General features: G+C 38.6%; 109 protein-coding genes, 1 pseudogene and 3 riboswitches (2 of these 113 cut by a window edge). Of the genes and pseudogenes, 100 read left to right on the forward strand and 10 right to left on the reverse strand.

Annotated elements, in window-relative coordinates; translation table 11 throughout:
- From ACSKY2_RS00365 to ACSKY2_RS00440, 16 genes are all read left to right on the forward strand, one after another.
- Nucleotides 1–272: the end of a 3-oxoacyl-ACP reductase family protein gene (locus tag ACSKY2_RS00365; RefSeq protein ID WP_489877683.1), read on the forward strand. It extends 451 nt beyond the left edge of the window; only the last 272 of its 723 coding nucleotides appear in the window; its start codon lies beyond the left edge, outside the window; the stop codon is at nucleotides 270–272.
- A gap of 87 nt (nucleotides 273–359) precedes the next feature.
- Nucleotides 360–1,595 carry a beta-ketoacyl-ACP synthase II gene (gene fabF, locus ACSKY2_RS00370; RefSeq protein ID WP_489839896.1) on the forward strand — a complete coding sequence of 412 codons (1,236 nt, stop codon included), beginning with the start codon at nucleotides 360–362 and terminating at the stop codon, nucleotides 1,593–1,595.
- Nucleotides 1,595–2,056, forward strand: coding sequence for an acetyl-CoA carboxylase biotin carboxyl carrier protein (accB, locus tag ACSKY2_RS00375; protein WP_489877684.1), 462 nt, complete (start codon nucleotides 1,595–1,597; stop codon nucleotides 2,054–2,056). Before fabF ends, accB begins: the two co-directional genes overlap by 1 nt.
- A gap of 12 nt (nucleotides 2,057–2,068) precedes the next feature.
- Nucleotides 2,069–2,500, forward strand: a complete 432-nt coding sequence (fabZ, locus tag ACSKY2_RS00380; RefSeq protein WP_489839894.1) for a 3-hydroxyacyl-ACP dehydratase FabZ — start codon at nucleotides 2,069–2,071, stop codon at nucleotides 2,498–2,500.
- Nucleotides 2,501–2,502: 2 nt separating this feature from the next.
- Nucleotides 2,503–3,879: an acetyl-CoA carboxylase biotin carboxylase subunit gene (gene accC / locus ACSKY2_RS00385; protein WP_489839893.1), complete on the forward strand. Its 1,377-nt coding sequence runs from the start codon at nucleotides 2,503–2,505 to the stop codon at nucleotides 3,877–3,879.
- Between the two features lie 10 nt (nucleotides 3,880–3,889).
- On the forward strand, nucleotides 3,890–4,735 hold the full coding sequence (gene accD / locus ACSKY2_RS00390; protein WP_489839892.1) for an acetyl-CoA carboxylase, carboxyltransferase subunit beta: 846 nt from the start codon (nucleotides 3,890–3,892) through the stop codon (nucleotides 4,733–4,735).
- A 2-nt stretch (nucleotides 4,736–4,737) separates the two neighbouring features.
- Nucleotides 4,738–5,523 (forward strand): carboxyltransferase subunit alpha, encoded by a 786-nt coding sequence (gene accA / locus ACSKY2_RS00395; protein ID WP_489839891.1) that lies wholly within the window; start codon nucleotides 4,738–4,740, stop codon nucleotides 5,521–5,523.
- Nucleotides 5,524–5,659: 136 nt separating this feature from the next.
- Nucleotides 5,660–6,355, forward strand: a complete 696-nt coding sequence (gene rpiA / locus ACSKY2_RS00400; RefSeq protein ID WP_489877685.1) for a ribose-5-phosphate isomerase RpiA — start codon at nucleotides 5,660–5,662, stop codon at nucleotides 6,353–6,355.
- Between the two features lie 83 nt (nucleotides 6,356–6,438).
- Nucleotides 6,439–8,163: a phospho-sugar mutase gene (locus tag ACSKY2_RS00405; protein ID WP_489877686.1), complete on the forward strand. Its 1,725-nt coding sequence runs from the start codon at nucleotides 6,439–6,441 to the stop codon at nucleotides 8,161–8,163.
- Nucleotides 8,164–8,314: 151 nt separating this feature from the next.
- Nucleotides 8,315–8,884 (forward strand): LemA family protein, encoded by a 570-nt coding sequence (locus ACSKY2_RS00410; RefSeq protein ID WP_489839888.1) that lies wholly within the window; start codon nucleotides 8,315–8,317, stop codon nucleotides 8,882–8,884.
- A 17-nt stretch (nucleotides 8,885–8,901) separates the two neighbouring features.
- On the forward strand, nucleotides 8,902–9,792 hold the full coding sequence (gene htpX, locus ACSKY2_RS00415; RefSeq protein WP_489877687.1) for a zinc metalloprotease HtpX: 891 nt from the start codon (nucleotides 8,902–8,904) through the stop codon (nucleotides 9,790–9,792).
- 275 nt (nucleotides 9,793–10,067) lie between these two features.
- Nucleotides 10,068–11,438, forward strand: a complete 1,371-nt coding sequence (gene rlmD, locus ACSKY2_RS00420) for a 23S rRNA (uracil(1939)-C(5))-methyltransferase RlmD (protein WP_489877688.1) — start codon at nucleotides 10,068–10,070, stop codon at nucleotides 11,436–11,438.
- 94 nt (nucleotides 11,439–11,532) lie between these two features.
- Nucleotides 11,533–12,081 carry a cysteine hydrolase family protein gene (locus ACSKY2_RS00425; RefSeq protein WP_489877689.1) on the forward strand — a complete coding sequence of 183 codons (549 nt, stop codon included), beginning with the start codon at nucleotides 11,533–11,535 and terminating at the stop codon, nucleotides 12,079–12,081.
- A gap of 162 nt (nucleotides 12,082–12,243) precedes the next feature.
- Nucleotides 12,244–13,239 carry a Gfo/Idh/MocA family protein gene (locus tag ACSKY2_RS00430; RefSeq protein ID WP_489877690.1) on the forward strand — a complete coding sequence of 332 codons (996 nt, stop codon included), beginning with the start codon at nucleotides 12,244–12,246 and terminating at the stop codon, nucleotides 13,237–13,239.
- 21 nt (nucleotides 13,240–13,260) lie between these two features.
- Nucleotides 13,261–14,532 carry a DEAD/DEAH box helicase gene (locus tag ACSKY2_RS00435; RefSeq protein WP_489878209.1) on the forward strand — a complete coding sequence of 424 codons (1,272 nt, stop codon included), beginning with the start codon at nucleotides 13,261–13,263 and terminating at the stop codon, nucleotides 14,530–14,532.
- A gap of 284 nt (nucleotides 14,533–14,816) precedes the next feature.
- Nucleotides 14,817–15,452, forward strand: a complete 636-nt coding sequence (locus ACSKY2_RS00440; protein ID WP_489877691.1) for a redox-sensing transcriptional repressor Rex — start codon at nucleotides 14,817–14,819, stop codon at nucleotides 15,450–15,452.
- Between the two features lie 79 nt (nucleotides 15,453–15,531).
- Here the strand turns inward: ACSKY2_RS00440 and ACSKY2_RS00445 are convergent, their stop codons facing one another.
- Nucleotides 15,532–16,188, reverse strand: a complete 657-nt coding sequence (locus ACSKY2_RS00445; protein WP_489877692.1) for a metal-dependent transcriptional regulator — start codon at nucleotides 16,186–16,188, stop codon at nucleotides 15,532–15,534.
- Nucleotides 16,189–16,377: 189 nt separating this feature from the next.
- Here ACSKY2_RS00445 and ACSKY2_RS00450 point away from each other — a divergent pair, with 189 nt between their 5' ends.
- On the forward strand, nucleotides 16,378–16,692 hold the full coding sequence (locus ACSKY2_RS00450) for a hypothetical protein (RefSeq protein ID WP_489839880.1): 315 nt from the start codon (nucleotides 16,378–16,380) through the stop codon (nucleotides 16,690–16,692).
- Nucleotides 16,693–16,814: 122 nt separating this feature from the next.
- On the opposite strand, the gene ACSKY2_RS00455 is transcribed toward ACSKY2_RS00450, so the two are convergent.
- The gene (locus tag ACSKY2_RS00455) at nucleotides 16,815–17,354 is read right to left on the reverse strand and encodes a folate family ECF transporter S component (RefSeq protein WP_489877693.1); all 540 of its coding nucleotides are present in this window, start codon (nucleotides 17,352–17,354) and stop codon (nucleotides 16,815–16,817) included.
- Between the two features lie 39 nt (nucleotides 17,355–17,393).
- A riboswitch (THF riboswitch) is annotated at nucleotides 17,394–17,486 on the reverse strand.
- A gap of 193 nt (nucleotides 17,487–17,679) precedes the next feature.
- Here ACSKY2_RS00455 and rbsR point away from each other — a divergent pair.
- On the forward strand, nucleotides 17,680–18,672 hold the full coding sequence (gene rbsR, locus ACSKY2_RS00460) for a ribose utilization transcriptional repressor RbsR (protein ID WP_489839878.1): 993 nt from the start codon (nucleotides 17,680–17,682) through the stop codon (nucleotides 18,670–18,672).
- Nucleotides 18,673–18,711: 39 nt separating this feature from the next.
- Nucleotides 18,712–19,734 (forward strand): DUF3114 domain-containing protein, encoded by a 1,023-nt coding sequence (locus tag ACSKY2_RS00465; protein ID WP_489877694.1) that lies wholly within the window; start codon nucleotides 18,712–18,714, stop codon nucleotides 19,732–19,734.
- A 242-nt stretch (nucleotides 19,735–19,976) separates the two neighbouring features.
- Here ACSKY2_RS00465 and ACSKY2_RS00470 read toward each other — a convergent pair whose 3' ends face one another.
- Nucleotides 19,977–21,332: an aspartate kinase gene (locus ACSKY2_RS00470; RefSeq protein ID WP_489839875.1), complete on the reverse strand. Its 1,356-nt coding sequence runs from the start codon at nucleotides 21,330–21,332 to the stop codon at nucleotides 19,977–19,979.
- Nucleotides 21,333–21,439: 107 nt separating this feature from the next.
- Nucleotides 21,440–21,614: riboswitch (Lysine riboswitch) on the forward strand.
- A 95-nt stretch (nucleotides 21,615–21,709) separates the two neighbouring features.
- Here ACSKY2_RS00470 and alr point away from each other — a divergent pair.
- From alr to ACSKY2_RS00510, 8 genes are all read left to right on the forward strand, one after another.
- Nucleotides 21,710–22,825, forward strand: a complete 1,116-nt coding sequence (alr, locus tag ACSKY2_RS00475) for an alanine racemase (RefSeq protein WP_489877695.1) — start codon at nucleotides 21,710–21,712, stop codon at nucleotides 22,823–22,825.
- Between the two features lie 9 nt (nucleotides 22,826–22,834).
- Complete coding sequence (gene lysA, locus ACSKY2_RS00480) at nucleotides 22,835–24,133, forward strand: diaminopimelate decarboxylase (protein WP_489877696.1); 1,299 nt, start codon at nucleotides 22,835–22,837, stop codon at nucleotides 24,131–24,133.
- Between the two features lie 2 nt (nucleotides 24,134–24,135).
- Nucleotides 24,136–24,846: a 2,3,4,5-tetrahydropyridine-2,6-dicarboxylate N-acetyltransferase gene (dapD, locus tag ACSKY2_RS00485; protein WP_489839872.1), complete on the forward strand. Its 711-nt coding sequence runs from the start codon at nucleotides 24,136–24,138 to the stop codon at nucleotides 24,844–24,846.
- Nucleotides 24,847–24,859: 13 nt separating this feature from the next.
- Nucleotides 24,860–26,011 carry an N-acetyldiaminopimelate deacetylase gene (locus ACSKY2_RS00490; RefSeq protein ID WP_489877697.1) on the forward strand — a complete coding sequence of 384 codons (1,152 nt, stop codon included), beginning with the start codon at nucleotides 24,860–24,862 and terminating at the stop codon, nucleotides 26,009–26,011.
- Between the two features lie 14 nt (nucleotides 26,012–26,025).
- The gene (gene dapA, locus ACSKY2_RS00495) at nucleotides 26,026–26,901 is read left to right on the forward strand and encodes a 4-hydroxy-tetrahydrodipicolinate synthase (protein ID WP_489839870.1); all 876 of its coding nucleotides are present in this window, start codon (nucleotides 26,026–26,028) and stop codon (nucleotides 26,899–26,901) included.
- Nucleotides 26,902–26,905: 4 nt separating this feature from the next.
- Nucleotides 26,906–27,646: a 4-hydroxy-tetrahydrodipicolinate reductase gene (gene dapB / locus ACSKY2_RS00500; RefSeq protein ID WP_489839869.1), complete on the forward strand. Its 741-nt coding sequence runs from the start codon at nucleotides 26,906–26,908 to the stop codon at nucleotides 27,644–27,646.
- Between the two features lie 36 nt (nucleotides 27,647–27,682).
- Nucleotides 27,683–28,864: an aminotransferase class I/II-fold pyridoxal phosphate-dependent enzyme gene (locus ACSKY2_RS00505; RefSeq protein ID WP_489877698.1), complete on the forward strand. Its 1,182-nt coding sequence runs from the start codon at nucleotides 27,683–27,685 to the stop codon at nucleotides 28,862–28,864.
- Nucleotides 28,865–29,030: 166 nt separating this feature from the next.
- Nucleotides 29,031–30,098: an aspartate-semialdehyde dehydrogenase gene (locus ACSKY2_RS00510; RefSeq protein WP_489877699.1), complete on the forward strand. Its 1,068-nt coding sequence runs from the start codon at nucleotides 29,031–29,033 to the stop codon at nucleotides 30,096–30,098.
- A 64-nt stretch (nucleotides 30,099–30,162) separates the two neighbouring features.
- Here the strand turns inward: ACSKY2_RS00510 and ACSKY2_RS00515 are convergent, their stop codons facing one another.
- Nucleotides 30,163–30,900, reverse strand: coding sequence for a M15 family metallopeptidase (locus tag ACSKY2_RS00515; RefSeq protein ID WP_489877700.1), 738 nt, complete (start codon nucleotides 30,898–30,900; stop codon nucleotides 30,163–30,165).
- Between the two features lie 228 nt (nucleotides 30,901–31,128).
- On the opposite strand from ACSKY2_RS00515, the gene ACSKY2_RS00520 reads away from it, so the two are divergent.
- The 13 genes from ACSKY2_RS00520 to ACSKY2_RS00580 all read left to right on the forward strand — a co-directional run bounded on the left by ACSKY2_RS00520 (nucleotide 31,129) and on the right by ACSKY2_RS00580 (nucleotide 43,453).
- A complete protein-coding gene (locus ACSKY2_RS00520; RefSeq protein ID WP_489877701.1) occupies nucleotides 31,129–32,328 on the forward strand; it encodes an aminotransferase class I/II-fold pyridoxal phosphate-dependent enzyme in 1,200 nt (399 codons plus the stop codon).
- A 180-nt stretch (nucleotides 32,329–32,508) separates the two neighbouring features.
- Nucleotides 32,509–33,126 carry an ECF transporter S component gene (locus ACSKY2_RS00525; protein ID WP_489877702.1) on the forward strand — a complete coding sequence of 206 codons (618 nt, stop codon included), beginning with the start codon at nucleotides 32,509–32,511 and terminating at the stop codon, nucleotides 33,124–33,126.
- Nucleotides 33,127–33,357: 231 nt separating this feature from the next.
- Complete coding sequence (locus tag ACSKY2_RS00530) at nucleotides 33,358–34,038, forward strand: VIT1/CCC1 transporter family protein (protein ID WP_489839863.1); 681 nt, start codon at nucleotides 33,358–33,360, stop codon at nucleotides 34,036–34,038.
- Between the two features lie 4 nt (nucleotides 34,039–34,042).
- Nucleotides 34,043–34,720, forward strand: a complete 678-nt coding sequence (locus tag ACSKY2_RS00535) for a VIT1/CCC1 transporter family protein (RefSeq protein WP_489877703.1) — start codon at nucleotides 34,043–34,045, stop codon at nucleotides 34,718–34,720.
- A gap of 220 nt (nucleotides 34,721–34,940) precedes the next feature.
- Nucleotides 34,941–35,753: a shikimate dehydrogenase gene (gene aroE, locus ACSKY2_RS00540; protein WP_489877704.1), complete on the forward strand. Its 813-nt coding sequence runs from the start codon at nucleotides 34,941–34,943 to the stop codon at nucleotides 35,751–35,753.
- Between the two features lie 2 nt (nucleotides 35,754–35,755).
- Nucleotides 35,756–36,751 (forward strand): 3-deoxy-7-phosphoheptulonate synthase, encoded by a 996-nt coding sequence (aroF, locus tag ACSKY2_RS00545; RefSeq protein WP_489877705.1) that lies wholly within the window; start codon nucleotides 35,756–35,758, stop codon nucleotides 36,749–36,751.
- A complete protein-coding gene (gene aroB, locus ACSKY2_RS00550; RefSeq protein ID WP_489877706.1) occupies nucleotides 36,748–37,812 on the forward strand; it encodes a 3-dehydroquinate synthase in 1,065 nt (354 codons plus the stop codon). Before aroF ends, aroB begins: the two co-directional genes overlap by 4 nt.
- 3 nt (nucleotides 37,813–37,815) lie before the next feature.
- The gene (gene aroC, locus ACSKY2_RS00555; protein ID WP_489839858.1) at nucleotides 37,816–38,994 is read left to right on the forward strand and encodes a chorismate synthase; all 1,179 of its coding nucleotides are present in this window, start codon (nucleotides 37,816–37,818) and stop codon (nucleotides 38,992–38,994) included.
- A 23-nt stretch (nucleotides 38,995–39,017) separates the two neighbouring features.
- The gene (aroA, locus tag ACSKY2_RS00560) at nucleotides 39,018–40,310 is read left to right on the forward strand and encodes a 3-phosphoshikimate 1-carboxyvinyltransferase (protein ID WP_489877707.1); all 1,293 of its coding nucleotides are present in this window, start codon (nucleotides 39,018–39,020) and stop codon (nucleotides 40,308–40,310) included.
- Between the two features lie 2 nt (nucleotides 40,311–40,312).
- Nucleotides 40,313–40,840: a shikimate kinase gene (locus ACSKY2_RS00565; RefSeq protein WP_489877708.1), complete on the forward strand. Its 528-nt coding sequence runs from the start codon at nucleotides 40,313–40,315 to the stop codon at nucleotides 40,838–40,840.
- On the forward strand, nucleotides 40,818–41,537 hold the full coding sequence (aroD, locus tag ACSKY2_RS00570) for a type I 3-dehydroquinate dehydratase (RefSeq protein WP_489877709.1): 720 nt from the start codon (nucleotides 40,818–40,820) through the stop codon (nucleotides 41,535–41,537). Before ACSKY2_RS00565 ends, aroD begins: the two co-directional genes overlap by 23 nt.
- Before the next feature lies 1 nt (nucleotide 41,538).
- Entirely contained in the window at nucleotides 41,539–42,237 is a 699-nt protein-coding gene (locus tag ACSKY2_RS00575; RefSeq protein ID WP_489877710.1) for a hypothetical protein, read from the forward strand.
- A 415-nt stretch (nucleotides 42,238–42,652) separates the two neighbouring features.
- The gene (locus tag ACSKY2_RS00580) at nucleotides 42,653–43,453 is read left to right on the forward strand and encodes a CPBP family intramembrane glutamic endopeptidase (RefSeq protein ID WP_489877711.1); all 801 of its coding nucleotides are present in this window, start codon (nucleotides 42,653–42,655) and stop codon (nucleotides 43,451–43,453) included.
- 148 nt (nucleotides 43,454–43,601) lie between these two features.
- Here the strand turns inward: ACSKY2_RS00580 and ACSKY2_RS00585 are convergent, their stop codons facing one another.
- Genes ACSKY2_RS00585 through ACSKY2_RS00595 form a run of 3 tightly spaced genes read right to left on the reverse strand, consistent with a single transcriptional unit; the run spans nucleotide 43,602 to nucleotide 46,245 of the window.
- Nucleotides 43,602–44,270: an energy-coupling factor transporter transmembrane component T family protein gene (locus ACSKY2_RS00585; protein WP_489839852.1), complete on the reverse strand. Its 669-nt coding sequence runs from the start codon at nucleotides 44,268–44,270 to the stop codon at nucleotides 43,602–43,604.
- On the reverse strand, nucleotides 44,263–45,678 hold the full coding sequence (locus tag ACSKY2_RS00590) for an ATP-binding cassette domain-containing protein (protein ID WP_489877712.1): 1,416 nt from the start codon (nucleotides 45,676–45,678) through the stop codon (nucleotides 44,263–44,265). Before ACSKY2_RS00590 ends, ACSKY2_RS00585 begins: the two co-directional genes overlap by 8 nt.
- Nucleotides 45,679–45,681: 3 nt before the next feature.
- The gene (locus ACSKY2_RS00595; RefSeq protein ID WP_489877713.1) at nucleotides 45,682–46,245 is read right to left on the reverse strand and encodes an ECF transporter S component; all 564 of its coding nucleotides are present in this window, start codon (nucleotides 46,243–46,245) and stop codon (nucleotides 45,682–45,684) included.
- A gap of 119 nt (nucleotides 46,246–46,364) precedes the next feature.
- A riboswitch (TPP riboswitch) is annotated at nucleotides 46,365–46,456 on the reverse strand.
- A 172-nt stretch (nucleotides 46,457–46,628) separates the two neighbouring features.
- Here ACSKY2_RS00595 and ACSKY2_RS00600 point away from each other — a divergent pair.
- The 28 genes from ACSKY2_RS00600 to gntK all read left to right on the forward strand — a co-directional run bounded on the left by ACSKY2_RS00600 (nucleotide 46,629) and on the right by gntK (nucleotide 80,426).
- On the forward strand, nucleotides 46,629–47,600 hold the full coding sequence (locus ACSKY2_RS00600) for a ribose-phosphate diphosphokinase (RefSeq protein ID WP_489839849.1): 972 nt from the start codon (nucleotides 46,629–46,631) through the stop codon (nucleotides 47,598–47,600).
- A 39-nt stretch (nucleotides 47,601–47,639) separates the two neighbouring features.
- Nucleotides 47,640–48,626, forward strand: a complete 987-nt coding sequence (locus ACSKY2_RS00605; RefSeq protein ID WP_489877714.1) for an aldo/keto reductase — start codon at nucleotides 47,640–47,642, stop codon at nucleotides 48,624–48,626.
- Nucleotides 48,627–48,728: 102 nt separating this feature from the next.
- Nucleotides 48,729–49,652: a ribokinase gene (rbsK, locus tag ACSKY2_RS00610; protein WP_489877715.1), complete on the forward strand. Its 924-nt coding sequence runs from the start codon at nucleotides 48,729–48,731 to the stop codon at nucleotides 49,650–49,652.
- A 2-nt stretch (nucleotides 49,653–49,654) separates the two neighbouring features.
- Nucleotides 49,655–50,140: a DUF1456 family protein gene (locus ACSKY2_RS00615; protein WP_489878210.1), complete on the forward strand. Its 486-nt coding sequence runs from the start codon at nucleotides 49,655–49,657 to the stop codon at nucleotides 50,138–50,140.
- 166 nt (nucleotides 50,141–50,306) lie between these two features.
- On the forward strand, nucleotides 50,307–50,621 hold the full coding sequence (locus ACSKY2_RS00620) for a PadR family transcriptional regulator (RefSeq protein WP_489839845.1): 315 nt from the start codon (nucleotides 50,307–50,309) through the stop codon (nucleotides 50,619–50,621).
- Nucleotides 50,614–51,231 carry a DUF1700 domain-containing protein gene (locus ACSKY2_RS00625; protein ID WP_489877716.1) on the forward strand — a complete coding sequence of 206 codons (618 nt, stop codon included), beginning with the start codon at nucleotides 50,614–50,616 and terminating at the stop codon, nucleotides 51,229–51,231. The genes ACSKY2_RS00620 and ACSKY2_RS00625 overlap by 8 nt, the downstream gene beginning before the upstream one ends.
- A gap of 1 nt (nucleotide 51,232) precedes the next feature.
- Nucleotides 51,233–52,039 carry a DUF4097 family beta strand repeat-containing protein gene (locus ACSKY2_RS00630; protein WP_489877717.1) on the forward strand — a complete coding sequence of 269 codons (807 nt, stop codon included), beginning with the start codon at nucleotides 51,233–51,235 and terminating at the stop codon, nucleotides 52,037–52,039.
- A 120-nt stretch (nucleotides 52,040–52,159) separates the two neighbouring features.
- The gene (locus ACSKY2_RS00635) at nucleotides 52,160–54,526 is read left to right on the forward strand and encodes a Xaa-Pro dipeptidyl-peptidase (RefSeq protein WP_489877718.1); all 2,367 of its coding nucleotides are present in this window, start codon (nucleotides 52,160–52,162) and stop codon (nucleotides 54,524–54,526) included.
- Between the two features lie 18 nt (nucleotides 54,527–54,544).
- Nucleotides 54,545–55,366 (forward strand): Cof-type HAD-IIB family hydrolase, encoded by an 822-nt coding sequence (locus ACSKY2_RS00640; protein WP_489877719.1) that lies wholly within the window; start codon nucleotides 54,545–54,547, stop codon nucleotides 55,364–55,366.
- Between the two features lie 94 nt (nucleotides 55,367–55,460).
- Nucleotides 55,461–56,861 (forward strand): RsmF rRNA methyltransferase first C-terminal domain-containing protein, encoded by a 1,401-nt coding sequence (locus ACSKY2_RS00645; RefSeq protein ID WP_489877720.1) that lies wholly within the window; start codon nucleotides 55,461–55,463, stop codon nucleotides 56,859–56,861.
- Between the two features lie 51 nt (nucleotides 56,862–56,912).
- Nucleotides 56,913–57,224, forward strand: coding sequence for an Asp-tRNA(Asn)/Glu-tRNA(Gln) amidotransferase subunit GatC (gene gatC / locus ACSKY2_RS00650; protein ID WP_489877721.1), 312 nt, complete (start codon nucleotides 56,913–56,915; stop codon nucleotides 57,222–57,224).
- Nucleotides 57,224–58,681, forward strand: coding sequence for an Asp-tRNA(Asn)/Glu-tRNA(Gln) amidotransferase subunit GatA (gatA, locus tag ACSKY2_RS00655; RefSeq protein ID WP_489877722.1), 1,458 nt, complete (start codon nucleotides 57,224–57,226; stop codon nucleotides 58,679–58,681). Before gatC ends, gatA begins: the two co-directional genes overlap by 1 nt.
- Nucleotides 58,681–60,126, forward strand: a complete 1,446-nt coding sequence (gene gatB / locus ACSKY2_RS00660; RefSeq protein WP_489877723.1) for an Asp-tRNA(Asn)/Glu-tRNA(Gln) amidotransferase subunit GatB — start codon at nucleotides 58,681–58,683, stop codon at nucleotides 60,124–60,126. The genes gatA and gatB overlap by 1 nt, the downstream gene beginning before the upstream one ends.
- Before the next feature lie 93 nt (nucleotides 60,127–60,219).
- On the forward strand, nucleotides 60,220–61,167 hold the full coding sequence (locus ACSKY2_RS00665) for a diacylglycerol kinase (protein ID WP_489877724.1): 948 nt from the start codon (nucleotides 60,220–60,222) through the stop codon (nucleotides 61,165–61,167).
- Nucleotides 61,168–61,526: 359 nt separating this feature from the next.
- Nucleotides 61,527–63,455, forward strand: coding sequence for a MucBP domain-containing protein (locus ACSKY2_RS00670; protein WP_489877725.1), 1,929 nt, complete (start codon nucleotides 61,527–61,529; stop codon nucleotides 63,453–63,455).
- 571 nt (nucleotides 63,456–64,026) lie between these two features.
- The gene (locus ACSKY2_RS00675; protein WP_489877726.1) at nucleotides 64,027–65,175 is read left to right on the forward strand and encodes a helix-turn-helix domain-containing protein; all 1,149 of its coding nucleotides are present in this window, start codon (nucleotides 64,027–64,029) and stop codon (nucleotides 65,173–65,175) included.
- 110 nt (nucleotides 65,176–65,285) lie between these two features.
- Nucleotides 65,286–66,584 carry a bifunctional folylpolyglutamate synthase/dihydrofolate synthase gene (locus ACSKY2_RS00680; protein ID WP_489877727.1) on the forward strand — a complete coding sequence of 433 codons (1,299 nt, stop codon included), beginning with the start codon at nucleotides 65,286–65,288 and terminating at the stop codon, nucleotides 66,582–66,584.
- Nucleotides 66,585–66,586: 2 nt separating this feature from the next.
- On the forward strand, nucleotides 66,587–67,186 hold the full coding sequence (locus ACSKY2_RS00685) for a non-canonical purine NTP pyrophosphatase (protein WP_489877728.1): 600 nt from the start codon (nucleotides 66,587–66,589) through the stop codon (nucleotides 67,184–67,186).
- A gap of 34 nt (nucleotides 67,187–67,220) precedes the next feature.
- On the forward strand, nucleotides 67,221–68,747 hold the full coding sequence (locus tag ACSKY2_RS00690; RefSeq protein ID WP_489877729.1) for a UDP-N-acetylmuramoyl-L-alanyl-D-glutamate--2,6-diaminopimelate ligase: 1,527 nt from the start codon (nucleotides 67,221–67,223) through the stop codon (nucleotides 68,745–68,747).
- A gap of 103 nt (nucleotides 68,748–68,850) precedes the next feature.
- Nucleotides 68,851–69,159 (forward strand): hypothetical protein, encoded by a 309-nt coding sequence (locus ACSKY2_RS00695; protein WP_489877730.1) that lies wholly within the window; start codon nucleotides 68,851–68,853, stop codon nucleotides 69,157–69,159.
- Nucleotides 69,159–70,844, forward strand: a complete 1,686-nt coding sequence (gene argS / locus ACSKY2_RS00700) for an arginine--tRNA ligase (RefSeq protein WP_489877731.1) — start codon at nucleotides 69,159–69,161, stop codon at nucleotides 70,842–70,844. The genes ACSKY2_RS00695 and argS overlap by 1 nt, the downstream gene beginning before the upstream one ends.
- A gap of 189 nt (nucleotides 70,845–71,033) precedes the next feature.
- The gene (locus ACSKY2_RS00705) at nucleotides 71,034–71,501 is read left to right on the forward strand and encodes an arginine repressor (protein ID WP_489839828.1); all 468 of its coding nucleotides are present in this window, start codon (nucleotides 71,034–71,036) and stop codon (nucleotides 71,499–71,501) included.
- A gap of 1 nt (nucleotide 71,502) precedes the next feature.
- Complete coding sequence (locus ACSKY2_RS00710; RefSeq protein ID WP_489877732.1) at nucleotides 71,503–73,695, forward strand: transglycosylase domain-containing protein; 2,193 nt, start codon at nucleotides 71,503–71,505, stop codon at nucleotides 73,693–73,695.
- A 49-nt stretch (nucleotides 73,696–73,744) separates the two neighbouring features.
- The gene (locus ACSKY2_RS00715) at nucleotides 73,745–74,089 is read left to right on the forward strand and encodes a YlbF family regulator (RefSeq protein WP_489877733.1); all 345 of its coding nucleotides are present in this window, start codon (nucleotides 73,745–73,747) and stop codon (nucleotides 74,087–74,089) included.
- Nucleotides 74,090–74,312: 223 nt separating this feature from the next.
- On the forward strand, nucleotides 74,313–75,506 hold the full coding sequence (locus ACSKY2_RS00720) for a metallophosphoesterase family protein (RefSeq protein WP_489877734.1): 1,194 nt from the start codon (nucleotides 74,313–74,315) through the stop codon (nucleotides 75,504–75,506).
- Nucleotides 75,496–77,817 carry an ATP-binding protein gene (locus ACSKY2_RS00725; protein WP_489877735.1) on the forward strand — a complete coding sequence of 774 codons (2,322 nt, stop codon included), beginning with the start codon at nucleotides 75,496–75,498 and terminating at the stop codon, nucleotides 77,815–77,817. Before ACSKY2_RS00720 ends, ACSKY2_RS00725 begins: the two co-directional genes overlap by 11 nt.
- Before the next feature lie 9 nt (nucleotides 77,818–77,826).
- Nucleotides 77,827–78,795, forward strand: coding sequence for a 3'-5' exoribonuclease YhaM family protein (locus tag ACSKY2_RS00730; RefSeq protein ID WP_489839823.1), 969 nt, complete (start codon nucleotides 77,827–77,829; stop codon nucleotides 78,793–78,795).
- Between the two features lie 98 nt (nucleotides 78,796–78,893).
- Nucleotides 78,894–80,426: a gluconokinase gene (gene gntK, locus ACSKY2_RS00735; RefSeq protein ID WP_489839822.1), complete on the forward strand. Its 1,533-nt coding sequence runs from the start codon at nucleotides 78,894–78,896 to the stop codon at nucleotides 80,424–80,426.
- Between the two features lie 185 nt (nucleotides 80,427–80,611).
- Here gntK and ACSKY2_RS00740 read toward each other — a convergent pair whose 3' ends face one another.
- Nucleotides 80,612–81,142, reverse strand: coding sequence for a GNAT family N-acetyltransferase (locus ACSKY2_RS00740; protein WP_489877736.1), 531 nt, complete (start codon nucleotides 81,140–81,142; stop codon nucleotides 80,612–80,614).
- Between the two features lie 239 nt (nucleotides 81,143–81,381).
- Between ACSKY2_RS00740 and ACSKY2_RS00745 the strand changes: the two genes are divergently transcribed.
- The 17 genes from ACSKY2_RS00745 (at nucleotide 81,382) to ACSKY2_RS00825 (ending at nucleotide 101,563) form a co-directional block, all read left to right on the forward strand.
- Nucleotides 81,382–81,927 carry a LemA family protein gene (locus ACSKY2_RS00745; RefSeq protein WP_489877737.1) on the forward strand — a complete coding sequence of 182 codons (546 nt, stop codon included), beginning with the start codon at nucleotides 81,382–81,384 and terminating at the stop codon, nucleotides 81,925–81,927.
- A 287-nt stretch (nucleotides 81,928–82,214) separates the two neighbouring features.
- Complete coding sequence (locus ACSKY2_RS00750) at nucleotides 82,215–83,621, forward strand: DUF2207 family protein (RefSeq protein WP_489878211.1); 1,407 nt, start codon at nucleotides 82,215–82,217, stop codon at nucleotides 83,619–83,621.
- A gap of 201 nt (nucleotides 83,622–83,822) precedes the next feature.
- Nucleotides 83,823–85,325: a gluconate:H+ symporter gene (locus ACSKY2_RS00755; RefSeq protein WP_489839818.1), complete on the forward strand. Its 1,503-nt coding sequence runs from the start codon at nucleotides 83,823–83,825 to the stop codon at nucleotides 85,323–85,325.
- Between the two features lie 245 nt (nucleotides 85,326–85,570).
- On the forward strand, nucleotides 85,571–86,836 hold the full coding sequence (yfmF, locus tag ACSKY2_RS00760; RefSeq protein ID WP_489877738.1) for an EF-P 5-aminopentanol modification-associated protein YfmF: 1,266 nt from the start codon (nucleotides 85,571–85,573) through the stop codon (nucleotides 86,834–86,836).
- Nucleotides 86,826–88,115: an EF-P 5-aminopentanol modification-associated protein YfmH gene (gene yfmH, locus ACSKY2_RS00765; protein ID WP_489877739.1), complete on the forward strand. Its 1,290-nt coding sequence runs from the start codon at nucleotides 86,826–86,828 to the stop codon at nucleotides 88,113–88,115. The genes yfmF and yfmH overlap by 11 nt, the downstream gene beginning before the upstream one ends.
- Before the next feature lie 61 nt (nucleotides 88,116–88,176).
- On the forward strand, nucleotides 88,177–89,127 hold the full coding sequence (locus ACSKY2_RS00770) for a helix-turn-helix domain-containing protein (protein ID WP_489839815.1): 951 nt from the start codon (nucleotides 88,177–88,179) through the stop codon (nucleotides 89,125–89,127).
- Between the two features lie 21 nt (nucleotides 89,128–89,148).
- On the forward strand, nucleotides 89,149–89,733 hold the full coding sequence (gene pgsA, locus ACSKY2_RS00775; RefSeq protein WP_489839814.1) for a CDP-diacylglycerol--glycerol-3-phosphate 3-phosphatidyltransferase: 585 nt from the start codon (nucleotides 89,149–89,151) through the stop codon (nucleotides 89,731–89,733).
- 235 nt (nucleotides 89,734–89,968) lie between these two features.
- Nucleotides 89,969–90,454, forward strand: a complete 486-nt coding sequence (locus ACSKY2_RS00780; RefSeq protein WP_489877740.1) for a nicotinamide-nucleotide amidohydrolase family protein — start codon at nucleotides 89,969–89,971, stop codon at nucleotides 90,452–90,454.
- Between the two features lie 74 nt (nucleotides 90,455–90,528).
- Nucleotides 90,529–91,680: a recombinase RecA gene (gene recA, locus ACSKY2_RS00785; RefSeq protein ID WP_489877741.1), complete on the forward strand. Its 1,152-nt coding sequence runs from the start codon at nucleotides 90,529–90,531 to the stop codon at nucleotides 91,678–91,680.
- Between the two features lie 175 nt (nucleotides 91,681–91,855).
- Nucleotides 91,856–94,138 (forward strand): RNA polymerase recycling motor HelD, encoded by a 2,283-nt coding sequence (gene helD / locus ACSKY2_RS00790; RefSeq protein WP_489877742.1) that lies wholly within the window; start codon nucleotides 91,856–91,858, stop codon nucleotides 94,136–94,138.
- Nucleotides 94,139–94,144: 6 nt separating this feature from the next.
- Entirely contained in the window at nucleotides 94,145–95,089 is a 945-nt protein-coding gene (gene coaA, locus ACSKY2_RS00795) for a type I pantothenate kinase (protein ID WP_489877743.1), read from the forward strand.
- 371 nt (nucleotides 95,090–95,460) lie between these two features.
- The gene (locus tag ACSKY2_RS00800) at nucleotides 95,461–96,237 is read left to right on the forward strand and encodes a LysM peptidoglycan-binding domain-containing protein (RefSeq protein WP_489877744.1); all 777 of its coding nucleotides are present in this window, start codon (nucleotides 95,461–95,463) and stop codon (nucleotides 96,235–96,237) included.
- A gap of 343 nt (nucleotides 96,238–96,580) precedes the next feature.
- Nucleotides 96,581–98,128, forward strand: coding sequence for an MDR family MFS transporter (locus ACSKY2_RS00805; RefSeq protein ID WP_489877745.1), 1,548 nt, complete (start codon nucleotides 96,581–96,583; stop codon nucleotides 98,126–98,128).
- 5 nt (nucleotides 98,129–98,133) lie between these two features.
- Nucleotides 98,134–98,886 carry a DUF4811 domain-containing protein gene (locus tag ACSKY2_RS00810; RefSeq protein ID WP_489877746.1) on the forward strand — a complete coding sequence of 251 codons (753 nt, stop codon included), beginning with the start codon at nucleotides 98,134–98,136 and terminating at the stop codon, nucleotides 98,884–98,886.
- A gap of 258 nt (nucleotides 98,887–99,144) precedes the next feature.
- Nucleotides 99,145–99,345 (forward strand): cold-shock protein, encoded by a 201-nt coding sequence (locus ACSKY2_RS00815; protein WP_150190573.1) that lies wholly within the window; start codon nucleotides 99,145–99,147, stop codon nucleotides 99,343–99,345.
- A 79-nt stretch (nucleotides 99,346–99,424) separates the two neighbouring features.
- Nucleotides 99,425–100,315, forward strand: coding sequence for an RluA family pseudouridine synthase (locus ACSKY2_RS00820; RefSeq protein ID WP_489877747.1), 891 nt, complete (start codon nucleotides 99,425–99,427; stop codon nucleotides 100,313–100,315).
- Nucleotides 100,316–100,462: 147 nt separating this feature from the next.
- A complete protein-coding gene (locus ACSKY2_RS00825) occupies nucleotides 100,463–101,563 on the forward strand; it encodes a KxYKxGKxW signal peptide domain-containing protein (RefSeq protein WP_489877748.1) in 1,101 nt (366 codons plus the stop codon).
- 65 nt (nucleotides 101,564–101,628) lie between these two features.
- Here the strand turns inward: ACSKY2_RS00825 and ACSKY2_RS00830 are convergent, their stop codons facing one another.
- The gene (locus ACSKY2_RS00830) at nucleotides 101,629–102,861 is read right to left on the reverse strand and encodes an aminopeptidase (protein WP_489877749.1); all 1,233 of its coding nucleotides are present in this window, start codon (nucleotides 102,859–102,861) and stop codon (nucleotides 101,629–101,631) included.
- Nucleotides 102,862–103,020: 159 nt separating this feature from the next.
- Between ACSKY2_RS00830 and ACSKY2_RS00835 the strand changes: the two genes are divergently transcribed.
- From ACSKY2_RS00835 to ACSKY2_RS00890, 12 genes and pseudogenes are all read left to right on the forward strand, one after another.
- Nucleotides 103,021–103,653, forward strand: coding sequence for a hypothetical protein (locus tag ACSKY2_RS00835; protein ID WP_489877750.1), 633 nt, complete (start codon nucleotides 103,021–103,023; stop codon nucleotides 103,651–103,653).
- Between the two features lie 48 nt (nucleotides 103,654–103,701).
- Entirely contained in the window at nucleotides 103,702–104,247 is a 546-nt protein-coding gene (gene msrA, locus ACSKY2_RS00840; protein ID WP_489877751.1) for a peptide-methionine (S)-S-oxide reductase MsrA, read from the forward strand.
- Nucleotides 104,234–104,677 carry a peptide-methionine (R)-S-oxide reductase MsrB gene (msrB, locus tag ACSKY2_RS00845; protein ID WP_489877752.1) on the forward strand — a complete coding sequence of 148 codons (444 nt, stop codon included), beginning with the start codon at nucleotides 104,234–104,236 and terminating at the stop codon, nucleotides 104,675–104,677. The genes msrA and msrB overlap by 14 nt, the downstream gene beginning before the upstream one ends.
- Before the next feature lie 104 nt (nucleotides 104,678–104,781).
- Nucleotides 104,782–105,735: an NAD(P)-dependent oxidoreductase gene (locus ACSKY2_RS00850; protein ID WP_489877753.1), complete on the forward strand. Its 954-nt coding sequence runs from the start codon at nucleotides 104,782–104,784 to the stop codon at nucleotides 105,733–105,735.
- A gap of 104 nt (nucleotides 105,736–105,839) precedes the next feature.
- On the forward strand, nucleotides 105,840–107,300 hold the full coding sequence (locus ACSKY2_RS00855; protein WP_489877754.1) for a helix-turn-helix domain-containing protein: 1,461 nt from the start codon (nucleotides 105,840–105,842) through the stop codon (nucleotides 107,298–107,300).
- 123 nt (nucleotides 107,301–107,423) lie between these two features.
- Entirely contained in the window at nucleotides 107,424–108,395 is a 972-nt protein-coding gene (locus ACSKY2_RS00860) for a hypothetical protein (RefSeq protein ID WP_489877755.1), read from the forward strand.
- 26 nt (nucleotides 108,396–108,421) lie between these two features.
- Nucleotides 108,422–108,760, forward strand: a complete 339-nt coding sequence (locus ACSKY2_RS00865; protein WP_489839797.1) for a heavy metal-binding domain-containing protein — start codon at nucleotides 108,422–108,424, stop codon at nucleotides 108,758–108,760.
- 424 nt (nucleotides 108,761–109,184) lie between these two features.
- Nucleotides 109,185–109,253, forward strand: a pseudogene (locus tag ACSKY2_RS00870) (LicD family protein); the annotation flags it as partial.
- Nucleotides 109,254–109,321: 68 nt separating this feature from the next.
- Nucleotides 109,322–109,906, forward strand: coding sequence for a LicD family protein (locus tag ACSKY2_RS00875; RefSeq protein ID WP_491737197.1), 585 nt, complete (start codon nucleotides 109,322–109,324; stop codon nucleotides 109,904–109,906).
- The gene (locus tag ACSKY2_RS00880) at nucleotides 109,899–110,741 is read left to right on the forward strand and encodes a hypothetical protein (protein ID WP_489877758.1); all 843 of its coding nucleotides are present in this window, start codon (nucleotides 109,899–109,901) and stop codon (nucleotides 110,739–110,741) included. Before ACSKY2_RS00875 ends, ACSKY2_RS00880 begins: the two co-directional genes overlap by 8 nt.
- 14 nt (nucleotides 110,742–110,755) lie before the next feature.
- Nucleotides 110,756–111,271 (forward strand): ABC transporter ATP-binding protein, encoded by a 516-nt coding sequence (locus tag ACSKY2_RS00885; protein WP_489877759.1) that lies wholly within the window; start codon nucleotides 110,756–110,758, stop codon nucleotides 111,269–111,271.
- Entirely contained in the window at nucleotides 111,268–111,867 is a 600-nt protein-coding gene (locus ACSKY2_RS00890; RefSeq protein ID WP_489877760.1) for a glycosyltransferase, read from the forward strand. The genes ACSKY2_RS00885 and ACSKY2_RS00890 overlap by 4 nt, the downstream gene beginning before the upstream one ends.
- 179 nt (nucleotides 111,868–112,046) lie before the next feature.
- Here the strand turns inward: ACSKY2_RS00890 and ACSKY2_RS00895 are convergent, their stop codons facing one another.
- Nucleotides 112,047–112,418, reverse strand: coding sequence for a transposase (locus tag ACSKY2_RS00895; RefSeq protein WP_489878212.1), 372 nt, complete (start codon nucleotides 112,416–112,418; stop codon nucleotides 112,047–112,049).
- 391 nt (nucleotides 112,419–112,809) lie between these two features.
- On the opposite strand from ACSKY2_RS00895, the gene ACSKY2_RS00900 reads away from it, so the two are divergent.
- The 3 genes from ACSKY2_RS00900 to ACSKY2_RS00910 form a co-directional block, all read left to right on the forward strand.
- The gene (locus ACSKY2_RS00900; RefSeq protein WP_489877761.1) at nucleotides 112,810–113,595 is read left to right on the forward strand and encodes an alpha/beta hydrolase; all 786 of its coding nucleotides are present in this window, start codon (nucleotides 112,810–112,812) and stop codon (nucleotides 113,593–113,595) included.
- Between the two features lie 268 nt (nucleotides 113,596–113,863).
- Nucleotides 113,864–114,718 carry a PRD domain-containing protein gene (locus tag ACSKY2_RS00905; protein WP_489877762.1) on the forward strand — a complete coding sequence of 285 codons (855 nt, stop codon included), beginning with the start codon at nucleotides 113,864–113,866 and terminating at the stop codon, nucleotides 114,716–114,718.
- Between the two features lie 135 nt (nucleotides 114,719–114,853).
- On the forward strand, nucleotides 114,854–115,343 hold the start of the coding sequence (locus tag ACSKY2_RS00910) for a beta-glucoside-specific PTS transporter subunit IIABC (protein ID WP_489877763.1). It continues 1,436 nt past the right edge of the window; 490 of the gene's 1,926 nt are visible here — the first part of the coding sequence; the start codon lies at nucleotides 114,854–114,856; its stop codon lies beyond the right edge, outside the window.

Below are 115,343 nucleotides of genomic sequence, written 5' to 3' on the forward strand. Positions count from 1 at the left end.
CTGCATCAAAAGCTGGGATTATCGGCTTAACAAAGACATTAGCAAAAGAAGGTGCCATGCGTGGTATTCGTGTGAATGCGATTGCACCGGGTATGATTGTCTCAGACATGACTAATGCCTTATCAGATAAAGTGAAAAATCAAGTACTGGAAGCAGTACCATTAAAACGTTTTGGTGAAGCAACTGAAATTGCAAATACAGCTGTTTTCTTGGCTCAAAACGATTACATTACCGGCCAGACAGTTACGGTCGATGGTGGTTTATATATTTAAGCAAACTGTACGTGCGGTTTTGCACTTATTTATTTTTACTTACTTTTTTCGTACGTATGAATTTGCTAAAACATAAAGGAGAACAAGATGACACGAGTTGTTATTACAGGTTTAGGGGCAGTAACCCCTGTTGGAAATAGTACTGAAGATTTTTGGAACGGTATTTTTAACAGTGAAGTTGGTATTGCACCAATTACAAAATTTGACGCAACTGAGACAGGTGTAACGGTTGCTGGTGAGGTAAAGGACTTTGATCCAGCTGCCCGTGTTGGTAAGCGTGAATCACGTAAAATGGATTTGTTTTCACAGTATGCTGTCCATGCTGCAGGTGAAGCTTTGGAACAAGCTGGTTTAGCTGATGGGGTTGATAATCCTGATCGCTTTGGTGTCATTATGGGAACTGGAATCGGTGGTTTAACAACGATTGAACAACAAGTTATCAAAATGCACGACAAGGGTCCACAACGTGTCAGTCCAATGTTTGTACCCAATGCGATTCCAAACATGGTTTCAGGTAATGTTTCAATGCGTTATGGTGCAAAGGGTGTTAATTACACAGTATCTACTGCTTGTGCTAGTGCAACCAATGCGATTGGTGAAGCTTTCTGGCGTATCCAATCTGGTAAGATGGATGTCATGATTACTGGTGGTGCAGAAGCTTCTGTTAATGAAATGGGAATTTCTGGTTTCGCGGCTTTGACTGCTTTGTCAAAGGAAACGGATCCTTTGAAAGCATCAACGCCATTTGATGTTAACCGTCATGGCTTTGTCATGGGTGAAGGGTCAGGTGTTTTGATACTAGAATCTCTAGAACATGCACAAGCACGTGGCGCTAATATTATTGCAGAAATTGTTGGTTATGGTTCAAATTCCGATGCATACCACCTCACTAGTCCAACACCTGATGGTTCAGGACCTGCTGGTTCAGTAAAGTTAGCCTTGGCCGATGCTGGTATTGAAGCTGGTGACATTGATTATGTTAATGCTCATGGAACTGCAACTGGTGCTAATGATGCCGCTGAATCAAAGGCAATGGAATTGGTCTTTGGTAAGAATGGTGTCTTGGTATCATCAACTAAGGGTATGACGGGACACTTATTAGGAGCTGCTGGAGCAATTGAGGCAATTGCTGCCATTGGTGCGATTGTTCGTGAACAATTACCAGTTAACGTTGGTCTAACGGAACAAGATCCTGAGACTGCTGGTGTCACACTAGTCAATGATGAAAACAAGCATGTTGCACCAAACTATGTGTTATCAGCTAACTATGGTTTCGGTGGTCATAATGCAGTTGTTATATTTAAGAAGTGGAGTGAGAATTAATGGCTTTGCAATTAGATGAAATTCGAACTTTGATGCAGGATCTGGAAAAAAGTTCATTGCGTGAATTTTCGTTGCAATCTGAGAATTTTAGTTTACATTTGAGTAAAAATGAAGTGTCACAACCAATTGTTACAGCTGCACAACCAGTTGTGGCAGAACCAGTAACGATACCTGAAAAGAAAACGGCTGAAGGTACGGCTAATCTGGGAACTGATAACAGTGTCTTAGTTGAAGCACCTTTAGTTGGAACAGTTTACTTGAAACCAAAGCCTGATGCAGCACCTTTTAAAGAGGTTGGTGATCATGTGAGTGTTGGTGAACAAGTTGCGATTATTGAAGCAATGAAATTAATGACACCTGTAAAGAGTGAAGTAGCAGGAACGATTAAGGAAATCTTGGTTGAAGAGGAAGATGTTGTTGACTATGGTCATGCATTGTTCCGTGTCCAACCAGATGCTTAGGGAGGACTTGAAATGTCAGTATTAAATACCCAACAAATTCAAGAAATTTTGCCTCACCGTTATCCAATGTTGATGTTAGATACGGTTGAAGAATTAGTACCTGGTGAAAGTGCTGTTGCAATTAAAAATGTGACAATTAACGAAGAAATCTTTCAAGGACATTTTCCCGGTAATCCAACCTTTCCTGGTAATCTAACCGTTGAAGCATTAGCACAAACTGGTGCTGTTGCGTTGCTTTCAATGCCTGAATTTAAGGGTAAGACTGCTTATTTTGGTGGCATTAAGAAGGCACGTTTCCGTAAGATGGTACGACCAGGTGACCAAGTTCGTTTGGAAGTTAAGCTAACACGTTTACGTGGACCAATTGGTGAAGGTAAGGGAACAGCATATGTGAATGGCAAGCGTGTCACCACAGCTGACTTAACATTTATTGTTGGAGATTAAGTATGTTCAAAAAAGTTTTAGTGGCGAATCGAGGAGAAATTGCGGTTCGTATCATTCGTACACTGAAGGAAATGGGCATTAAATCTGTCGCTATTTATTCTTCAGCGGATGCGGATAGTCTTCATGTACGACTGGCTGATGAAGCAATTGCCGTTGGAGGACCAAAATCAAAAGACAGCTATCTCAATATGAAGAATATTTTGAGCGCTGCTGTTTTAACTGGTGCCGAAGCGATTCATCCAGGTTATGGTTTCTTATCTGAAAATGAAGCCTTTGCAGAAATGGTTGGCGCGGTAGGATTAAAATGGATTGGACCAAGTCCGAAAGTTTTGGAGTTAATGGGTAATAAAGCGAATGCTCGTGAATCAATGCGTGCCGCTGGTGTGCCCGTTATTCCAGGATCTGAAGGATTTATTCACAATGCCAGTGAAGCAAAAAAAATTGCAGAACGTATTGGGTATCCTTTACTATTAAAAGCCGCTGCTGGTGGTGGTGGTAAAGGGATGCGTTTTGTGTACGCAGAAGATGAACTTGCGGATAAATTTGATGATGCACAACATGAAGCGAAAGCGGCATTTGGCGATGGTCATATGTATGTTGAAAAGGTCATGACAAATGTGCGACACATTGAAATGCAAGTTATACGTGATCAACAAGGTCACGTATTGTATTTTCCTGAACGTAATTGTTCATTGCAACGTAATAATCAAAAAGTTATGGAAGAAAGTCCAGCTGTTGGTATTACGCAAGCTATGCGTGATGAATTAGGTGCCATTGCAACACGTGCAGTGAATGCACTGGATTATGAAAATACTGGGACACTAGAGTTCCTAGAAGATCATGATGGTAATTTCTATTTCATGGAAATGAACACACGTATTCAAGTTGAACATCCGGTTACTGAATTAGTGACGGGGGTTGATTTAATTAAAATGCAACTTCAAGTTGCTGCAGGTGAAACACTCACGATGACGCAGCAAGAGGTCAAAGTGAATGGTCATGCCATTGAAGTTCGCTTAAATGCTGAACAACCTGAACGTAATTTTGCACCAAGCGCAGGTAAAATCAAGTTTGTTTTCTTGCCAACTGGTGGGCCTGGGATCCGCATTGATTCGGCAATTTATTCAGGTGATATCATTCAACCATTTTATGATTCAATGATTGGTAAGCTACTTGTACATGGTAACGATCGTGCAGAAGCAGTGGTTAAAATGAAACGTATTTTGGATGAAATGGTGATTGACGGTGTGAATACCAATGCTGATTTCCAAGAAGCCTTGTTAAGTGACGAAAAGGTTGCCGAAGGATTATTCAATACACAATATCTTGAGCAAGAATTTCTACCAAAGTGGCAAAAAAGCCTAACAACCGGTGAATAGGAGACAAATGATGGATTTATTTAATAAACCAAATGTCAAATTGCCAAAAATTAAAAAAGATGCGCATGTTGATGCGCAAATACCTGATGGGTTGTTTTTAGCTTGTCCATTTTGTGGTGCACAATTATATTCAAAGCAATTAGGTGATCAACGTGTTTGTCCAAATTGTGGCTATGGGTTTCGTTTACAGGCATACGAACGTGTGCATTTAATGACTGATAATTTTGAGGAATGGGATGCTGATTTGACGTTAGAAAATCCTGATTTTCCTGGATATGCTGAGAAATTAGCACGGGCGAAATCACAAACAAATTTAAAAGAATCAGTTTTAACAGGTCGCGCTATTTTAGAAGACGAAACAGTAGCGCTTGGTATTATGGACTCTTACTTTATGATGGGGTCATTAGGCTCAGTCACTGGTGAGAAGATTACGCGTTTGTTTGAAAAAGCAACAGACCAAAAACTACCAGTTGTCTTATTTACTGCTTCAGGTGGTGCGCGTATGCAAGAAGGGATTCATTCTTTGATGCAAATGGCAAAAGTATCAGCGGCAGTTGCAGCCCATCAGGAAGCAAAATTACCTTATTTTGTCGTTCTGACAGATCCAACAACGGGTGGTGTGACTGCCTCATTTGCAATGCAGGGAGATGTGACATTGGCAGAACCACATGCACTCGTTGGTTTTGCGGGTAAGCGTGTGATTGAGCAAACAATTCACGAAAAGGTACCAAAAGATTTTCAACGTGCTGAAACTGTTTTGAAGAATGGGTTTATTGATGCAGTCGTGCAACGTCAGGAATTACCGCATGTACTAGCACAATTAGTTAAATTTCATCAACCACAGGGAGGTCATTAATCATGGTAAGTTTGTTTAAACGTGAATTGACACCTGTCCAAATTGTGAAACGTTCACGTGAAGATCGGTTCATGGCTCGTGAAATGATTGCTGGTATTTTTACAGATTTCTTTGAATTGCATGGTGATCGCTATGCTGGTGATGATGAAAGTGTTATTGGTGGGTTAGCAAATTTAAATGGTCAACCAGTAACAATCATTGTTATTGATAAGGGCTCAGATATTAAAGATAAGTTGGCTAAGCGCAATGGGTCACCAGAGCCATATGGTTATCGTAAAGCGACTCGTTTAATGAAACAAGCCGCAAAGTTTGGCCGCCCAATCATTACCTTTATTAATACGCCAGGTGCTTTTCCCGGCAAAACAGCTGAAGATCAAGGTCAAGGAGATGCAATTGCCCAAAGTATTTTAGAAAGTTTAAAATTACCCGTGCCAATGATTGCCATTGTGTATGGTGAAGGTGGTTCTGGTGGAGCACTTGCACTTGCTACGACTGATCAGGTTTGGATGTTTCAAAATGCGACATATTCAGTGCTTTCGCCAGAGGGATTTGCATCGATATTATGGAAAGATGCAAAGCGTCATGATGAAGCTGCTGCTGTTATGGGACTAACGCCCAATGATTTGCTAGAGAATCATGTGATTGAGTACATTATACCGGAGAGTCGGTCACATGCACGCGTCTTTTCACTGATTCGTGCCAAATTAACCGATGAAATTCATAAATTATCGGCATTACCGGCAGATAAATTGTTGGCACAACGACGTGCTCGTTTCCGTAAATTTTAATCATATTTAAAAAACACGAAAGTTACCAATAATTTTTGGACTTTCGTGTTTTTTAGTTGTGACGTTTTTATATCTTTTTTTAAAATTAACCGTTAAAATAAAAATAGTTTCGGGGATGATGAGGAGATAATGGACCATGTTAAACGAACAAACATTACAAAAAAAGCAGGCAGGGGCGTTTGCAGCAACTTTAATCAAGGACGGGATGATTGTCGGTTTAGGCACGGGATCAACGGTCCGTTTTTTTATTGAAGCTTTAGCAAAACGAATTAATCGTGAAGGCTTAAATATTGTTGGTGTGACAACTTCAAATAAGACGTCATCTTTAGCAAAGGCTTGGGGAATTAAATTATCTTCAGTGAATGAGGTACCACACATTGACTTAACGATTGATGGTGCTGATGAAGTGGACCAACAGTTAAATGGCATTAAAGGTGGCGGTGCAGCATTATTATTTGAGAAAATTGTCGCGTTAAATTCGCAAAAAAATATTTGGATCATTGATGAATCAAAGTATCATGATGTTATTGGTCAGTTTCCTTTACCAGTTGAAGTTGTACCATATGGTAGTCATCAGTTACTAAGAAAATTTCAGGCAGCTGATTTACAGCCAGCTTTTCGGCGAACTACTACCGGTCAACGACTGACAACAGATACTGGTAATTACATCATTGATTTGACGCTTCAACGAATTGAGCACCCCCAAAGCTTAGCTTACTTTTTAGAACAAACGGTTGGCGTTGTTGAACATGGCTTATTCTTAAATATGGTTGATCAAGTGATTATTGGTGGTCATCAACCAACTTTGATTTCGCACATAAATCAATCATAGCAAACGAAACTGCTGCATAATCCTATGGTACAATTAACGTAGTTGTATTGGGGAACACGATTGTCATAAAGGAGAATATAAAAATGACTTGGCAAGAAAATTATCAAGTATGGGCAAATCATACTGATTTACCAGACTACTTACAAGCTGACATGACAGCTTTGGCTAAAGATGATAAACAAGCAGAAGATGCTTTTTATCAACCATTATCATTTGGAACAGCAGGTATGCGTGGTTTATTAGGTGCAGGAATTAATCGTATGAACATTTATACGGTACGTCAGGCAACTGAAGGTCTTGCACGATTGATGGATTCTTTATCACAAGAAATAAAGCAACGTGGGGTTGCAATTTCTTATGATTCGCGTCATTTTTCTCAAGAATTTGCCTTCGAATCAGCAAGGGTCTTGGGGGCACATGGTATTAAAGCGTATGTGTTTGAGTCATTACGACCAACACCAGAATTATCATTTACAGTGCGTCACCTTCATGCATATGCAGGTATTATGATTACGGCTTCACATAATCCTAAAGAATATAATGGTTATAAAATATATGGTGAAGATGGTGGTCAAATGCCACCTAAGGAATCAGATATTATTACAGCCTCAATTCGTGAAGCGGATATGTTTGCTGTGCCTATTAAATCACAAGAAGAACTGGTATCAAATGGTCTATTAGTGACGATTGGTAAGGCTATTGATGATGCTTATCTAGCTGAGGTCAAGACGGTAACAGTTGATCAAGCTTTGGTCGATCAAGAAGGACGGGATATGAAGTTGGTTTATTCACCACTTCACGGAACAGGTGCATTAATTGCTGGTCAAGCATTAGCAAATGCTGGATTTAAAAATGTGACGATTGTTCCTGAACAAGAACAACCTGATGGTGATTTTCCAACTGTAAAGTTGCCGAATCCTGAAGATCCAGCTGCCTTAGCCATGGGAATTGCTTTAGCCAAAGAACAAGGTGCTGATGTTGTTATTGGTGTTGACCCAGATGCAGATCGTATGGGAACGGCTGTTCGTTTACCATCAGGTGAGTATCAATTATTGACCGGTAACCAAATTGGTGCGATTATGCTCCACTATCTGTTAACAGCTAAGCAAGCGGCTGGTACGTTGCCTACTAATGGCGTGTTAGTCAAATCAATTGTGTCATCTGAATTTGCCGCTGATATCGCGAAAAGTTTTGCAATTGAAACCATTGATGTTTTAACTGGCTTTAAATATATCGCTGAACAAATTCAAAATTATGAAGAAACACATGAACATACATTCTTATTTGGTTTTGAAGAATCTTATGGTTACTTAGTCAAGCCGTTTGCACGTGACAAAGATTCTATCCAAGCAACAGTATTATTAGCTGAAGTGGCAGCTTATTATAAGTCACTAGGTAAAACACTATATGATGGGTTACAAGAGTTGTTTCATGAATATGGTTACTTTGTTGAAAACACACAATCCTTAACGTTTAAGGGAGTTGATGGTGCGGAGAAGATTGCAACATTAATGGCAAAATTCCGGGCTGAACAACCAACGACATTTGGTAATATTGATGTTATCAAGGTTGATGATTTTACGTTGCAAACTGAGACAGACGTGAAAACGGGTATTGAAACAGCTTTGACATTACCAAAAGCAAATGTTCTGAAATATTGGTTAGCTGATGGCTCATGGGTAGCTGTGCGACCATCGGGAACTGAACCAAAAATTAAGTTATATGTTGGTACAAAGGGGACAACTCAAGGCGAAGCTAACGAGAAATTAGCAGCAATTCAACAATCGATTGCTGATTACGTTGACTAATATAAAAAAACTTTGGTAATTACCAAAGTTTTTTTATATTCATAAATATTTTAAATCACTGTGAAGTTTTCATACATGTTACAATGTATGTATAGTCGGGACTATAAATATAACTTATGAATGGAAGAAGTCATAAGGATTGGAGAAAGTGATGATTGGATGGATTATTGTTGGTGTTATTATTGTACTAATTCTATTATGGGTAGGTATTTATAATGGTCTTGTACAAGCTCGGATGCGCACGCAAGAATCATGGAGTCAAATTGATGTCCAGTTAAAGCGGCGTAATGATTTGATTCCTAACTTGGTGGAAACTGTCAAAGGGTCAGCAAAATTTGAACAAGGAACTTTAGAAAAAGTTGTTAGCCTGCGTAACGCCTTAACACAAGTACCTACGGATGATCATCAGAAGACAATGGCATTGTCAAATCAATTGTCTAGTACATTGAAGTCGATTTTTGCTGTCGCTGAAGCTTATCCTGATTTGAAGTCATCAAGTCAATATAATAAGTTAATGGAAGAACTGACAAATACAGAGAATAAGATTGCTTATTCACGCCAGTTGTTTAATACAACGACGGCAAATTACAACACAAAGTTGCAGTCTTTCCCAACAAATCTTGTGGCAAAGCTACATAGCTTTAAGCCTAGTGAATTCCTAGAAACACCAGAAGAAGAACGTGAAGTTGTCAAGGTATCATTTGATGATCGCGGTCTTTAATAACGAGGTAATCAATCATGTTATTTGAGCAAATTGCAAAGAATAAGCGCAAAACAGTTGGGTTATTCATTGGTTTCTTTTTGTTCATGGGCATTGTAGGAGCAGCATTAGGATATTACTTACTAGGTGAATGGTTACCAGGTGTGATTATTGCAATCGTGACGGGCATGGTCTATGCTGGTTATATGTTTAGTCAATCGACAGATGTTGTTATGCATCTAAATCATGCCCATGAAATTACCAATGCTGACCAAGCACCTGATTTATGGCATATTGTGGAAGACATGGCTTTAGTGGCCAATGTGCCAATGCCACGTGTGTTTATTATTGATGATCCAAGCCCTAATGCTTTTGCAACCGGCAACGATCCACAACATGCAGCAGTTGCCGCAACATCGGGTATTTTATCTGTGCTAACACGTGAAGAATTAGAGGGCGTTATGGCACATGAAATGACGCACGTGCGTAATTATGATATTCGTATTCAAACAATTGCAGTTGCGTTAACTTCAGCGATTGCGATGTTAGCTAATTTTGGTACTCATTTTTGGTATTTTGGTGGTAATCGTAATCGCGATAATGATAAAGAAGGAAATATTGTTGCGTTAATCGCATCTGTATTGGTGCTATTTTTAGCACCGATTGCGGCAACATTGGTACAATTAGCAATTTCACGTAACCGTGAATTTTTAGCTGATGCTGGGGCTGTTGAATTAACGCGAAATCCCCAAGGGTTAATTAGTGCTTTAACTAAGATCTCACAAAGTGAACCAATGTCAGATGAAAATGTTTCAGCTGAAAGTGCTGCATTATACATTGCTAACCCATTACAAACAAAGAAATTAACAAATCTTTTTTCAACGCATCCGCCAATGTCAGAACGGATTGCAGCTTTGGAAAAAATGTAGTGATAACTAAATATATGGGTCAATGAGAAGCAATCTTTTGCTTTATATATAAAGGTGAGTGAAACAAAAGATGTTCTGAAGCTAATTGTTGTTATAGCAAGGTTTCATCATTTTGGAACACGTTTAAGGGTACGTCAATCTATCAATGTAAAATTGATAGATTGACGTCCTTTTTAGTATCTTTATTCTAGTAACTTTATCTTTCTGTTTGATAGGGCATGTGATACAATGAAAGGATTGTTGGTCGTCGCAAAGGCCAAAAGAAGGAGAGAATAATGAAGAAGAAAGCCCCTGTGGTTAAAAATCAAGAATTTGATGCTGAAGTGATTGATTTAACGTACCAAGGAAATGGTGTTGTTAAAGTTGATGACTTTCCTGTCTTTGTTACAAATGCTGTGCCAGGCGAAAAAATTCGGGTTGGTATCACAAAAGTTGCTAGTACGTATGCGTTTGGTCGAGTTATTAAAACACTTAAAGCATCACCCAATCGTAATCATGAAGTTAATAGTACGGCATTAACAACTGGTATTGCACCCTTAGCACATTTAAAATATGATGCCCAATTAAAATTCAAGCAAGGCCAGATTGCTGAATTATTTAATAAGCAACATGTATCTGTGAACGTGGCACCCACAATTGGTATGTCAAATCCAACAGGTTACCGGAATAAAGCGCAAATTCCTGCACGGATGATCAAAGGTCAACTAACAACTGGTTTTTTCCGACGGGGGTCGCATCGATTGATGCCAATTGAAAACTTTTATATTCAAGATCCAGAAATTGACAAAGCAATCGTGATTATTCGTGATATTTTACGTCAGTTCCATGTGCCAGCTTATGATGAAATCCATCATAAGGGGGTTATTCGTAATATTATGGTTCGTCGGGGTTATTATTCACACGAAATGATGGTTGTGCTTGTGACACGCTCAAAACGTATTCCTGGCGCCAATATTATCGTGCCACAAATCAAAGAAGCTTTACCTGAAGTCACTTCAATTATTCAAAATGTTAACCAAGATAAGACTAATGTTATCTTGGGTGATGTGAATCACGTATTATGGGGTAATAAGGTCATTAAAGATACTTTGTTTGATAAGACATTTGCGATTGGTCCAAATTCTTTCTATCAAGTTAACCCACAAACAACTGAAGTTTTGTATCAGTTAGCAGCAGACAAAGCAGAATTGACAAGTGAAGATACAGTGATTGATGCTTATTCAGGTATTGGTACGATTTCATTAACGATTGCGGATAAAGTAAAGTCAGTCATTGGGGTGGAAGTTGTGCCTAGCGCTGTGGATGATGCCAAGCGAAATGCAGATCTCAACCATGTACACAATGTGACATTTGAGTTAGGCAAAGCTGAAGAAAAGATGGTCGCTTGGCAACAAGAGGGCTTGAAACCGGATGTTATCTTTGTTGATCCACCACGTAAGGGATTGACACCTGAGTTAATTGATGCAGCAGTCAAAATGAAGCCAAAGAAGATTGTCTATATTAGCTGCAACCCAGCAACTTTGGTTCGTGATATTGTCCAATTCAAGGCGCAAGGTTACGATATTAAGGGTGATGTTCAACCCGTTGATCAATTCCCACAAACAACACATATTGAGTCGATTACTGTCCTTGAACGTGTTGATTAAAGATAAGCCTTTAAAAGCTGTCAATTTGCTATGAAAATAGTTAGATTGATGGCTTTTTTAATGGTATAATCGGGTAACAGGAGGGTGACAAGACATGGCAAAAGCGCTAGTAATTATAGATTATACCAATGATTTTGTAGATACAAAGGGTGCCTTAACTTGTGGTGAAGCTGGTCAGGTATTAGAACAATACATTGTTGACCAAGCTCAAGCATTTTATAACAATGGTGATTATGTCATTTTGCCAACAGATGCGCATTTTGAGGATGATAATTATCATCCAGAACATCAATTGTTTCCACCTCATAATATTGTGGGAACATGGGGCCAAGACTTGTATGGTCAATTGCAACCTTGGTATGAAGCACATCAAACAGATGAAAAAGTCTATAAATTTAACAAAAATCGGTACTCGGCCTTTCAAAATACTAATTTAGATAACTTTTTGAGAGAACGTCAGATAAATGAATTAACATTAGTTGGCGTCTGCACTGATATTTGTGTGTTGCATACGGCAATTTATGCATACAATCTGAATTATCAATTAACGATTCTAAAAAATGGGGTCGCAACATTTACGGAACACGGTCAAGAATGGGCTTTAGATCATTTCAAGAATAGTCTTGGGGCTACCGTAAAATAATTACGCTTACTTTTCAAAGTCATTTAGCTGTCAATCTGCCATGTGAAATGGTTGGGTTGACAGCTCTTTTAGATTCACTCAACGACTTATGTACCAGTCGGTTCGCTTTCAATGGTATAATTAAAAATAATTGATTATGAAAAATAATAAGGGAGACTAATTATGGCATACAAACTGGGCATTATTGGTACTAATTGGATTACCAAGCAATTCGTGCAAGCAGCTCATGAATCAGGTGAATATGAATTAACAGCCGTTTATTCACGTCATGAAGAATCAGGTCGCTCATTTGGTAATAATTTTGATGTCACAAATATTTATACTGATTTAGAAAATTTCTATACCAGTGGTATTGATGTTGTTTATATTGCTTCACCAAATAGTGTTCATTTTGAGCAAGTAAAAGGGGCAATCACGCATGACTTAAACGTTATCGTTGAGAAATCTGCTTTTTCAAATCCAACTGAATACACAATTATCATGACATTACTTCAAGAACATACGAATGTCCGCCTGTTCGAAGCAGCACGGCATATTCAACAACCCAATTTTAAAATCGTTGAAGCGCAAGTGGCTAAAATGTCTAAAATTGCAGGTGCAACATTTGTTTATGAAAAATATTCATCACGTTTCGATGATTATTTAGCAGGCCATGAACCCAATGTATTGAGCCGTCAATTCAGTGCTGGGGCACTAACTGATTTAGGCGTTTATCCAATTTATGCAGCAATTAAATTATTTGGTAAGCCGCAAAAAAGTCATTACTTTGCAACAACACTTCGGAATGGGGCAGATGGGCGTGGAATTGCTATTCTACGTTATGCAGATTTTGATGTCACGATTGAATTTGGTAAGGGTTCAAATAGCTATTTGCAATCTGAAATTCTAGGTCGGCGTGACACGTTGGTTATTGGTAATATTGCTGAAGTAGTGGATGTTACTTATCACGATGCTGAGGGTGGTCAACAAAAACTAAGTAAAACACCTTTAGAAAATCCAATGGTTGCTGAAGCTGTCAAATTTGCTGACATGTTAAAACATCCTACAGAAACTGAAACAGAGTATCAAGCATTATTGACACTGAGTCAAACAGTCAATCAAGTACTATTTGATTTGCGTCAAGATGCGGGAATTGTCTTCCCAGCAGATGAAAAATAAGTGACAGACGAAGGAGAAAACATGGACTCTCGTTTTGAAGAGCGATTAACAACGATCGGGTTTCAGTCACTAACGCCCATTCAAGAAGCAGTCGCAGAACCATTGGCAGCAGGTGAGTCAATTGATGCGCTTGCACCAACAGGAACCGGGAAAACATTAGCTTTCATTTGGCCATTGTTACCAAAATTAGTACCAGATGATGGTGAACAGTTATTAATTTTAGCGCCATCACAAGAATTAGCAATGCAGACAACACGTGTTGCTCGTGAGTGGGCTAATGTGTTATCACTAAAAGTATTGTCGTTGACAGGTGGGGCAAACATCAAGCATCAAGTTGACCGGTTAAAAAAGCACCCTGAAATTTTGGTTGGTACACCTGGTCGTGTGAATGAGTTGATGAATAGTGGCAAGCTGAAACTAAAACGATTACGAACATTAATTTTAGATGAAGCTGATGAATTATTGCGTGATGATACAGCAAATCAAATTGATCATATTTGGGACATTATCAATGATAAAGACATCCAAGTGGCACTATTTGGCGCTACTGAAGTTGATACAACCATTGCTAACGGTTTATTTGATAGAGAGTTTATACGAATTGATCAGCGTCATGTTATGATGCCAACAACGATTAAACATGAATTTTGGCCAACCGCACATGATCAACGTCAAAAACGTTTACGTCAGTTAGCTGCCCAAAAGAACTTTCAAGCGATAGTATTTTTTAATACGACAAAGCAACTTAAAATTACGGCTAGCTTTTTAGCACATGAACATGTTGCCATGGCAACTTTGGTGAGAGGTGACTCAAGTACGACGCGTGCGAAATCATTAATGCATTTTAAAAAAGGTGTTGCCAAATTTCTGTTGACGACAGATGTTGGTGCGAGAGGATTGGATATTCCTGATTTAACAGCAGTAATCAATTTTGATTTACCACGTGATGGTGAAACTTATACGCACCGTGCAGGGCGAACTGGTCGTATGGGGAAGTCAGGATTAGTGATTTCTTTTGGTAACGATCATGACCTGCGTGATTTAAAAAAGATGGTAGCAGTTGATATTCAAACGGTTTCTGGTAGCCAGATGTCTCGCAAGCAAGCCGTGAGGTCAGCAACTACGGCAATAACTCATCATGATCGGCCTATTAAACAGGCAACTGGGATAACAACCAAAAGACAGGGTAAACATGCAGGGGAAAAAGTCATTGTATCGCGTGAAGAACGGTTTGCAAAAGAAAAACGAGCGCAAAGAAAGCATCGTAAAAACAAAGGTAAGCCAAAGCATTAATCATGGGCATTATGAAATTTTAAAATAGGTTTAGGGACTATTGATCTAGTTAGTCAGATTAGCTAGATCAATAGTCCTTTTTGAGCGAGACGTGCTGAAAGATACTGTGTTTGTTAATGATAGTATCTAGAAAACGCTTACAAAAAATAGTTATTTTGTGAATGTTCGATTGTTAGTTAGTTCACATAAATGATTAAATATGTTATGATAATAACTAATATGAGTTTCACAATCTTTGGAAATGTTTGTGAAAATAGTTAATTTTAAAAAAAGAGGTCGAACTAATGGTTGAACATGATATTCCTAGAGCAACGGCAAAGCGATTGCCAATTTACTATCGTTATTTGAAATTGCTGTTAGACTCTGGGACTGTCCGCGTTTCATCAAACGAATTATCCGAAGCTGTGAAATTTGATGCCGCAACGATTCGACGTGATTTTTCTTACTTCGGCGCACTTGGTAAGCGTGGTTATGGCTACGATGTTGAGGCATTAATGAATTTTTTTGGTGAAATTCTTAATCAAGATACATTAGCTTCAGTCGCATTGGTAGGAGTCGGAAATCTAGGACAGGCCTTATTGAACTTCAATTTTCATCAAAGTTCTAATGCACGAATTGCAGCAGCTTTTGATGTTAATCCAGAAATTGTTAATACGATCCAGTCGGGTATTCCTGTCTATAGTTTGGATGATTTAGAAAAGCAAATCATTGATCAACGAATTGATGTCGCAATTGTGACAGTACCGGCCAATGTAGCACAAGATGTTGCCAAGCGCCTAGCATCCGCAGGCATTCGTGGTATTTTAAACTTTACACCATTACGCTTGGATGTGCCAAAGTCTGTCCGTGTACAAAACGTTGACTTAACAAATGAGCTGCAAACGCTTTTGTATTTTATCAACAATTTTGGAGAAAAATAAGACAACGATCATTACCAATATAATATAAAAAAGCGCATCAGGAACCAATTTTGGTAACTGATGTGCTTTTTTGGAATGACTAGTCGTTGATATAAATAAAGTCAGCGGCATGTTGTGTTACTTGAATTGTTTGATCACCCGAAACTAAAACAAGGGGACCATCAAATGGCAAACGCTCTTTAATTGTCCAAGTTGTATTTAATCCTAGGTGTAGTGTTTCAGTATATTGTAATAGTTCTAAGTCTTCAGTAAAGCTGTTGATAGTGACAGTTTCATTATCTTTTGCTTCACGTAATGAACGTAATGATTTTGGTGAATAATGATGGTCGATATCAGGAATGCTGAGACCTTGGGGACTTAATTTTGGGAAACCTAAGTACTTATCTAGGGCGTTAATAAATTGATCATTAGCATCGTGATCAAGGTGATCAGCGTTTGAGTGGGCTTCTGAAATTGATAAGCCTAATTTTGTTGCACCAAATGTTTCAATTAAACGGTGGGCACGGATTAAACGGAGGGCTGTTTCACGACCAGGTTTTGTGAGTGTGACACCATAATAAGGCACAACATCAACTTCGCCAGCTTCTTGTAGTTTTGCCAGCATATTAGAAACCGATGAAGGAGTGACGTTTAAATGTTCAGCAATTTGGTTGTTAGAAATTTTTGTTGACTCATCGCCACCGCTTAATTCTAAGATTGTTTGTAGATATTGGGTTTTAGAAATAGATTCGGTCATAATGTAAAATTTCCTCGTTTGTTGTGAAATAGTTAATATGATTAATTATACCATGAAATGGTAGATAATGTATTTCATAAAAATGAAACTAATTATACGTTTGATAAAAAAATGATTTTAGGTTATGATAATTATGTAAAATTTAATTAGCAACTGACAACAGTCAGAAACAAGTTTTGGAGGCTTAAAATGCAGGAAATGAAAGTATGCCAAGAGAACAAGTTAGGGGGATGTACCTTAATTCGTCACCTATTACAAAGCTCACGTGATATTTCAGAGCAGACTGTACAACAATTAGCAACAGCACTAGAAGAAACACTGACTTGTCGGCCAGAAGTTTATGTTGGTCAGGTTTATGATAGTTGTGTTTATCGAATTGGTTGTGGTGATATTAACACTGAAACAAAATTATGTTTTTCAACGCCAGATGTTCGTAATAAATTTGCGAGTTCTTTTGAAGTTGCTTGTCGAGAAGTTGGCCTAACTGTGCATCGGAGTTACTAATAATAGGTTAAAAATAGTTCTAATTTCTATAATTAGTCATTTGGATGCAAATTAAGGTCGATCAGCTCCCTAGATGGTGGAAGCTGATCGACCTTTTTTTTGCATTATAAAATAATTTTTAATTAAATTTTTTGATGTAGTTGATCAATGGTTGTGTTATTCAGCAATAGATATAATAAAATACTTTGAATCGGCAAAAAAACAAGTTGTTTGATGACACGTACCCAAATTAGAGAAGTAATCGTTTGTGAATTGTGAATGTTACCAATCATGACAACCCATAGCGTGTTTAAGATGACATTAACAATTAACAAAACGATTGTAACCGTTAAAATAATCCGTAACCAAGAAAGCGTTTGGCGGCCATAGAAAGAAAAGCCGTAAATAGCGGCTGCAATTACTGCAGAAATAGTAAAGCCCCAGAAATAACCATAACCATTCATTAAGCTACTAATGACATCAGTAAAAATTGCAACGAGCATTCCCCAAAAGGGACCATACCACTTAGCAATCACTCCGACAATCAAGAACGTAAAGCCAACTTTGATGGTAGCAGTGCCGAATGAGAAACGACTAATGACTATTTGTAATGCCATTAAAATGCCCAGCATAGCAAGTTGTCGTGTACGTAAATGTGGTAAGACATATTCTAATGTTTTCATTTGAAAACACCTCCTTATTAATTGGAGGGTTTCACTTGTTACAGTGAATGTGATTCAAGCATCGCGGTAATCCTTCGTCCATGGCCCACATTCCGTTTCCACAGCACTTAACGCACCTGAATCTACCCTGTTCGTTTTACAGGAGTATATTTTACTACATTCTTATTAAAAGTAAACAGCTAGTTTAGAAATAAAACTTTTGAAAGGCATTTTAAAAGTTGGTAAAATGTTTTAGTAAAGATAATTTATGATCAAAAAGTTAATTGCATAACAAACTGGCAAATCAACGAATCTATTAATTGATCATTGAGATAAGAGGTAGGGCATGGGTAAAGTTTCAATCAGAGATGTGGCTAGTTTGGCAGGCGTATCAATTGCGACTGTCTCACAAGTCTTAAATGGTAAGGGTACGCGGTTTTCTGATAAAACCAAGGCCAAAGTATTTGCAGCGCGTGATGAAATCGGATATGTACCCAATGCGAGTGCACGGAGTTTAAAACAAGGATCAACGATACTAATTGGCGTTGTTGTTCCTAGTTTAAGAGCACCATTTTTTGGTGATTTAATTCAACGGATGCAAGAAAATTTACCTGACAATGTGTCGTTATCAATTATGACTGCTGTACCAGCAAAAACAGATCAAACAGTTGAAACATTAGTGAATGCAGGGGTACATGGTATTATTATGGCAAGCCAATTGACGAAACCAGTAACCGTGGCACATCGTTTAAAAAAACGTGGGATTGCACTAGTTGTGTTAGAAAATCATGATGAATTGGCAGAAGCGGATGCCGTTTATGCGTCAGATAAAAAAGGTGGTCGGCTCGTTGCTGAACATTTGTTAGCACTGGGGCATCGTCATGTCGTTTTGTTGGGTAATCAAGTTTATACCGACAATTTACAATATCGAACCGCATCGTTTAAAGAAACAATGTTAGCAGCAGGGGCGAAAGTTAGCGAAGTTGCGACTCGTAATTTAACAAAACATGCTGGTCGGGCAGCGGCGATGGCCGTATCGATTACGCAAGCCACAGCAGCGTTTGCATTAAATGATGAACTAGCAATTGGTTTAATTGCCGGATTAAATGCGCATGGTATTCGGGTTCCTGAAGATATGTCGGTTGTCGGGTATGATGATACTGACTATGCAGAATTTTTTCGGCCAGCATTAACGACTGTTGCACAACCAGTCTGGTTAGTTGCTGAAGCGGCGTTAAAAACAGTGATAGCTCGTATTAATCATCCAGATGCTGAACGGCAAGTAGCGGCATTTGATACGGCGTTGGTTATCCGTGAATCAACTGCATCTTTACAATAAGATGTGGTAAGCTAATCGTAGCAAGGAGGTCATTTTATAATGACAGGACTGTTCAAACGAACACGAGAATTAATAAAATCGCCTAAGGGTGTGGATAAACGCCAAAAAAATATGTCGACTGCCTTAGCCACACAAGTAACACATCTCATGAATGATGGCTGGGTTCCAAAGGCCATTGCCGTGTATGTTGATCATACGGTGAATAACGAAGCGTTAACAGATAAGACGATGAACCGTATATTGTCTGAAAATTGGGCAGAAGCGCATCGAATTGGTTCGGCGCTGTTTACTGAGATGTTTGCAGCTGGTTTTCATCGTGGCGGTTTGCCAGCGGCTGATCGTTTAGATATGCTATATAAAATTTTGGGGATGACAGTTAGTTCATCGAATTTTGTCAAAATGACGCGATTAGGCAATTGGCAGTTAAGGGAAACAATCGAAGATGCTGATTTATATTATTATCATATAGAAAGTTTGCAAGAGACACAAAGTTATTTTGAATTTGTCAAACAAGTGGCGTATATGATGCGTTTGAAGCATCATGCTTGGAATGGTATTCGTTCAAAGTATGAAACTAGTCGTCAGTTAAGTACGATTATAGATAATCAATTTCGTTATTATTTGAGCAAACCGATTGTTGATTTCATTGTTTGTCATCAGTGGCATCAAAATGATGTCTCTGATAGAATATTAGAATTAACAGGAACACCAGTCTCATATCCCGATGCACAATTTCATAATCGTGGCGTTGCAAAAAAAGACAATATTAAAGTAGCTTTGCCAGGATACCATTTGGAATTAATTTTCGATCATAACGGGCAAATTGTTTCAATGTGGCCAGTGTTAGAGAAACATCAAATCACTAATGAACAGGGTGTTTTAGTCTTTTCTGAGGATCCAGCAACTTACTCGTTGGCAGAACTACAGATGATTGCGAATACTGAATCGGCTAATTATGCGAATGCTGGTGGTCAAATCCATCAATCGTTAGATGTCATGCCAGCTAATCGGTATGCTGGTTTGGAATCTGATCTACGTAATTTTGCGAAAAATCAATTTTAACAGCCTGATATAGATAATAAATAAAAGAGAGTGTGACAAAAGACGTTTTGAAGCCGATTGTAACAATGATTAGGTGATTTTGGTTTGCAGTATAACGAAGAACCGGAAGCGCCTAATTGTTGTTACAGTAAGGCTTCAGTCTTTTGGAACACGTTTAAAGGCGCTAATCTACCAATCAAAATTGATAGATTAGCGCCTTTTTCAGCTGATCATAACGACTTATGTCTTAGCCCCTTTTAAATTTAGAAAACAGCCTGATAAATGACACGGACAGCATCATCCATCTGATCGACAGGAACGCCAATCATCGTTGAAATTTGTGAAGCACCTTGGTTGATCATCGGTAGGTTGATACCTGCTTGAGCTAATGCTGTGGTAATTTTACTAAAAGTACCAATATGTTTTGGCATGCCTTCACCAACAATCATAATAATGGCGTAGTCATCTAACCATTCGAGTTCATCTGGGGCAATCGTTGCGTATAAATCATGGCTAATATGGGCTTTAATATCAGGCGTAAGTTGTGATTTATCAAAGATAATAGTCATATCATCAATTCCAGATGGCATATGTTCATAACTAACGTGATAAGTGGCCAAAATTTGTAATATTTTCAAAGTGAAACCGACTTCACGATTTAACAAATAACGGTGTAAATAAAGTGCCGCAAAACGATTATCGTTTGCAATTCCTGTCACTGGATTCTTTGGATCAATGGCGTGATTTGGGACAATCATGGTTCCTGGTGCTTGTGGGTCGTTTGTATTTTTAACATTAATTGGTATATTTGCTTCAATGACCGGAATGATGGCCTCATCATGGAAAACAGCAAAGCCAGCATATGATAGTTCACGCATTTCACGATAAGTCATTTTTTTAATCGATTGAGGATTTGGTACAACCTTAGGATTAACAGCATAGATAGCTGATACATCAGTAAAATTTTCGTACAAATCAGCCTGAAAGCCACGTGCTAAGATCGCACCAGTAATATCGGAACCACCTCGACTAAAAGTTGCGGCATAACCATCATTGGTATAGGCAATAAATCCAGGAACAATCATTAAACGTGAATCATCAAAATCATAATTTTTAATAGCTTCATAACTAGCCTCATTTAAGCGTGCTGATCGTGGTGAACCAGTTACTGTTAGACCTAATGCAGCAGGAGAAACAAAATCAGCAGCTAAGCCTTTTTCTTGAAAAATAAAAGCAATCAATTGCGCGTTCAATAATTCACCATGCCCCATAAAAGCGGCATATAAGTGATCAAATGATGGATAGTGAACGCGATTTAAATGAATAAGTTGTTGTTTGATATGAGGGATAATCTTAGTTTCTTCTAACGAAAAGTATTGGACAATTTCTTGGTAGCGCGCCAGAATAGTTGTTAAAATTTCTGATGTATCGGTACCAGCAATGGTTTGATCAGCATATGTTTTAAGTAAATCAGTCACTTTAATATCACCATCAAAACGTTTACCTGGTGCTGATACGACAATAACTTGACGTTCAGCGTCAGCTTGAATAATATTTAAAACTTTTTGCACCTGAGCACCCGTTGCTAAGGAAGATCCACCAAATTTTACAACTTTCATTTTTTGCCTCCAAATAAATTTCTAATTGGCACTAATTAAAAGTGAAAAAAAGATTAATGTCAAGTATTGACATGAACATTAAATTAATATATTCTAATGTTACGTTAATGATTAATAGAGGTCGCAACCAACAAGAGTCGCTTAATGGAGTCTGCACAGACAAAGAAATTAAGTTAAAGGGGCGGTTGCCGAAATGAAACAGTTTGTGCATCTGTTATTGTTGGGCTAATGGTAAATAACTATTAGACTGTCGCTAAATTTCAGCGGGGAGCTATTGTCACAGTCTTTAGGAATAGAAACCAATCCGATTGACAGTGCAATAGTGCTGTTAGTCGGATTTTTTTTGTAAAAAAGATGGCATTATAAAGGGGCTAAACATGGTAGTAGCAGTAACAAGACCAACAAGAATCAAAATATCACAAGCAGCAGTGACGCATAATGTTGCCATCACACGAGAGGCAAGTGGGGCGAAGTTTATGTTTTTAGCTGTGAAAGCTAACGCATATGGATTTGGATTGCAAACGATGGCGCAAGCAGCACTGAAAGCGGGTGTTGATGGCTTAGCAGTGGCTGTCCTAGATGAAGCCTTAGCACTACGTCAAGCTGGTATTACTGTGCCAATCCTTATTTTAGGCATTACGCTACCACAATATGCCAAGTTAATGGCTGATAATGACCTAATTGCAACGGTCAGTGATATCAGTTGGTTACAAGCTGCGCAACAGAATTTAGACAAACAACAGGCATCATTGAAGGTTAATTTAGGCGTTGATACTGGCATGGGTCGAATCGGATTTCGAAGTCGACAAGCATTAGCAACAGCGATTGACTTTTTAACTGAACGATCAGATTATTTTGTTTATCAAAGTATCATGACTCATTTTTCAGAAGCTGATTCACTTGCAACTGATTATTTTAAAACGCAGTTACGCCATTGGCATACTTTAACTGATGATTTACCAATGCCTCCGATGGTTCACTTAGCAAATTCAGGGGCTGCCATGTATCATGCAGATGAATTACCAACTGACTATATTCGGGCAGGAACGGTGGTTTATGGTATCGAACCATCACGAGGGGAAGTTAGACCAGATAATTATTTACAACCTGTTCTAACATTGGAAACGACATTAATTTTTGTCAAACAAATGCCAGCAAATGTTGGTATTAGTTACGGACACAAATATTATACGCATGCAGATGAGTGGGTCGGCACGTTACCCATTGGTTATGCCGATGGATTACCACGTTCCTTAGAAGGTTTTGAAGTTTTAGTGAACGGGAAGAAAGCGCCAATTATTGGCAGCCTTGCAATGGATCAAATGATGATTTCTTTACCAGAAGAATTACCCGTTGGCACGGTAGTCACCATCATTGGTAAACAAGGGCAATATGAAAATACGATAGAGGACTTTGCACAGCATGTTGGCTTAGCACCATGGGTCGTCACGACTGGTTTGCAAGAGAGACTAATGCGTGTGCTTGTAGATTAAGGGGAAAATATGACAGTACCATATGAAGTAAACGAAGCTGGCGAATTAACAATTGGTGGTGTTTCTGCAACTGATTTAGCCAAACAATATCAAACACCACTTTATGTGTATGATGTGAATCATATTCGGCAACAAATGCGAGCATTTAAAACCGTTTTCATTAAACGAAAATTAGATTATGTCGTCTCTTATGCATCAAAGGCATTTGCAACGATTGCGATGTATGAAGTTGCCGCTCAAGAAGGCATCCATTTGGATGTTGTTTCTGGTGGTGAGATTCAAACAGCTTTAGCAGCAAATTATCCAATGGCTAATGTTTCTTTTAATGGTAATAATAAATCAATTGAAGAATTAACGATGGCTATTGACAATGGTTTGGGGACCATTATTCTTGATAATTTTTATGAATTAAGTATTTTACACGAGTTATTGAAGGAAAGAAAGCAACAACAAAATGTGTTATTGAGAATTACGCCAGGTGTTGAAGCTCATACACATGACTATATTTCAACAGGTCAAACAGACAGTAAGTTTGGTTTTGATGTTGCTAGTGGTCAAGCGCAACAAGCATTGCAGCAGGCTTTAGCTGATCCATATCTCAATGTTTTGGGTGTATCAGCTCATATTGGCTCACAGATTTTTGATGTCACTGGTTTCCAAATGGCTGCAGCCAAATTAGTTGATTTAGTCCATGAATGGGGCTTTGAACCACAAGTGATCAATACTGGTGGGGGCTTTGGTATTCGCTATACTGAAGAAGATAAACCTTTGCCAGCAACTGAATTTGTCGATGCCATTATTGATACAATTAGTGAAAAGACGATGGCATATGGTATGACAATGCCAGCAATTTGGATTGAACCCGGACGTGCGATTGTTGGACCAGCCGGGTATAATCTGTATACAATTGGTGCAAAAAAAGATGTTCCAGGCATTCGCACATATCTATCTGTTGATGGTGGTATGGGTGATAATATTCGACCAGCACTATATGAAGCAAAGTATGAAGCGGTTTTAGCAAGACAACCACAAGCACCGACTGAACAAGTTGTTCGTGTTGCTGGTAAGTATTGTGAGTCAGGTGACGTATTAGTTTGGCAACAGGCTTTACCACAGACAAAACCTGGGGATGTTTTGGCAGTATTGGCTACGGGTGCCTATGGTTATTCTATGGCTTCAAATTATAATCGTAACCCAAGACCTGCCGTTGTCTTTGTTGAGAATGGCCAATCACAATTAGTCGTTGCCCGTGAAACGTATGAAGACATGCTACATTTAGATAAGCATTATATAATAGTAGGAGAATAACAATGAACAACTTAGATGCACAAGAAATTATTAATTATATTGCAACTGCACCAAAGAAGACACCTGCACGTGTGACATTGGCTGGTGATTTATCAGCAATTGCTTGGCCAGAAACGGTTCAAACATTTATTGAAACGAAAACAGGAACAGTGATTGGTGACTATCAAGACATTCAACCGGTCATTGCAACAGCCGGTGATAAGATTACTGACTATCATGTTGAATTATTAGCTCGTAATAGTGGCGTACCATTACTTGATTATGAAAATGTGTCTGCTCGTATTGAACCAGGGGCAATTATTCGTGATCAGGTTAGCATTGGGGATAATGCAGTTATTATGATGGGAGCCGTGATTAATATTGGTGCTGAAATTGGTGCAGGAACAATGATTGATATGGGGGCTGTTTTGGGTGGTCGCGCCATTGTTGGTCAACATAGCCACGTTGGTGCGGGCGCCGTATTAGCTGGTGTTGTTGAACCAGCATCTGCAACACCGGTAACTATTGGTGATGATGTATTAATTGGGGCTAATGCGGTCGTTATTGAGGGGGTTCAAGTCGGTGATCATGCAGTGATTGCAGCAGGTGCAATTGTGACAAAAGATGTTCCCGCCAATACAGTTGTTGCGGGGGTACCTGCCAAAGTGATTAAGACGATTGATGCGAAAACACAAGCTAAAACAGCTTTAGTCGATGCGCTTCGTTCCTTATAAGAAAGGATTTTAAATGACGTTAGCTAATTTAAATCTAATTGATATTCGCCGTCATTTGCATGCCCATCCTGAGTTGTCGATGCATGAATTTCAGACACAAGCTTATTTGAAAGATATCGTGGCATCATGGCAATCGTCTTGGTTAACAATGCGTGAAGTTCCAGCTGTACCAACAGCTTTATTGGTGCATGTTGCCGGTACCCAACCACAACGCACCATAGGTTACCGTGCGGATATTGATGCGTTACCTATGACAGAAGCAACAGGTTTATCATTCGCATCTGAGAATAAGGGCGTGATGCATGCTTGTGGTCATGATATTCATATGACCGTTGCATTAGGGGTATTAGCCTACTTTGCTGAACATCAACCTGTTGATAATATGGTGTTTTTGTTTCAACCAGCGGAAGAAGAACAAGCGGGTGGCAAACAACTGTATGAATTAGGAACATTTGTTGACGAATGGCGACCAGATGAATTTTACGCATTGCATGATCAGCCCGCAATGCCAGCGGGTCAAATTGCGACTCGTCAAGGGACATTGTTTGCTGGGACAACTGAGATTCATATGACAATTCAGGGTCAAGGTGGCCATGCCGCATTTCCCCAAAAGGTGCAAGATGTCATTGTGGCAGCTGCCGCTTTAATTATGCAGTTGCAAACAATTGTTTCCAGAAATGTTGATCCAGTGCACGGTGGTGTGATTACAATTGGGATGATTCAAGCAGGAACAATTGGCAATGTCATTCCAAATGAAGCTCATTTAGCTGGTACCATTCGGGCATTTGAACAAGCTGATCTCGAATTGATGCAACAACGCGTTCGTGAGATTGTTCAAGGATTAGAAACGATGTATAGCGTGCATGTTGATTTACAATTAATTCAAGGTGGTTATTGGCCAGTTAATAACAATGAGCAATTGACGGCAAACTTTATTGATTTTATGTCACAATCGGATGATATCGACTTTACCATTATTGAACCAGCAATGACCGGTGAGGATTTTGGTTATTTAATTAATAAAATTCCTGGTACCATGTTTTGGTTAGGTGTGGGTGACCCGACGCACAGCTTACATGATACTCACTTAAATCCCGATGAGAAAGCAATTGGGGTAGGCGTACAGGCAATCGTTAAGTTTTTAACTTGGCGTATGACACAATAGAAAGTGTGAATAAAATGTATGAAGATATTTCTTTGATAACGGCGATTATTACGCCATTTACGGATGATAATACGATTGACTATCAAGCATTAGATTCATTAACGGAACGTTTGATTGCAGAAGGTTCCCAAGGATTTGTGGTTGGTGGAACGACTGGTGAATCACCAACGCTAAGTCATGATGAAAAGATAGCCTTGTATGCTTATTTTGCAGCTAAGGTAGGTGATCGTGGTCCGGTCATTGCTAATGTTGGTGATAATAACACGGCACATTCAGTGGCACTAGCAAAAGAAGTTAGTCAAATTTCTGGTGTTGATGCGATTTTGGCAGTGACGCCATATTATAGCAAGCCTAATCAGAAGGGGATGATTGCTCATTTTAAAGCGATTGCTGATGCTTCAGCTGTCCCTATGATGATTTATAATATTCCTGGCCGAACGGTTGTTGGTTTAACGAATGAGAGTGTCTTGCAATTAGCACAGCATCCAAATATTAATGCTGTTAAGCAGGTGACAACCATTGATGATTTAGCTTATTTAGTGGCTCATGCACCAGCTGGGTTCAAGGTATATACAGGTGAAGATTCGCAAACATTAGCTGCTAAAGCAGTTGGAGCAGCTGGTACCATTTCAGTAGCGGCCCATCTGTATAGTAAGGAAATGACTGATTTGTTTGCTGCATTAGAAGCAGGGGATATTCAAACGGCTGGTGAAAAGCAACGTTGGTTGACGCCACGTATGTTAGCACTATTTTCTTATCCATCACCCGGTCCTGTAAAGGCGGTTCTTGCCCATCAAGGTGAAGTTAAGAACGTGACACGTTTGCCAATTCTACCGTTAGATGAAGTGGAAACAGCAGATGTATTGGCAAAGTTAGAACAGAAAGGGTAGATGTATGACGACCATATTTTTAGCTGGTGGTTTTGGAAAAATGGGGTTGGCAATTCAAGCATTAATCAAAAAAGAAGCCGATTTTGAATTAGTGGGTATCCTGTCAAGGTCAGCTCATCAAAGTGATTTACCAGTATTTACATCATTAGATGATATTGATGTGTCAGCAGATGTTTGGCTAGACGTCACGCAACCTGAAGCCGCTTTTGCGAATAGTCAATATGCATTAACACATGGTTACCAATTAGTCGTTGGTACCAGTGGTTTACAAAGTGAACAAATTGCCATACTAACGACACTAAGTGAACAACAGCAGCAAGCGGCGTTGATTGTCCCTAATTTTTCACTATCCGGGGTATTATTGATGCAATTTGCTGCCCAAGCTGCCAAATATTTACCGGATGCTGAAATTTTAGAGATTCATAATCCAAAGAAAATTGATGCACCATCAGGTACAGCTCGTGCAACAGCAGAAGCAATTGCCAAAGCACGGCAACAAGCACCAGTGACAACAAATGATACTGATGCTGCGCGTGGTGATCGGATTAATGACGTATCAGTGCATGCCATGCGTTTACCTGGTTATGTTGCTGAAGAAGAAGTGGTCTTTGGCGCACCAGGTGAAACATTACGGTTGAAACAGACGTCATTTACTCGGGAGTCCTTTATGGGTGGTGTTGCATTGGCAATTCGTCAAATCAACACGATACAAGGATTGCAAATTGGTTTAGATAACGTATTATAGAAATTTAAAATAGGCGAAATGCCAAGGAGAAGTAGGATGGTTGAAGTAAGTGAAGCATTAATTGGTCAATGTAATAAGACTTTAGCAGCTATGGTACCATCACCAATCCGTGTGGTTGATGATAAGTTTTCAAAGATCGACGGTATTTTAAAATTAACATTAGGAGAGCCTGATTTTTCAGCACCTGAGCATGTCAAACAAGCGATTGTTAAGGATGTCCTAGCAGACGATTCACATTATTCACCATCACAAGGCGTCTTGGCATTACGTGAAGCAATTTCTGATTATCTATCAGAGCGTTTTGATACACCGAAATATGATCCAGCGACTGAAATCAGTGTGACAATTGGTGCAGCAGAGGCGATTAACGCAACTTTCCAAGCATTGTTTAATCCTGGTGATGAAATTATTATTCCAACACCAACATTTCCGTTGTATGCCTCAGTGGCACAAACACTACATCTTGAGGTTGTTGGGCTAAATACCGCACCAGATTTTATTGTGACACCCGAAAAGTTAACAGCAACACTAGCACAACATCCCAATGCAAAAGGAATTTTGTTGAATTATCCATCTAATCCGACCGGTGTGACTTATACAGCAGAGCAATTACATGAACTGGTGCAGATACTAAAAGCACATCAATTATTGGTTATTTCTGATGAAATATATGCAGAATTAGTCTATGATGCCAAGCATATTTCAATGGCTCATTTGTTACCATCTCAAACAATATTGATTAGTGGTTTATCAAAATCGCATGCGATGACTGGTTATCGCATTGGTTATGTGGTTGGCCCAGCTGCTTTAATGAAACAAGTTGGTAAGGCACATCAGTCTATGGTTGCAACAGCACCTGGACCAATGATGGCAGGGGCAACGGAAGCACTACGTCATGGGCGTGAAGATCCCGTTTCGATGCGTCGGGTTTATGAAGAGCGACGTAACCTCGTGCTTGATGGTTTGAATGCTGCCGGTTTCACAGCAGCTCGACCTGGTGGCGCTTTCTATATTTTTGCGAAAATTCCAGAATTTTTGAATACAGATGACACAGAATTTGTGTACGATTTGGCAAACACTGTGAAATTAGGTGTTGCGCCTGGTTCAATTTTTGGTGCAGGTGGCGAAGGTTATATTCGGTTATCATATGCCGCTTCAACTGAAGATTTAACATCAGCAATGACCCGTTTGAAGCACTATGTTGATTTAAAAAAATAAATTAGTTAGCAAGATATGCGTTGGTTAGTCGCAGATTTTTAACACACATTTTAGAGCCTGAAATCTATCCAGATCAATGGTTGGGTTTCGGGTTCTCTTCGGTTAAGATAGCTAATTTTAGTATGAAATAGTTAATTGATCAATGGATCATATAGGGGGAAGAATCATGGCAAATGAAGGATATCATGTGGCAATTTTAGGTGCAACGGGTGCTGTTGGCACACGTATTTTAGCACAGTTAGCACAGTCGACGATTCCGGTAAAATCATTGAAATTATTAGCATCTGCTCGTTCAGCTGGTCAGACACGACAATTCAAGGGTGAGTCAATTGTTGTTGAAGAAGCAACACCAGCATCATTTGATGGTGTTGATTTGGTATTAGCATCTGCTGGTGGGACGCTTGCAGGTAGTTTGTTACCTGAAGCAGTAAAACGAGGCGCTGTTGCTGTTGATAATTCATCGCGTTGGCGTATGGATCCCAAAGTTCCTCTCGTCGTACCTGAAGTTAATCCAGATGCATTAGCGCAGCACCATGGCATTATTGCTAACCCTAATTGTTCAACAATTCAAATGGTTGTCGCATTGGAACCATTACGTCAGGCATATGGGTTAAAGCAAGTCATCGTATCAACGTATCAAGCGGCATCGGGTGCGGGACAACGAGCTTGGGATGAATTATTACATCAAGCACAACAGCATTTAGCAGGTGAGCCAGAGACAGCGGCTATTTTGCCAACTAAGGGCGATAAAAAACATTATCCGCTGGCCTTTAACCTCTTACCACAAATTGATTTGTTCCAAGATGATGGTTACACATTTGAAGAACAAAAAATGATGCAGGAAACCAAAAAAATTTTATTTGGTGATCCAAAGTCAAATGAGGTAAAAGTGACAGCAACAGCCGTGCGCGTACCTGTACCGATTGGTCATGGTGAGTCAGTTTATGTGTCAGTTAAAGATGACACAGCAACACGCGAAGATGTCCAAAAAATTTTAGCGAGTGCACCAGGCGTTGTCTTGGAAGATGATCCAGCCGAACAGGTTTATCCACAACCAATTAATGCAGTTGATAAACGTGAAACATTTGTTGGGCGTGTCCGTGCAGATGCTGAAAATCCAGGTAGTTTTAACCTATGGGTTGTTTCTGATAACTTGTTAAAAGGAGCTGCTTGGAATACAGTGCAAATTGCGGAAGAGTTAGTAAAAAGAGATTTGATCCATAGTCAAGTCTAATAAAAAGTACGCTGACGATATCAAATAAAAATTGATATTGTCAACGTACTTTTTTATAGCCGTTTTAATAAGATTCAACCCATGGAAATACAGGTTTTGTGGCGCCATAAAGGGCATAGCCGTGATCAGTTAATTTCGCCCAATTTTGATTACCATAATCAAAATGCCACCATTCTTCACTATAGTTTGTAAAACCAGCTTGGGTCATAATATGGTAAAGTAGCCGGCGATTATGGCGAGCAGTATCATAGTTTTCAGACGTTTCAACTGTCTCATAATAAGTTGTTTTGGCACGAGCACTGATATCATCAAAGGGACTGCCCATTTCTAAGAGGTGTCCATTTTCATCAACGATTGATAGATCTACAGAACCGCCAGTATTATGAGGAGAAGGTTTTGTTGGATCAGTTGATGGGAGAGCAACAATTCTCAAAGCAGCAGTTTGGACCTCTGTTTCAGAATAATTGGGATGGTCGCGTTTGACAAAGCGTTTCATTTGATCAAAAAGTGCTTGTTGTGTGGGAATACTACGCCATGTATCAAAAATGACAAATTTATAACCATATGGTAATTTACGAGCAGCTTCAATCAATTTATCTTGCACGCCAATCCGTGAATAAAGTTCAGGATAAGTTCCTGGTAAATTTTGAATAAAATATTGTGGGCTAATGACCATTTTTTCTGGCAAATAATTTAATGAAATCAAAGGCTCATCATTCTCACGAATAGGGACTTCTCGAATGGGAAACCAGTCCCAGTCATCAACTGGTGTTTCAATTGGCGTGTCAGTAAAATCTAACATCTTATGCCTCCTTTTCAACCATAAAAGGTTATGTTAATTGATGTGTCTATCTTAAGGCTATTTTATCATGAATCAGCCAAAATATAATTGTTTTATGGTTGTTAAAAATAGCACAAAGAGGTTAAAATAGAATTATTCTTTTACAGGCTTAAAAAATATCCTGAAAATCGGAATTTATATTATAATGGTAAGCAATTAGAAAATAAAAAGAAAAGTGAGTAAATTAAAATGACAGAAAAATCATTTGTACAGCCACTGAATCCGACAGTTACGAGTCTCGCACCCGATGGTTTGATTGGATTTCAAAAAAAAGTTCGCGATATTCCTGATTTATTGCGGTTAACATTTGGTGAACCAGGTTTCAATGTTGATCAAGCGATTAAAAACGCTGTCATTACTTCAATTGAAAACAATAATTCGCATTATACGGATGCGCAAGGTGAGCGTAGTTTACGCCAGGCTGTTGCTAATTATTATGGTTCACGCTATGATTTGCCATTTGATGATGAAGATAATGTGATTGTCACAGTTGGTGTCTCAGAAGCCATTAATGTGATTCTAATGACATTGCTAAATACCAATGAAGGCTTGATTATTCCTGAACCAGCCTATGCACCTTATGCTGCTTCGCTAGACTTGGCACACGGACGTATGATTAAAATTAATACGCGTCCAACAAATTTCAAGTTAACGCCAGCATTAGTTGCAGAAGCAGTTGAACAAGCCACAGTGCCTGTTAAAGCAATCTTGTTTAATTATCCATCAAATCCAACAGGGGTAACTTATACACGTGAGGAACTGGAGGCATTAGCAGATGTCTTCAAACAATATCATTTGTGGGTTATTTCCGATGAAATTTATGCCCAGTTAACTTATGATCAAGAACATGTGTCATTAGTTAGCTTACTACCTGAACAGGCTATCTTAATGACTGGTCTATCAAAGTCACATGCAATGACTGGCTACCGTATTGGCTTTATTATCGCAAGTCATGCTTTTATTAATGAAGCGCAAAAAGTGCACGAAGCTTTAACATTCTCATTACCAAAGTTCATTCAAGACGGTGCGACTGTTGCATTAACAACAGCTGCGGATGTTGCCAATGATATGCGTGATATCTATAAAAAACGTCGGGATTGGCTAGTACCAAAGTTAGAAGAATTAGGCTTTGATGTTGTTAAAGCAGAAGGAGCATTCTATATATTTGCGAAGATTCCTGAAGATATGGGACATGATGGTGATGCATTTGCTTTAGATTTGGCTGAGAATGGTCATGTTGCTGTTATTCCAGGATCTGCTTTTTCTGAATATACGCCAGAATATGTTCGTATTTCTTATGCTGCTTCAGATGAGGACTTGCAAGAAGCTGTGCAACGAATGCAATCGTATTTTGCTAAAAAACGTGAACAAACAAAAACAAAAGCATAATATGAATTTGTTTCAAGGGGGAGCGGTCAATGACCGTGGCAACCCCTTTTTTAATGGATTTTATGCTATCATAATAGACGACGCTAATGGCAGTGTCTAATAATGATAAATATTTGCTGGTAGTGAACCAAAAAATGTTTTATGATTGACAAGAAATAACGTAAATTTGGGAGGGACGCGATGCAAACGCGTGTGAACAAAAGTCGACATTTAGTTTTGACAGCGCTATTTATAGCGATTATTTTACTACAATCAATCGTTCCTTGGCTGGGAACTTTACCACTAGGAGCTTTTGCAATTGGTGCTGCCGTAACGATTATTACTTATACCGTTGCGATAGGGGCTATGGTTCTTGGACCAAAAACTGGTGCATTATTAGGGTTTGTTTGGGGTGCTTATTCACTTTGGCATGCTTGGTCAAGTGTCCCAAGCATTGGTGCACTAATTTTTCGTAATCCGATAACAGCATTGATTCCTAGAATAATGGTTGGTTTTCTGATTGGGTACCTTTATCAAAAATACGTCCAATCAAAAGAAATAAAAAAGCAAGGACCATGGCTTGCTGTATTAGGTGGTCTATCGGCAGTCATTAACACAGCACTTGTATTAACGATTACTTGGATTAGTTTTAGTGTGATGAATACGTCATTTACAGGCATTCCACATACGAATCTTGCGCAATGGTTGATTGTATCAATTGCTGGATTTAATGGTATTTTTGAAATTATTGCAGGCGCAATTTTAGTACCACTCATTGGCTTACCGATACTCACATATTTTAAAAAACAAATTGCTTAGTACAGGCATATGACAAAAGATATTTTGCCAATTTTATCACAGTATCATAAATTTTATGTTGTCATGACTGACAACGATTGTTTAGACAAGGTGTGAGGCTGATTACCCTTGTCTTTTTTGTATCATCTTTTTAAGCATTTTATTTATTGAATGAAAATTTTTAATTTAAACGAAGAACTTTTTGTTTTCTTAAAGCGTATAATGGACGTTAGAGAATTGAAGGAGGATTATATGACAACGAGTCAAGATTTAGCACAAAGAAATAATGTTATTCGAGCTGCTGTCATGGGTGCTAATGATGGTATTTTATCTGTATCAGGAATTGTTATTGGCGTTGCCGGGGCAACAACAAATTCGTTTGCCATCTTTATTGCAGGATTTGCTGGGGCATTAGCCGGAACGGTCTCAATGGCGATGGGAGAATATGTTTCTGTCCATTCAGAAAACGATGCGCAAATGAAAGCGACAGCACAACAGAAAGAAGCATTAGCAACCCATTATGAACAAGAATTTGATTTCGTCAAACAACAATATATTGCACAAGGGATATCAGTTGACTTAGCACAAACAGCGACGTCAGAACTGATGTCACAAGATCCACTGGGCACAACAATCCGTGAACGATATGGATTTACGCAACATCATGAAATTTCTGCCTTAGCGGCAGCAGTGGCGTCAATGATTTCATTTCCATTGGGTTCCTTGTTACCAATGTTAGCCATTACGTTATTACCAATTCATTTGCGGATTCCAGCAACTGCGATTGCTGTGCTAATTGCTTTGGCCATGACTGGTTTCACGGCAGCTCATTTGTCAGGGGCCAATGAACACAAAGCAACACTTCGTAATGTGGTAGCAGGTGTTTTTACGATGATTGTCACATACCTCATTGGATCATTAATAGGAGCATAATAACATGGCAAAACAACAAATAACAATGTCTGAAAAATTGAACACCATCCGTGCAGGCGTATTGGGTTCTAATGATGGCATTCTAACAGTTGTTGGAGTGCTATTTTCTGTTGGTGCTGCAACAACGAACCAATTTACAATTTTGTTAGCTGGGTTAGCTGATTTGTTAGCATGTGCGCTATCGATGGCATCTGGCGAATATGCATCTGTTAGTTCACAGGCGGATGCAGAAAAAGTGGTAGTAACGACCGAAAAGAACCGTATCAAGATCAATCCAAACGATGTGCAACAAGACATCTATCAGTTCTATCACTCACAAGGGTTAAGTGAATTGACTGCTAATAAAATTGCCAATGAATTGATGGCGAAAGCGCCATTATCAACTATTTTAAAAGTAAAATATGATGTGTCATTAGGACATTATGTCAGTCCTTGGTCAGCAGCATTTTCGTCATTATTTTGTGCTTCACTAGGTGGTTTTTTCCCATTAATCGCCATGTATTTAACGCCAATTCATTGGCAATTTTTGGCAACGATTGGTGCGACAGTGGTTGCAGTTGCTCTAACGGGATTTCTCAGTGCAAAATTAGGAAATGGTTTTCCAAAGCGAGCAATTATTAGAAATATTATTATTGGTTTAGTGACAATCACCATTCACTATGGTATTGGAAAGCTCTTCTGATTTTAGTACACTAAGTAAAAGAAAAGTATTTCGTCATTAATTGACAAATGAGTGGCATAAAAGAGGTTTAAATCTTTTGTATAGGCTTAAGGTCAACGATCCACCATTAAGAACGGGTAGATTGTTGGCCTTCTATCATTAGAAAAGATGCGTGTCAGTTAATTGTCATTGTTATGGATGAGTACCGTTGTTAAAAATAAAAGAATACCGGGGAAAATTAATGACAGATCATTATGGATTGATTGGTTATCCAGTACAACATTCTAAATCGCCAATCATGCAAAATGAAGCATTTCGATTAGCCGGGATAGATGCGGATTACCAATTATTTACAATTGCACCTGAACAATTAGCGAGTCGATTTGACGAGTTAATAGAACAAGGCATCAAAGGTCTCAATGTTACTATGCCATTTAAACAAGCCATCATGCCTTATATGGATGAGCTATCAGAGTTATCAAAACGACTTGGCGTAGTAAATACAATTACAGTGAAAAATAACACGCTTATTGGTGATGTCACTGACGGTGAAGGATTTTGGTCAACGATAAAAAATAATCCAAAACAGGTCGTTATTTTGGGTACAGGGGGTGCTGCTCAGGCTATTATGGCTAGTGCGCCTAAAACAAGTACTTTACATGTATTTAATCGCCAGTCGAATACATTTGCAGAAAAAAAGCGGCATTTAGCAAGCTTTGTTGAAGAACCATTACATGATATTCGTTTCGTTAATTCGTTTTTGCCGCAGGCTGATTTAATTATTAATGCAACAAATGTGGGTATGCAAAATAATGAGTCATTATTGTCACCAGAACAATTTGCGTTGACACCAAAACAAGCGCAGGTCGTTGATATTATATATAAACCAATTGATACGCCGTTTGTTGCAGCAGCAAAACAGGTATATCGTCAGGCTAATGATGGGTTAGCGATGCTAGTAGGTCAAGGTGCACGCAGTTTTGAGAAATGGACAGGGATCTATCCAGATCAACAAGCGATGTTGGCAGCAATTTTAGGAGAAGGAAGAGATTGAGAATGATTGTTATCATGAAAGATGTATCTGCAGCAAAGGCGGTACTATTACAAGCAAAAACAAAACATATACCACATGTCTATGCTTTTGAGAATCGTGTTGGGTTTGCTAATTTAGCAACACTTGATGAAGTGCCATTCATTGAACGTCAACAAGTAACAAAGGTTATTGAGAATCATCCAGCAGCACTACAGGTGAGTCGTTTATTTCATCCGGCCGATACGGTGATTGAAACGGCACACTCACGAATTGGTGGGGCACAATTTAATCTCATTGCTGGTCCAGATGCTATTGAGTCGGCTGAACATGTATTAAAAATGGGACAAGCCGCCAAAGCAGCCGGTGCAACGATTTTACGTGGTGGTTCATTTAAACCCAGAACAAGCCCTTATAGTTTTCAAGGATTAGGTGAACAAGGATTGCAATGGCATCGTGATGCTGCGGATGCATTAGGGATGGACATGATGACTGAAATTATGAGTCCCAATGACATTGATCTTGTTGGTCAATATACAGACATCTTTCAAGTTGGGACGCGTAATATGCAAAATTTTGCTTTATTAAAAGCATTGGGACAACAAGATAAACCAGTGCTGTTAAAACGTGGTATGAGTGCAACCGTTGATGAATTTCTAAGTGCGGCGGAGTATATTGCTGCTGCGGGTAATCGTCAAATTATTCTAATGGAGCGAGGTATTCGCAGTTTCGATCAAAAATATTTACGAAATACGATGGATGTTAGCGTTATTCCTGTTTTGCAAAAATTTACGCATTTGCCAGTTTTGGCCGATTCATCACATGCTGCGGGTGTTTCTGAATATGTATTACCAATTGGCTTAGCAGCGGTGGCTGCTGGTGCGCAAGGTTTAATGATTGAAATTCATGATCAGCCAGCAAAAGCGTTGGTTGATGGTAAACAGGCATTAACACCAGCACAAATGGTCACTTTATTTGATAAGGCAACGGCTATTCATCATTTGGTGAGGTCATCATCATGATAACAGTATCAATTCCTGGTAAAACATATGATATTCAAATCGCGGAAAATTTACGACAAATGATTGGTCATGCGGTAAATAAAGTATGGTCACCGCGGAAAATTTTGGTGATGACTGATCAACAAATTGGTGATTTATATTTAACGGAAACAGTTGCACAATTAACAACTGCTGGCTATCAAGTGACATCACTCGTGCTACCTGTAGGTGAAACAACTAAATCCTTAAATTATTTGGAAAGAGCGATTAGCTTACTAATTGAAAAAAATTTTACACGAGCTGACGGTATCATTGCGTTAGGTGGCGGCATGATTGGTGATTTAGCTGGTTTAACAGCTGCCACTTATATGCGAGGCATTGCATTTATCCAAATACCAACCTCTTTAACGGCACAAGTTGATGCCAGTGTTGGTGGCAAAACGGCTATTAATTTAGGTAAAACAAAGAATGTTATGGGAACATTCTATCAACCGGATATGGTGTTGATCGACACAACGTATTTAGAAACTTTAGCTGAACGTGATTTGGTAGAAGGTTACGCAGAAGTGGTCAAAACCAGTGCGCTAGCTGGTGGGACTTTTTGGCAATTGACTGATCAAGTAAAACAAGTGGATGATATTTTGAGGTTAGCACACCCCCTTATTGAACAATCGGTGCAATATAAATCAAAAATTGTGATGCAAGATGAACATGAAGCAGGTATTCGTAAATACTTAAATTTTGGGCATACGATTGGCCACGCAATTGAATTATTAGCTGCTGGTCAGTTGAGACATGGCGAAGCAGTTGCGATTGGGATGATTGCGATTACGAAACGGTTTGTTGCTAGTGGTATCAGTGAACCAACTTTTTATCAAGCGCTACAAAAACGATTAGAAGTTGTTGGCTTGCCAACGACATCAGAACTAATTAAACGTCCTGAGATGTTGGAACAATTAATACATGATAAAAAGAATTTGGCAGGTGTTTTACAATTAGTTGCTGTCGTTGCACCGGGTCAGCCAACAATTGTGAAAAAAAGCATTGCTGAGATGACAGAATTTATTAAAGGAGTAGGCTAAGGTATGCGTTATATGACAGCAGGAGAAAGTCATGGACCGGAAGAGGTTGCAATTATTGAAGGTATTCCAGCAGGATTACAAATAACAGCTGCTGATATTAATGAACAACTTGCTCGACGCCAACATGGTTATGGTCGTGGTCAGCGTCAGGTGATCGAAACAGACACAGTCACGATTATGGCTGGTATTCGTCATCAAGTGACCCTTGGTTCACCAATTGCCTTAAATGTTCATAATGACGATCACAATCATTGGGCAAAGATTATGGATCCTAATGCGCCTGCGACAGTTGAAAATAGTTTGCGCAAAGTGATGCGTCCACGACCAGGGCATGCTGATTTAGTGGGTGGCATCAAATATCGTCATCAAGCTGATTTACGGAACGTTTTGGAACGGTCATCAGCACGTGAAACAGTGATGCGGGTTGCAGTTGGCGCAGTTGCTAAAAAATTATTGGCAGCGTTAGATATTGATGTTCATGGTTTTGTGACCAATATTGGACCAGCAAGTGCAGATCTCAATCACTTGACTGATTTTCAAACGTTAGCTGATTTACGAGCGGTGACAGAAAGTTTTCCAACACGAACTTTAACAGCTGATGCTGATGAAGCGATGCGTGCAGTGATTGATCAAGCAAAACAACAGCGTGATACGGTAGGCGGTATCGTTCAAGTGATGGTAACCGGCGTACCAGCGGGCTTAGGTTCTTATGTCACAGCTGATGAAAAATTAGATGCGAAAATTGCCCGTGCAATCGTTGGTATTAATGCTTTTAAGGGTGTTGAATTTGGTGGCGGTTTTGCGAATGTTACCAAATTTGGTAGTGAAATGATGGATGAAATTTATTGGTCAGCAACTCGTGGCTTCTATCGTGGTGCAAACCATCTTGGCGGCTTTGAAGGTGGGATGACAACAGGCGAAATGATTGTTGTTCGTGGTGTTGTCAAACCAATTCCAACATTATATCAACCAATGCAAAGTGTTGATATCGATACACATGAAAATCATCGTGCTTCAACAGAACGCTCTGATACAACGGCTGTGACAGCTGCGGCTGTGATTGCAGAAGCTATGGTGGCTATCGAGTTAGCCAAGGCAGTATTAGATAAATTTGATACAGATAATTTGTCACGATTACAAGAGCAAGTAGCTGCATATCGTGAAGAGGTAAGACGGTTTTGATTAGAAAAGATGTAGGTTAAATAATGGGCAATCTTAAGTTACAAACAGCGGGAAAGCAACTGCAGGGGACTTTAACGATGCCTGGGGACAAAAGTATTTCACACCGTGCTGTTATGTTAGGCAGCATCGCTAACGGTGATACACGTGTACAGCATTTATTACACTCAGCAGATGTTAAAAGAACAATAACGGCAATGAGGAGTTTAGGTATTACCTTTGATGTGGCAGGTGCGGATCTCATTATTCATGGCAAGTCACTCAATGATTTAACTGAGCCACAGCAAAAGTTAAATATGGGAAATTCAGGGACAACAGCACGATTATTGATGGGACTATTAGCGAAACAACCATTTGCCATTACGTTTCGTGGTGATGATAGTTTATCAAAACGTCCTTTTGCGCGGGTACTCAATCCATTACGTGCAATGGGTGTTAGTTATGTTAGTCAAAATGATCATTTACCAGTAACAAAATTAGCAACGCATTATTTAAATGGGATAACTTATGAGTTACCTGTTGCTTCAGCCCAAGTAAAAAGTGCGATTATTTTAGCAGCTTTACAGGCGGATACACAAACAACCATTATTGAACCAATCATCACGCGTGATCATACTGAACGTATGTTAGCGGCTTTTGGGGTGCATTTAATACATGACGGTAACCGAATTATTGTGGCACCTCAAACACAACTAACAGCGGCAACGATTCGCGTACCAGGTGATATCTCCTCAGCAGCTTTTTGGTTGGTGGCTGGTTTGTTAGTGCCTAATAGTGATATCGTTTTAAAACAAGTTGGCGTGAATCCAACGCGTATCGGCATTATCAACATGTTGAACAGGATGGGGGCATCATTTAATATCACGAACCAAACAACTGTTGGTGAACCGATGGCCGATATTGAAGTTCAGTCACAGTCTTTACATGGGACGCAAATAACCGCTGTTGATGTACCATCATTGATTGATGAAATGCCACTACTTGTGCTGGCAGCGACACAGGCTCAAGGTGATACAATTATCACAGGAGCAAGTGAATTACATGTAAAAGAGAGTGATCGCATTGCAACAGTAACGACACAATTAAACAAATTGGGTGCGCATATTGAACCACGTGAAGATGGATTTTATGTTCATGGTCAAACACTTTTACGGGTTGATGAGGCAACCGTGGTTGATTCTTGTGGTGATCATCGTGTCGGGATGATGTTAACCATTGCAGCGTTGCTAACAAAGGGCGAAGTTTCATTGGCAAATGCTGAGGTTGTGAATATTTCATATCCTCATTTCTTTGAAGATTTACAAGAGGTATTGCAATAAAGATGACAGTTATTTTAATTGGTTTCATGGGAGCAGGTAAAACAACAGTTGGTCAATTATTGGCAAATCAATTGGCACAACCATTTTTTGATACGGATCAATTGATTACGGCTCAAACTGGTCAGACACCTGGCGAAATATTTGCAACTGCCGGTGAAAGAGCCTTTCGAAAAATAGAGCATCAAATTTTAAAAGCAACAATTTCTAAAAGTGGTGTGATTGCGACTGGGGGTGGGGTCGTTGAATTAACAAAAAATTTGACCTTGTTAAGTCGTCTTGATTTACCAATCATTTATTTATCAGGCTCGTTTGGTCAAACTGTCGAACGATTAATTCAAGATAAGACACGCCCCATTGTGCGTAATAAATCATTGTCAGCATTAGCAGATCTTTGGCAACAGCGTTTGACAAGATATGCCACGCTGGCAACCAAAACAATTAATACGGATAATAAGAATGCTGTAGAGGTGGCGGTTGAAATTTCGACATATTTGAAAGTGGTTCAAAATGAAACGATTAAAAATCGGTAATATTTCTGCCACTAAAGAACGCCCTTTGATTGCCATGTCAATTATTGCAGAAACTTGGTCTACTGTTGTGATAGCGGCACAAAAAATGAGTCATTTACCGATAGATGTTGTAGAATGGCGTATTGACTATTTACTTGATTTATCGGTTCTAACGGTAGACAACATTCGAACAATTTGCCAAATTGTGGGCAAACCATTAATTTTTACTTGGCGAACATTAGCTGAAGGTGGTCAAATACCGTATAATCAAGTTAAGTATACGGATGTATACCAAACAGCAATCCAAGCAGGTGTTGCGGCGGTTGATATTGAAGTGGCATTATTGACAGATCAGCAAGCTTTGCTAGAAATGATACCCAGACAAATCACTGTTATTGGATCAAAACATCATTTTATGATGACGCCAGTTGATTTGGCAGAGCAGTTAGCAGCCATGGTACGTTTACCAATTGATGTTGTGAAATATGCAGTGATGGCGCAGACGTCTCTGGATACTCAATCATTGTTAGCAACAACTAAGGTAATTGCGACACATAGTGAGTTACCACTGATTACGATGGCCATGGGGCAATATGGCATACCTTCACGCATCATTGGCTATCAGTTTGGTTCACAATTAACGTTTGTTAGTGGTTCCAAATCATCAGCACCTGGTCAAATTACATTGACCGCATTGTTACATAAATGGGGAGAATAATATGTATAATAGTCGTTTTTTTGCAGATGATAGACAAGCAGTTCTTGATAAAATTCCTGGGACCATGGCGTACACGTTAATTACTTTTCATGCGGTTGGGGATGATATTTTGACTGATCGCGTGAAATTACGTTTAGATTGGCGAGCACCAGATATCTTTCGACAACATTTGGCGAATGAAATGCAAAAAAATGAAAATTTTGATCGTATTGGTTATGTAACACGAGTTGAAATGCTATTGGGTCAAGCAATGTTTGATTATAATGGTCATTTTACTTTGTCTACGATAACGTTAACGGCAGCTATGCAAAAACAAACGCAAGAACCCATGCAGTTAACAGCGATTGCTGCTGATATGATTTTACCGATTGGGTTAACTGATTTAAGACATGTTGTCCATTTAACAAAATGGGTGCACGAGAATCATGTTGTCTACCATTTGGTTGCAGGGTTACCAGCACTAGAACAAAAAGTAGATAATTTACGAAATGCAGGTGTTTTTGAGAACCGTGGGCCCGTTTTGCTACACCGAAATGAAATTGATTCACAGGCATTATTGTTATTTGTACAGGATTTAATTCAAGACTATTTTGGGATTGAAACAACAAAATTACATTTGTCACAAGCTGCCTTTGGTCAAGCAAGAGCTGATCAAGCAAAATCAGGTAATCAAGTGTTGATAGCAGATTTTGAAAACTAATAAATACACAATAAATGTAAGTGAGGCAAAAGGCTTCAGTCTTTTAGAACACGTTTAAGGGCATGGCGTTAATCTACCAATTTCAAATTAATAGATTGACGTCCTTTTTAGCTAGTTATAACGACTGATGTCTCAGCCAATTTTTTAAGTGGTTTCTTAAAAATAGAAGAGATTATTTGCATGCCAAGTAAAAGCACCCACTTGCTTTCACTACTGAAGCATGTTATAAATTAATGGTATTTAAATAATGAAAACCCATTAGGTAGTCCGTTGATTAGTTTTCTTCTGGTAAGTTGGCATCCAGTTTATTACCTATTAAGTAGTCAAACTGAGAAACAAATGCTGATTTCGTTAAATCATGGCTATCAATGACGATGATTAAGCAAAATATACGTATAATTTGAGGTTATCTTGTATGAATTTAAAAAAATTTGGTATGACACTAGGCACGATGTGGGGAGCTTATGCACTCTATAAAGTGATTACATTAATTTTATTGTATTCGTTTCAAGGATTAGAAGGTAAAGCCTACTATGAATTTATTTACTTTGGGATTGTTATCACGATTACATTCATTTTATTGAAGTTATCAAAAAAATTATTTCATCAAACAATTCGCTTTAAGTCGAAACTTGTTTATATCAAACGTCATTGGTCAATTTTTATTGTGCCACTGTTTATATATGGTGTCGATGCGATGGCCACTCTTCCTGATATAATCAATCATTCGATATATATCATGATTGTTTCGATTCTTAGTGCATTAGGAGCAGCTATATTTGAAGAAATTAGAGACAGAGGGGTTGGCCTGAGTGGTTTTAGTGAGGCATTGCCTGCTAATAAATGGCAACCAATGTTAATTGCATTAATAACATCATTGAGTTTTTCATTAACACATTATTTCAATTTGATGTTACCCAACGCACCCAGCTTGGATGCAACGAATCAGCAAGTAGTCTATACATTCTTCTTGGGTATGGTTTCAATGGTGTTGTATATGCGAACAGGGAGTATCTTGTACAGTATACTGATTCATTTTCTTAATAATTTTTCATTGTGGACACCGTCAGCTGATTTATCACAAGCTGGTTCTTGGAGTTCTATGTTAATACTCTATGCATTGATTCCGGCAATCTATGTTTTGTGGTGTCTTCGTCCTAAAAAAATCAAAGATAATACTATTTTGTTAAATCAATCAAATCGTTTGGAACGATAATTTTAAAAAGTATCTTAATAAAAGGCTTAACCAGAATCTTATAGCTGTGATGATATGTAACTCTGAGATTGACAATGACAATAAATGATTACAACAAAAAATGACAACTATCAGAAAATGATAGCTGTCATTTTTTGTTGTCTATAAATTACCAAGGCTTAATAAAAATAGCAACTAGTAGATAAGCCAAAATTAATAGAAAGGCTAACCCCCATTCCCATTTTGGCAAATGTTCTTTGACGGTTTGCGTTCTTGGGAAGCCTTCTGAAAAACCATGTGATGTCATTGCAATGGCAAGATCATCTGACCAATGTAAAGCACTTAAAATGGCTTTAAAATAAAGCTGTGGTTGCCATAGATGATAGGTTACACCACGTAGAGCACCAGCATAACGAATAATTTGTACTTGTCGACGAACACGTGGTACTAAATTAAAAGCGGCTAACAAACCATAGGTGAAAGTGTTGGATAGCTTCAAATGTTGATTCAAACTAAATAGCAAGTCTTTAACGTGCACAGTTAGTGTTAGCGCGGCACCTAGTAGTAAGTATGCATACAAACGTGTTGCATAAACGATAGCTAAATGATGTGTGTCTCCGGTACCAAAGGCAATAAATGACCACCAAGTTCCAAAAGCAACAGGAATTGAAATGATGAGCATCATTAGGACAATTTTTAAATTAGGTCGCTGGGATAATAAGTATATGAGACTAATCATAGCAACGAAAGCGTTCAAGGTTACTGAACGGACGAATGAGGTTTCTAAACCAATCCCCAACATGATAACTAATAAAATTGTTGGATTTAATTTATACATTTGGTGCCTCCCCAACAAGTTGTAGTGTTTGGTTCTGGAAGATTAGTTCATAATCAATAAATTCATCTAAGCCAGCACGTTGGTGAGAAATCATCAAAACACTTTGTTGCGTCTGTTGGACACAGCCACTGATGCAAGTCATGACCGTGTGTACTGATTCAATGTCCAAACCGGCTAAGGGTTCGTCCAATAATAAGACAGGTTGGCCCATGATAAGCATACTAAGCACTTGGAGTTTCTTCTGCTGGCCGCCAGATAGTTGGTACACGACATGATCTGTTAAATGATCTAAATGTAAATCAACTAATGTTTGTGCAATGCGATCATTTGTCCAATAATCTGAAGTTAAGCTATGCTGTTGAGATAGTTGGATTTCTTCGGCAACAGTCATTGTCACAAATTGGTCAGTAGCTGACTGAAAAATTAAAGCAACTTTCTTAGCCCAATTTTTCAAATGAACTTTGGCCGTATCTATTTGATTCCAAGCGACTTGACCTTGATATTTGATTTGATGACTAAGTGCTTTGAAAAGGGTTGATTTACCGATACCGTTGGCCCCCGATAGTAAACCAATTTGCCCAGTGGGGAGTACGAACTGACTATTTTTAAGTAAGATTCGTTCTGTGCCAACAGTTAATGTTAGTGCTTGCCAGCTTAGTTGGCCATCTGAATTTGGTATCCCATAAAAGGGCTTTTGAACTGGTAGATCAGCCAACTGATTCAATGATTGTTGATGTAGCGATCCCGTTTCAGTATCAATGGCATATAAATGATCGACTAGTGATTGATAGCCTGATAAGTCATGGTCAGAAATAATAATCGTTTTGTGATGTTCTAACTGCATTTTCTTTAAATCAGTTAGTAAATCTAAGCGAGCATTTGGATCAACGCTTGCAAATGGTTCATCGAGTAAGATAATGTCGCTATCCATTGCTAAAATAATTGCAAGCGCAACACGTTGTTTTTCACCACCTGATAGAGTCAGTAGATTTTGATCAGCAATTTGTTCTAAATGAAGTGCAGTGATTGCAAAATGAACACGTTGCGTAATGACTTCACTTGGTAATTGCAAATTTTCTAGGGCGAACACTAACTGTAAGCGGGCGGTTCGCATAGCAAATTGACGGTCTGGATTTTGAAAAAGCATTGCAATACGTTTTGCACGTTCAAACGGTACAATTGGTTGAATTGGTTCATTGTTCAGTAATACTTGGCCACCAGTTATCACACCTCCAAATTTTGGATAGAGACCAGCCATTGACTTTAACAAGGTTGATTTGCCTGATCCTGAAGGACCAATCAATAAGTTAAAGGATGCTTCTTCAGGTATCCAACTAATATTATTCAAAACATTGGGTTGACCAGTTTGGTAAGCAAAACTTAAGTTATCAACTTCTAATTTTGTCATAGCTTAATGTTTTATAATACCAGACTTGGCAACTAATTTTTTGATGTAATAGACCAAGACGCCACCAAAGAAACCAGCAGAAATGAGGCGAATGACAAATAAAGTAATCATCATACTTGGTTTATAGTCTGCATACCCACTGTTAAACATGTCCCAAATAAAGGTGACTATTGTGGTTGTTAAAACGGATAAACTTAAGCCTAATTTTCCCCAATTTTTGTAACCAGTAGCGGCGAAACCAATTTCAGTACCGAAGCCTTGCACAAAACCCGAGATTAACGTACCTGCTCCCCAACTTGAGAATAATAGCATCTCTACTGCAGCAGCTAATAATTCACCTAATATTGAGCTACCAACTTTTTGCAAAATAGCACCTGCTAATGGACCAGCCATCAACCAAACACCTAATGTTAAGTCATTTGCATAAGGTTTTAATGGGGTTGCAGCTAAGGCATAATAGGCTGCACTCCAAACTTCAAAAATAACACCAAAGAAAATAGCGATAATGGCTAAGAAAATGACGTCACGTAATGACCACTTAACCTTTGATTCATTAACTGTTTGCATAATAATTGCAAACCTCCTTAAAAATATAATGTTATCGAATCGCCGAAGCTTTGGTAACAAAAAAGCCCCAATACCATGTGTGTGACTCACTCACTGGTACTGGGGCTTGTTTACTGTCATGGTAAACAAACCAAGCTCCCTAGCAAAATTACTTTGCTCAGGTTCTATGGGTATTTTCTCAGCCAGCTCTATGGCACCCCAGCTTGTTTGATTCTCCTTTAAGTATAGTGTTAGTCAGGCAGATTTGCAAATTTCTACTCATCATACTAGCAAATCATGAAAATGATTTCATAATAGGAACAGATCAGCTATACCGTAATGACATAACTTTTGTTAAAATAGAAGTGATAACGAGTGGCGATTAGAAATGGAGGAACTCATTCGTGGAATCTCAAATAAAGCTGTTAGGATTAACTGCTAATCATGATTTGGCAAAAGCAGTGGCTGAAGAGTTGCATATACCTTTAACGCAATTGGATATTAAACGTTTTGCTGATGGTGAAATATACGAACGTATTTTAGAGAGTATTCGTGGGGATGATGTTTATGTGATTGCGCCAATTGCTGAAGAAGTTAATGACGCTTTTATGGAAATGATGATTATTGTTGATGCATTGCGACGTGCATCAGCCGAGCAAATAACATTAGTTATTCCGTACATGGGTTATGCTCGTCAAGATCGCAAGGCAAAAGCTCGCGAACCAATCACCGCCAAGATGGTTTCTTCATTAATAGAAATGAATGGTGTTGATCGTGTTGTATCAATGGACTTACATGCCGATCAATTGCAGGGGTTCTTTGATATTCCAGTGGATCATTTGCAAGCAGCACCACTATTAACAGACTATTTCTATAGTCGTAAATTGTTGGATGATATTGTTGTTGTGTCACCAGATCATACTGGTGCAGGTCGTGCTCGAAAATTTGCAGATTTACTTGGTGCACCTTGGGGTATCGTCAATGATAATGTTGCAATGACAACGCCAGAATCAGAAGATGCTATTGTTGGTGATGTGAAAGGACGTCGTGCCATCATTGTTGATGATATTGTTGATACAGGTTATCGAGTGCAAATGACTGCAAAAGCGCTATTGGCAAATGGTGCGACTGAAGTTTATGTTGCAGCAACACATGCCGTTCTTTCAGGACAAGCAGCTGAAAAATTAGCAGCGGATAGCCATATTGAGCGTTGCATTTTTACGGATACTTTACAGATACCTGAAGAAAAGCAAAGTTCAAAGTTTACGACGTTATCTGTTGCACCATTATTTGCAGAAGCAATTCAACGCATTCACGATGACAAACAATTAGATGTCTTATTACGTTCAAATAATAAGCCAGAAATTAGTTTGTGAATTTAAAATAAAAGCAAAGAGATTGAGAGGAGTATTGTGATGGTCTATGCAGCAGCTGATAATCGGTATGATATCATGCCATATCGACGTGTTTCAGATTCAGGGTTAATTTTACCAGCATTATCTTTTGGTTTATGGCGTAATTTGGGTGACCAAAAACCATTAGCAAATTCAAGAGAAGTGATGTTAAAAGCTTTTGATAATGGTATTTTTTCATTTGATAATGCTTCTAATTATGGTCCAGCAGATGGTACAGCTGAAGAAACATTTGGGGCAGTTTATCAAAAGGATTTACGACCTTATCGTAATGAGTTGATTATTACAACGAAGGCTGGTTATCATATGTGGCCAGGACCACTGGGCCAATTTTCAGGTAAGAAAACGTTAATGGCCGCTTTGGAGCTGTCATTACAACGAATGCATTTGGATTATGTTGACATTTTTTATGCTCATCGTTGGGATCCAAATACGAATTTACGTGAAACAGCTGAAGCATTAGACCTAATGGTGCGCCAAGGTAAAGCATTATATGTTGGTGTATCAAATTATACGACAGAACAAGTCGCTGAGATCAGTAAGATTTTTGATGAATTACATACGCCATTTATTGGTAATCAAATGTCATATAATATGTTCAACCGTGAAGCTGAAGAGACAAATATGTTAGCAACATTAGACCAACATCATGCTGGTTTGATTGCATACGGTCCATTAGCCGAAGGATTGTTGACTGACCGTTATTTAGATGGTATCCCAGCAGACATGCCGTTGCACCGAACAAACGCTTTTATTCAGAAAGATCCAGAAGGAGCAGTTGCTAAGTTAAACGCATTGAACAAGATTGCTGCTGATCGTGGTCAAACATTGGCACAATTAGCAATGGCTTGGTTGTTACGCGATAAGCGGGTGCCTTCAATTGTGATAGGTGCATCTTCAGTTGAACATCTACTTGACAATGTCAAAGTAGCAGATAATATGGCTATTTCTGATGAAGAATTAGCAAAAATTGATGACATTTTAAAGTAATAAAAACTTGTTGGATAAAAATTGTTTATTTTCGGCATTGTCAGAATGATGGAAATAAACAATTTTTTTATGAATAGATATTGACTAGAAAGGAAACAGCTAATGGCAAGAAAAGTGACGGTATTAGGATCATTAAATTCTGATACGATTTTACATATTGACCATTTACCAATGCAAGGTGAAACGATGGCAATGTCTGATGCGTCCACTGCTCCAGGTGGAAAGGGTGCGAATCAAGCAGTTGCAGCTCAGCGATTAGGTAGTCAAGTACATTTTATTGGTGCCGTAGGTCAGGACCAAAATGGTCAATTATTATTAAATGCATTGACGACAGATGGTGTTGATACAATGCACATTGCACAATTACCAGACGTTGGGACAGGTGCGGCTTATATCTTGTTAGAAAGTGATTCACACAATACAATTTTAATTTTGGGTGGTGCGAATCAACGGCTAAATGAAACGAATGTTGATGAAGCAAAAACGGTCATTCAATCATCAGAGGTGCTCATTGCGCAATTTGAAACGCCAATTATTGCCACGTTAGAAGCTTTTAAAATAGCAAAGGTAGCGAATGTGATGACTATTTTAAATCCAGCACCTGGACGGCATGATATACCAGAAGAATTATTGTCTTTAACTGACTTAATTACACCAAATGAAACAGAAGCAGAAATTATTACTGGTATCCCAGTAACTGATGATTTATCGATGGTCAGTGCATCAAATAAATTACAAGCATTGGGTGCAAAAAACGTGATCATTACGCTGGGAGAACGTGGGGCTTATTATCAAATGGGTGATGGACGTAGTGGATTTGAGCCTGCTTTTAAAGTCAAAGCAGTCGATACAACTGCTGCTGGAGATACATTTATTGGCGCATTAGCGACGCGATTATTACCTGACATGACAAATATTGTTGACAGTGTTCGTTTTGCTAGTGCAGCGTCAGCATTAACCGTTCAAGGAGCTGGCGCTCAGCCATCAATTCCAACCCTTGCAAAAATGAAAGAAGTTTGGCATTAGTGATGCACAATAATGATATTATTCGTCGATTACAATATATTTTAAATATTAACAGTAAAGACATGACGACTATCTTCCAATTAGGTGGTTTAACTTTAAGTAAACAGGCTTTTCAAGAAATGATGGTCAAGTCAGAGCAAAACAGCCCACGTGATGCACAACTATCAAGGCATGATCTAGAAAAATTTATGAATGGTTTAATTATTTCACAACGTGGTCATAAAAAAAATTCTGATGGCTCGATAGCAGCACCAGATTATAGTATGCAACGTGATAATGACATTAATAATGTTGTGATTAAGAAATTGAAAATTGCAATGTCATACACAACGGATGATTTACTAGCTTTTTGGCAAGCTGCTGACTTTAAAGTCAGTAAAGGAGAAGTGGGAGCGATGTTACGCAGAAAATCGCACCCAAAATATTTAGTGGCTGGCGATCAATTTATGCGTAAATTATTGATTGGTATGGCAAATACACGACGTTAATTTCATAATAGCCAATATTCTAGGTATGTTGGTTAAAAAGCTGCCACGGCAATTAGCCGTGGCAGCTTTTTATACAGAAATGATGCAGTGTCCTTGACATATCATTATACGTTGTATAGTATAACGATATATGAAGTATAACACGAACAAGTGAAGGAGAATAGCCATGAATATTCAAGTACCAACCGTGGTACTCGATGGCTCTGTGTTAGCCGTATTGACGAAGGAAGATACATATGGTTATATCATTACCAAGGCAATGCAGGAATTACTAGGGGTCAGCGAATCAACCATGTATCCAGTTTTGAGACGTTTAAAACGGGATGGTTACTTAGAGACGTATGATAAACCATTTGAAGGGCGGAATCGACGTTATTATCATATAACTGATTTGGGCAAAGCGCATCTAAAAGAAATCAGTCAGGCATGGGCAGAATTCCGACTAGCAGTGAATTCATTATTGGAGGAGCGTCATGATTAAAGATTATTTAACAGCCGTGAGAGGTTATTTAAAAGATATCCCCGTGGATGAACGTGAAGAATTATTACAGTTTTATGAGGAGCAAATGTTGGATGCCAATTATTCAATGCAGGAAATTGAGGCAAAGTATGGGACTCCCAAACAATTTGCGCGTTCACTAAAAATTGATTATTTTATTGAAAACGATGAAACAACTGATGACACAATACCAGTTACTGAACGGACAAAGAACCGAGTCAATATGATCTGGTTAATTGTGTTAGGTTTATTTGCATCACCCATTCTAATTCCAGTTGCCATTGGTTTGATTTTGCTCTTAATTAGTGCCCTAATTGTCTTTTTTGGTATCATTTTTGGCATTTATGCAGCCATTATTGGCGTGCTAGCAGGTGGCTTATTTTTCTTTGTTAATGGTGTTATTTTGTTAGGACAATCAGTCGCAACGGGGGTCCTCTTTATGGGGGGTGGCTTGCTACTAACTGGGGCAGTTATCTTTTTTGCGCCGATTGTCTGGCGTTTAACACGTTGGCTATTTGAAATGCTAGTTGCATTTGTGAAGTGGATTGGGCACCGTTTCCTAACAAGAAATACCACAAAGGAGGCACGCTAAAATGGGATTAAAAGCAACATTGATAACGGGTGCAGGTGTGATGATCGTTGGTGGGGTGATGGTCTTTACGGGATTATCAACAGGTGCCAAAACGTCAATTACTTGGCACCATGGGCCAAAAATTATTGAAACTCACCAAATTAAGAAAGATTTAGCAGATCAAGATTATAGCAAGTTAACGATCAATGCTGGTGAAAATGGGGTTGTGAAGGTCGTTCGTGGTAAAAAATGGCAAATTTCAGGACAGACAATAGACAATCAGTTACGACTTAAGACCGAACAAAAGAAATTAAACATATCGTTACGATCGATGCAACAAGTCATTAGTTATAATAATGCGAGTCAACGTATTGTTGTGACAGTGCCATATCAAGTGAAGTTAAAAAACCTTAATTTGAAAACTAATGGCGGTGGGATTCATATTAAGCAATTATCTGCTGATCATGTCATGATGACTAACAATTATGGTGGCATCAGATTACGTGGCTTAACCGCTAAAAATATTGAGACAAAAGGTGAAGGTGGTAGCTACAATTGGCAAAATGTCACATCAGATACGATGCACGTGATGGCAAATGAAGGCTCTTTTAAAGCAAGACAATTAACACTACATAACAGCAGTCAACTAACTGGTGAAGATGCTGATGTACAGTTGCGTCAGTTACAAGTACCTGGTGTTAAGGTCACTAACCAAGATAGTAGTATTAGCGTTAATAATAAAGATTTTGGTGAGACTGATTACACAACCGGTGACCAAAATAATGCCTTATCAATTAACGGTAGTGGCGCGAATGTTGACATTAAATAATATGATTTAACAGGTTCAGCTTTTTTTGAACCTGTTTTCTTTATATCAATGAAAAAGCATCGCATTCTCATTATGTTTTAATGTTTGCTATAATATAAACATTGAAATGGAGATAAGCGAATGAAAATTAACCAGTTCGGTGTTGTTCAAACACCTTTTTCACAAAAAATAAAAGAACTAACGCAAATTGGTTTTTATAACGAAAAGATTCAAGCAGCCATGGCACAAGGCAGTGTGGCTTTATGGCAAGCATTGTTGAACCAAGCCGCGACAACTACGGCGGTCAACGAAAAATTTCATTTTTATATGGTAACTGAAAAGCAAACATTAGCTAATTTTTTTGAGACTAGTCATGAGTTAACAGTGAAGGAATTTAATAATGTTGCTTTACAGTTGTTACAATTTTTAGAAGATGTCGATTATTCATTATCTGAGCCCCAAAAAGCCGTTAACCACATTGGCTTACCGTTATATGATAAACCTGGTGTTTGGTCAACCGAAGATGTTTTAACCGCTTGGTATATGTTATTAATGACACATACTAGAAATGGGTTACAATTTATTGATGAATTAGCGAGTCAAGGGTATTTTAAACCGACTAATCAATCTTTGTTCTTTAATGGCAAAGCTATGGTCACGTTTGATACAAAACAATTAAAAAAAGAAGTGGTGTATGTCGAAACGGATTTGGACACAGATGAGGACGGTCGCAAGGATCTCGTCCGCGTTGATATTATCCGACCAACAACGCAACAAAAAGTACCGACCCTGTTTACGGTGTCACCATATTATCAAGGAACAAATGATATTGTTAGTGACAAAAAATTACATGATGTCAATGTGCCATTAACACACAAGATACCAAATCAAGCGACGTATGCAGATATTGCCTACCACCCCAAACCAAATAAAGTATTGCGTGGGCAAACAATCACTGGCGAGGCAAAGTATGCAACCCAAACGTTCTATCCAACTGCGCATGTTGATTTGAACAATTACTTTTTGTCACGTGGGTTTGCAGTTGCTTATTCATCAGGTATTGGTACACGAGACTCAGATGGGATGCAAGATACAGGATCACCAGCACAAGTAGCTAGTATGAAAGCGGTGGTTGAGTGGTTGGCTGGTAATCGGCAAGCATTTACTGATCGAACCAGTGGGTTAGCGATTAAAGCAAATTGGTCCAGTGGTAAAGTAGCGATGACGGGTAAATCATATCTTGGTACTTTAGCGACAGCTGTTGCAACAACAGGTGTCACCGGTTTAGAAACGGTGATATCAGAAGCCGCCATCTCGGATTGGTATCAATATTATCGTGACAATGGCTTAGTGATTGCACCTGGTGGCTTTCCAGGGGAAGATATGGATGTTTTAGCAGAATTAGTTTATTCACGGATGCAAGATGCTGGTGATTGGCATCAAACAAAGCAACAGTGGCAATCAATACAACAAACGGCGGCAACCAAGATGGATCGTGCAACCGGTAATTATAATGCATATTGGGATGCACGTAATTATTTGAACAATACTGCGCAAATCAAAGCTGATGTGATCATGGTGCATGGTTTAAATGATTGGAACGTTAAACCTCGCCAAGTCTTTCGGTTATATCAAAAATTAAAAGATTTAAATCTTGTGAAAAAACTATATTTACATCAGGGACAGCATATTTATATCAATAATAATCGTTCCTTAGATTTTAGTGATCAGATGAATCTATGGCTCAGTCATAAATTGTATGGGCTAACTAATCAAGCACCAAACCAATTACCAGACATTACTTGGCAAAGTAATCTAGCACCTGAGACTTGGCAAACATGGGAGACTTGGGGTCAAGCCGCCATGACAACAATGGCATTAGCTAATGTACAGACACCAGTCAGTTACACCGATCAACAAACGACAGCGGCTTATCGTACCTATAGTCAAGATTTTAACCAATGGCGTCAACAAATGTTGGATCAACATAATCACCAGTTAGATAATTCACGTGCGATTTTTTTGCAACCAAAACAATTGCAAGATGTCATCATTGATGGTGAAGTATCGTTAAAATTGCGGATGAAGTCATCTGAGAATGTGGGCTTAGTTAGTGCGATGCTCGTTGATTATGGAGAAGCGAAGCGTCTAACAACGAAACCTGTTGACCAGGGACAGCAAATTGATCGGGGGGTTAATTGGCAACCGACAAACCTAGTTGAATTTCAACAAGCAGCAACAACACCATTTAAAATGATCACCATTGGGCATATGAATATGCAAAATCGTGAGCATCCATGGCGAGTGGACGATTTACAGCCGAATCAGTATGTTGATTTAACATTGACCTTACAACCAACGTTATATCAATTAACGGCTGGTCATCAATTAGGTATTGTTGTTTATGGGACAGATTTTGAAATGACCATTCGGGGCAACCAAAAGATTACCTATACAATTGATACGACACATAGTGAACTTATCGTACCAATTGTCAGCAACAAATAGAATGGAAGGAAAATATTTATGGGACGTAAACTAATTGGCATTGACTTAGATAAAACAACTTTGAATAATGCTGGTCAGATCTCTGACAAAACACGTCAAATAATTCAGAAAATGCAAGCCGCTGGTCATATTGTGGCCATTATAACGGGACGACCAGTACGTTTATCGACTAATATTTATCAAGAACTTGGCTTACGATCACCGATGATAAATTTTAATGGTGCGTTTGGTGACATGCCAAATACGTCGTGGGATCATGCGTATTCATTTCAAGTTGATCGCGAAATTGCCTTTGATTTAATTGAAAATGCAGCGGATATGGCGATTAAATCTGTGGTTGCAGAAAATCGGGCTGATGTTTGGACTAATAATAAGATTGAGCCAGAGAATCCGGTGGATACTTTCTTTTTTCCACAAACAACAGATAAATATCATATGTTAGATCGGTTAAATTTAAAAACAAATATTAATTCTATTTTAATCGAAGCACAAAATAGTGATCATCAGGCAGAAATTCAGACATATGTGACGAATCGTTATGGTGCTGATCGTGTCACTGTGAAAACATGGGGTGCAACATCACCTATTTTGGAAATCGTGCCAGCTGGTGTCGCCAAAGATACAGGGTTACAAATTTTACAGAAAGCATATGATATTCAAAAAGATGATGTTTATGCTTTTGGGGATGAAATGAATGATTTTGAAATGATTGATTACGCTGCCCATGGTATTGTGATGAAAAATGGCAATCCAGCGTTACTTGCTATTGCGGACGATATCACGACCTATACAAATGAAGAAGACGGATTGGCAAAATATTTAGAAAAATTAATTGATTAGGATCAGATTGAACACCTTGTTAATCAGCACTGTTTGAATAGTAGAAAAACGTGTAAAATAAAATGTAATCTATCTAAAACAAGGAGTTTATGTCATGGTGGAGTTACCAAAAGACTACCGAGCCAAATATCGTCAATTAATGGGAGACGAGGCGGATGAATTCTTTGCCGCATTTGATCAGCCAGTTGTGAAAGCTTTTCGTGTTAATCCTTTGAAAGCCAATCAACACTTGTACGACACACCAACGTCAGGTCGCGTACCTTGGGGTGATTGGGGGTACTATGGTACCGCCAAGGGTCATTCAGTTGACCACACAACGGGTGTGATCTATTCACAAGAACCATCAGCACAATTAGTCGGAGAATTAGCACGGCCAAAGCCAGGGGAACGTGTGCTTGACTTAGCAGCTGCGCCGGGTGGTAAATCAACCCATTTAGCATCATTTATGCAACAAGCTGGTTTATTAGTGTCGAACGAAATTTTTCGTAAACGGGCTCAAATTTTAAGTGAGAATGTGGAACGTTTTGGCATTCAAAATGCATTGGTGACCAACCATGCACCTCAAGAATTAGCTAAAAGATTCCCACAATATTTTGATCGTATTATTTTAGATGCGCCTTGTTCCGGTGAGGGAATGTTTCGTAAAGATCCATATGCGATTCAGTATTGGCATCAGGATTATCCAGCAGAAAATGCCACTCGTCAGCGTGAAATTCTTGTTGAAACAATGAAAATGCTAAAACCGGGTGGCACATTAGTATACTCAACTTGTACATTTGCACCAGAAGAAGATGAACAGATCATTGCCTGGTTATTAAAAAAATATCCTGATTTACACATGGTGGATGTGCCAAAGCACGATGGCATGTCAGATGGTCGACCTGAATGGGCTGACCATAATCCAGAATTGACCAAAGCAGTTCGTCTTTTTCCACAATATGTTGCTGGTGAAGGCCATTTTATGGCAAAGATGCAATATCAACCAACAACAGTGACACCAGTGAAAGAACCTAAGTTAGCCAAATCTAATTTGACAGTTGAACAACAAAAATATTGGGCAGATTTTAAACAAACGATGTTACATGATTATCAACCAGGTACTTTGTTAACTTTTGGTGATCAACTATATGCTTTACCAGTTGACACACCAGATTTAAAAGGTCTGCAAGTGTTACGAGCTGGTCTACACTTGGGAACGTTTAAGAAAAAAAGGTTTGAACCAAGTTTGGCACTTGCATTGGCAGTTCAGCCAGAATTATTTACAAAACGTTATCAATTAACCGATGTGGAATGGCGCCAATATGTTCACGGTGACACATTTATGGTGCCAATCGCTGATGATCAGTTAGAAAATGGCTGGTACTTACTAGAAATGAATCATAATGGAGTGGGTTTTGGTAAATTAGTCAATCGTCAGATGAAGAATTTTTATCCCAAAGGATTACGGTTTGTTGTCCATGATCATCTGGTGAATTTGTCAGATGACCTATACTAATTACAAAATCTTTTGGTAAAATAGCTATATCAAAGCATGAAAGGAATTAACATGGCAAACGAGCAAATTACGCGTGAAGAAGTTGAACATGTGGCTAATTTAGCTAAATTAGCCCTAACGGATACAGAAGCAGACATGTTTACAGATCATTTAGGTAAGATTTTTGATGTGGTGACAACGTTAGCTGAGGTTGATACGGAAAATGTACAACCAACGTATTCAGTCACTGAAATGCATACTGTCTTACGAGAAGATGTGGCTGTTAATGCCCACCAATCACAAGCATTATTGCATAATGCACCAGAGCACCAAGACACCCTGATTAAGGTGCCTGCAATTCTTGATGGAGGAGCTGAAGGTTAATGGATTTCTTGCATACAAATATCGAAAAGTTACACGAACAGCTTGTAAATAAAGAAATTACGGCTGTTGAGTTGGTCAAAGAGACATTGGCAAATATTGCGCAAGACGATGCAACATATGATGCTTTTTTGACAACGATGGCTGATAAAGCCTTAGCAGAGGCTGCCGCCATTGATGAGGCTGGCATTGATCCTAATAATGTTTTATCAGGTATACCATACGGAATTAAAGATAATTTAATGACGAAAGATGTTACAACAACGGCTGCTTCAAAAATCTTGGAAGGGTTCAAACCAATTTATGACGCAACAGTTGTTTCACGCTTACGTGACCACGGCGCAGTTGGTGTTGGTAAGTTAAACATGGATGAATTTGCCATGGGTTCAACAACTGAAACTTCACACTATAAGCAAACCAAGAATGCTTGGGATCAAACGAAGGTACCAGGGGGATCATCAGGTGGTTCAGCAGTTTCAGTTGCTGCTGGTGAAGTGCTGTTTGCCTTAGGAACCGATACTGGTGGTTCAATCCGTCAGCCAGCTGCTTTTAATGGGATTGTCGGTATGAAACCAACGTATGGTCGTGTGTCACGTTTTGGTGTGATTGCTTTTGCATCGTCACTTGACCAAGTGGGTGTCTTTACGCGCCGTGTCAAGGATAATGCAACAGTCTTGGCAGCAATGGCGGGTCATGATGTGAATGATCAAACATCATCTGATCAAGATGTGCCTGATTATACGGCTCACTTAGATGGTGACATTAAGGGTATGAAGATTGCTGTCCCAACAGAATATTTTGCAGATGGTATTGATGAAGCGATTAAGACAACGATTCGTCAAGGTATTGAAAAGTTACGTGAGTTAGGGGCAACAGTTGATGAAGTCTCATTACCACATACAAAATATGGTGTTGCGGCCTATTATATTCTTGCGTCAGCAGAGGCTTCTTCAAACTTACAACGTTTTGATGGTATCCGATATGGTTTCCGTCCTGAAAATGTTAAGAATCTAGATGATTTATATGTACAAACACGGACACAAGGTTTTGGTGATGAGGTCAAACGTCGTATTATGCTGGGCACATATTCACTATCAGCGGGTTCTTACGATGCATTCTTTAAGAAGGCTGCTCAAGTACGGACATTGATGAATGATGATTTCCAAAAAGTATTTGCTGATTATGATTTGATTGTGGCACCAACCACACCAAATGTTGCTTATGATTTTGGTGCTAATCAAGATGATCCTGAAGTAACCTATATGAATGACGTTTTGACTATTCCAGTTAACATGGCTGGTTTGCCAGGTATGTCAGTACCAGCCGGCTTTGTTGATGGTTTGCCAGTCGGTATGCAATTAATTGCTAACCGCTATCAAGAAGAAACCATTTACCGTGTCGCTTACGCTTATGAGCAAGCCACACGTTTATTTGAAAAAGTACCAGGAGGTAAGGACTAATGGCAGTGCCAAATTTTGAAACGACAATTGGACTAGAAGTCCACGTTGAGTTAAAGACAAACTCTAAAGCGATGTCACCTTCACCCGTACAATATGGTGCAGAACCTAATGCTAATACGAATGTCATTGATTGGGGTTATCCTGGCGTGTTACCACAAGCTAATAAGGGTGCTTTAGAATATGGAATGATGGCGTCACTGGCATTGAATGCTGATATTACACGTGACTTGCACTGGGATCGTAAGAATTACTTCTATCCAGATAATCCTAAAGCTTATCAAATTACGCAACAACAAGAGCCAATCGGTCGTAACGGTTGGCTAGAGATTGAATTTGAAGGTCAAAAGAAGCGCGTTGGTATTACTGAATTACACGTCGAAGAAGATGCTGGTAAAAATACGCACGGGACTAATGGTTATTCATATGTTGACTTGAATCGTCAAGGCACACCATTAATTGAAATTGTTGGTGCACCTGACATTTCATCACCTGATGAAGCATACGCTTATTTAGAAGCATTACGTCAAGCAATTCAATTTACAGGTATTTCTGATGTTAAGATGCAAGAAGGATCAATGCGTGTTGATGCGAATATTTCAATTCGCCCAGTTGGTGCGACGGAATATGGGACTAAGGTTGAGTTGAAGAACTTAAACTCTTTCAATTATGTTCGTAAAGCATTGGCCTTCGAAGAAAATCGTCATGCTAGGATTTACATGTCTGGTGGTACGATCAAACAACAAACGCGTCGTTTCGATGAGACAACGGGTGAGACTGTTTTGATGCGTGTTAAAGAGACGGCTGACGATTATCGTTATTTCCCAGAACCAGATTTAACACCCATTCACGTGACTGATGATTGGATTGAAGAGGTTCGTGAAAAGTTACCTGAAGCAGCTAAAGATCGTAAGGCACGTTACGTTGATGAACTTGGTCTAGAAGTTTATGATTCTGAAGTGTTGACACAAACGCTTGCAATGTCTGATTTCTTTGATGCAACAGTTGCTGAAGGTGCTGATCCTAAGCGTGCAGCTAACTACTTGATGGGTGACGTTAACGCCTTTTTGAATGAGCAACAAGCTGATTTGGAGGCAACGCCGTTAACACCAAAGCATTTGGCTGATATGATCAAGCTTATTGATGATGGTACGATTTCAACTAAGATGGCTAAAAAAGTTTTTAAGGCAATTACCAAAGGTGATGATCCAGTTGAATTCGTTGAAAAGAACGGTTTGAAGCAATTATCTGATCCAGCTGTTTTGACACCAATGATCGATGAAATTTTGGATAAAAATGAACAATCAATTATTGACTTCCATAATGGAAAAGATCGTGCGGTTGGTTTCTTAGTTGGTCAAATTATGAAGCAAACTAAAGGAAGTGCTAACCCAGCAGTTGTTAACCAATTGTTGATGGCTGGCTTGCAGGCTCGTAAGCCTGAATAAAGCTTCACATAGTATATTATATTAGTATGTGAGCTATTGAGCAGTGTGATGGCTGCACTGCTCATACATAGATTAAATTAGGAGCATAACGTAATGAAAAGAGCACGCATTATCTATAATCCAACATCTGGCCGCGAGGCAATTCGACGAGACCTTGTTGATATTTTAGATGTTTATGAACAGGCTGGTTATGAAACAAGCGCTTTTGCGACAACACCCGAGCCAAATTCAGCAATGAATGAAGCCAAACGAGCTGCCCAAGCGGGATTTGATTTACTCGTGGCTGCTGGTGGTGATGGGACAATTAATGAAGTTGTTAATGGGATTGCGCCGTTAGACCAACGACCAATGATGGCCATCATTCCAGCTGGGACAACTAATGATTATGCACGTGCTTTGCGCATTCCGCGCGAAGATCCATTAGCTGCGGCTCGTGTTATTTTAAAGGGACATGCGGCAAAAATGGATATTGGGCAATCGAATGAGTCGTACTTTGTTAATATTGCGGCCGGTGGTTCATTGTCAGAGTTAACTTATTCAGTACCATCAAAATTAAAGTCAATGTATGGTTATTTAGCTTACCTTGTTAAGGGTGCAGAAATGTTAACCAGTATTAAACCGATGGATATTCATGTGAAATATGATGATGGTGAATTCAATGGGCAATCAGCCATGTTTTTTTTGGCATTAACCAATTCTGTGGGTGGTTTCGAGCAGATTGTGCCCGATGCGAAGCTAGATGATGGTAAGTTTACACTTTTAATTGTTAAAACAACGAAATTTTCTGAAATCTTAAATTTGGTTACCGAGGTATTAAAGGGTAAGCATGTTAACAATCCCAATTTAATTTATGCCAAGTCTGAACGTGTCGAAGTGTCATCATTGAAAAATGATAGAATTATGATCAATCTTGATGGTGAATATGGTGGGGATGCACCAGTGACATTTATTAATCATAAACAACATATTCAAATGGTTACGAATATTGATGATAGTTTAAGGGAAATGTTAATCAGTGAGCCTTTTAAATTAAATGATTAAAAATATATTTTATATCTTAGGAGAGTGTGACAAAAGACGTTTTGAAGCCGATTGTAACGATAAGGCTTCAGTCTTTTGGAACACGTTTAAAGGCGCTAATCTACCAATTTTGATTGGTAGATTAGCGCCTTTTTCAGCTGATTATAACGACTTATGGCTCAGCCCCCTTTTATGCTAGTTATTAAAAATAATAGCTAACCATGAAAATATGTCGTTGATGACCAGAAAAAAATGACTTACCAATGGTGTACTTAAAATTCCTTCCTTTTTGAACATAATAAATCCTTTTTGATAATGATGACGGTTTGATGAATGATTTATAATTCATGAAAATGGTAAATTTAGGGGGCTATAGCATCATGAGCAGAAAAGGTATCAAAGAACATTATAAAATGTATAAGGATGGTAAACACTGGGCTTTTGTTGGTATGTCAGTTGTTACTGTCATGATAACAGGTGCTTTTAATGTTGGACATGTCAATGCAGATGTCAAAACAAATTATGCTGAATCGGAAAGTATTGACCATACCGATGATAACACTATCAAATCAGTTAACTCTGATAATAATTCAGGGGTGACAAGAGATGCCACGACAGCACCCACATATAAGGCAGATTTAGTTGGCAATACTTTAGGAGATGGTATTCCTAATGACTCAAATAATGCCAATGTCAAGCAATCATTATTGAATTTAGGAATCACACAGCAAACAGTTGATTATTATAATAATAATCATAAATTTAATAATGATTCTATGCAGATGACATATCGTGTTGGGTTAAACAGTAATTATAATTATTCGCAATTAAAAGTCGTCCCAGAGCAAGATCTGGTTAATGATGCACCTTTAAGAGTATTAGCGGCTGCATATGTTTCGGGAGATACCGTGACATCATTGCCTTTTGTTAGAAATACTGATGGGAGTACAGCCATTGATTTAAGTCATCTTCCTGAAATAGGCGCTAACTCATATGTTATTTATGCCATACAACCTTTAAATTCTTCAGATGATGGCTCACATATGTTTTTACATAGTTCAAGTACGAGTGACTTTGAAATTTATGGTTCAGATAAATCAACCGGTGATCAGTATGTCAATGGCTCACAGTATGTATCGGAACACCCGGGATGGGGAACATTATGGGGAACATTTAACAACCGAACTAAGATTAATATGAAAAGCAACGTTGAAATCTCTCGGGGAACAAATCAATCTTTGAAAGATTTTGTAAATGATTATGGCAATAATTCTGGTGGCACGTTTGATGTACTAGATAGTGAAGGTAAGTTGATATCAACGACGAAAGACAATTTTACTTTCGAAAATGATGGTACTTATTATGTGAAGTACTATGAAAAATTAGATAGTGGGGAATATATTTGGAATACAACCAAGGTCGTTGTTGCTGAACATAAAGCAGCTGATGTGACAGTCAACTATGAGGATGAAAGTGGCAAAGAGATCGCAACGTCGGAAACGATTAGCGGCAATATTGGTGACGCCTATCAAGCACAACAAAAGCAGCTCGATGGGTATACGTTTAAAGAAGTGAAGGGTAATCCAACCGGTAAATTAACCGACGAAAAGCAAACGGTGACCTATGTTTATACGAAGAATCCAGTGAAAGCAGCTGATGTGACAGTCAACTATGAGGATGAAAGTGGTAAAGAGATCGCAACGTCGGAAACGATTAGCGGCAATATTGGTGATGACTATCACGCACAACAAAAGCAGGTCGATGGATATACGTTTAAAGAAGTGAAGGGTAATCCAACCGGTAAATTAACCGATGAAAAGCAAACGGTGACCTATGTTTATACGAAGAATCCAGTGAAAGCAGCCGATGTGACGGTCAACTATGAGGATGAAAGTGGCAAAGAGATCGCAACGTCGGAAACGATTAGCGGCAATATTGGTGATGACTATCACGCACAACAAAAGCAGGTCGATGGATATACGTTTAAAGAAGTGAAGGGTAATCCAACCGGTAAATTAACCGATGAAAAGCAAACGGTGACCTATGTTTATACAAAGGATTCAAACCCCAAGAATGCAGAAGTAAATGGGCCAAAAAATGAAAACCACAATCAGGTTAATCAGACTTTGAGTACAACAAAAGCTGATAATTCATCGACAAAAACAAAACAGCCATTGACGAAAAAGATACAAGATGGGGTGAACACAATTTTGCCAAATACGGCAGCAAAACAAAAAGGTTATGTTAGTGTGATAAGTGTGTTGGCTGTATTAACTGGTATATTAATTTACTTCAAGAAACGTCAGTAATGCAGTTGCTAGCTAATATATAAAAAATGTGATATCAAATAAAATGAATCGTTTAAGTACAGGAAGATAAAAGACGTTTAAAGGCTGTTTCTGATATGTCATCAGGAACAGTCTTTTTTAAAAGCCAACTATTCGACTAAGTGTAGAAAGTAGAAAAAAATTGAAATATAAAGTATTCATTTTATTCAGAAAGAGTACTGGAAAATTTGCTGAAATTAGTATTTAATTTGATGAATTATTTTCATTGATTAATTTCTGCTGATTAGTAGACAAATTAATAAAAATTAAAAAATGTAGTGACGATAGTGATAAATAAACGGTTAAATACGATAAGAAATCTTTTAATATATTTCTTTATATTGTTTATTTACCATAATTAATGGAACTGAAAAATACTTTTTTGATTCAAATGATACAAAAAATGGCTTTCTCAAAGATTGTTTTAAATTGTATAGTGGGTTATTCGAAATTGATGAATCATTGGTATGTAACTTTTATGATTGAAATATTTCATACTGTTACTTGTAATGATTGTTGATGATCTAAATTAAAAAAATGCAGGGATAAGTTCATGGATACATTATGTAATTTAAAGTTTTTGGGGCAATTATTAGAAATGGATATTGATTATTATCAAGAAAATGTTCGTAAAATAATACAAGGGAACCTCATTAGCCATTCATCAACGCGCATCTATCATATTTTAGACGTGTGTGTTGATCAATCATTTAATCTGGTGCGTGATACTGATAATTATTATTTAGTGATTAATTTTGGCAATCAAGAATATTTAGTGATGCAACCAAAATTATCGGCACCATTATATTCAAGCAGGAATCTCGCTTTATTTACACTGGCACCACAAGTAAAACCAATTTTGCAATTTGCTTATCAACTGTTTAAGGAAGAAAGTGCACCTGATTGGCCACTTTACTCACTTTATTTGGATGATGCCATGAAAAAAAAGGATAAATCAACGGATTTTGATCCAATAAAGGAACAAGAAATGCATAATAACTTAGTTAAATTATTAGATGCATTCGATCAACAAGATGAAGAAAAGTTAATTTATTACTTAAGGTCTGAATTACGAATGAAACAATATGGGGCAATGTTTGGCGAAAAACATTATCTGCGTGGCCAAAAAGATACGTTAATTGCCTATATATCAATACTAAATGAGTCTGCTATCCGGCATAATTATTCTGTCGAAAATGCTTACTATATTTATAATCGAATTCTTGCAAAAATTGAAATGCAAGAAACAGAAATTTCATTTAACTTGTGGTTAGAAAATATCACTTTATATTACTTTAATGAAATGAAGAGATACTTTATAGTAAATAATTTATTATTATCTGAAAAAATCAAAAGTTATATTCAAGAACATATTAGTGAGAAATTAACGTTACAAGAACTCAGTGACTATTTTGGTTATTCAGAAAGATATTTGAATAAGAAATTTAAAGAAAAGTATGGCGTAACAATTAAACAATATGTTCTAAAAGAAAAAATTGAAATTGCGAAAAAGATGTTATTAACAACGAATTTTAGTATAAAATACATTGCTGCGAGGTTAAACTTTGCGACGACTAGTCATTTTGTTCAAGTATTTAAGACAACGTTAGGTATGACACCTAGTGAATATCGCAAAAAAATATCCTTAAAGACAGAAGAAGTTTTTTTAGATGAAATTGATTCTTCATCCAAAGCGATTTGATTAAAAGATGCCTTTTTCAAATAAACCTCGAAAGTAACAGTAACTTTCGAGGTTTTCTTGTGATAAAATGATTTCTTAGAAAAGCATATAAAAAAGGGACGGATAGGCTGATGGGGACGGTAGAAACGTATCGACAACTTGAATTAAGTTTAGGTGACGACTGGCAAATATCACCAAGTAAGCATAGTCGTGTAGGCATGTTAAAAGAGATTTTATCGTGGATAGGACACCCTGAGCGGCAATTATCAGTAATTCACATTGTGGGTTCAAATGGTAAAGGGTCAACGGGAGTGATGTTACGTAAAATATTGGTAACGGCTGGCTATCGTGTTGGCCATTTTTCAACACCAGCGATTTTGTCAGATCGTGAAGTTGTGACCATTAATGGCAAATTAATTAGTGAACAAGAAGTGATGTTTCATTACAAGCGGATCATGGTTGAAATTAAAAATCATGGTGGTGATGAACAAACTTTGACAAAATTTGAATTGTGGACGTTGATTGCACTGTGTCATTTTGCTAAAAACGAAGTCCAATTTGCAATTATTGAAGCTGGGTTAGGTGGTACTGGTGATGCAACTAATGTTGTTGAAAAGCCCCTAGTGGTTGCCGTGACAAAAATTTCTGATGACCATTCTAGTTTCTTCGGACATGATATTTTAAAAATTGCAGAAAATGTTGCAGGGGCGATCAAACCAGGCAGTTTGGTTGTTAATTATCCCGGTCAAGACATTGAAGTCTTTAACATTTTGCATGAGAAAGCAAAAACTGTTGGTGCCATTTGGAATCCGTATCCCAAGCCCCAAATTACCCTTGTGAGATCTTCACCACAGGGATTAGTACTTAATGTTGATCAATTTGAGGGTTTGAAATTGTCTTTGACGGGTGCCTATCAGGCCAATAACCTGAGTACAGTGTTACAAGTTGTGACAATTCTCAGAAATAAGCGCATTACCTTAACAGATATGGCGATTGCAGAAGCTTTGTCTCACGTTAAGATTACGGGTCGTATGGAATTTGATAGTGAACATAATATTTTGTATGATGGTGCTCATAATCCGCACGGCATTACCAGTTTGGTGGCTGCTATTCGTTCATGGCATTTACCGTTTAAGCCCATCGTTATTTTGGGATTAATCAAGGGTAAAAACTATATTGATATGTTAGACGAGTTACTACCTTATGTTTCAACGGTTATTACGGTAACCCCAGATGCTAAAAATGCGATGTCGGCCGACGAACTTGCTGCACAAATTGTCATGATGAGTGATGTAGATGTTGAAATTGCGGATGATTCCACTGCTGCGATTACATTAGCTCGGCAAGTTCGAGAATCTTCTGAAGCACTGATTGTTGTCACAGGGTCATTTTATACATTACGTGCGATTGAAAGGGAAGAAGGAATATAAGGATGCCACGATTTGTGATTGCTTCAAATAACACGCATAAAACTGATGAAATGATTCGATATTTAGCAATTTTAGGATTAGTCGGTTTAAATTATCGACAATTGATTGCTGAAGTGACTTTTCCTGCAGAAACGACGGATAATATGGCAACCAATGCGTTAGTTAAGGCGCAAACGATTCATCGATTATTACCGGCAGAATATATCCTAGCTGATGATTCAGCACTATTTGTACCTGCCGTTCCAGATCATTTTGGTGTCACCACCATGCGAGAATTTAAAGCCCACCAGTTACATGGAGATGATGAAATTAATCAATATGTGTTGCAACAAATGCCAGAATATGTGTCGCGAGAAGCTTATTTATTAGCTGATTTTGTGGTGATAACACCAGATAACCAAGTGTTTACTTCACAGGGTAAAGGCGGTATAAAATTGGTTCAAGTACCACGTGGCCATCGAAATGGGCTTGATCAATTATTAGAAACAGAAAATGGTCTTACTTTGGCGGAGATTGATTTACCTGAGCGTGTTCACTATGCGCACCGTGGTCGCGCAGCAATAAAAATGAAGACACAATTACAACAATCTGGCATATTATAATAAAGTATAAAATAGGAAAAGAGGACTAAGCGTGATGACACTCACTGCAGATAACATAACAACGTTATTAGCTGATCAAGATTTATTGATATCAGCACCCAATTATGATGGTGAGATACAACATTTAGCCTACAATTCGAAAGATGTTTTACCAGGGACACTGCTATTTATCAAAGGTAATTTCAAACCTGAGTATTTAGTAGATGCCATTGCAAAAGGGGTCATTGCCATTGTCGCCCCAGCAGATTTTAAACATACTTCAAGACTACCAACTTGGGTGGCAGATGATGTGCCAGCAGCGATGAGTATTGTTGCAATGGCATATTATCGTTATCCACAAAATGACTTAGCATTGATTGGCATTACTGGTACAAAAGGGAAAACATCGACAGCTTACATGGCTTACGATATTTTACGGGCGTTTACACATGACAAAGTGGCTTTATCATCAACGCTCCAAGTGATTACAGGGAATGAGCCACAATTTCATTATCGGGCACATTTGACGACACCTGAATCGCTTGATTTATTTCGTTGGATGCGTGAGGCAGTTGATAATGGTATGACACATATGGTGATGGAAGTGTCATCACAAGCCTTTAAGATGCGCCGGGTTTATGGCTTACGGTACAATGTCGGTATTTTTCTTAATATTAGTCCAGATCATATTGGTGAAAATGAACATCCTACCTTTGAAGATTATTTACAACATAAGATGATGTTGTTTGATCATTCGGAACAAATCGTTCTTAATGTGGATACAGATCATTTTGGTGAACTGATTGCGCACGCTGAATTAACGGTGCCTCGTGATGGTATTTGGCTATATGGCCAAGAAGATGTGGATTCACCGAAAGCAGATGCTTATTTTGAAACGATGACAGCAAACCTTCATGGCAGTGTCTTTAAAGTACGTGAAGTTGGTCAACAAGCAGCCCATTTACACATTGCTGGCGAATACAAGTTAAATATGCCAGGTGATTTTAATCAGAGTAATGCGTTAGCAGCAATGATTGCAACACGTTTAGTGGGGGCTGATGCACCTGCCATGGCAGAAGGCCTTGAAATTGTGAAAGTACCAGGTCGAATGCAAGTATTGAACACACAAGCTCATGGGACGATCTATGTTGATTATGCACACAATTATGCATCAATTACGGCGCTATTACAGTTTGTGCGACAAAACGAGTCAGTGAATCAGTTGATTATTGTGGTGGGAGCACCTGGCAACAAAGGTGTGTCACGTCGTCCAGGTATTGGTAAAGCCGTCAGTGAAGGAGCCGATATTGTTTATCTGACAAGTGATGATCCACAGTATGAAGACCCAGCAAAAATTGCGGATGAAATTCAAGCAACGATTACAAATCCGGCTGTGACAATTCACCGCGAATTAGATCGAACAACTGCCATTACGGCAGCTATTCAAAGTGCTAGACCAGATGACGTTGTTGTCTTAGCCGCCAAAGGATTAGATGAATATCAAAAGATAAACGGAGTCGATACACCGTATGAAAATGACTGGGCGGTTGCTAATCGCGTCGTTTCTGAACTAGAGCGCTAGTCTTTGGGGTAAAAATTTGTTATAATCTATAGAATTGTCGTAATTATGACGAACGATTAATCATTTAAAAAAACCTCAGTGATAAAGTAAAGGGGATAGCACCATGGCTAAAGAACCAGTAGAAAATACGTCTGAATTTGATGTCGGTGATTTTGTTGCCGGTAAGAAATTTGCAAATTTTGAACATGACTTTAAAGGGATCGTTGAAAAAATTTATGAACATTCATTATTAGTAGTCATTACTGAAAATGATCCAGAAGATGATGCGACTGTGAATGAGTATAACCATCGCGCGGTATTACGGATGTCAGAGACTAAGATCCTGGTTAAGACAGATAATCCGGCACCACGCCCTTCAGAAGATGACGCTGAAGAAGATGATAAAGAAAAGGCTAAAGGAGACCATGCTTAATGGATTATAAGAATCAAATTGCAGAAACAATTGCTGCAGTCGTTCCTGAATTGGATAATGCAACGATTCTTTCAAAAATTGAAGTACCTAAGGATACCAGCATGGGTGACTATGCATTTCCAACATTTTTACTAGCAAAAGCTCGACGCATGGCACCGCAACAAATTGCCACAGAGATTGTTGCAACCATTGCTACGGACAACTTTAAAGCAGTAAAAGCGGTTGGCCCTTATGTTAACTTCTTTTTGGATCAAGCCCAATTTGGTGCTGATACGTTAGCTGAAGTGCTACGTGATTCAGATTATGGTCATAATACTGATGGTGAAGCAGGACATATCACTATTGATATGTCATCACCTAATATTGCAAAGCCGATGTCAATGGGACACCTTCGTTCAACGGTTATTGGTAATTCTTTAGCAGAAATTGCGAAAGCCAATGGTTACCAACCAATTAAAATTAATCATTTAGGTGACTGGGGAACACAATTTGGTAAGCTGATGTCAGCGTATAAGCGTTGGGGTTCTGAAGAAGAGGTAAAGGCTGATCCAATTAATACATTGGTAAAGTATTATGTACGTTTCCATAAAGAAGCCGAAACTCAACCTGAATTGAATGACGAAGGTCGTGCTTGGTTCAAAAAGCTTGAAGATGGTGACGAAGAAGCCCACCGGTTGTGGTCATGGTTCCGTGAAGAATCTTTGAAAGAGTTCATGGAATTATACAATGAGTTAGATATTGATTTTGATTCTTTCAATGGGGAAGCCTTTTATAACGATAAAATGGACACAGTCATTGAGACATTAAAAGAAAAGAACTTACTAGTTGAATCACAAGGGGCTCAAGTTGTTGATTTAAGTGATCAGAATTTAAATGTTGCCATGATTCAACGAACAGATGGTGCAACTTTGTACATGACACGTGATTTGGCAGCCGCAATTTTCCGTAAGAACAACTATAACTTTGTGAAATCATTGTATGTGGTTGGTGGTGAACAACGTGAGCACTTTATGCAATTGAAGGCAGTCTTGAAGAAAATGGGCTATGCTTGGTCAGATGATATTGAACATATTTCATTTGGTATGATTACGGTTGATGGTAAAAAGTTGTCAACACGTTCAGGACGAATTATCTTATTGAAAGATGTGTTAGCTGATTCTGTTAAATTGGCAACAGATCAAATCAACGAAAAGAATCCAAATCTTGCAAATAAAGCAGAAGTAGCACATGAAGTTGGTACTGGTGCCGTGGTCTTCCATGATTTGATGAATGAACGTATCGGTAACTTTGATTTTAAGTTAGAAGAAGTAGTTCGTTTTGAAGGTGATACGGGGCCATATGTTCAATACACTAATGCTCGTGCGCAATCTATCTTGCGTAAAGCTGGTAAGCCTGAATTAGATTTGACGAATTTGGTTATCAATGATGATCAAGTTTGGGAAACTGAAAAGTTAGTGGCTAATTTTGGTGATATTGTTCGTCGTGCATGGCGTGATCGCGAACCATCTGTGATTGCAAAATATGCATTGAACTTAGCACGTGCTTTTAATAAGTATTATGCTAATTCAAAGATTTTGGTTGAAGATGAACAACGAAATGCGCGTTTAGCCTTAGTGACTGCTGTTTCATATGTTTTGACAGAATCACTACGTTTACTAGGCGTAAAAGCACCTCAAGAAATGTAATGAACAAAAGGGTCGAAGTAACTACCAAATAGGGGGTTGCTTCGACCTTTTATCGTCACGAGTTCAGTGATATTTTTTTGATGATATACAGGCAAATTTAAGCTAAATCGGGGATTATGATAAAATGGTACAAGTGACGGTAGTAACTCATCAGTCATAATGACGAAGTGAAGAAGAGGAAAAAAAAACATGGCTCTAAAAAAACAAGAACGGCAAGCAATGATTCTTGAGATTTTGGCACATGATGTGATTGATTCTCAAGAAGAGATTATGCAACGCTTGCAACAAGCAGGTATTGCAGTGACTCAAGCGACCGTTTCGCGTGATATTAAAGAACTGCGAATTGTACGGCAACCGGATGCCACGGGACGTTCACGTTACCAAGTCATGGTAGATGCGAATAATCCGATTAGTAATGAAGGTAGTCAGATTGAACAAGGCTTTGCTGATATGGCTGAATCAATTGTTCCAGTAGCTTTTATGATTGTTGTCAAAACAACGCAGGGTAATGGGAACCGTTTAGCAGCGATGATTGATGATGCAGAAATTGCTGATGTTGTTGGGACACTCGCAGGTCATAATACGATTTATGTGACAACACCATCGGCAGAAGCTGCTGAAATCGTAGCGGCACAATTTAATAAATGGATACGATGATATGAGAGCATTCTTTAAAGGATTAAAAGATTGGTTGCGGCAAAAAATGATACCAGTAACGACTTGGTTACGTCATTTCTTTGGTCCATTCATTCGCTGGCATCAAAGATTTATACAGCCAGTTTGCAGTTGGGTGAAGCGAACTTTTGGCCCATTTTGGCATAGATTTCAAATTAATCGTTGGTTGATTGCGTTACTATTGACTATTTTCTTGGTCGTCAGCGTTTTAGGGACGTTTGAAGCGAAAACAACGGATGTTTCAGATTTAAAACGACGCTTGCAATCAACAACAGAAATTTATGATGCTTCTGGTAATAAATCGGGTAGTTTGTCCGGTCAAAAGGGAACCTATGTGAAATTTAATCAAATTTCTCCCCATGCAGTTAATGCTGTTTTAGCGACAGAAGATCGCAACTTCTATAAAGAACACGGTTTTTCAGTTAGAGGCATGACCCGAGGTGTGTTGACAACGATTTGGTACCGTATTCGAGGTAGCAACGTATCGGTCGGTGGATCAACGCTAACACAACAGTTAGTGAAAAATGCCTTCTTGAGTCAAGATCAAACGGTCATTCGTAAAGTTCGTGAGCTGTTTTTATCAATTCAGGTTGAAAAAGAATATTCGAAACATGATATTTTAGCAATGTATTTGAATAATGCTTACTTTGGACATGGTGTTTGGGGGATCCAAGATGCTGCGCAAAAATATTTTGGTGTGAATGCTGCAAACTTGTCGGTAACACAAAGTGCGATGCTTATTGGTATGTTACAATCACCAAATGGTTATGATCCATTGACTTATAAGACTGCTGCGAAAGAACGACGAGATCAAGTCTTACAAAATATGGTGTCGACAAAGTATTTGACTCAAGCGCAAGCAAATTACAATGCCAATTTGGCACTTGGGGCCTCTAATCATGATGTTGATACGTCAAATTATAATTATCCGTATTATTTTGATTCAGTGATTAACGAAGCAATCAATAAATATGGATTAAAAGAACAAGACATTCTAAATAATGGGTATAAGATATATACAACATTGAATCAAAAGGACCAAACCAACTTGCAAAATGATTATGATGATGCAACACTTAATCCAATCGGTGAAGGTTCACAAGCAGCATCAATTGTCATGGACGCGAAAACTGGCGGTGTTAGAGCTGTAGTTGGTGGTCGTGGTGATCACGTCTTTAGGGGATTTAATCGGGCAACCCAATCAAAACGTTCACCTGGTTCAACAATTAAACCAATTGTTGATTATGCACCGTCTCTATCACGTGGCTTTTCTTATGATTCAGATTTGAAGAATAGTACGATGAGTTTTGGAACAAATGGTTATTCACCGTCAAATTATGGTAATTACACCAGTAAGGCGATTCCAATGTACAAGGCGTTGGAGAATTCTTATAATATTCCGGCAGTTTGGTTGCTTGATCAAATGGGTGTTTCTGCTGGTTACAATGCAGGGATTAAGGCTGGGTTACCATTAACCAAGTCAGATAAGAATCTTGCGTTAGCAATTGGTGGGTTGAAAAAGGGTGTGACACCATTACAATTGACGCAAGCTTATACAAGTTTTGCCAACGGTGGTCAAATGAGCGAAGGTCATTTCATTACTAAGATTGTTGATGCTTCTGGTAAAACAATTGTCCAAGCGAAAGAAAAGCATACGCGTCTGTGGTCGAGGCGAGTGGCGAATGAAATGACGTCAATGATGTTAGGTGTTTATACACACGGTACTGGGGTGTCAGCTGATCCGAGTGGTTATGACGTTGCTGGTAAGACGGGAACGACAGAAGTTTCAGGAACTGACTCAACGAGTGACAATGCCACAGATTCATGGGCGATTGCATATACACCAGATGTGGTTGTAACGACTTGGACAGGGTATGATGAAACAGATGCGAGTCATACGATTTCTGCTTACTTATCACAAACTTCGGGACCGTTGATGAAGACAACGCTTGAACAGGTTTTGCCGAACACAAAACAAACAAAATTTAGTGTCAAGAGTGTGCGTGCAAAGTTATCAACAACTGAAGATGCGGCTTCAAATAAGAGCAATGGCTTATCCGATAATATTTCAGGCATTGGAGATGAGATTAAAAGTGGTGCGTCAAGTGCTTGGAGCAATGTGAAGGATGGCGCGAAAAAAGCCTGGTCAGGAATTCAATCATTATTACCACAATAATAATAAATTATGCGATAATGGATATATTACAAGAGATGGGGAATTAATTATGATTAATATTTATGATAATGTTAATGCTGTCGCATCAACTTTACGTGAGACAGCCCAATATAAGACGCTACGTGACGCAATTGATGCAGTTGAGCAAGAGCCAGAAGCAAAAGCAGTCTTTGCACGTTTTCAACAAGCACAAGGACAAATTAATCAGGCAGTACAATCGGGTAGTGAGCCAGAAGAAAATCAAGTCAAAGCTTGGCAAGATATTGCCAGCGAGATGGAGAAGTATGATTCGTTAAAGAAGATGCTTGAAGCTGAAAAAGGCTTGAACCAATTGTTGATGGAAATCAATGATATCATTACAAAGCCAATTGCAGAATTGTACGGTCAAAACTAATGATATGAGGTTGGGACATCAGTCGTTATGATGTCTTTAAACGTTTTTTGTCTCATTCTCATAAAGGAAGCAGTCACTTATCGGTAGAAATCGATGAATGACTGCTTTTCTTTTGTCTAAAATAAGTGATACAGAATGCTAATCGTGAATACACTTTAATCAGGCTTTTTTTTACAATGAATCTCCAATATAATAAAACTAAAACAAAAAAGGGGTCAAAAAGATGAAGTTTATTCATGCTGGAGATTTACATCTCGGTAATCCGTTTGGTGGTTTATCAATGACACCAAAATGGTTAACTGAAAAGTTACAAACCGCAACGGAAACGGCTGTGCATCGTTTGGTAGATGATGCAATTACTGCTGCAGTTGATTTTGTTGTCTTAGCAGGTGATTTATTTGATACAACAACCCCCGATGCGCGAGCACAATTAGATATTGTCCGCGAGCTCCAACGATTAGCAGAAGTTCAAATTCCCGTTTATATTGGTTTTGGTAATCATGATTATGTGGCAGATTGGCAACGACTACCAAAATTTCCGGATAACGTGATCTTATTACCAGCTGATGTGACGACATACATGTTAACCACGCAAGCACACGAAAGGGTTGCCATTACCGGCTTTTCTTACACGCAACGTCATATAACAACTGATAAATTAGCTGAATTTCCTATGAAAGATACTCAGTCAGATTGGCAAATTGGTATCTATCATGGTGCGTTAGGTGAAACTGGCACTGGTCAATATGCGCCGTTTACCTTACAAGCAATGCAACAAAAACATTATGATTATTGGGCATTAGGTCATATCCATGTCCGCGAAACATTACAACAACAACCGTTTATCGGTTATTCTGGTAGTATTCAAGGACTTGATAAAACTGAAACAGGTGCGAAAGGATATTACATGGTTGAAAGTCAAGGTAATCAATTGATACCAGTCTTTACGCCAGTTGCACCAATTACTTGGGTTAACGAGCAGATTCAGACAGATCGTGATTTAAGTACGATTGTGGCATATGTTCGTGAACAATTTGCTTTTAAAGATGAGTTCGAACTGATTTCACTGGAGATTGCAACTAATCAGCCAACGGTGTTATCAGCTATGATGAATCAACAATTATTAGCACAATTTGTGGCGGCCGCACAGCCAACGGATATGTTTTTTATTTATGATGTACAACCAAAACCAGAGCAACAACCAACAACTTTACCAGCAGTTGATGAGCAATATTGGCAACAAACCATTGCAACGGTTTTTAATTTAGAACAATTACAAAAATTGGGATTGAGACAGGTAACGGATGTGGCAGTGCTGGATCATTTTTTAAATGAACAAACGTTACAAGCGTTACAGATTGCTGTCAAGACGCAATTACATTTAGCCCAGATGGGGGATGATGATCATGTGGATTAAACAGGTGCATATTGTTGGTTTCGGTCAATTTAATCAACAAACATTTGATTTTGAACAAGGTTTGCAAGTTATTCAAGGTCTTAACGAGGCTGGTAAAACCACTTTACATCAGTTTTTATTCGATATGTTGTTTGGATTTCCTCAGGCGAAAGGCCGCAAAATAAATACATATGAACCGTTAAATAAGGGACCATATGGTGGCAGCATGCAATTCGAAGTTGACCAACAATTATACGAATTGGAACGTTTAGGGCGTACGCAAACTACGACCACATTGAAGACGGTCGCAACAGGACAACTATTTGCAGATCCTGAAGCCATGTTGCAACAATTATTAGGACCAGTTGATCGTGAACTATATGCCGCAATATTTAGTTTTGATCAAGAAGCATTAATGAATATCTTTTCACTGAAACCAGATGAATTTTCAGCCTATTTGCGTACATTAGCAACACCCGGTGCACAAAATTGGTTAGAGTTGGCTAACCAATGGGATAAGCGAGCCACTAGTAAATTTGGTACAACAAAAACAGCTCATCGTGAATTAAATCAATCTTTGGCACAGTTGGCGACACAACGACAACAACTCAAAGTTCAAATTCAACAACAGCCATCATTAGAAAAATTACAAGCTGAAGCAGATCATCTTTCACAGCATTTGACGAGTTTACAGGAACGCCAGACACAGGTGCAAACAAAAATGACTCATCAGCAAAAACAAACCCATTTGCTACCTGTTTATCGGCGTTGGCAACGCATTAATCAACAAGTTAAGGCAACAGGCAAACCACTAGATTTAACACTAGCAGATAAAGCAGATCGTGTCCGACAACAGTTGGCTACCTTAGATGATATGATGGTCACGACCGCAGTAACCAAACAACAAGTTGAATCAGCAACGGTGGCTTTACGTAAACTTGAAAAACTTGAGCGTCAACAACAATCATTAGCTGAGCAACAAGTAAAAGCCGTTCAAATACAAAATGAATTGATGACAAAATATCATTGGACACAGATACCACCAATATTAACTGATGAGCAACGTAAAAAGTTAACAGGTCAACCAACTCAGACAACATTTCATGTTGCTTGGTTTGTGATAGCAGTGTTGATTGGCATTGTCTTATTGATTGGTGCGGCGGTACTGGGAAAGATAGTGTTAGGAATCCTAGCGTTAATCATTTGTGCCTTGATCGGTTGGTGGTTTGGTCATGCGACAGGACAATCATCGCAAATGGCTGATACAACTTTACCAACGACATACCAACACATGTCTGCCTCGGAAATTTTGTCTGCTCAAGCAGATATTCAAAAAATGACTGATTTAATGACCGATAATAATCAACTGATTCATGAACAACAAGCAATTATGCCAGAATTGGTGAATGTGAAAGCCTCATTACAGTGGTTAGGCGAGGGATTAACAGTCAATGAATATCAAAAACGATTAGCTGATATTCATGTTAAGCAAGAAACCATGAGTGAGCAACAATTACAACGAGCAAACTTGCAACAGACATTGCAAAACTTGTATCAAACACTAGGTGTGTCAGACGCAGCGATGTTACAACAACGGCGTGAAGCACAGCGACATATTAATGATTTGCAACGTGAAGCGAATATGTTGCAAGAACAGTTGCAGGGAGCTGATATGCATGAACTAGCGGCACAAGCCGTTGCAAGTGCAGATGACACAATGACCGAGTCTCAAACAACGCTGCAACAGATTCAAACAGAAAAAAATCAAGTTAATCAGCAATTAGCTGAAATTAATGTGCAATTGCAAAACCTACAGACAGATACATCCATTGAAAACCAACAACAACTTGTTGCTAATCAACTGACAACGGTTAACCAACAGTTGACGTCGTATTTTGTTGATCGTCTGGGTAGTGAATGGATCAAACAGGCTTTAAATGCAGCCATTGCGGATCGTTTACCCAATTTATTAGCACAAGCGAGTGTGCTACTACGTGAGTTGACCAACCAACGATACACGACTGTTCAAACAACTAAGACACTCTTAAAAGTGATACGTGATGATGGCAAATCATTAGGCGTGAATCAATTATCCAAAGGAACAGCTGAACAATTGTACGTTGCGTTACGGCTCGCATTTGTTAAGAGTGTTATGACAGTATTGCAATTACCATTGTTAATTGATGATGCCTTTGTTGATTTTGATGAGCAACGTCGCCAAACAATGTTGACATTATTAACGTCATTGGCTTCATCACAACAACAAATATTTTATTTCACAGCCCAGCCGACACCAGGACAGCATACCTTAGTGTTGACGCACCAGCAATAGGAGGATGTTTTGACAAAACAATTAAAAGATTATCAGTTAGATGAACGAGTAGACACCTTTGTATTACTGAAAGAAATTGATGCACGTGTGACCCAACAAGGAAAGCGATATCTTGCCTTACAGTTAGCTGATCGTTCAATGGAAATTAAAGGAATGAAGTGGGACGCAACAGAGACTGAAGCAACAGAGTTACAAGCGGGTACGGTAGTGTATATTGAGGCTGTTCGTCAGGCTTATCAGGATAAGCCACAATTAAAGGTACTTTCAATTCGATCAAGTCAAATTGGTGAACCACAAGACCCAGCAGATTTTGTGGCAGCGGCACCGATGAAAAAACAAGAAATGACTGAAGAAGTATCGGCAATTATTTTTCAGATTACGAATGCGAATTGGCAACGAATTGTTCGGCATATCCTTAATAAATATCGTGATTCCTTTTTACAATATCCAGCTGCAAAAAGTAATCATCATGCCTTTGCTGGTGGGTTAGCTTATCACAGTTTATCAATCGTTCATTTAGCTCAAGCAGTGGTAAAACAATATGATAATATTAATGCAAGTTTGTTATATGCAGCTGCGATTTTACACGATGTTGGTAAGGTACTTGAATTATCAGGTCCTGTGGCGACAAAATATACTGTGGCTGGTAATTTGATTGGTCACATTGTGTTAATTGATGAAGAAATTGTAATGGCGGCCATTGACTTAAAAATTGATTTACAAAGTGAAGATATGCTATTGTTACGTCACACTGTATTGGCTCATCATGGTCAATTAGAATATGGTTCACCAGTCAAACCATTACTGAAGGAAGCTAATATTTTACACCAATTAGATGAATTAGATGCTAGTATGCAGAGCTTTGATAATGCACTTAACGAGACAGCACCAGGTGAATTTTCACCACGTCAATGGGCGTTAGATAATCGATCAATTTATCATCCGAATGAAAATGGTTTCACTACTGCAACAGATTAGAAAATTTTTTTCGTTAGAATGTTTGCAAATGGTAAAATTTTTACATAGAATTAAGGGTGAGCGTTCTAGAAAATATGGATATTTGAGAGGTTTTAAAAATGGATTACTTAATCGGAGTTGACTTGGGAACCACGTCAACGAAAGCGGTTTTGTTCGATAAAAAAGGACATGTTATTGCGAGTGCCAATAAGGGTTATAATTTATACCGTGATGCACCTGACATGGCTGAAGAAGACTTAGATGAAATCTGGGAGGCTTTTACTGATGCGATGGCACAAGTAACACGTGCTGCAAAAGATGGTCAAATTCTTGGCGTATCATTTAGTTCAGCGATGCACTCTTTGATTGCTTTTGATGCTGATTGGAAGCCTTTGACACGTGTCATCACTTGGGCTGATGCACGCGCTGTTAAATATACTGAAGAATTAAAAGCTAATGGTATTGGTCAAGAAATTTATAGTAAAACAGGAACACCGATTCATCCAATGGCGCCACTATCAAAGTTATTGTGGCTAAAGAATGAACATGCCGATATTTATAACAATGCAGCTCATTACTTAGGGATTAAAGAATATTTGTTCAACCGTTTGTTTGGTGCAAATCGTGTTGATTATTCAATTGCTTCTGGAACTGGTTTGTTCAATATTTTCAATCTTGCTTGGGATGAACAAGCTTTGTCAGTAACAGGTGTGTCAAAAGATCAATTACCTGAACCAGTTGATCCATACACGATTGAAACAGGTATGAAGGCGCAATATGCAGCTGAAATGGGCTTGGATATTGATACGCCATTTATTTATGGTGCTGGTGATGGCCCACTTTCAAACTTAGGCGTAAATGCTATCCAACCAGGTGTGGCTGCAGTGACAATTGGTACATCGGGGGCGATTCGTGTAGTGACTGATGCACCAAAAATTGATCCAAAGGGTCGTACGTTTACGTATGCCTTGGATAAAGACCACTGGGTTGTCGGTGGTCCTGTAAACAACGGTGGGGATGTTTTCCGTTGGGCCCGTGACAACATGTTTGACTCAGAAAAATCAACAGCTGAATTATTAGGCATTGATTCATATGATTTGTTGACAGAAATTGCGTCAAAGATTCCAGCTGGTGCGGATGGCTTACTATTCCATCCATATCTAGGTGGGGAACGTGCACCAATTTGGGATGCAAATGCCCGTGGTTCATTCTTTGGTTTGACACATAATCACACGCGTGCACACATGGTTCGTGCCGTACTTGAAGGCATTATCTTCAATATCTACATGGTTTCATTGGCTCTTGAAGAAGTGGTTGGTGATTTGTCAGCGATTCAAGCAACTGGTGGTTTTGCTCGTTCACCATTGTGGCGTCAAATGGCTGCCGATATTTTTGAGCAACCAGTTACCGTACCAACGGCCTTTGAATCGGGCGCTTTGGCTGCCACAGTCATGGCACAAAAGGCACTTGGTTTAGTTGATAGTTTGGATGTCATCAGTGACATGGTTGGTGAAGCAAATACGTATCAACCTAATCCAGATAATTATGAAGCATATCGTGAATTAACACCAATCTTTATTCGTTTGTCACGTCAATTGCAAACGGAATACAAAGCAATTGCGGATTATCAACGAACACATATTAAAAAATAATGACTGATAAGTTATTAAGATGGGGCTGAGACATCAGTCGTTATGATCAGCTGAAAAAGGCGCTAATCTATCAATTTTGACTGGTAGATTAGCGCCTTTAAACGTGTTCCAAAAAACTGAAGCCTTACTGTAACAACAATTAGGCGGCATGATCATATGTTTCACTATGATAATTTCTTTTTTAGTTAATCTTTAATCCATTCAGAACGTAAAACACCATACTTAACCGAGTCCCAGTATTGACCTTGCCAATACCGAACTTGACGAACAGTTGCTTCATTTTTAAGTCCAATACTTTCTGCTAATGCAATCATCCGTTTGTTACCAGACCATGTGGTCAGACCAATATGTGGTAATGAAATTGTTGCAAATAATTCATCTAACCATTGAGTTAGCGCTGCTTTACCGATTCCTTGATGCCAAATCGTTGTGTTGTAAATGGTAATGCCAACATCCAACCATTGATTTAGTGGGGCATCTTCATAATATGCTGAAACGAGACCAACCATTTGATCATCTAACCAAATAATCTTTTTCATAGGATTTTGTAAATAGTTATTAGCTTGTGATAAATCGGTGAATGCGGTTTTTGTTGGTAATTTATCATGAAAATAAGGACCATTCCAGTTCGTCCATTCGGCATTTGGGTCACGAAATGCTAGTTCCCAAAAATCTGATAATTCGGACTTTTGAAGCTCTTTTAATGCAATTTTCATTGTTTCTCCTCCAATCAATATCATTTAGTGCGAGTGTTGTGTTTAGAAAAATAATCATAGAATGCGATATCATGACACTATTATAATATGTTTAATATAGAACTTAATGTTTTGTGAATAAATGACGAAGTATTAAGGTTAATATATAAAATTCTTAGTTTTTTAAATAATCAATGTGGGTGATATTATGGAGATATTTGTAAGCAACGGGTTTAAGAGATTTGTAGAGGGGAGACGATATGATAATTTGGTTAATAATCGTAATTGTTGTGATTGTGATCATCGTTGGTTGGGTGATTGTGATTTATAATGATTTGGTAAACCAACGAGAGCATGTGCGTAATGCGATGGGACAAATTGCGGCACAAGTTGAGAGTCGTTGGGATGCGATTACGAATTTAATGCAAGCAACGCAAAACTATCAATCATACGAACAAGAGACATTGGAAAAGATTGTTCAGGAACGTAAAACCGTGACTGATCAAGCATCAGTGGCCGATATTGATGAAGATCAGCAAAAGTTTGCGAGTATTTTAGGGGTCGTTAATGCATTGGCTGAGCAATATCCTGATTTGAAAACGAATACGGTATATCAGCAAACAATGACAGCTGTTAGTGAATTTGAGAATAAAGTTCGTCTGTCACGAATGGTCTATAACGATACGGTAACAAAGTTAAATCAAAAAATTCAAATTTTTCCTAACTTTATGATTGCTGGAGCGATGGGCTTTCATAAAGAAACTTATTTTCAAAATACAGCAGGAAAACAGGAGATGCCACAATAGGAAAAATCAGAGTAAAATCACTCTGGTTGATGTTCCTGGCTTGTTTAGCAACACTGTTTATTGCCAGCAGCACCCAGAGTATTCAAGCAGACCAAACGGTTAACCAAATGAATATTGATGTTTCTTTAGATGATTAAGGGACAGCAAATATCACTGAAGATTAGTCGGTGACAGCGGATGAAAGTAGTGAGATATACAAAGTTGTGAAATTGGTTGGGCCACAAAAACTTTCGGACTATCAAGTTAGTATGGATGGTCAAGCTTTTTAAAGAAAAGATAATTGGCGGATAAAGGATAATCGACAGAAAAAAGCGAATCGTTATGGGCAAAATGGTAATGAATTAAACTGGAACATTACCAAGTACGGGACTCATCAGTATCGCATTCAGTATCGTATTAGTAATTTTGTGGAACAAACGAAAACCGAACAAATGATTGCTTGGCAATTCTTAGATAGCGACGTGACAATTGCTCCTAAGCGAATAAAGGTCACTATTCATGACCCAAATCGTCAATTTTCAGTTAATCATGGTTATGGTGTTTGGGGTTTCGGTTTTGAAGGTAAAACTGCTTTTAAAAATAACCAATTAACAATGCAGAGTACTGGTAATATTTCGACAGATGATTATGTCAAAATAATTGTGCAGATTCCAAAAGGAACCTATGCCACTAATTATCGGACTAACCGGACTTTTGACTCATATATGAAAGAAGCTTTCAAAGGCAGTGACTATGATTACCATGATTATAAAAATGGGGAAACAATCATGAATGATCGCGCTGTTCGGATAATTATGTGGGTCATAGTTGCGATTGGATTGATCTTTATCGGGCTGATTATTTGGATCATTCAAAAATATCGGAATTTTAGAAAATATTATCCAAAAATGAAAAAATTACAAGTGCAAACCAAAGGCGAGTACTATCGTGAAATACCAACGGGGAGTATTTATAACACATATCTCTTGTTTAGTGGGATGTATCCGTTTACGGATAATTTAGATAACTTTTTGACAGTGGCCTTACTGCAACTGGTTAAGGACAGACAATTTGTGATTAAAGAAGAGCCAAGTAGCATTGGTAAAACCGAAGCAAAGTTTGTCTTAACTGATAAGGTGGTGGCTAATGATGCGCCAGCGCCGATTAAAAGTTTTTATAAAATGATGACATCGGCAGCTAATAATGGCGTGGTGACGCAAAAAGCACTAGCTAAATATTTAAATGGTCGTAGCTCACGTCATAAAAAGTTAACGACAGATTATCGGACCTATAGTCGTGAGTACCTTGAAAACCACGATTTAATTTATTCTCAGGATGTGAAAAAAATTCACACAGGTGATAAGAAACGTGATTCATCCAATCGAATTGCTTATTGGATTGCATCATGTCGCATGAAACCAGCTGGTTTAGAAGTTGAAAAAGATTTGGCACGATTGAAAAATTATTTAGAAGAATTTACATTATTAGATGAGCGGACACCACAAGAGGTTGGTCTCTGGGATGACTTAATGATTGCTGCCGCTGCGTTTGGCATCTTGGAGGAAGTTGCTGATCAGCTTGCAAAAGTTTATCCAAACTATCAACAGGATAGTGTTTATTATTATGGATCAATGTATCCATTCCATTTAATGAGCCATTTCAGTAGTAGTGTGGCAACACAAACATGTTCATCTGATGGTGGTGATTTTCGTTAGAATAAACATGCTAGCAGATGATTATATTCAAATGATTAATCAATAAAAAGAGTAAACATGTCGGTTGAGATAAAGAATTCAATCGACATTTTTTCATGAAATGATTGTTTTTAATTAGTGAAAAGTTGTACAATGGATAAGTTGAGCAATCGCTTACAATTTCATGTAGGCGAAATTTTTTGATTGTAGAGGTTAGTATAAATGCTTACTATGCTAGCGGGATTATCTATTGATAAAACGACGGGTCTATATCAATGGGTTATGGATGGCTTAAACGTTTGGCCATTTATAATTTTGATATTAGGTATTGCCGTTTTGCTATTTTTCATCCTAAAGTTAAATGTTAATACATTTGTTTCATTGATTATTATATCGATTCTTGTTGCGGTTGGTTTAGGTATGAATCCAGCCGGGATTGCCAATGCCTTGAAAGACGGTATTGGTGGTACGATGGGTGAGTTGATTATCGTCTTTGGATTTGGGTCAATGATTGGTCGTTTGGTTTCTGACTCAGGTGGTTCATACCGGATTGCAACCACTTTGATTGATAAATTTGGTAAGAAACGCCTACAATGGGCTGTTGCTGGTGCATCGTTCATTATTGGTATTTCACTACTATTCGAAGTGGGTCTTGTTGTTTTGATTCCAATCGTCTTCACGATTGCGCTTGAAGCTGAAGTACCCTTGCTATACCTAGGAATTCCAATGGCTGCAGCTTTGTCAGCTGCCCAAGGATTTTTACCACCACAGCCATCACCTACAGCTGTGACCAATATTCTTGGTGCTAACATCGGTATTGTATTGATGTACGGTATTATTGTTGCTATTATTGCGATGTTAGTTGCCGGTCCATTGTTTACTCGCGTCATTGAAAAGGTTGAGCCAAAAGCCTTTAAGATTACAAAGAAATTGGACGCGATTGGCGAAGTTAAGACATTTAAGTTAGAAGACACACCATCATTTGGTCTATCAATCTTAACGTCATTGATGCCAGTATTCTTCATGTTGATCTCAACAATTTATACGTTGACGGTTAATGGTGGAAAGCAGGTTTATTCAGGTACCATTGGTGATGAAGCCTGGAAAGCCATGTCACATGCTGCACAAAATGGTTATATTACGGATCCAACACTCTTAGATAAGATTATTGCGATGTTTGGAAATCCTGTGATTGCAATGGTTGTTGCCATGGCATTTGCTATTTGGTCAATGGGACCTAAGCAAGGTCGTAAGATGTCTGAAGTTGGTGACTCAATGAGTAACGCCTTGAAGTCAATTGCAAACTTGTTGATGGTTATTGCTGGTGGTGCTGCCTTCAAAGGTATCCTAACCGCTGGTGGTATTTCCGATGCAATTGCAACGGCATTCTCACACACCTCATTATCACCAATCATCTTTGCTTGGTTGGTTGCCTTGATTTTGCGTGTGTCAGTTGGATCAGCAACAGTTGCTGGTTTGACAACAGCTGGTATTGTGGCACCATTGGTTGCTAGTCAAACAGCTGTTAATCCAGCTTTCGTTGTTTTGGCCATTGGTGCTGGTTCTGTCGGAATCTCACACGTTAATGATGCTGGCTTTTGGATGTTTAAAGAATTCTTTGATTTGGATGTTAAGCAGACATTAAAGATTTGGACAGTGTTAGAAACCTTGATTTCTGTTGTTGGTTTGATCGTTATTTTGATCCTATCAGCCATCTTTTCATAAATAATTTAAAAAGTTGAGAATGGGTTAAAACCATTTTGACATAGACTGAGGTGACACCAAATGATTGGTGCCACCTCAGTTTTTATATCATAACGTGTGCATAATAAAAAAAGGTTAATCCTACTTAGAAAAGGTGGTAACTCGTTTGCAGGAAGTTTATACTTAAAAACAATTGCTTATTTGAGTAAGCACATATTTTAAATGAAAGTGAAAATACTTGTATTTTTATCAGAGAAGGTAGCGTTGTGGTAACAAAGGAAATTCAGACGGGGGTTTTTGTACACGTTTTGCCAACCAAACAGTTTGCAACTACCCACATCGCAATTAATTTTACGCAACAATTAAATAAGGCCACATTGGATGCGCGTGTATTAGCTAGTAATATGTTGGAAACTGTTTCAGCAAAATATTCGTCACAGACAAAAATGGCGCAAGTTTTGAGTGAAATGACGGGAGCAGCTTTTGGGACGGAAGTTTTTAAAGTGGGTCAGTTACATACTGTGAGATTACAATTAAATCTTGTGCATCAAGCTTTCGCATCAAAGCATCCGCATTTATTAACTGAAGGGTTTACTTTTTTAAATGAGGTTATTAATCATCCGATGGGGGATGAGACAGAAGGCTTTTCACCAGTGATATTTAATCGCCAAAAGGAGATGGCACTGGATGAAGTTGCAGGGTTACGTGAGGACAAACCATTTTTTGCATTACGTGAAGCAATCAAGGCTTATTTTTCAAATAACACACAATCTTTACCAGCTTATGGGACATTGGCAGGATTAGCGGCTATTTCAGCCAAAGAGTCCTGGCAAATTTGGCAAGATAGTGTGCAACATGATCGTATTGATATCGTTGTCGTTGGAGACGTGATGGCAAAAGAAATCTTCACTACGGCAAATGTTTTTCATTTTTCGCCAAGGGAAACGCATCTCAATGCAAACTATCAACAAGCCTTGTTACCTGACGTGCAGTCAATACGTGATCAACAGGATGTGACACAGGCCCGTTTAGTTTTGGGTTATACGTTGCCGTCATCTGGTACAGAACGTTTTGTTGCCAATGTTTTTAATGGCTTATTCGGGGGATTGGCGATTTCACGCTTATTTTTGAATGTACGTGAATCAGCCGGACTTGTTTACGGTATTTCTTCAGATTACAATCCTTATACAGGATTGTTGCTTGTTGAAGCCGGGGTTGATCAAGCAAATCTGCCACTAACAGTGACAAAAGTTAATGAAGAACTACAACGATTACAAGAGACATTGGTGACAACACAAGAATTAAACACGGTCAAACAGTTATTAAAAACGTCTTACACGATGACGTTGGATCAACCTTTATATTTAGCTGATCGTTTATATAATCAAGAATTGTTGCAACAAGTGGTGACTGATGAAGGTTGGTTAGCACAAATCGATGCGGTCACACCAGCACAAATTCAAGAGATGGCCAAACGTGTGACTTGGCAACTACATTATGAATTAGTTAAAGGAGATGAACATGTTGATTAAGCCTCAAAAGTTTTTACCGGTTGAAAAACATCTTACTTTAGCCAATGGACTACGTGTTCATTTATTGCCAAGACCAGATTTTCATCAGGTCGTCGGGGTAGTAACCGTCGACTATGGTGCGCGCGATCGCTCGTTTATGACACATGAACAATTGATCACACAGCCGGCAGGTGTGGCACATTTTGTTGAACATCGCTTATTTGCACAACCGGATTATGATGCTTTTTCACGTTTGAGTGAGCTTGGCGCAAATGCTAATGCGTTTACGACACAATCACGCACCAGTTATTATGTGTCAGCAGCAGTTGGTAATTGGGCGCCATTACAAGAGTTATTAACGTTCACACAAGAACCATATTTTGATTTGCCAACAGTGACACGGGAACAAGAAATTATTACCCAAGAAATTGATATGTATGAAGATGATATTAATTCACGCCTCTATCGGCTAATTTTGGCGCGTCTTTATCCCGATGATCCATTAGGGCAAGAGATTGCCGGGACAGCTGAGTCTGTCCATCAGATAACACCCGATCAATTGCAATTGGCGTTTGATGCATTTTATCAGCCAGATAATATGGACGTTGTGTTTACGGGTGCTTTTGATGAACAGGCCATGTTAGCGATGATTAAAGCATCACCGGCTGGACAACGCCTGCCAGCAAAATCAGTGACGAAAGCAGTCTTACCATTAGCACCAGTTGCAACAACACCATTAGAAGTGCAGTTGTCAGTCGTGCGTAATAAGGTGATTATGGGGCAGCGCTGGGAATTTGATTTTACGAACCTTGCCCCCCGAGACAGGTTACGTTTGACCATGATTGGTAGTTTAGCTATTGATTTAGTTTTTGGTGAATTTTCACCCCAATACATGGCTTGGTATAATGATGGACTCATTGATGATAATTTTAGTGCGGAATTTGATGCAGAACGACAATTTGCTTATCTGACGATTGCAGCTGAAACAGCAGAGCCAGAAGAAGTGCTGATGCAAGTTTCAAAAATACTGAATGATTTACCAACATATGTGATGGCATTACAGGATCACTTTGAATTAGTGAAAAATGATGCGCTGAGTCGGTTAATTAATAAATTAAATCAATTAGAAGAGATTGTGATTCGTTTTGAGGGTCAAACATTTAATAACGCGACTTTGCAAGATGAAATTGCGATTTTACAAGCATTGACGATCAGTGATATGTTAACGGCTTTACAAACGACACCAACAAGTGCAATTGCTAGTGTAATCGCCCGTTCGGATATGTCAGAATTATGTTAAAATAAAATAGAATGCAATTATACCTACTATGCTAAATTTAAAAAGTTAGGATGAGAGATTTATGAATGAAGAACGCAATAGCGCTATCGGACAAGAACTCCAACAGGCTCGTATTGATAAAGGACTATCATTAGACGATATTCAACAATCAACGAAAATTCAAAAACGCTACTTAGCGGCCATTGAAAGTGGCCAATTTGAACAATTACCAGGCGCTTTTTATGAACGTGCGTTTGTGCGCCAATATGCAACTGCAGTTGGTCTAAATGCAACGGAATTCTTACAAAAATATGCCAGTGAAGAAGAGACAGAAACAGTGACACCTGATTTAAGTGCTGCTCGTGTGGATGCTGATAATGTGACGCGTGCAGGCATGCATCAAACAGAAGAGACAGTTGCTGATAAAACGCGTAGCATGATGCCTAAAATTATCATTGGTGTTGTGATTATTGCTATCATTGCCATTATTTGGGCAGTTGTATCTTCATTTGCTGGTTCTGCAAAGCAAGAAAGTAAGAATCAATCAACGGTGTCAGTTACATCATCTAAAGTCGCTGATAAACAAACGTCAAAGAAGGCTTCTTCAAAGACTGAATCAACTGCGAGTGCCACCACATCATCAAAACAGGCTGCTTCAAGTCAATCAGCAAAGTCATCTTCTACTAAGGAAACAAACAAATCAGGGAAGGTTAGCTTAGGTGAAGGGACAGTTAGCGGCACGTCTGTCACTTATGGATCAGTGAAAGTACCGAATAAAGCAGTCAAAATGCAACTTAAAGCTGCTGATGGTTCTTCTTGGATTCAAGTGAGTGATGCGGCCGGTACAGTACTGTGGAATGGTACAGTGCAAGATAACAATACCCAAGAAGTTGAGATTCCAGCGACGGCAACGGGTGTCCAAGTTTCAATTGGAAACGCATTAGCAACAAAAATTTCTCTCAATAATAAGTCAGTTGATTTACAATCAGGTAGTGCTAGTGTTTGGCACTTGGGGATGACTTTTACACGTTAAGAATCTAGGAGTAAATAAGAAATGAATTTACCTAATAAACTAACTGTGTTTCGAATGATTTTGATTCCAGTGTTTATGTTAATTTTGTCATTACCTCTTGACTGGGGAACCTTATCAGTTGGGGGTACGACATTGCCAGTGACGCATTTATTGGCAGCAATTATTTTCATTGTCGCCTCATTGACTGACCTGGCTGATGGTAAGATTGCGCGTAAGTATCACTTAGTCACAAATTTTGGTAAGTTTGCTGATCCATTAGCTGACAAGTTATTGGTCATGACTGCCTTGATTTATTTTGTACAATTCGGTTGGGTACCAGCATGGATGGTCGCCATCATCGTCATACGTGAACTGGCAATTACTGGTTTGCGGACACTAATTGTCGAAAATAATGGTAAAGTTTTGGCTGCAGCTATGCCTGGTAAGATTAAGACGGCTTCACAAATGGTATCGATATCATTCTTTTTGTTACATGATATTTTGTTTGCTGCTGTACACATCCCATTTGCAATGATCATGATGTGGATTGCGTTGATTGCAACCATTTATTCAGGTATTGATTATTTCTACAAGAATCGTGACGTCTTTTCAGATGGTTTTAAATAAGTAAAATTTAAAGAGAAAGGCTTCAGTCTTTTGGAACACGTTTAAGGGCGTTGATCTATCAATCAAATTGATAAATTGACGTCCTTTTCAGTTGTTCATAATGCCTAATGTCTCAAACTTTTTGATTTATCGATCAAACACACGATTTTTGTCTCACAAGTTAAATTGATTTATACTAATAAGGGACATTTTGATTGGCTAACGTCTCTTTATTATGAGAAGGGAGAGTAGTTATATGAAACAGCAACAAGTTGGTAAATCATTGATTGCACGTCATCAAACGATTACATCAGCGGAATCGTTGACCGCTGGTTTATTTGTTGCAACTTTGGCTGAAGTTAGTGGTATCTCAGCTGTTTTACCAGGGTCTTTCGTCACTTATGCAGCACAAGCAAAAACACAATTGGTTGATGTACCAGCAGCTTTAATTGCGGCGTATGGGGTCGTATCAGCTGAAGTGGCACGTGCCATGGCACAAGGGGCGAAAAATAAATTAGCAACTGACTGGGCCATTAGTTTTACGGGTGTTGCTGGTCCCGATGCGTTAGAAGGGCATGCAGCTGGCACAGTTTATATTGGCATTGCTGATCCACAAGGTAAAACGCTAGCACGCGGTTATCATTTTACTGGTCAACGTCAAGCAATTCGTCAAGCGAGTGTGGCTGCGGGATTTGATTGGTTGGCAACATTGCTAGCTGAAAATCCACAATCTCAAGTCTAAGCATTGAAAAAAAGCAAAAATTAGGTTACACTAGGAATACGTTAAGTTAAAGTTAATGAGTGGAGGCCGATGACATGGCGACAGGAAAAAATATTAATCCAAATAAAAAACTAGAAGGTAAGATTACTGATCCTAAAGAACGACAAAATGCTTTAAATGATGCGCTTAAAAAGATCGAAAAATCATTTGGAAAAGGTTCAGTCATGAAATTGGGAGATAGTAAATTCACCAAAGTTGAATCAACACCAACTGGTTCATTGAAGTTAGATGTTGCCTTGGGTATTGGGGGTTATCCAAAAGGACGTGTAATTGAAATTTATGGTCCTGAATCATCAGGTAAAACAACCTTGGCATTGCATGCGGTTGCTGAAGCCCAAAAGAATGGTGGTATTGTTGCCTATATTGATGCTGAAAACGCGATGGATGTCGAATATGCCAAAGCATTGGGTGTTGATGTTGATGAACTATTGTTGTCACAACCAGATACCGGTGAGCAAGGACTAGCCATTGCAGATGCGCTAATTGCTTCTGGGGCAATCGACATGGTCGTTGTCGATTCAGTTGCTGCATTGACCCCTAAGGCCGAGATTGATGGTGAGATTGGTGATTCATCAGTTGGACTACAAGCACGTATGATGTCACAAGCTTTGCGTAAGATGTCAGGTGCTATCCTCAAGACTGGTACCACAGCCATCTTCATTAACCAGTTGCGTGAAAAGATTGGTGTGATGTTTGGTAACCCAGAAACAACCCCTGGTGGTCGTGCACTAAAGTTCTATTCTTCAGTACGTTTAGACGTGCGTCGTAAGGGTGGCATTGATGCAACAAAAGCCGATGGTGATAACGTTAAATCTGTTGGAAATTTGACACGTATTAAAGTTGTTAAAAATAAAGTTGCTGCACCATTCCGTGAAGTAGAAGTCGAAATTCTATTTGGTAAAGGTATTTCAAAGACAGGTGAAATGATTGACTTAGCAGCCGATAAAGATATTATCAATAAAGCAGGCTCATGGTTTTCATATAAGGGTGAAAAAATTGGCCAGGGAAAGGTCAATGTTATCCGTTGGTTAGAAGAACCAGAACATAAAGCCATTTATGATGAGATCTATGATCAGGTCCGCTTGGCTTATATTGGTAGTCATGATGGGTCAGCAGACGCTCCTGAAACAGTTGCAGACGATGTACCATTAGATGACGATATACCATTAGATATTGAAGAAAAATAAACGCTAAATAGTCGGATATGTTAGGCATCAAGTCACCCAAGATGATGGGTGACTTGATGCCTTAAGTATGTCACAATTAGTTATTTCATCGGATGATAGTTACGAAAAATAGCTAGCTAATTATGTGAAAGTGGTGTAACATGGAAACACTAATTTTTTAATGGGGGAACCTAGTATGACGCCCTATGAGGTAGAACAAAAACGCTTAGATACTGTAATGACAAAAATACAGGATGCTAAGGTAACGAATAAATTACAACAACAAAATGCAATTGATAAAAAAGCTGATGTTGAATCAGGTTGGCAGGATGTCCGTTTCAAGTCGGCAACATATGGCAGTCTATTTGAAACAGCCATGTCGGTACGCCAACAACAACAAATGTTACAAGAACGTGAATTAGCCATGAACTCAGCAGAACATCAAGCGATTGTCTTAGATCGTTTGTCTGAACGGCCATATTTTGCCCGTATTGATGTCCAAGAAGCTGGTAGTGAAAAAGTTGATCAAATTTATATTGGCTTGGCATCATTTTCAGATGGTCCTGATAATTTTTTGATTTATGATTGGCGAGCACCTATCTCGTCACTTTATTATGATGGTGGATTGGGTAAAGTCAGTTATGAAACGCCAGACGGTAAACAAGATGCTGAAGTATCTTTGAAACGCCAATTTCAAATTGAAGATGGGACGATTGTGACTATTTTTGATACCGATGAAGCAGTTGGTGATCAAATGTTACTGAACGCGGTTGCTGGTGAATCAACAACGAAAATGAAATCAATCGTGACGACAATTCAAAAGGAACAAAACAAGATTATTCGCAATACAGCTGCTGAATTATTATTTGTGCAAGGTGCAGCTGGATCTGGTAAAACGTCTGCTGTTCTGCAACGAGTTGCTTATTTGTTATATCGTTATCGTGGACACTTAACTTCTGGTCAAGTGGTCCTATTTTCACCAAATCAATTATTTAATGATTATATCGATCAAGTCTTACCAGAATTGGGTGAGCAAAACATGGTGCAAATGACCTTTTATCAATACGCATCACGTCGTTTACCAAAATTAAAATTGGAAACACTGCAAGAACGTTTTGAATCACAACCAGCAGGTAGCCAAAAAACAATGATTGATTTCAAGGGCACGAGTGTCTATTTTCATGCGATGCAACAATATGCACAGACGTTGAATCATCATCATATTAAATTACGACCAATTAAGTTCCAGGGTAAAGAAATCATTAGTAAAGAAAAAATTGCGGCGATTTACTATTCATTTAATGATAATTATCGCTTAGGAAATCGGCTACAAGCGACTAAAGAGCAACTAATGAAGATATTGCAAGGCAAGGCAAGTCATGAAGTTCATGCAGACTGGGTCGAAAGTGAAGTACAAAATTTCAGTAAAGAGCAATATGACACGCTGCTACGTGATAAGCCACGTGAATTTGATTCTGATGAAGCAGAATATAAATTCATTGCCAAACAATTAGTCATGAAAGCTTTTACGCCAATTATTCGTGGTGTTAACCGTAATCATTTTATTAATATCAATGAACAATTTATTCATTTTCTAAAATCAGTCCCACAACTCATTGATTTAGCAGCATATGGTATTAGTCTGTCGGAATGGCAAGACGGTGTGAAATACACCGTATCTCAAATGCGTCAAGGCATTTTACCAATGGCAGATATGACACCCTATATGATGTTATTTGATTTAATCAAAGGTAGTCGTGGTGAACGAGATATTCGTTTTGTATTTATTGATGAGATTCAAGATTATACACCTTTCCAACTGGCATTCTTAAAGTTTAGCTTCCCTAAAGCACGTTTCACAATGCTAGGTGATTTAAATCAAGCCATCTTTACGAAAGAAAATGCAGTGAGTTTGCAAGATGAGTTAGCCCAATTATTTGATCCTCAAAAATCGGAATACATTGCGCTAACACAAACGTATCGATCAACACAGCAAATTACTGATTATTCAAAAGCTATCTTGTTGCATGGGGCTCAAATTGATGCCTTTGAGCGTGAAGGCGCATTACCAGTGGTTTCTGTGGTGTCTTCAATTGCCGCTATGGCAACTGAAGTAGTGACACAGTTAGCAAGTAACTTGGCAGCTAAAGAAACCACAGCCATTATTACGAAAACGTTAGCTGATGCCGAGACTGCCTATGCATTACTACGTGATAAAACGAATGTAACAATTATTCGTACGGAGAATCAGCGTTTGGTACCAGGTACGATTATTGTCCCAGCTTATTTAGCCAAAGGACTAGAGTTTGACGCTGTTATTATGTGGGATGCGTCCGCAAAGGTGTATCATGGAGATGATGAACGACAACTTGTCTATACGATTGCATCACGAGCAATGCATCAATTAACGGTGTTTGCCGTTCAAGAATTGACACCACTTTTGGCAAATGTGGCTGATAACTTATATGAGATGAGGTAATCTGCTATGGCGACAGCACCTTTGAACTTTGCTGTTTTTAATAGAGAAGATTGGCAACAATTAACCAGTAAATATATCGTTCCTGGCAAAATACAGATAACACCAGAGACGTTGCAAAATATCAAAGCCTATAATGATCGAATCGTTATGGCGGATGTATTTGATATCTATGGTCCGTTAGTGAGTTATATTAAATTACGGTATGACCAGTATCGGCGTAACATTACAGAACGGGCGCAATTTTTGGGTCGGCCGGCATCGCCAGGACCGTTTATTATTGGTATTGCTGGTTCAGTTGCGGTGGGAAAGTCCACAACGGCTCGCTTATTGCAATACATGTTACAGTCAGCCTTTACGGACAAACAAGTTGCACTAACAACGACTGATGGTTTTCTACTATCTAATGAGACACTTAAAGCACAAGGTATTTTTGATCGTAAGGGTTTTCCAGAATCATATGATATGCCAGCATTGCTATCCTTTATGAATGATTTAAAGGAAGGACAGCCTAAAGTACATTCACCACGTTATTCGCACGAAAAGTCAGATGTTTTAACGGGTGAATTTGAAGAGTTTCATAATCCAGATATTTTTATTATTGAAGGGATTAATACACTACAGTCAACAGTCAATACGCCAGTCTATATTTCTGATTTTTTTGATTTGTCAATCTATGTAGATGCACAAACGGAATTGATTGAGCAGTGGTACATTGATCGCTTTAAAGCATTGTTAGCAGCTGCTAAACAAGCAAATGATACGAATAACTTTTTCGCTAAATATACACAAATGCCATTGGCAGAAGCTGTGGCAGCGGCAGATGAAGTTTGGCAACAGGTTAATTTACCAAACTTGCAAGAGTTTATCTTACCCACCCGTGAACGGGCTGATTTAGTTTTACATAAACAGGCAAATCATGAAATCGACACGATTTGGTTAAGGAAATTTTAGAAATATTACTTTTCAACATGACGATAATGTAACAAAATAACTTAAAGGACAGAAACGAAAGCGTTTCTGTCCTTTATTTTTATGATTTAGGTTGTATTTTTAGGTAGGTTTAACGTTTTAATAAACTTAATAATTCCTTTATATATGCCAATTTGATAGGGGTTTCATTTATTATGTTACAAAAATATGTCTGTAAATCAGTAAATTGATGAGGCAATGCAATTTAATGTAATGCTTATGTAATTTGAAGAGCGCTCAAATTGGTAAACTATTAGTTGTTGTTGGGTGAGTGACCCAATCATATCACCTGAGTAGTCACAGGTATCAATTATACAGCAGATAAATTTCCAGTAGGAGTGTTATTAAATTTTATGAGTAAAGTGAAACAAACAGCCTTAGCAGTTGCCGGAGTTGCATCAGTATTCGTTGCCGGTACATCAATCGTTAATGCCGCCTCAACTTATACAGTTAAGGAAGGCGACACATTATCACAACTTGCAAATAAATTTAACATGACAGTTGATGATCTTGTTAAGACAAACAACTTAAAAGACGCGAACATGATTTTCGTTGATCAAAAGATTGAAGTGCCAAGTTCAGAAGACTTGGCAGAATCAGATGTTAATTCATCAGCAGATTCTTCAGCTAACGATGCTGCTTCTTTGGCAATGTCACAAGCTGCAACATCAGCTGCTGCTAGTTCAGCCGCTGCCGCAAGTTCTGCTGCCGCATCATCAGCTGCTGCCGCAAGTTCTGCTGCCGCATCATCAGCTGCCGCTCAAAAGGCTGCTGCTAGTGAAGCTGCAACTTCAGCTGTTGCGACACAACAAGCAGCAGCAACGACAACGACACAACAAGCAGCTACAACCACCACGACATCAGCATCAACAGCTGGTGGTTCAGTTAAGGCACAATTCTTAGCTAATGGTGGTACTGAAGCATTATGGGATTCAGTTGTGATGCCTGAATCAGGTGGTAATCCAAATGCTGTATCAGCAAATGGTTATCAAGGCCTTGGTCAAACAAAGCAAAGCTGGGGAACGGGTAGTGTTGCTAGCCAAACAGCAGGTATGGTTAACTACGCAACATCACGTTATGGTTCAATTGAAAACGCAACGGCCTTCCGCCAAGCAAATGGTTGGTGGTAAAAGTATTTCATTAAGCATGATAAAAGATTGAGATAGTTAAATATCTTGATCTTTTTTTATGGATTATTACTCATCTAACAATATGATAAAAAATAATTTTATGCGCATGTGAAAATATCACAAATGATGATTCACAGATTGGTATTAATTTGTAAGGGGTTTCATGATTGGTGATAGCAGATTATCACAAAATATGAAAATCATGTGTCATGATTAACAAAAAGCTGTTTGTGAACACAATTACAATGTTTGTTAAATTACTTAACAAAAACACTTGAAAAAAATGATTTGACGTTTTAGAATTAACAATTGTGATTAAAGATAAATTAATGGAGGAATAAAGATGGCAAACAGTAAAACTGCAACGCTTGATATGGACGGTAAGCCATTTAGCCGTTCTGCCATGGTTGCTGTATTATTAATTGGTACTTTTGCTGGTGTGTTGATGCAAACGTCATTGGGAACGGCAATTCCAACCCTAATGCATGATTTTGATATCTCGTTTGCGACAGCACAACAAGCAACAACATGGTTTTTGCTGGCGAATGGGGTTATGATGCCTGTATCGGCATTCTTGTCAACTCGTATTCGATCAAAGACCTTATATATTTTGGCGTATGCCTTACTAACACTTGGAATGGCGATGACTGCGTTTACACCTGCACAATCAGATATGTGGTGGATGTTCTTAGCGGGTCGTATTATTACCGCCGTTGCGGTTGGTATTACAATGCCTTTGATGCAAGTGGTGATGATTAATATTTACCCAGTTGAAGAGCGCGGGGCAGCCATGGGGCTAAATGGTATTGTTATCGCTTTAGCACCTGCTATTGGTCCAAGCCTTTCTGGTTGGATTTTGGAAAAAGATCATGTTTTCTTAGGATTAACAATTTCTGATTCATGGCGTACAATCTTTATTTTGCCATTGATTGTTGTTGTTATTGCATTTATTTTGTCATTCTTCTTCGTTAAGAATGTTTTGAAAACAAGTAAAATTAAGTTGGATGTTATCTCATTTATTCTGTCAATTGCTGGCTTTGGTGTCTTCCTTTGGGGCTTCACCAATGTGGCAACAGATGGTTGGGGTGATGTCAAAACAGTTATTACACCAATTATTGTGGGAATTGTTATTATTGCGTTGTTCATTTGGCGCCAACTTAAAATGGACGTGCCATTTATGGACGTACGTGTCTTTAAGAACAAGCAATTCTCATTGACCACCCTAGCAGTTATGATGGCGATGATGGCAATGATGGGTGTGCAAATGATGTTGCCAACATATTTGCAAAATGTCCATGGCATGTCAACATTGAATTCTGGATTAGTTTTGTTGCCAGGTGCATTACTCATGGGATTGATGGCACCGATTACTGGTCGTGCTTACGATCAAATTGGTGCAAAACGCTTGTCAATTATTGGTTTTTGCATTTTAGCATTGGGAACTTTCCCATTCATGTTCATTACGACAACAACACCAGGTGCATTTATCACGACGTTGTATGCGGTTAGAATGTTTGGTGTGGCAATGTCGATGATGCCATTAACGACAATGGCAATGTCTGTGTTGCCACCTGAAGAGGCTGCTCATGCGACTGCATCAAACAACACGGCTCGTCAAGTTGCTTCATCAGTTGTTGTGGCGCTGTTAACATCAGTGACGCAAAACATTATTACAAATAATGAACCGGGTAACGCTTTGAAGACGGCTAACCCACTACAATATGGTTCTGATCTTCTTGACGCTTCAATGAAGGGCTTCCGAGTTTCATTTGCACTCGGTTTTGTCTTTTCAATTATTGGTGTTATTTTGGCACTCTTCATTCGTAAGGGTAGGGTGATGCCATACGGGGTTACCAACCACGTCTCAGTTAAAAATGAACAGGAGGACTAGATTACATGATTATTATTGTTCTAGCAATATTTACAGTATTAACATACGTGTCATGGATTAACATTAAGCATGTACCGACACGTGTTGTAGCTGGTCTGATTTCATTTGTTTTGTTGGCAGCAACGGTCCTATTATTGACGGCAAACATGAATTCTCATTATGGGATGAAGAAAGTGACAACAACCACTGAAAAGACAATTTATTCAGCAGGTGGTTCAAAGTCACCAGCAGGGATGTTGATCACGCAACGTTTAGGAACTAAAGCTGACAACTATGTGTTGGTCTATGCTGACCGTGAAGATAGTAAAGCAACAGCCCATTTTGTACCTAATAAAAAGAAAATGACGGAAGCTGTTCACAAGCGAGCAACTTATAAGACAGCTGATGTGAATAAAGCCACAGTTAAGACAGTGACAACACGTTGGGAATGGCGCAATAATTTCTTTAAGTCAATGTTAGCTTTCGGTGGTGAAGGTCATTCATTAGTTAAGCAAACAACGACAGTGACAGTGCCAGATAAGACTTGGGTTGTTTTGAACGCAAAGCAAGCAAAGCAATTAACAGCCAAGCAAAAGGCTGCTAGCCAAAACAAAGCGGTTGCAGCAGCGACGCAAGCTAAAATGCGATCAGCTGTTCAAGCCAAGGTTGCTGCTTATATGAAAGCAAATCCAAAGGCGAGTGCCAATGACATTGCTGTGTACACAAAAACGGTCACTGCAGAAATGACAGCGAGTGCGATGAAGCAAATGTTACAATAGTACAAATAAAAACATTGATGATTTAATCGATAATTAATGATTAAGTTGTCAGTGTTTTTTTAATAGATTTTATGTGGCGGTATGAACGCTTTCGTAATAAGTTATCTGATAATAATATAAAATCTGTGTATCATTCAATCTAAACACGTGTTATACTTAAAGCATAGTTTGAAAGATTTTGTTTTATGTTTCTCGGAAATAAGGGCATCTTCGTTTTGGATTATTAATATTATGGCAAGATGCCAGGAGGTTTCAGACATGGAACAAGGAACAGTAAAGTGGTTTAACGCGGACAAAGGTTACGGATTTATTTCACGTGAGTCAGGGGACGATGTATTCGTACACTTCTCAGCAATCCAAACTGATGGCTTCAAGTCATTAGAAGAAGGTCAAGCTGTATCATTTGAAGTACAACAAGGTGACCGTGGTTTGCAAGCTGCTAACGTTACTAAGTTGTAATCAGTAGTCAGCTTAAACAATAATGAAGTCTGGGAGGGTTCTCCTAGGCTTTTTTATTTTGATAACGGGAGATTGCATCATGATAACATGGGAAAAAACGATCAAGTTACCTGCAGATCAGCCAGCGATTTCAATTAAAGAGCAATTAATCAGATGGCGTGTGCCACGTCGTATTCGCGGTAATTTTCGAATTGAACGACGGTTACTACATAATGGACGTTATCAACCAACGTCAACAATTTTAAAACCACATGATGAACTACACATGCGATGGTTGTCATCGGATTTTATCACACCTGATTCACACTATGTCCTTGATGATTCACGTAATCTAGATGTGTTGTTTGAGAATGATGACTTATTGGTTGTCAACAAAATGTTAGGCGTGAAGACGCATCCCAATTCACCAGGTGAAGACGGGACAATGATGAATTTTGCGCAGGCTTATTTGGCGCAACAAGGGAAAAATGCCTATATGGTGCACCGCTTAGATGGTCAAACGACTGGTGCGTTAATTATTGCCAAAGTACCTTATGTGGTGCCAATGTTAAATCAAATGCTCCATGATAAAGAGATTAAACGAACGTATCTAGCGTGGGTGGTGGGACATTTCGCTGAAACCCATGGCACGATCAATTTCGCCATTGGTGATCATCCAACCAATGACAGGTTAAGACAAGTGAATGGCGCTCATGCGAAAAATGCCGTGACGCACTGGACAGTCGTCAAAAGTCTCTATCAATATACGCTTGTGCGGTTAATATTAGAAACTGGTCGGACGCATCAAATTCGTCTGCATATGGCCGCCATTGGTCATCCGTTGATTGGGGATACTTTGTACAATCCGCAACCAATGAATGATAGATTGTTATTACATTCAGCTGCTGTACAATTACCGATTCCCTTTTCAAATGTTGTCAAATCGATTGGGGCGCCGTTACCGGCTGATTTTCCGGTGAATTTTAAGTAAATCGGCTGATTTATTAAGAAATTTAAAAGTTTTCCTATAATTTGTAATGATTTTGTTAAGAACTTTTGGTATTATTAAGGAACGTTAGGAATTAAACGAAAATTAAACACGCATAAACGCGTTATTACTAAAGGGGAAACTTCATCAATGCAAATTAAGTCACACAAGAAAATGTATAAAGCAGGTAAGCAATGGGTTGCAGTTGCAGTTGCAACAACCGCTGCCGGTGTTGCGTTTGTTGGCACAAATGAGTCTGCTTCTGCAGATGTATGGCAAGCAAATACGGTTGATCAAGTTGCATCACAAGTTGCAACAAACGGTGGGATGAATAATTATCAAATTCAATCTGGTGATACCGTTTGGGCATTAGCAATGGCAACGAATGATACCGTTGCAAATTTTGCAGCCACTAATGGGATTGCTAATCCAGATTTGATTATTAGTGGTCAACAATTTAATGGTAGTGCGGTTGTACCAACTTCATCTGCTGCCTCAGTTGCACCAACACAAACGGGTTATACACCAGCAAGTGATGAAGTTGTTGCCTCAGATGTTGCCGCTAGTCAAGCTGCTGCTTCTGAAGTGGCTGCTAGTCAAGCAGTTGCATCATCAGTCGCTGCTTCTGAAGCCTATGCTGCCTCAGTTGCTGCAAGTGTTGCGTCTTCTCAAGCTGCTGCTGCTTCAATGGCCGCTGCTGAATCAAACGCAACCGCTGCTAGTGAAGCTGCAGCAAAGGCAGCAGAATCAGCTGCAATCTCAGCCGCTGCCGAGTCAGCCGCAGCTGCCCAATCAGCATCATCGGCTGCTGCCGCTAATGCTTCTGCCATTGCTGCTTCAAACGCTGTGGCTAGTCAAGCGGTTGCGTCACAACAACAATCACAAACAGCCACGACATCAGCATCAACAACGACAGCTGGTAACGTGGACAACGCAACCTTTGCGGCACTGAAGGCAAAGCGTAGTGGTATGACAACAGAATGGTCGTCAGATTTGGCAGCACAGGCACAGGCACGTGCCCAACAAATTGCCAATAATGGTGGCTCAATTCCAAGTGAACACTGGAGTAATGCAAATGAAGTCATTTCAATCGGCTTTGGTGCGGGTTCATCTGTTGTTGATGCTTGGTATAACGAAACAAACATGACAACAGCATCTGGTACTGGTCACCGAGACTGGGAAATGCGTGCGAGTTCAACGCACTTTGGTTTTGCCCAAGTAGGTAATGTCATTGTCGGCGTATCTAATTAATAAAAAATAAAATGAGATTTGGATATTAACATCCAAATCTCATTTTTTCTTTGTGAATGTGACAATTAGGCCCAGTTTCCTTGACGGAAAACGGAAACAATTTGACCATCTTGGGTGATACCATCAATAGCCATATCAGCAGAACCAATCATGAAATCAACGTGAACCAGTGAATCATTTTGTCCTTTGGCTTGGCGTTCAGCAACAGATAATTGCGTACCATTTCTAATGTTTGATGGGTAGGCAGCACCGAGTGCCAAATGATCTGATGCATTTTCATCAATTAAAGTTGTATAGAAAACAATATTTGCTTTTGAAATTGGTGAATCGTGCGGTACCAATGATACTTCACCCAATGATGAAGCACCACGATCTGTTTTGATCAATTGTTTGAGTGTCTCTTGACCTGTACTAGCCTCGGCTTTTGTGACATGCCCCTCAGCAAAGGTTAGTTTAATATCAGTAATTAAGACACCTGCATATGACAGCGGTTTGGTTGCAGTGACTGTTCCGTGAATATTGCGGTAGTCAGGCGCTGTAAAGACTTCTTCAGTGGGCATATTTGGCACGAAACGATTGCCAGCCTTGCTATATGATTCGGCAGCTTCCCAAACATGATCTTCAGCGAGGCCAATCGTTAAATCGGTTTGTGCAGAATGATAGCGTAGTTCTCGGAAGTTTTGTTGATTTAACCAAGTTGCTTTTTCATTCAAGGTATTAATATGGTCTTGCCAATCCGCAATGACATCGTTATCTAAGGAAATCCGATTAATTTTAAAAATTTCTTGCCATAATTTATCTTGCGCCTCAGCTAGTGAAACGTCAGGAAAAACTTTGTGCGCCCATTCTGGACCAACTGCTGAGACAACTAACCAAGCGACATCATTATTCATTGTTGCTTGACGTACAGCAGCATTTGCCTGTTGGAAGGCTTGCTCATATAATGATACGCGGTCACTAGGCACATCGCTGTAACCATCTGGGTCGCTAGACACAATTGAAATTCGAGAGGTTTGATTGGCCATTAATGATTCGGCGCGCACAGATACCCAAGCAGGAATATTGGTTAGTGTTGCTTGATCAGCATGTTTTAGGAATTCACGTTGTAGAATAGCGTCTTGCCATTCAACGAGAACTTGATTAGCACCTAATTCATAAGCGGCAGCCATAATGCGATGAACAAGGTCCGCTTGATCAATTTCAGCGTAAATAATAATATCTTGTCCAGGTTTGACATTAATACCAACACGTGTAATCAAATCAGCATATTTATCTAGTAATTGGTCAAAATGTTTCATTGTCGTAATACTATCTCCGTTTTTTAAGTTAATTCTCATTTTACAGGAAACTGAGTCATGAATAAACCTTAGACACAAGATCAACGCAGTGATGACATAAATTGTTGGTTCAAACGATTCATGATATAATGCAACAAATACCGATTGAAGGAGGGTATCATGAGTCGAAAGCAAATTGCGTTATCAGTAATTGGACTCGTCATGATCATCATAGCCGGTTATTTAGCCATCATGTGGTTTAGTGATGATCACGCATACTCACGAGAATTGAACAAAGCGCGAGATGCGGTCGCAGTGCAAGATTGGGCAACAGCTAAGCGACACTATCAGGCATCTCGACAGGTCCATGTGTCAGTAGAAAATCGGACAGCTAATGAACAGTTAAATTATTTGGAACGGGCGGATGCAGCAATCAAGAAACAAAATTGGGCTTCAGCAAAGAATCTTTATCAGCGTGCGATTGATACGGATGGTGGCGTCGCATTACTAAAAAAAGCAGCTAAAACGAATCAACGTTTTGTAACTGCTAAACAAGATACCAGTAAGTACCAAGCATCTGTGTCATCATTACAAGCATCCGTTGATAAAAAAGATAGTGAGGTAAAAGAGCTTAAAAAACAAATGAGTGAAACTGATGCTTCTATTCAAGTGGTGCAAAATTCTGCGAGTCAAGCGGTTGCAGATGCTAAAGCAAATGCTGATGCAGCTAATAAACAAGCCTCTTCTGCATCATCAGCCTCACAAAAAGCAGCTGATGATGCCAAAAAAACATCAAGTAAAGATGATGATTAATAGATATAGCAATAAATGGTGTATCCTAATACCAAGGGGGTATCGATAATGGCAAGACAAACAGCAATTTTTGCGGGCGGTTGTTTCTGGTGCATGGTTGAACCGTTTGAAACATTACCGGGTATTGAAAAAGTGCGTTCAGGTTATACAGGTGGTACGGTACCTAATCCAACGTATGATGAGGTGGCTGCACATGTCACAGGTCATACGGAGGCTGTTAAAATATGGTTTGATGATGATGTCATTTCATATCAAGCATTGGTCGATTTATATTGGCAACTAGCAGATCCAACAGATGCCATGGGGCAGTTTGCGGATCGTGGGGATACCTACCGCCCCGTCATTTTTGTAAAAGACGACGTACAACGTCAAATTGCAACGGCATCAAAACAAGCACTAGATGAATCAGAACGCTTTGATCAACCAATTGTGACAGCGATTGCGGATGCACAACCATTTTATGATGCGGAAGAAGCGCATCAACAATTTTATAAGAAAAATCCATTACGTGAAATGTTAATGATGATACCACGTAAAAAGTATCAACAAAAATATTGGTCAGATAAGGAGGTGACAAAGCATGACAAAGTCTAGTCAAGCGGATTTACGCAAACAATTGACACCAGAACAATATGCGGTCACACAAGAAGCAGCCACTGAGACACCTTTTAATAATCAGTACGATGCCTGGTTTGAGGATGGGATTTATGTCGATATTGTGAGTGGTGAACCTTTATTTAGCTCACTAGATAAGTATGATGCTGGTTGTGGGTGGCCGTCATTTACCAAGCCCATTGAGAAAAAAGCAGTAAAACGACATCTTGATACGTCACATGGGATGTATCGAACTGAGGTGCGATCAACTGAAGCAAATTCACATTTGGGACATGTTTTTACGGATGGTCCAGCTGCACAGGGTGGTTTACGGTATTGTATGAATTCAGCAGCGATGAAATTTATTCCAGTTGCTGAATTAGCAAACCAAGGTTACGCAGCATATGAATCATTATTTAAAACTGAATAATAATTTAGTTATATCGGTGACTAACAAAAAAGCCACTTTCATGGTCAGAAACATGAAGGTGGTTTTTCAGAACTAATAAATGTTGAAAGTGGGGGCATTTCAAGATGAAGGAGTTATTACTAGCTGTTCAACCATTAACCGAACAAGAGACAGATCAGTTAACTGAAAAAAACATTGGCGTTGTCACACCAGCAACGATGACAGATCAGCAATTATCACAAGTAACAATTAGTTATGGTTGGTCGCCTGATTTAGGTAAAAAAATCTTAGCCAAGCCAGCGAATCAATTACGCTGGGTACAATATCAAGGTGCCGGTGTGGACGCATTACCATTAAAGACATTTGCAAAACGTCATATTTTGGTGACCAATGCGAGTGGTGTGAAAGCAGCCCAGATTGCCCAAACAGCGGTGAGTTATTTAATGCATTTTGCACGAGGCTTACATGTTTATCAAGATCGTCATGTTTGGCGTGAATATGAAGATCAATACACTTTAGATGAATTGCCAACGGTTATCTTTGGGACTGGTAAGATCGGTCAAAAAATTGCAGAATATTTATCACCATATGGTATGCCCATCTATGGTGTGAATTCATCAGGACACCAAGTGGCTGGTTTTGATAAGGTCTTTGCTTTAAATGATTTATTATCGGTTTGGCCTGATGGGATTCAAGTCATTATTAATACGCTACCAGACACGCCAGCAACGCACCGCTTTTTTAATGCGCAAAATCATAAAATATGGGGTGAATTATTTTTGCTTGTTAATGTGGGACGTGGTGGTACTGTTGATGAAAAGGAATTGATTGCATCGTTACAATCTGGTCGTATTCGTTATGCTGCTTTGGATGTGACAACGGTTGAACCGTTGCCAGAAGATTCAATGTTATGGCAGCAGCGTAATTTGTTGTTGACCCAACATACATCGTGGGCAAACCATACTTATCCAGAACGAAGGTCGGGGGATGTCTTTGGTATTTTACTCGCCAATTTACCCGCTTACTTAAATCAAAAGCCATTAGTAGAAAATGTTGTTGATCTCACAAAGGGTTATTAATGTCTGACTTATTTTTTTACGTAAATTGAAAAATTAGCGAATTAACGACGAACAATACAGGTATCATGTGTGTATGACTAATTTAAGTGGAGAGAGTGGACAAAATGGATTGGTTACTTTCAAAAAAAGATGAAGAACGATTAGCATTACATAGATATTTAATTACCCACCAAAGCAAAACATTCCTAATTAAGGATTTAATAGCTGCAACGGGGTGGTCACGCTACCGTGTCTTGCAAGCATTACAACAGCTAAATGCTGATTATCAGGAGATGAATAAGTCAACACAGACCTTTATTGATGTATCAGATGCAAATCGGACAATGACTTTACAAGATTTGCAATTAGTTAGTGTGGCAGCTTTGAAGGGCTTTTATTTACGACAATCGTTAAAATTTGAATTATTATTAGATGTTTTTTTAGAAGATGTACACTCTAATGAAACGATTGCATTTCGTCATTCTTCAAGTACGACGGTAGTACGTATGACCAAGGAAGAAATGCGGCTACATTTAAAACAATACCAAATAGATATTTCTGACAACTATCAGTTAATTGGTGACGAGCAACGCATTCGCACATTAATGATTGAGTTGATTTATTTAGTGTACGCGAATCAACCATTACCGTTTTCGGCTGATACAAAACAATATACGCAACAGGTACAACAAGAATTGGTGCCGCTGTTGACAACTCGGGCAACAATTAAGCGTATTTTAGAAATTACCATTGGTGTTTGGTATACGCGTTTTATGGCGGGTCACCAGATTCAAGCGACTGAAGACAATTTACTAAAACCAACAGCAGAGTTACATCCCGCAGCGCAAGAGTTGATTAATAAGTTTTGCACTTATTTGAAGGTTCGTTCAGAAGTTGGTAAAACAATGTTAGATACTGAGCTGCGTTATGGTGTTGCTGTTTGTTATGCTTTGGGAATTGTGCCCACAGCAGATTATTTATCAGATTTAACGCTGCATAATCAGACAAAAATTAATCAGGTGATCAATCAGATAACAGTGGCATATCAAGATTTTTTTGGTCAAGATATGTTGCCGCGCCAGGAATTGATGACATTAATTGGACCATTGCTGATTCGCGTACAGTATTTTCCACCCTATGACATGGGAACGACCTATGATTTGGATTTTCAGAGCAAGGCCTATCCGATTCATACGGCTTTTACAAAGCGCATTATCAGTGAACTAGTAGCCGTGTTTCAGTATAGTGAAGATGATTTGCTAGCAATGATGTTCAGTCCCTTACTGAACGCCTTTATCAAAGCATTACCTGTGAATGATATTTTACCTGTCATCACGATTACAATTGATTTAATTGGTATGTCAGCCCTAGAAGACTATCTTAAGCAGATGGTCATGCAATGGCATGCTTTAAATATCGTACTTACCCATGAATTTACAGATCAGACAGATATTTATTTGTCTAACGTCACGCTCAGCCAAGAAGTCCCAGGGTTTGCTTGGCATGCCATTCCGGAGTGGTCAGAACGATTAGCTTTACGACAATTGATTGTTGATTTAACATTGCAACGGTTTAATGAAATTTAATATTTAAGTGTGAATAGTGGTCATTTACAGCCTTTTTTGTTACAATTCTGTTATAAAGTTATTACTTATTTTACTAAGTAATTGACTTTCTGTTGGGGGGAGTATCAATAGGAGGGGTAGATCATGAACAAGACAGTTGTAGCCGGTGCTGCAGTCGTTGTGGTTGTGGCAGCCACTGGTGGCACGTATGCCGTATTACATACGCCGAAACGCCAATTTGAAACAAACTTAACCAAGCTTTCAAAGAGTGATGATAATATTGCGAACTTTAGCGCAAAAACTAGTGGTGATGCAGATGCAACGTCAAGCGTTAAGGGTAAAATCAAAATTGATGCGAAAGATAAAAATAAAATGGATATGGTCTTGACATTAAATGATAAAAAGAAGTCACAGACCATGCGCATTAAGGCCAATAAATACACGGCTTACATTTCAGCAGCCTTTTTGAAGAGTTCTTATCAGGCGTATGGGTTAAATGGTATGTCTAAAGTATTGCAGTCAGTTGATCATTATTGGCTTCGTGCTTCAGATGTCGATTCATCATACAAAAATGTTAAGACGTCCCAAGTACGTTCAGACACTGATAAAACAGTGGCCTGGTTTAAAAACCTAGATGGTAATAAGTTTAAGAAAGTCGCAGATGGCTATCAAGTTAAGCTGAATAAAGCTGATTTAAAGAGCCTCATGACGACCATTGCTAAAACAAAATCTGGTAAAGAAATCACGAAATCAGAGTGGCGAGAGGCGAAGTCTTCATTGAACGATGTTAAGCATTTGAAGTTTAATATGACATTGGGTGACAAGGGCCGGTTGATGAAAATGGACTTCTCAGGTAAAGAAGATGGTGAAGTGGGGCGGATAAATTTCAAAACGACAACCAAGCGTGATGATAATTACCGTATGAAGATGCCAGCTAAGAAGAATATTAAGTCAACGTCACAATTGACGACGATCGTACAAGATAAGATGATGGATTATTATTCTGGCAAGTATGGTAGTGACGATAGTTCAATCTATGGTTCGTATGGCGATGATGATTCAAGTGGTAGTTCATCTTCTTCAGGTAGTAGCCAGTCATCAACCGCAACGATTTAATGGTTAGAGATAGAAAGGAAAATGTTTTGTCAGAAAAAGTATTAGTTGTTACCTCAGAAGCAATTGCTGGATATCATGTCGTTGAAACCTTCGGTGAAGTGTTTGGGCTAACGACCCGTTCACGTAACGTCATTTCATCGTTTGGTCAATCACTGAAAACAATTGTGGGTGGTGAAATTAAAGGTTATACGAAATTACAAGATACTGCACGAGATGATGCAATCGACCGTTTACGGACAGCTGCAGCAAAAATGGGTGCCAATGCTGTTATCATGATGCGTTTTGATTCATCATCAGGCACTATTGGTGATTCAGTCGCTGCTTACGGTACGGCTGTTCGTATTGAAAAAGATAGCGATGACTAATCTGGTAGATTAGCCATCAGTACGAAATAACGTAGAACCAAAAATTGAAAAATATTATATCCTAACTGAAGCACAATGTTGTGTTTCAGTTTTTTTGTATAAAAAAGATAAAAATGCTGGTATCAGGCACTGTATCAGTTGCGGATTGCACTAAATTGATATAAACTAAAAATATTCGAGACATGATGTCTTATTTTTTGTAAATATAAAAAATAAGACGATACAAAAAAGTAGTCAATTTAATCATTTCATAATGGTTAATCAAGGTTAATGGGCATAACTAAAAAGTGATGGGGAATGGAGTCATACCATGGACAAAGATTTAAAATATTTGACTGTACATGATGTACAGAAAATCATGTTAGAAATTTTGTCTGATATGGTGAAATATTTTAATGAACATGATTATCATTATGTTTAAACGGGTGGTAGTGCTTTGGACGCAGTACGTCATCATGGCTTTATACCATGGGATGATGGGATGCGGATGTAGCATTACCAAGAGATGAATATGAACGTTTTATTCAGGAATATCAACCGACCAATAAACGGTATGAGCTGTTGACCCCAACGAATACACACGACTGGTTATATGCCTATGCCCGAGTGAGTGATACACAAACTCAGGCAAATGGTAAGTGGGCTGTCGTCCATAACGGTGTCTACGTTGATGTTTTTCCAATTGATGCCATACCAAGAACTTCATTCGGGCAGCGAATAGCTTATTACCGAATGAAGTATCTCGATGTGATGCGTAACTCTACGCGACGAATAGCGATTTCAAAACATGAACCTGGGTGGTGGGTAAAGCCATTGATCATCAAGTACGCGCAACGACATGCAATTACCTGGTGGGTGCATAAAATGGATGTATTGGCACGGCAAATGAACCGACATTATGCGGGTAAATCAAATATGTATAGTCTGTATATTGTGCAGGGACTGAATAAAACGCGAGAAAATTTTTCGTTGATGATTTACCAAAATCGTCAGTCAGTTAAGTTTGAAAATCTAGATGTTTACATTCCTGCCGATAGTGAGCACTACCTCACACAGATCTATGGCGATTGGCAACAGTTACCAGCAAAACGCAAACGAAAAACACACGCTCGTTTCTATTATAAAGGAGTAGAAGTACATGATTAGCTTATACATACTACTCATAGCTAGTGTTGTTGCAATCTTTGGCTTAATTGTGACAATTTTTTCATATATTAAGAAAGTAGATCGTTCTAAGCGAATGGGACATTTCTTCCTAGTGTTTGGTGTCATTGTTGCAGTGATTGCTGGTTTTTCAATGAACAAGGAAAAGAAAGCTCATCAAGCAGTGGTGGCACACCAAGAAAAGTTGCAAGCTGAACAAATTTATGAAGCTGGACTTGTCCATATAAATGATAAGCAGGTGCGTATTAAAAACGGTCAAGCAAAAGTGACCATTCACGTGTCGGCAAATACAAAAATAAAAATACATAGTAGTCATAAACAACTACATAACTTAGACTACAAGCCAATTAAAGAGAAAAAAGATATACGAGTCACTTTTGTGATGCCTGGTGAATATACTGTCACGGCAACCCGTGGTCAAAATAAGGTTGTGAAACATATTACGGTATTGAAGAGTAATCATAAAAAGGTGACTGCTTCTTCAAGCTCATCATCTAGTGAAGTTGTCTCTGAAACATCCGACGATACAGCTGCGTTAGATACAGCCGTTGAAGACACCAGTTCAGAAACAGTGGTTGAATCAGATGTGACAGAAAGTGATACGACGGACACAACGGTGACGGACGTGACACCGTCAACGGATTATCAACCAGTTTGGACACCATCAACTGATACAACAACGACCGATGGTAGCACAACTGGAACAACTCAAGATAGTGGCACGACTGACACACAAACATCGGCTGATAGTGCCACAACTGATACAACCTCAGTACCGGATGAACAAAGTGATACGACTGGTAATATTGGAGAATGAAGATAGGTTAGAAAATGGCTGAGAAAAAATTAACGGTCGTTGCAAATCATGTGACCAACCGATTTGATTTGGCAGAACGACAATCAGATAAAGTAAAAGCTGTCTTTAAATTCTGGGGTAAAGGTATTCCTAATTTTTGGGCAGTCAAAGGGGTATCTTTTGAGGCGCATGCTGGGGAAACAATCGGGGTGATTGGAACCAACGGGTCTGGTAAGTCGACCTTATTGGAGATGGTGGCCGAGTTAACGCAACCAACGAGTGGTCAGATGACGATTAACGGCTCGACTTCCATTATTGCAATTGGTGCTGGTATGCGCCCTCAATTAACTGGGCGGACCAATATCCTTTTAAAAGCCTTGATACAAGGAATGACAGAAAAAGAAATTGAAGCCAAGATGGATGATATCATTGAGTTTTCTGAACTGGGTGATTTTATTGATCAACCGGTTAAATCTTATTGGCATAATTCGGATATAACGAAAAAAGGGTTCTTCAAGATCAATCTGTTAGTAAAAAAGCTGTATTTTTGACTAATTATCAAAGACAAGATTTTTTAGAAAAGGCAAGAGTCATTGCTAATGAATCTTTAGAAACGGTGGTAATAGATAATTTTCTAGAATTACCAAATATTTTAGTAGACAGGAGTAATGATGAATATGTTCGAATATTATTTATTGGGAGATTGGCTCCGGAGAAGAATGTAGATAAAGTAATTCGTTCATTTTATGAGTATAATAAAAATCATAATAAATCATATTTGACTATAATAGGTGAAGGACCTTCAATGTCTGATTTAAAAAAATTGGCAATTAACTTAAATATAGAGAGTAATGTTATTTTTACTGGTAATATTTTGGCACCTTATAATTCAAAGTTTACTCAAACTGTTGATGTTGCATTGCTTACACCAAATAAAGAGGCTTATGGACTAGTTTTCCCGGAGTTAATTTCTCGTGGTATACCTGTTGTTACAATTGATGCTCCTTATGGTCCTAGAAATTGGATTAATAATAATGGTATACTGTTACCTTATGAAGCAAGCTTTGAAGATATTGGAGATGCAATTAATCATGTTTTGCAAATGAAACTTTCACCTAAACGGATTGCTTCATCAATTAATATTTAAAATATAAATACTATTGTTATAAAAAAGTTGATATAATTAATTGATATTTAATATAAATACATGCAAATGAACATAAGCCTTTTACTTTAGAATTTGATTTAAAAATAAAGAATTTAAATCAATTTGACAGTCACCGAACCTTTTTTGCAATGAGAACATTTAATAAAACTAATCAGTTTTCACAAATTAAAATTATGAAAACCATATGCAGTACTATTAATTTGTTTAGTACTACGATTGATGCCTTCCATGCGACCATTTGAGTAGTTGTTTAGGAAGGCGTTTTTAATACCTTTTAAATTCTTTTTACAGCTAGTAATAAATGAGTCCATTGCAGAATAGTTGAATTCATAGTTTTCTAAAATTGACTGAAAATCATCAAATGTCTGATGACGTTGTGAGTTTAAAACAGCTTGATAAACTTCATACGTTTGTTTGAAATTGGGAGAACTATTGAATACCAATTGTAAATCATCTTGTGGGTACATAAATTCATTAATCCTGCTAAACCAGCGTGTTTGTTGAAAATTCAAACGATTTTTGTTTGTAATAAAGAAACGCTAGTTTGCTTTTAGCAGTTTATAGAGGTGACTTTTATGATTGAGCAAGCTACGTTGTAAATTAATACGTGTAGTTTGAACAGCTTTTAAAGCCAGTTGAATAATGAGGGCATAATTAGATGTATTTCTTTTGAAATCATGATTAATACATTTTGTCAAAAACAAAACTTCAATTAAATGATCCATACTAACCGGTCATAGGAAAGCGGATTAACTTACCTCTAGACAAATTAAATACTGATAATGGTGTTTTTAGAGTATGATTAACTATAATCGAGCATGAGAAAGATAGTCATTTCAGAGATGACAAAAAATTCGATAAGATTAATTAGTAAGTATAAAAATGTGATGGCATAATGCGATACACAACGGGGGATACACAATGGCACATTTAGAAGTGGCTTATTACTCACAAGTTCTTGGGATGGATCGGACCATGAATGTGATTTTACCTGAATTATCTGATCACAATCCAACCTGGACAGCTAAAACATTGCAGGATATACCAGTCCTTTATTTATTACATGGTATGTCAGGTGACCAATCTACTTGGCAACGAAGAACGAGTATTGAAAGATTGATTAGACAAACGCCACTTGCAGTGGTTATGCCTTCAACGGATTTAGCATGGTATACAAATACAACATACGGTCTAAGATATTTTGATGCACTTGCACATGAATTACCTGAAAAAGTTGCGCAGTTTTTCCCACAGTTATCAACAAAAAGATCAAAAAATTTTGTCGTTGGTTTATCTATGGGCGGGTATGGTGCATTTAAAATGGCTTTTGCGACAGATAAATTTAGTTATGCAGCGTCACTTTCTGGTGCATTGATTGGTCAAACAAATGAACTTGCAAGCTTAGGTAATCAAGCGTATTGGCAAGGAATCTTTGGTGACTTAAATAATTTCGTTGGTTCGGAAAATGATATTTTGAATTTAGCAGTCCAATGTCAAAATCATCCCAAACTATATGCTTGGATTGGTGAACAAGACTCGTTTAAACAACTTAATGACACTGCTGTGGCAACGTTGCAAAAATTATCTTATGATATCACGTATGAGACTGCGCCAGGGAGGCATGAATGGTATTACTGGGACAAACAAATTGAACGTGTGTTAGAGTGGTTGCCAATCAATTATGTACAAGAAGAAAGATTATCTTAATAGCAAACCAACCGTGCTATTCGCGAACCAAGCCGATGTTATCACTGTTTATTGGGATACATTGATAAGCTTTGACAAAAGCGTTGACAACGCTTACATGACAATTTATACTCTTATGTATAGATGAGTGTGTTACTAATTCGATTAGGCATAAACCCATAACTTACTTGTATAAGGTGGCCAATTATACAGGTAAATTGTGGGTTATTTTCATTTATAGCGTTATTAACAATAACACGACAATAAATATGGAGACCGTGAAGTAGCAATGAAGTTTATTAAAAATTTTAATAACAACGCGGCCTTAGTAACTGGTGAATTTGATGTTGAATGGGTTGTTGTTGGTAATGGTGTTGGTTTTGGTAAAAAAGTTGGTGATGAGATTGATGAATCAAAGGTGACGCATCGTTTTGTTGCTGCTGATAAAACAGAGTCGTTATTGGATGGCATTGCCAATGTATCACCTGAAACGTTAACGTTGACAAAAGAAGTTGTGCATCTTGTTGAAGCACGACAGGGGACAACCTTTAATGATTACGGTTATTTAATATTAATTGATCACATTGATTTTGCTTTACAACGTGCACATAAAGGTATTGATATGACAAATGGCACATCAGACTGGGAGGTGCGCAAGTTATTTCCACAACAATATCAAATCGCAAAAGAAGTGACACAATTAATGGAGAAACGAACTGGGTTAACCTTTGGCAGTAATGAAGCTGTTTACCTAACCTATCATTTGTTGAATACGGAAACTGATAATACGGATTTGCAAGATACCATGCGGATTACAAAAATAATTGGTGCGATTGTTGATATTGTACAATATCAGTTTGGCATGCAACTAGATCAGGATTCATTTAATTTTGATCGCTTTGTGACCCATTTACGGTTATTTATTATTCGACATATGAGACAAATCACTGATGAGGGTGATGCATTAGATCCAGCTTTATTGAAACTAATGCAAGCAAAATATGCGGATGCTTACGCCACGGTTGAAAAAATCGGTAAGTATCTTGATAAGACTGAAAACTGGCAGTTAAAACCAGATGATAAACTATATTTGACGTTACATATTTGGCGAGTCACACATCGTCAACAAAGTACGCCAAGTTAAATCATATTTAATATTTTATAGCGTGTTACTAGTGATAGGCATTAGCTCAAAGATATTAAAAAACAAAGCAAGCGTTCACTTGTCGTGTTTTTTGGTAACTTTGAGCATTTTTTATTGAAAAATGAGGATGTTTCAATGGCATACGAGGAATTAAGTAAGAATATCATTGCAGATATTGGTGGTAAGGAAAATGTACAAAGTGTTGTACACTGTACCACACGGTTGCGTTTTAAATTAAAAGATGAATCAAAAGCAGCTGATGAAAAAATTAAGCATTTAGACGGCGTAATTACAGTCGTCAAATCAGGCGGTCAATATCAAGTCGTGATTGGTAATCATGTGGCAGATGTTTATGAGACGTTAATCAAAGAAGGGGGCTTTGCTGATGGTGGTACAGTCCCCGATGATGAAGAAACCAGCGATATGAGCGTGATGGATCGCTTTATTGATTTAATTTCTGGTATTTTCAATCCAATTCTTGGTCCGCTTTGCGCGGCTGGAATGATTAAAGGGTTTGATGCTTTATTTGCTGCTTTAGGCTGGTTAAGTACTAGTTCAGGAACCTATCGTATATTGTATGCAATTGGTGATGGCTTTTTCTATTTCTTACCAGTGATGTTAGGTA

It is taken from the genome of Weissella sp. ESL1156 (assembly GCF_058505625.1).

Excerpts from the sequence above, each read along its gene's own strand:
- fabF (WP_489839896.1), top strand. The coding sequence starts at position 360 with ATGACACGAGTTGTTATTACAGGTTTAGGGGCAGTAACCCCTGTTGGA.
- accB (WP_489877684.1), top strand. The coding sequence starts at position 1,595 with ATGGCTTTGCAATTAGATGAAATTCGAACTTTGATGCAGGATCTGGAA.
- fabZ (WP_489839894.1), top strand. The coding sequence starts at position 2,069 with ATGTCAGTATTAAATACCCAACAAATTCAAGAAATTTTGCCTCACCGT.
- accC (WP_489839893.1), top strand. The coding sequence starts at position 2,503 with ATGTTCAAAAAAGTTTTAGTGGCGAATCGAGGAGAAATTGCGGTTCGT.
- accD (WP_489839892.1), top strand. The coding sequence starts at position 3,890 with ATGGATTTATTTAATAAACCAAATGTCAAATTGCCAAAAATTAAAAAA.
- accA (WP_489839891.1), top strand. The coding sequence starts at position 4,738 with ATGGTAAGTTTGTTTAAACGTGAATTGACACCTGTCCAAATTGTGAAA.
- rpiA (WP_489877685.1), top strand. The coding sequence starts at position 5,660 with ATGTTAAACGAACAAACATTACAAAAAAAGCAGGCAGGGGCGTTTGCA.
- ACSKY2_RS00405 (WP_489877686.1), top strand. The coding sequence starts at position 6,439 with ATGACTTGGCAAGAAAATTATCAAGTATGGGCAAATCATACTGATTTA.
- ACSKY2_RS00410 (WP_489839888.1), top strand. The coding sequence starts at position 8,315 with ATGATTGGATGGATTATTGTTGGTGTTATTATTGTACTAATTCTATTA.
- htpX (WP_489877687.1), top strand. The coding sequence starts at position 8,902 with ATGTTATTTGAGCAAATTGCAAAGAATAAGCGCAAAACAGTTGGGTTA.
- rlmD (WP_489877688.1), top strand. The coding sequence starts at position 10,068 with ATGAAGAAGAAAGCCCCTGTGGTTAAAAATCAAGAATTTGATGCTGAA.
- ACSKY2_RS00425 (WP_489877689.1), top strand. The coding sequence starts at position 11,533 with ATGGCAAAAGCGCTAGTAATTATAGATTATACCAATGATTTTGTAGAT.
- ACSKY2_RS00430 (WP_489877690.1), top strand. The coding sequence starts at position 12,244 with ATGGCATACAAACTGGGCATTATTGGTACTAATTGGATTACCAAGCAA.
- ACSKY2_RS00435 (WP_489878209.1), top strand. The coding sequence starts at position 13,261 with ATGGACTCTCGTTTTGAAGAGCGATTAACAACGATCGGGTTTCAGTCA.
- ACSKY2_RS00440 (WP_489877691.1), top strand. The coding sequence starts at position 14,817 with ATGGTTGAACATGATATTCCTAGAGCAACGGCAAAGCGATTGCCAATT.
- ACSKY2_RS00445 (WP_489877692.1), bottom strand. The coding sequence starts at position 16,188 with ATGACCGAATCTATTTCTAAAACCCAATATCTACAAACAATCTTAGAA.
- ACSKY2_RS00450 (WP_489839880.1), top strand. The coding sequence starts at position 16,378 with ATGCAGGAAATGAAAGTATGCCAAGAGAACAAGTTAGGGGGATGTACC.
- ACSKY2_RS00455 (WP_489877693.1), bottom strand. The coding sequence starts at position 17,354 with ATGAAAACATTAGAATATGTCTTACCACATTTACGTACACGACAACTT.
- rbsR (WP_489839878.1), top strand. The coding sequence starts at position 17,680 with ATGGGTAAAGTTTCAATCAGAGATGTGGCTAGTTTGGCAGGCGTATCA.
- ACSKY2_RS00465 (WP_489877694.1), top strand. The coding sequence starts at position 18,712 with ATGACAGGACTGTTCAAACGAACACGAGAATTAATAAAATCGCCTAAG.
- ACSKY2_RS00470 (WP_489839875.1), bottom strand. The coding sequence starts at position 21,332 with ATGAAAGTTGTAAAATTTGGTGGATCTTCCTTAGCAACGGGTGCTCAG.
- alr (WP_489877695.1), top strand. The coding sequence starts at position 21,710 with ATGGTAGTAGCAGTAACAAGACCAACAAGAATCAAAATATCACAAGCA.
- lysA (WP_489877696.1), top strand. The coding sequence starts at position 22,835 with ATGACAGTACCATATGAAGTAAACGAAGCTGGCGAATTAACAATTGGT.
- dapD (WP_489839872.1), top strand. The coding sequence starts at position 24,136 with ATGAACAACTTAGATGCACAAGAAATTATTAATTATATTGCAACTGCA.
- ACSKY2_RS00490 (WP_489877697.1), top strand. The coding sequence starts at position 24,860 with ATGACGTTAGCTAATTTAAATCTAATTGATATTCGCCGTCATTTGCAT.
- dapA (WP_489839870.1), top strand. The coding sequence starts at position 26,026 with ATGTATGAAGATATTTCTTTGATAACGGCGATTATTACGCCATTTACG.
- dapB (WP_489839869.1), top strand. The coding sequence starts at position 26,906 with ATGACGACCATATTTTTAGCTGGTGGTTTTGGAAAAATGGGGTTGGCA.
- ACSKY2_RS00505 (WP_489877698.1), top strand. The coding sequence starts at position 27,683 with ATGGTTGAAGTAAGTGAAGCATTAATTGGTCAATGTAATAAGACTTTA.
- ACSKY2_RS00510 (WP_489877699.1), top strand. The coding sequence starts at position 29,031 with ATGGCAAATGAAGGATATCATGTGGCAATTTTAGGTGCAACGGGTGCT.
- ACSKY2_RS00515 (WP_489877700.1), bottom strand. The coding sequence starts at position 30,900 with ATGTTAGATTTTACTGACACGCCAATTGAAACACCAGTTGATGACTGG.
- ACSKY2_RS00520 (WP_489877701.1), top strand. The coding sequence starts at position 31,129 with ATGACAGAAAAATCATTTGTACAGCCACTGAATCCGACAGTTACGAGT.
- ACSKY2_RS00525 (WP_489877702.1), top strand. The coding sequence starts at position 32,509 with ATGCAAACGCGTGTGAACAAAAGTCGACATTTAGTTTTGACAGCGCTA.
- ACSKY2_RS00530 (WP_489839863.1), top strand. The coding sequence starts at position 33,358 with ATGACAACGAGTCAAGATTTAGCACAAAGAAATAATGTTATTCGAGCT.
- ACSKY2_RS00535 (WP_489877703.1), top strand. The coding sequence starts at position 34,043 with ATGGCAAAACAACAAATAACAATGTCTGAAAAATTGAACACCATCCGT.
- aroE (WP_489877704.1), top strand. The coding sequence starts at position 34,941 with ATGACAGATCATTATGGATTGATTGGTTATCCAGTACAACATTCTAAA.
- aroF (WP_489877705.1), top strand. The coding sequence starts at position 35,756 with ATGATTGTTATCATGAAAGATGTATCTGCAGCAAAGGCGGTACTATTA.
- aroB (WP_489877706.1), top strand. The coding sequence starts at position 36,748 with ATGATAACAGTATCAATTCCTGGTAAAACATATGATATTCAAATCGCG.
- aroC (WP_489839858.1), top strand. The coding sequence starts at position 37,816 with ATGCGTTATATGACAGCAGGAGAAAGTCATGGACCGGAAGAGGTTGCA.
- aroA (WP_489877707.1), top strand. The coding sequence starts at position 39,018 with ATGGGCAATCTTAAGTTACAAACAGCGGGAAAGCAACTGCAGGGGACT.
- ACSKY2_RS00565 (WP_489877708.1), top strand. The coding sequence starts at position 40,313 with ATGACAGTTATTTTAATTGGTTTCATGGGAGCAGGTAAAACAACAGTT.
- aroD (WP_489877709.1), top strand. The coding sequence starts at position 40,818 with ATGAAACGATTAAAAATCGGTAATATTTCTGCCACTAAAGAACGCCCT.
- ACSKY2_RS00575 (WP_489877710.1), top strand. The coding sequence starts at position 41,539 with ATGTATAATAGTCGTTTTTTTGCAGATGATAGACAAGCAGTTCTTGAT.
- ACSKY2_RS00580 (WP_489877711.1), top strand. The coding sequence starts at position 42,653 with ATGAATTTAAAAAAATTTGGTATGACACTAGGCACGATGTGGGGAGCT.
- ACSKY2_RS00585 (WP_489839852.1), bottom strand. The coding sequence starts at position 44,270 with ATGTATAAATTAAATCCAACAATTTTATTAGTTATCATGTTGGGGATT.
- ACSKY2_RS00590 (WP_489877712.1), bottom strand. The coding sequence starts at position 45,678 with ATGACAAAATTAGAAGTTGATAACTTAAGTTTTGCTTACCAAACTGGT.
- ACSKY2_RS00595 (WP_489877713.1), bottom strand. The coding sequence starts at position 46,245 with ATGCAAACAGTTAATGAATCAAAGGTTAAGTGGTCATTACGTGACGTC.
- ACSKY2_RS00605 (WP_489877714.1), top strand. The coding sequence starts at position 47,640 with ATGGTCTATGCAGCAGCTGATAATCGGTATGATATCATGCCATATCGA.
- rbsK (WP_489877715.1), top strand. The coding sequence starts at position 48,729 with ATGGCAAGAAAAGTGACGGTATTAGGATCATTAAATTCTGATACGATT.
- ACSKY2_RS00615 (WP_489878210.1), top strand. The coding sequence starts at position 49,655 with ATGCACAATAATGATATTATTCGTCGATTACAATATATTTTAAATATT.
- ACSKY2_RS00620 (WP_489839845.1), top strand. The coding sequence starts at position 50,307 with ATGAATATTCAAGTACCAACCGTGGTACTCGATGGCTCTGTGTTAGCC.
- ACSKY2_RS00625 (WP_489877716.1), top strand. The coding sequence starts at position 50,614 with ATGATTAAAGATTATTTAACAGCCGTGAGAGGTTATTTAAAAGATATC.
- ACSKY2_RS00630 (WP_489877717.1), top strand. The coding sequence starts at position 51,233 with ATGGGATTAAAAGCAACATTGATAACGGGTGCAGGTGTGATGATCGTT.
- ACSKY2_RS00635 (WP_489877718.1), top strand. The coding sequence starts at position 52,160 with ATGAAAATTAACCAGTTCGGTGTTGTTCAAACACCTTTTTCACAAAAA.
- ACSKY2_RS00640 (WP_489877719.1), top strand. The coding sequence starts at position 54,545 with ATGGGACGTAAACTAATTGGCATTGACTTAGATAAAACAACTTTGAAT.
- ACSKY2_RS00645 (WP_489877720.1), top strand. The coding sequence starts at position 55,461 with ATGGTGGAGTTACCAAAAGACTACCGAGCCAAATATCGTCAATTAATG.
- gatC (WP_489877721.1), top strand. The coding sequence starts at position 56,913 with ATGGCAAACGAGCAAATTACGCGTGAAGAAGTTGAACATGTGGCTAAT.
- gatA (WP_489877722.1), top strand. The coding sequence starts at position 57,224 with ATGGATTTCTTGCATACAAATATCGAAAAGTTACACGAACAGCTTGTA.
- gatB (WP_489877723.1), top strand. The coding sequence starts at position 58,681 with ATGGCAGTGCCAAATTTTGAAACGACAATTGGACTAGAAGTCCACGTT.
- ACSKY2_RS00665 (WP_489877724.1), top strand. The coding sequence starts at position 60,220 with ATGAAAAGAGCACGCATTATCTATAATCCAACATCTGGCCGCGAGGCA.
- ACSKY2_RS00670 (WP_489877725.1), top strand. The coding sequence starts at position 61,527 with ATGAGCAGAAAAGGTATCAAAGAACATTATAAAATGTATAAGGATGGT.
- ACSKY2_RS00675 (WP_489877726.1), top strand. The coding sequence starts at position 64,027 with ATGGATACATTATGTAATTTAAAGTTTTTGGGGCAATTATTAGAAATG.
- ACSKY2_RS00680 (WP_489877727.1), top strand. The coding sequence starts at position 65,286 with ATGGGGACGGTAGAAACGTATCGACAACTTGAATTAAGTTTAGGTGAC.
- ACSKY2_RS00685 (WP_489877728.1), top strand. The coding sequence starts at position 66,587 with ATGCCACGATTTGTGATTGCTTCAAATAACACGCATAAAACTGATGAA.
- ACSKY2_RS00690 (WP_489877729.1), top strand. The coding sequence starts at position 67,221 with ATGACACTCACTGCAGATAACATAACAACGTTATTAGCTGATCAAGAT.
- ACSKY2_RS00695 (WP_489877730.1), top strand. The coding sequence starts at position 68,851 with ATGGCTAAAGAACCAGTAGAAAATACGTCTGAATTTGATGTCGGTGAT.
- argS (WP_489877731.1), top strand. The coding sequence starts at position 69,159 with ATGGATTATAAGAATCAAATTGCAGAAACAATTGCTGCAGTCGTTCCT.
- ACSKY2_RS00705 (WP_489839828.1), top strand. The coding sequence starts at position 71,034 with ATGGCTCTAAAAAAACAAGAACGGCAAGCAATGATTCTTGAGATTTTG.
- ACSKY2_RS00710 (WP_489877732.1), top strand. The coding sequence starts at position 71,503 with ATGAGAGCATTCTTTAAAGGATTAAAAGATTGGTTGCGGCAAAAAATG.
- ACSKY2_RS00715 (WP_489877733.1), top strand. The coding sequence starts at position 73,745 with ATGATTAATATTTATGATAATGTTAATGCTGTCGCATCAACTTTACGT.
- ACSKY2_RS00720 (WP_489877734.1), top strand. The coding sequence starts at position 74,313 with ATGAAGTTTATTCATGCTGGAGATTTACATCTCGGTAATCCGTTTGGT.
- ACSKY2_RS00725 (WP_489877735.1), top strand. The coding sequence starts at position 75,496 with ATGTGGATTAAACAGGTGCATATTGTTGGTTTCGGTCAATTTAATCAA.
- gntK (WP_489839822.1), top strand. The coding sequence starts at position 78,894 with ATGGATTACTTAATCGGAGTTGACTTGGGAACCACGTCAACGAAAGCG.
- ACSKY2_RS00740 (WP_489877736.1), bottom strand. The coding sequence starts at position 81,142 with ATGAAAATTGCATTAAAAGAGCTTCAAAAGTCCGAATTATCAGATTTT.
- ACSKY2_RS00745 (WP_489877737.1), top strand. The coding sequence starts at position 81,382 with ATGATAATTTGGTTAATAATCGTAATTGTTGTGATTGTGATCATCGTT.
- ACSKY2_RS00755 (WP_489839818.1), top strand. The coding sequence starts at position 83,823 with ATGCTTACTATGCTAGCGGGATTATCTATTGATAAAACGACGGGTCTA.
- yfmH (WP_489877739.1), top strand. The coding sequence starts at position 86,826 with ATGTTGATTAAGCCTCAAAAGTTTTTACCGGTTGAAAAACATCTTACT.
- ACSKY2_RS00770 (WP_489839815.1), top strand. The coding sequence starts at position 88,177 with ATGAATGAAGAACGCAATAGCGCTATCGGACAAGAACTCCAACAGGCT.
- pgsA (WP_489839814.1), top strand. The coding sequence starts at position 89,149 with ATGAATTTACCTAATAAACTAACTGTGTTTCGAATGATTTTGATTCCA.
- ACSKY2_RS00780 (WP_489877740.1), top strand. The coding sequence starts at position 89,969 with ATGAAACAGCAACAAGTTGGTAAATCATTGATTGCACGTCATCAAACG.
- recA (WP_489877741.1), top strand. The coding sequence starts at position 90,529 with ATGGCGACAGGAAAAAATATTAATCCAAATAAAAAACTAGAAGGTAAG.
- helD (WP_489877742.1), top strand. The coding sequence starts at position 91,856 with ATGACGCCCTATGAGGTAGAACAAAAACGCTTAGATACTGTAATGACA.
- coaA (WP_489877743.1), top strand. The coding sequence starts at position 94,145 with ATGGCGACAGCACCTTTGAACTTTGCTGTTTTTAATAGAGAAGATTGG.
- ACSKY2_RS00800 (WP_489877744.1), top strand. The coding sequence starts at position 95,461 with ATGAGTAAAGTGAAACAAACAGCCTTAGCAGTTGCCGGAGTTGCATCA.
- ACSKY2_RS00805 (WP_489877745.1), top strand. The coding sequence starts at position 96,581 with ATGGCAAACAGTAAAACTGCAACGCTTGATATGGACGGTAAGCCATTT.
- ACSKY2_RS00810 (WP_489877746.1), top strand. The coding sequence starts at position 98,134 with ATGATTATTATTGTTCTAGCAATATTTACAGTATTAACATACGTGTCA.
- ACSKY2_RS00815 (WP_150190573.1), top strand. The coding sequence starts at position 99,145 with ATGGAACAAGGAACAGTAAAGTGGTTTAACGCGGACAAAGGTTACGGA.
- ACSKY2_RS00820 (WP_489877747.1), top strand. The coding sequence starts at position 99,425 with ATGATAACATGGGAAAAAACGATCAAGTTACCTGCAGATCAGCCAGCG.
- ACSKY2_RS00825 (WP_489877748.1), top strand. The coding sequence starts at position 100,463 with ATGCAAATTAAGTCACACAAGAAAATGTATAAAGCAGGTAAGCAATGG.
- ACSKY2_RS00830 (WP_489877749.1), bottom strand. The coding sequence starts at position 102,861 with ATGAAACATTTTGACCAATTACTAGATAAATATGCTGATTTGATTACA.
- ACSKY2_RS00835 (WP_489877750.1), top strand. The coding sequence starts at position 103,021 with ATGAGTCGAAAGCAAATTGCGTTATCAGTAATTGGACTCGTCATGATC.
- msrA (WP_489877751.1), top strand. The coding sequence starts at position 103,702 with ATGGCAAGACAAACAGCAATTTTTGCGGGCGGTTGTTTCTGGTGCATG.
- msrB (WP_489877752.1), top strand. The coding sequence starts at position 104,234 with ATGACAAAGTCTAGTCAAGCGGATTTACGCAAACAATTGACACCAGAA.
- ACSKY2_RS00850 (WP_489877753.1), top strand. The coding sequence starts at position 104,782 with ATGAAGGAGTTATTACTAGCTGTTCAACCATTAACCGAACAAGAGACA.
- ACSKY2_RS00855 (WP_489877754.1), top strand. The coding sequence starts at position 105,840 with ATGGATTGGTTACTTTCAAAAAAAGATGAAGAACGATTAGCATTACAT.
- ACSKY2_RS00860 (WP_489877755.1), top strand. The coding sequence starts at position 107,424 with ATGAACAAGACAGTTGTAGCCGGTGCTGCAGTCGTTGTGGTTGTGGCA.
- ACSKY2_RS00880 (WP_489877758.1), top strand. The coding sequence starts at position 109,899 with ATGATTAGCTTATACATACTACTCATAGCTAGTGTTGTTGCAATCTTT.
- ACSKY2_RS00885 (WP_489877759.1), top strand. The coding sequence starts at position 110,756 with ATGGCTGAGAAAAAATTAACGGTCGTTGCAAATCATGTGACCAACCGA.
- ACSKY2_RS00900 (WP_489877761.1), top strand. The coding sequence starts at position 112,810 with ATGGCACATTTAGAAGTGGCTTATTACTCACAAGTTCTTGGGATGGAT.
- ACSKY2_RS00905 (WP_489877762.1), top strand. The coding sequence starts at position 113,864 with ATGAAGTTTATTAAAAATTTTAATAACAACGCGGCCTTAGTAACTGGT.